Raw genomic sequence first — 113,780 nt, 5'->3', positions numbered from 1 at the left:
GACTTCGCTCAGGGCTTTTTCCAGGCCGGCCTGTTGGGCGCTGTTGCCATGGGCCTTGGCCTGTTCGATCTGGGTGCTGATGGCCTGGCGCTTGGCGGCGCAGCCTGTCAGCTGTGCTGCCTCGTCGGCCGCCAGCAGCGGCGTGGCCATGAAACTTGCGACAGTCAGCAAGGCAAGAGGGGCAAGCAATTTCATATAAGGCTCCCAAGTAGTAATCAGAGGGTGGGGCCGGTTCAAAAACCGTCTATGCCGGCGCCACGTAGTGTTTCAGCCAATGCCTGTACCTGCGGGTCGCGGAAAAAGGCGCTCAGTTGCGCCGCGCGTCCCGGGCCGATGCCGTCAGAGGCCAGCCAGGCTTGGGTGTCTTTGGCGACCAGCGTGTGCCAGTCACCCTCCAGGTTGTTGCGCGCCGCGGGCGGCACCCCCAGCGCTTTCAGCCATTGTGCAAAAGGGCGTTTCCGGGCGCTTTGAATACTGTCGAGCACCCGCGCACGGGTGCGTTCACCGAAGCCATCAATGTTAGCAAGCTCTGCCGCATCCAGGGTTAACCAATCGAGAAAGCCTGCGATTAGACCGGCCTGGATCAATACGTTCCAGGTTTCTCTGCCCATATGTGGCAAAGCCAGGCCCTGGTTACTGCTCAGCCAGGTGAGGCGCGAGAGCAGTTGCTCCTCGCAGCCAGGGTCCAGTTGCCAGCAGCTCAAGGCGTGAAAGTCTCGAGAGTCGGGTACGGGCACCTCCGCGCGGGTCTCGTTGCGCAGGATCACCTCGTCGAGCCGGGGAATGATCTGGCCGGCAAGGCTGATGGACACCTGATCGCCGGGACGGATATCCAGGCGCTGCCAGTTCTTCAGCGAGCCGGCGCTGACCCGGCTGATTTGCCGGTCATCCAGCCGCACGGGTTCGAGTTCGAGGATCGGTGTGATGCGCCCGGTGCGCCCGATCCTGAACTGCACTTTGCGCACCAGTGCCAGCGCTTTGGTAGCCGGATATTTCCAGGCTATCGCCCAGTAAGGTGCGCTGGCTTGCCAACGTCTGGCGGGTGCGCGTGCAGCCTGGTGCAGCACCACGCCATCGCTGGCGAACGGCAGCGGATGGTTGTACCAATGGGTGCGCCAATGCGTGGCGTCGCTGAGGCTGTCGATGGGCTGGCTATAGCGCTGGCTGTCGGTGAAGCCCCACCGCGCCAGGACGGCCAGACGTTCGGTGAAGCTCGCCGGGCCTTCGGGCCACGCCCAGACGAACAGCCCGATCCCAGCGGCCTCGGTGTCGCTCAATTGCCGTCGGTTCATCAAACCGGCCACTTTGCTGCGTGCGTTGAGCCCGCCGTTTCCAGACTGTACGTGGCCGTCGAGGCGCCAGTAGAGCTCGCCTTGCAGCACTGCATCGACAGGCTCCGGCAGTTGCTGGACGATACCGGGGATTTTGCGCGCGGACGCAGACCAATCGTGGCCGAGCAGGCCGTCGCCGCGGCTGATGACTTGATGTAACTGGCCTTGGCGATACACCAGGGTCACGGCGACCCCGTCGACCTTGGGTTGAATCCAGACGTCCTGGCGGGTGCTGAGCCAGTCACCTACTTCGGACGCATCCAGCAGCTTCTCCAGGCCGGTATGCGCGACCGGGTGGCGAAGTGTGCCGCGTGAGCTTGCCAGCGGGTTTTCAGGTTTGGGTGTGGGTTGGGGTGTACAGGTGCGCCAACGAGCCAGGCGTCGGCGCGCCTGGTCGTAAAGTTCATCGTCGATGGAGGACCGGCCCTGTCGGTGGTAGATGTCATCCCACTGGCTGACCTGCCTGGCCAAGGTGTCGATTTGCATTCGAGCATCGTCCGGACAGTCTTCGGCCCAGACCCAGCAGGGTAGAAAGCCGATCAGAAGAACCATTAACAAGCGCATCGTGAGCATCCTTGCTCGGAAGGGGGGCTCAGCCTAAGTGATCCGAACAGCCAGTAAAAAGCCTCGACTCCGCGGGGCTTTTTACTGGGTGTTTCTGCTTGCTTGAATTGACTGCCCAACGCTTTCATCGCGTGGTGTTTTTCAGCCGTTGACCCTTGTGTTTACTAGCCTGTGTCGATTCCGGCATGAGTTTCAGCGATTTTGTTGCAGCTTTTGTTGGCCTGAATTCAAGGCGTAAAAAAGCCCCGCCGAGCGAACCCGACGAGGCTTGTCAAACCAGGAGCGATTACAGACCGGCAGCGATACGCAGGTCGTTGGCGCGGTCGGTTTTTTCCCAGGTGAAGGTGGTGAAGGTGTCGTTGCCGACCGTCTTCTGCGCAGGGGTACGACCGAAGTGGCCGTAGGCTGCGGTTTCCTGATACATCGGGTGCAGCAGGTCGAGCATGGTGGTGATCGCGTAAGGGCGCAGGTCGAAGATCTCACGCACCAGCTTGACGATCTTGTCATCGCTGATCTTGCCGGTACCGAAGGTATTCAGCGAGATCGACGTCGGCTGGGCCACGCCAATGGCGTAGGACACCTGGATCTCGCAACGCTCGGCCAGGCCGGCGGCGACGATGTTCTTGGCCACGTAACGACCGGCGTAGGCGGCAGAACGGTCAACCTTGGATGGGTCCTTGCCGGAGAACGCGCCACCGCCGTGACGGGCCATGCCGCCGTAGCTGTCGACGATGATCTTGCGACCGGTCAGGCCGCAGTCGCCCACCGGGCCACCAATGATGAACTGGCCGGTCGGGTTGATGTGGAACTGGGTGTCCTTGCTCAGCAGTTCGGCAGGCAGCACGTGCTTGACGATCAGCTCCATCACGCCTTCGCGCAGGTCTTTGTAGGAAACATCCGGGTTGTGCTGGGTCGACAGCACAACGGCGTCGATACCCACCACCTTGCCGCCTTCGTAGCGGCAGGTGACCTGGGACTTGGCGTCCGGGCGCAGCCACGGCAGCAGGCCGGATTTACGTGCTTCGGCCTGGCGCTGTACCAACTGGTGAGAGAAGGTGATCGGCGCGGGCATCAGCACGTCGGTTTCGTTGCTGGCGTAGCCGAACATCAGGCCTTGGTCGCCAGCGCCCTGATCTTCAGGCTTGGCGCGGTCGACACCCTGGTTGATGTCGGGGGACTGCTTGCCGATGATGTTCATCACGCCGCAGGTCGCGCCGTCGAAGCCGACGTCGGAGCTGGTGTAGCCGATGTCGGTGATCACGTCACGCACGATCTGCTCCAGGTCGACCCAGGCAGTGGTGGTGACTTCGCCGGCGATGATCGCCACGCCCGTTTTCACCAGAGTCTCGCACGCCACACGGGCGAACTTGTCTTCAGCAATGATGGCGTCCAGCACCGCGTCGGAAATCTGGTCGGCGATTTTGTCCGGATGCCCTTCAGACACGGACTCGGAGGTGAAAAGGGAGTATTCGCTCATCTCGATGTTTTCCTGATATTTACCGATGGTGAGTGTCGCCAGCCGGTCGCTGAAAATGGCGGACCTGGATCTGGAAACCATTACGTAAACCTACATAGAGGCTTTCCCCGGGAACGAGTCCCGCAGCGGTGGCCCAACGGGCCAGATCGTCCTGTTCAAAACCCAACCAGAGATCACCGCAGGCCTCCTTGGCCCAATTCTGGTTGTGGCTGCATAAATCCGTCACCAGCAGGCTACCGCCGGGGTGCAGCAACCCGGCCATTTGCTTGAGCGCGTCGGCGGGGGCGGCAAAATGGTGCAAGACCATGTTCAGCACCACGCAATCGGCCTGCAGGCTGGTGTCACTCAGGGCGTCGGCCAGTTGCAGGCGCACGTTGCCCAAGGCTTCGCGCTCGCACAGCTGGCGCGCCAGTTCGAGCATCGCCGGGCTGTTGTCCAGGGCTGTGACCTGGCCGAAGCGCCGCGCCAGGTCCGGCAGGAAACCACCGTCGCCAGGGCCGACTTCCAGGGCCGTGGCCTCATGACTGAAGCTCAGCTTGTCCAATAGCGCCAGCACGCTTTCGCGGTACTGGGGCAGGCTGGCGATCAGGTCTTGCTGGGCACGAAATTTCTCGGCAACCCGTGCGAAAAAATCCTGGCTGGCGGCGGCGCGTTGCCCGTGGACCTGGCTCACGCGCGACTGCACCTCGCTTGGCAGGTCCAGGCTGTCCACTTCTTCGAGCAGGGCGGCGTGCAATTTGCCGCCGAGCAACTCGGTGTGGGGCAGGGCGCGACGGTAAAAAATCGCATTGCCTTCGCGGCGGGTTGCCACCAGGTCGGCCTGGGCCAGCACCTTCAAATGATGGCTCATGCCGGACTGGCCGATGGCGAAGATCTGCGCCAGTTCCAGTACGCCGAAGGAGTCATTGGCCAGTGCGCGCAATACATTCAGGCGCAACGGATCACCCGCAGCCTTGCAAAGGGCTGCCAGTTCATCGCCATCGTCAGGACGTAGTGAGGGCACGGGTAGGTTCATAAGGCCAGCAGTCTAGTGACGGGTGGTAATCGCCGCAAGGCCAATATCAAAAAGTTTTGATATTGATCGATAAGTGGCAGTTATAAGCAGCCGCTATAACCTTTAGACGAACCCGCGTGCAGATTCCGCAAGGGATTGGCGGGCAAACCGCAGGAAAAACCGCGCAAGTGACTATCTGTGATTGCCCGCAGGCGGTGGCTGAGGGAAAATGCCGGTCCTTTTTTCCGTTTCTTTATTCAAGCCCCCAGGAGATCAGCGATGCCCAGCCGTCGTGAGCGTGCCAACGCCATTCGTGCCCTCAGCATGGATGCCGTGCAAAAAGCCAACAGCGGCCATCCCGGTGCCCCGATGGGCATGGCGGATATCGCCGAGGTACTTTGGCGTGATTACCTGAAGCACAACCCGAGCAACCCGTCGTTCGCCGACCGTGACCGCTTCGTGCTGTCCAACGGCCACGGCTCGATGCTGATCTATTCGCTGCTGCACCTGACCGGCTACGACGTCACCATCGATGACCTCAAGAGCTTCCGCCAACTGCACAGCCGCACCCCGGGCCACCCGGAATTCGGCTACACCCCAGGCGTCGAGACCACCACCGGTCCCCTGGGCCAAGGCCTGGCCAACGCCGTTGGCTTCGCGCTGGCTGAAAAAGTCCTGGGCGCGCAGTTCAACCGCCCTGGCCACGACATCGTCGACCACCACACCTACGTCTTCCTGGGCGACGGCTGCATGATGGAAGGCATTTCCCACGAAGTCGCCTCCCTGGCCGGCACCCTGGGCCTGGGCAAGCTGATTGCCTTCTACGATGACAACGGCATCTCCATCGACGGCGAAGTCGAAGGCTGGTTCACCGATGACACCCCCAAGCGTTTCGAAGCCTACAACTGGCAGGTGATCCGCAACGTCGACGGCCACGATCCGGAAGAGATCAAGATCGCCATCGACACCGCGCGCAAGAGCGCACAGCCGACCCTGATCTGCTGCAAGACCACCATCGGCTTCGGCTCGCCGAACAAGCAAGGCAAGGAAGACTGCCACGGCGCCCCACTGGGTGACGCGGAAATCGCCCTGACCCGCGAAGCGCTGAAGTGGAACCACGGCCCGTTCGAAATCCCGGCTGACATCTACGCCGAGTGGGATGCCAAGGAAAAAGGCCTGGCTGTCGAGTCCGAGTGGGACCAGCGCTTCGCTGCCTACTCCGCCGAATTCCCTGAGCTTGCCAACGAACTGGTGCGTCGTCTGGCCGGTGACCTGCCTGCCGATTTCTCGGAAAAAGCCTCGGCCTACATCGCCGAAGTCGCGGCCAAGGGCGAGACCATCGCCAGCCGTAAAGCCAGCCAGAACACCCTGAACGCCTTCGGCCCATTGCTGCCTGAGTTCCTCGGCGGTTCGGCTGACCTGGCCGGTTCCAACCTGACCCTGTGGAAAGGCTGCAAAGGCGTGTCGGCGGAAGACGCCAGCGGCAACTACATGTACTACGGCGTGCGCGAGTTCGGCATGAGCGCCATCATGAACGGCGTGTCCCTGCACGGCGGCCTGGTGCCTTACGGCGCGACCTTCCTGATGTTCATGGAATATGCGCGTAACGCAGTACGCATGGCGGCGCTGATGAAGAAGCGCGTGATCCACGTCTACACCCACGACTCCATCGGCCTGGGCGAAGACGGCCCGACGCACCAGCCGGTCGAGCAACTGACCAGCCTGCGCACCACGCCGAACCTGGATTGCTGGCGCCCTGCCGACGCGGTGGAATCCGCCGTGGCCTGGAAGCACGCCATCGAGCGCAAGGACGGCCCTTCGGCGCTGATCTTCTCGCGTCAGAACCTGCAGCACCAGGTGCGCACCGACGCGCAGATCGCCGACATCAGCCGTGGCGGCTACGTGCTCAAGGACTGCATCGGCGAGCCGGAGCTGATCCTGATCTCCACCGGTTCCGAAGTGGGCCTGACCGTTCAGGCCTACGAAAAGCTGACCGAGCAAGGCCGCAACGTGCGCGTTGTGTCCATGCCGTGCACCAGCGTGTTCGAAGCCCAGGATGCCGGCTACAAGCAATCGGTATTGCCGTTGCAGGTCAGCGCGCGTATCGCCATCGAAGCGGCCCACGCCGACTACTGGTACAAGTACGTGGGCCTGGAAGGCCGCGTGATCGGCATGACCACCTACGGTGAGTCGGCGCCGGCGCCAGCCTTGTTCGAAGAGTTTGGTTTCACCCTGGAAAACATTTTGGGCCAGGCTGAAGAGCTGCTGGAAGACTAAGTCAGTCTGCGTTGGCTGTACTGGCGCTATCGCGGGCAAGCCCGCTCCCACATTTGGATTGCGGTCTAATGTAGGAGCGGGCTTGCCCGCGATGGCGTCAGAGCATCCAACACCGAACTCACCTTGATCGAGAACCCCATGCCCCAACCGCGTCCCTACAAAGTTGCACTCAACGGCTACGGCCGCATTGGTCGTTGCGTCTTGCGTGCTCTGTTCGAGCGAGGGGCGGCGGCCGGGTTTGAAATTGTTGCGATCAACGATCTGGCGGACATGGCCAGCATCGAATACCTGACACGTTTTGACTCCACCCACGGCCGTTTCCCCGGCGAAGTGCGGGTCGAAGGCGATTGTCTGCATATTAAGGGCAGCTGCGTGCAAGTCTTGCGCAGTGCCACCCCAGAAGGCATCGACTGGAAAGCGCTGGGCGTCGACCTGGTGCTGGAGTGCTCCGGCGTCTACAACACCCGTGCCGACGGCCAGCGTTTTCTCGATGCCGGCGCGCCGCGTGTGCTGTTTTCCCAGCCGATGGCCAGCGAGGCGGATGTGGACGCCACCATCGTTTATGGCATCAACCAGGATTGCCTGACCGGCGATGAGCTGCTGGTGTCCAACGCCTCCTGCACCACCAACTGCAGCGTGCCGCTGTTGCGCCTGCTGGACCAGGCGATCGGCCTGGACTACGTGTCGATCACCACGATTCACTCGGCCATGAACGACCAACCGGTGATCGACGCCTATCATCACGAAGACCTGCGCCGCACGCGCTCGGCGTTCCAGTCAGTGATTCCGGTGTCTACCGGCCTGGCGCGTGGCATCGAGCGATTGCTGCCGGAACTTGCCGGGCGAATCCAGGCCAAAGCGGTACGGGTGCCGACGGTGAACGTGTCCTGTCTGGACATCACCATGCAAACCGTGAGCGACACCGATGCCGTGGAGGTCAATCGGATCCTGCGCGACGCCGCCACCAGCGGCCCGCTCAAAGGCTTGCTGGCCTACACCGAGTTGCCCCACGCCAGCTGCGATTTCAACCACGACCCGCATTCGGCGATTGTCGATGCCAGCCAGACCCGCGTTTCCGGCCCGAGGCTGGTGAACATCCTGGCCTGGTTCGACAACGAATGGGGCTTTGCCAACCGAATGCTCGACGTTGCAGAACACTATCTGCAAGTGGCTTCAAAACAACCTCAACAGTAATTCAGGAACTGCGACCCATGACCGTGTTGAAGATGTCCGACCTCGATCTGCAAGGTAAGCGCGTACTGATTCGCGAAGACCTCAACGTCCCAGTCAAGGACGGTGTTGTCACCAGCGATGCGCGAATCCTGGCCTCGCTGCCGACCATCAAGCTGGCCCTGGAAAAAGGCGCGGCCGTGATGGTCTGCTCCCACCTGGGTCGCCCGACCGAAGGTGAGTTCTCCGCCGAAAACAGCCTCAAGCCGGTGGCCGATTACCTGAGCAAGGCCTTGGGCCGCGAAGTGCCGTTGGTGGCGGACTACCTGGGCGGCGTCGAGGTGAAAGCCGGCGACATCGTGCTGTTCGAAAACGTGCGCTTCAACAAGGGCGAGAAAAAGAACAGTGACGAGCTGGCCCAGCAATACGCTGCGCTGTGCGATGTGTTCGTGATGGACGCCTTTGGCACCGCTCACCGCGCCGAAGGTTCGACCCATGGCGTGGCCAAGTTCGCCAAGGTCGCTGCCGCCGGCCCGCTGCTGGCGGCTGAGCTGGATGCACTGGGCAAGGCCCTGGGCGCTCCGGCACAACCCATGGCGGCCATCGTGGCCGGCTCCAAGGTCTCCACCAAGCTGGACGTACTCAACAGCCTGAGCCAGATCTGCAACCAGTTGATCGTCGGCGGCGGCATTGCCAACACCTTCCTGGCTGCCGCCGGCCACCCGGTGGGCAAGTCCCTGTACGAGCCGGACCTGCTCGACACCGCCCGCGCCATCGCCGCCAAAGTCAGCGTGCCATTGCCGGTGGACGTGGTCGTTGCCAAGGAATTCGCGGAAAGCGCCGCAGCCACCGTCAAGCTCATCGCTGACGTGGCCGCCGACGACATGATTCTGGATATCGGTCCGCAAACCGCGGCCAACTTCGCTGAGCTGCTGAAAGCTTCGCAGACCATCCTGTGGAACGGCCCGGTCGGCGTATTCGAGTTCGACCAGTTCGGCAACGGTACAAAAGTGCTGGCCAACGCCATTGCTGAAAGCTCGGCGTTCTCCATCGCCGGCGGCGGCGACACCCTGGCGGCTATCGATAAATATGGCGTTGCTGACCAGATCTCCTACATTTCTACCGGTGGCGGTGCGTTCCTCGAGTTCGTCGAGGGCAAGGTACTGCCGGCCGTGGAAGTGCTGGAAACCCGAGCCAAAGGTTAAGGCGCGCGTGATCAGGAAAAAGGAGCATCCCATGATCAAGTCGTTGGCACTGGTGATTGCAGTGGGCCTGCTGGCCGGCTGCGGCAGCACGCCAAACGCGGCACCGGAGGCGGATAAAGCCTCGGCGCCGCTGAAAAAAAGCTGCTACCAGGCTGACTGGCAAGCCGAGACCATGCCGGTGATCAACAAGCGCATCGGCAATGAACGGTTGGAGAAATACGACTCCGCGCCCAACGGTCAGGAACAGGGTTGCCCTTGACGGGTCTGATCCACTAACCCACAGCAACGGCGGCCCGAGGTCGCCCTGCGAGGATTGGCAATGAAAGGCGTTATCGCCCTGGCAGCACTGGCCTTGTTGGCCGGTTGCAGCAGCATGAACATGTTCAACAAGGCAGAGCCGGAAGGCAAATGGACGACCTGGACCTGCGACAGCAAGGCCGAGGTCAACTGGCGTTTTGCCAATGCGGCCCGCACTGAAGTGGATGTACGCCTCGGCGGTTCTGATCAGGTTTATCGCCTTAAACAGGACGTTGCCGCTTCGGGTGTGCTGTATGCCAACGACCAATTGGCGTTTCACACAAAAGGCGAGGAAGGCCTGATTTACTGGACGGCCACGGATGATTTGATCGGGCGTGGCTGTAAGGCCAACTGAGATCTGTCATGAGATGAGATCCAAATGTGGGAGGGGGCTCGCCCCCGATTGCAGTGGGTCAGCCGGCACATGGGTGTCAGGATGGCCGCTATCGGGGGCAAGCCCCCTCCCACATTGATTCGGTTTCAACGTGGAATTTGAGTCGGCTACATCAGCAATAACGATTCAGCAGCACAAGGCTCAACCCCTTGATCTGCAATAACTTGAATAGCAGCCGCCGCTACGGCAGGCTTGCACGATTAACGACCCTCGACCGGGAGAGACAACACAATGGCACTTATCAGCATGCGTCAAATGCTGGACCACGCAGCCGAGTTCGGCTACGGCGTCCCAGCCTTTAACGTCAACAACCTTGAGCAGATGCGCGCCATCATGGAAGCCGCTGACAAGACCGACTCCCCAGTGATCGTCCAGGCTTCGGCCGGTGCCCGCAAATACGCCGGCGCGCCGTTCCTGCGCCATCTTATCCTCGCGGCCATCGAAGAGTTTCCGCACATCCCGGTGTGCATGCACCAGGACCACGGCACCAGCCCTGACGTGTGCCAGCGCTCCATCCAGCTGGGCTTCAGCTCGGTGATGATGGACGGCTCCCTCGGCGAAGACGGCAAGACCCCGACCGACTACGAATACAACGTACATGTTACCCAGCAAACCGTGGCCATGGCTCACGCCTGCGGCGTATCGGTTGAAGGCGAGCTGGGCTGCCTGGGCTCCCTGGAAACCGGCATGGCCGGCGAAGAAGACGGCATCGGCGCCGAAGGCGTGCTGGATCACAGCCAGATGCTGACCGACCCGGAAGAAGCCGCCGACTTCGTCAAGAAGACCCAAGTGGACGCCCTGGCCATCGCCATCGGCACCAGCCACGGCGCCTACAAATTCACCAAGCCACCGACCGGTGACGTGCTGGCCATCGACCGCATCAAGGAAATCCACAAACGCATCCCCAACACCCACCTGGTGATGCACGGTTCTTCCTCGGTACCGCAGGAGTGGCTGGCGATCATCAACCAGTACGGCGGCGACATCAAAGAAACCTACGGCGTACCGGTTGAAGAAATCGTCGAAGGCATCAAGCACGGCGTGCGCAAGGTCAACATCGACACCGACCTGCGTCTGGCCTCCACCGGTGCGATGCGTCGCCTGATGGCAACCAACCCGAGCGAGTTCGACCCGCGCAAATTCTTCGGCGCCACCGTGACCGCGATGCGTGATGTGTGTATTGCGCGTTATGAGGCGTTCGGTACTGCGGGCAATGCTTCGAAGATCAAGCCGATCTCGTTGGAAGCGATGTATCAGCGGTATTTGAAGGGTGAGTTGAACGCTAAGGTCAACTGAGCCTCAGGCGTTTAAAAAGAAGCCCGCAGCGATGCGGGCTTCTTTTTGCCTCGGGTTTGATCAGGCGGCGTGAGGCGTATCGAAACCACGGTGCTCAATCACGCGGAACACATCACTGACATCCTGCACCAGAATGCGCGCCGTATTGGCCACATGGTTCAGGTCGCGCTCGGCGAAGTCCGGCAGGCTGGAGCAGGCCATGAGGTTGAGGTGTTCGAGGGCGGCGTTGAGGCGCTCGCGCAGGCAGGCGTGGAGGTCGAGCAGTGGAGCGTCGCTGTCGATCAGGAGCACGGGGTAATCGGTGGCGGTTTCGGTGCAGGGGGTGAAGCGGCGCGGCGGTAGGTGTGGCGTCATGGCAAATATTCCTCGTATCTGAAAAGGACTACCGCCGTTCGCTGCGAAACGAATGGGTGGTAGCTGTGTGCGGGTTCGCAGACCGAGGATACGAGGAACCCGGCAGACCCGAAGGTCTCCCACACACAGCCACCATAAAACAGACGACGGGCGCCGAAGCGCTCATCGTTGTATTCATGATGCTTGGTTACACACGTATCGTTAGGGCTGCGAAACCCTATCGCTGTTCAGCCAGCGACGGGGCGAACTATAAGCGCCGGTTTGGCCGGCCGCAACGGTGCTGTAGGACGAGCATTGCACGCTCAGGCTACGCGATCCAAATGTGGGAGGGGGCTTGCCCCCGATTGCGGTGTGTCAGCATATACAGTTGGCGGCTGGCCCACCGCTATCGGGGGCAAGCCCCCTCCCACAGGGGATTCAAGCGTCTGGACTTATCGGGGAATGATCCTCGCGCTCATCGGACATTGCCTACTCGCATTGAGGCCAATCCGTTACTCGTGATCAATATCCAGCTTGGCAAACGTCACCCTTGCCCCTTCATTACTGTCCCCACTGTTGTCCTGCACATACACCCCCGCCTTGAAGTACAGCGGCTTGTCGCCCCAGGCCGCGCCGATGCGTTCGTTCCACTCGCTGTCTGCGGCATACACGCTCAGTAGCCCGGCTTTGTTGAGGTTGATCACATAGGTGAAGCTTTTCTCCAGCGGCACGTTGGAGGCAACGGTGATCACCTGGCTTTCAGCTTCGTCCGGGCGCATGCGCACCTTGGCGACGATGTTGCCGGTCTGGGTTTTTTCCTTGAATTGGTACTCCAGCTTGATCAGCGGTTTCTGGCTGTCGTAGGCGTGGATCTGGCCGATCACGATCTTGCCGCTGGAAGGCACTTGATGGACCGTCAAGGTGGCGCGCAGGAAGTTGTCGGCCTCGGGGTAGGTCCAGTTGCGCAAGCGACCGTCGGCATAGGTTTCGCGCAATTCGCTGCGTGGATAGATGGCATTTTCGGTGCGAGTGCCGGTCACGGGTGTCCAGAACTGCACATCGCTGCCTTCGGCCTGGAAATACTGGTCATTGAAGCCGCTGAGCAGCTTTGAGGTTTCGATGGTCGTGGGCGGAGAGCCGACCGGAATGCTCAGGTTCCAGGTGGAAAGGTCGATCATGGTGTTGGCCTTATGGCGAGGGGTGAAAGCTTTAGCCCGAGGGCTGCACAGGTTCTTTATAGGGGGTGTTAACCAAATTGTTAAATACCGGTTGGCAATTTATTGGCGTCAGAAGAATGCCAAAAAGCCATATTGCCCGTGGGGCGTGGGCTGCAGAGCCTGACCGTTAGTCGGCTTCCCAGGCTTTGGCGCAATGATGGCACCGAGGTTACTTCTGCTTTTTTATAACCGGGGCTAGAGTGAGGCCTCATTATTTGTCCGGTTTTAAGTACCCGAAGCGACCGGTGCAGTTCCTTAAGGAAGAGACGTAGCATGGATTGCGCTCCAAACCTCGGCGACGGTTCAGTTCTCTTGGTGGTCGACGACTATCCGGAAAACCTTGTCAGCATGCGTGCGGTGTTGCAGCGCCAAGACTGGCGAGTCATCACCGCCGCTTCTGGTCTGGAAGCCCTTGAATTGCTGCTGGTTCACGACGTCGATCTGGTGTTGCTGGACGTGCGCATGCCCGGTATGGATGGCTTCGAGGTGGCACGCCTGATGCGTGGCAGCCAGCGTACGAGCATGACGCCGATCATCTTTCTCACGGCCGATGCGCAGTCCTCCGACGCAGTGCTCAAAGGCTACGCCAGCGGTGCGATCGACTACCTGTTCAAACCGTTCGACCCGCATATCCTCAAGCCCAAGGTGCAGGCGTTGTTGGAGCATCAGCGTGATCGCCGCGCCCTGCAGCGTTTGAGCCATGACCTGGAGGCCGCTCGAGCCTTCAATGCCTCGGTATTGGACAACGCCGCCGAAGGCATTCTGGTGGTGGGCGAGGGCAGCGTGATTCAGTACGCCAACCCCGCTATCTCAAGGTTGCTCAATGCCACGATGGCGGAGTTGCAGGGCGAGAGCTTCCTGAGTTTCCTGCAAAAACCCCATGTGCCAGCCTGGCTGGGGTTCCCGATGTACGAGGCCTATCGCAAAGGCGAAACGTGGCGTTTGCACGACGCCATTTTGCGCACCAGCCGCGGTCAGCAGGTGCCGGTGGCGTTGTCCTGCGCGCCCTTGCCCGCCGAGCAGAAGGCAATGGTGGTGACGGTGCTGGACATGTCCGAGGTGCGTCATTTGCACCAGCAGTTGGAGTTCCAGGCGGTAACCGATCCGTTGACCGGGCTGCTCAATCGTCGGGGCTTCCACCAGACCGTGGAAAACATGTTGTTGCGCAGCGAACGTAACGAGCAGTCGCTGGTGTTGCTGTACCTGGACCTGGATGGTTTCAAACGCGTCAACGACACCCTGGGCCATGACGCCGGTGATCGCGTGCTGCGCTGGGTGTCTGAGCAGATGCAGGCGTGTCTGCGCTCCTACGACATTCTGGGGCGCATGGGCGGGGATGAATTCACCGCGTTGCTGGAGCTGGAGTTCCCGGAGCAGGCGGCGAAGATTGCGGAAAAGCTGATCGAGCGGGTGTCTGTGTGCCAGCAGGTCGACGGTTTGGACGTGATGCTGGGGGCCAGCATCGGTATTGCGACCTTCCCGGACTGTGGCTCGGACCTCAACGGCCTGTTGCGCGCGGCGGACATCGCCATGTACGAAGCCAAGCGCGCTGGACGTCAGCAGTATCGCTATTACGACCAGGAAATGAACGGCCGAGCGCGCTCACGCCTGATGTTGGAAGACAGTGTGCGCAGCGCGATCCAAAACAAGGAGTTCACGCTGGTCTACCAGCCTCAGGTGTCGCTGGAGGATGGACGCTTGCGCGGGGTTGAGGCGTTGCTGCGCTGGCAGCACCCGAGCGTTGGCGATGTGCCGCCGGGTTTGTTTTTGCCGTTGCTTGAAGAGGCGCGTTTGATCAGCCAGTTGAGCACTTGGATTTACCAGCAGGTCGCCGCCCAGCGCCAGGCCTGGCAGGCGGCTTTCGATGACGAGTTGGTGCTGAGCGTGAGCCTGAGCAGCAGCCAGTTCAATATGCCTAACCTGGCCAGTCAACTGCGCCAGGTGCTCGAACGACACGGTTTACAGGGGCGGCAATTGGAAGTGGAAATCGGTGAAGACTGCCTGATGAGCAACCTTGAGGAATCGACCAAGCAACTCAAGCTGTTGCGTGAGCTTGGGGTGCGTATCGCCCTGGATGACTTTGGCTGCGGTCGCTGTTCACTTGCCCATTTGCGCGACCTGGCGTTCGACACCCTCAAGCTTGATCCGCAATTAGTGGCCCGTCTGCCGGGCTCGGCGCGGGATGCGGTGATGGCGCGCAGCATCATCGAGCTGTGCGGGCATTTTGATGTACTGGTGATTGCGGAGGGCGTGGAAACCCTGGAGCAGTCACAGTGGCTCAAGGCCAATGGTTGCTCGTTCATCCAGGGCGCCTGGGCGGCGGCGCCGCTGATGGCCGAGGACGTGGTCGGTTGGTCACACCCCCACACGCTTTGAATTCGCTACACTGGCGCCCGTCCGAACCCTGTTGCAGACATCATGACCGCATTGAAATACCTCCAGGCCTATCCCGCTGCCCTTCAGGAACAAGTACGCCAACTGATCGCCAAGCAGCAGTTGGGTGCCTACCTGGAGCAGCGTTATCCCGAGCGGCACGCCGTGCAGAGCGACAAAGCCCTGTACAGCTATGCCCTGGCCTTGAAGCAGGAACACCTGCGCAATGCACCGTCGATTGACAAGGTGCTGTTCGATAACCGCCTGGACCTCACCCACCGCGCCCTGGGTTTGCACACTACGATTTCGCGGGTGCAGGGCGGCAACCTCAAGTCCAAGAAAGAGATCCGTATCGCCGCGCTGTTCAAGGAAGCGGCCCCGGAGTTTCTGCGCATGATCGTGGTGCACGAGCTGGCGCACTTCAAGGAATCGGACCACAACAAGGCGTTCTATAAACTCTGCGAACACATGATGCCGGGCTACCATCAGGTGGAGTTCGACCTGCGCGTGTACCTCACCTGGCGCGATTTGCAGGGCAAGCCCTAATCACAAGGCGATTGACCATGGATGTGAGCAAAACCAAGAGCAGCTTTTACCGCCGTCTGTATGTGGCTTATTTGATCGACAGCGAGCTGGCCAGCAGCGTCCCGGCATTGACCGACGCCACCGGCATGCCCCGGCGCACGGCGCAGGACACGATTGCGGCATTGGCCGACCTGGATATCGTGTGCGAATTCGAGCAGGAAGACGGTGCCCGTAACCATGCCGGGCGTTATCGGATTCGTGACTGGGGTGCGATTGATCGGCGGTGGATCGAGGCGAATCTTGCGGCGATCAAGCAGGTGTTGGGTTATCCGTGAGGTCTGCGGTGGATGGGCTGACGCCATCGGGGGCAAGCCCCCTCCCACATTTGAATGTATTCACACATCAAGTGTGGGAGGGGGCTTGCCCCCGATGAGGCCCTCAAGCCCGCCGCATACCAATATGCGGAATGTCGTCTTCCAGGTATTCCTCTCCGGCCACCACAAACCCATACCGCCCGTAATACCCCTGCAAATGCGCCTGGGCCGAAAGAAAAATCGGTGTCTCGGGCCAGATATCCTCGATCTGCTTGAGGGTTTCTTCCATCATCAAATGCCCCAATCCGCTGCCGCGTGCCGATGGCGCGACGATCACCCGGCCGATCACCACGTCGCCGCCCTGTGACTCCGGGTCCAGCAGGCGCAGATAGGCCACCAGTTCATTGTCCTTCCAGGCCATCAAATGGTGGGTATCACCTGACAGGTCTTGCCCGTCAATGTCCTGGTAAACGCATTTCTGTTCAACGACGAACACCTCGCCGCGCAGGCGCAGGAGGGCGTAAAGCTGTTCTTTACCTAAATCGTCGTGATGTTTGCAGACCCAATCGACCGTCATGATGTGCGCTCTTTGCAAAGGCTTGGCAGGGATAGTAAGCGCGACGGGCGCCGCTGTCTAAAACCGGCTATTTTGTGAATGGCGTCAATTTGCCATCATTGAGTGCATGCGCGCCTGACTTGTTTGTGTAATAAGCAATGCGTGCTCATTGATGAGCTACTGTTATCAGGCCATCGCCTGCCGCCAAGGACTTTCAGCATGCCGCGATATGCTCGTGCCGTTGCTTTGATCGCCGTGTTGTTGCTGGTTCAACCGGTATGGGCGCAGCGTTTGCGTTTGGTAGCGGATGGCTGGCCGCCGTTCACCGACGTCACCCTGGTCAACGGCGGGCTGGCTACGGATATCGTCAGCACCGCGCTGGCTCGGGCCGGGTACGCCAGCGATTTTGAGCAGGTGCCTTGGGCGCGCGCACTGAAGGGCGTGGGGGATGGGCACTACGACGTGCTGGTCAACGCCTGGTACGACGATGCGCGCACGCAGCTGGGCCAGTTTTCCGCGCCCTATCTGGTCAACCGTGTGCGCTTTATCAAGCGCCGTGACGACGCTATCGATTATCAGGCCCTGGAACAGTTGCACGACGAAAGCATCGCCGTGGTGCGCGGCTATGCCTATTCGGCAGCGTTCGACCAGGATGCGCAGCTACAGAAAGTCCCGGTGCATAGCTTCGCCATGGCCGTGCGTATGCTGGTGGCGAAACGGGTGCGGCTGACAGTGGAGGATGAGTTCGTGGCGCGTTACTACCTGGCGCGGGAGTCGCCCAGGGTGCGCAATGCCGTGGAGTTCCTGGGCAAGCCGCTGAGCGAGAACAGCCTGCATATTCTGGTCAGCCTGAAGAACCCCGAGCATGCGCAGATTGTGGCCGGCTTTGATCGGGAGATTGCCAGGATGAAGGAGGACGGCAGTTATGCAAAATTGCTCAAGGCGCATGGGATGTAGCGCTCTTGCGGGCCAATCGGGGTGTAGAACCGTAGACATCGTTTACATCTGAAACCGGGGACATCGTTTACACATTTGAGGCCTGGACGCGGGTCATACCTCGCCCAAGCCTCCCCAGGGGATAATCACACAGGTACAAATCCCAAACATCATCTTCAACTTCTTTGAGTCCTATCCTTTCCCCAGATAGTGCCTCGCTGACAAATAACAACTTGCCGTTCCATTTGATCGATCCGTCCTGTCTGACGCTGCGAACCCTCATTTCTGCGGGATGCTCCACATCGGGCAAACAGCCTGGGTAAAGTCGGGTAGACGGCACATATAGGTCTCCCGGACGTTTCATGCCGAGGGCTTCATGAGGGCGTACGTAATTGAACTCATGCCTGAAATGCTCCAGCAAAAGCTGCTGCTCGACTAAGTTTTTCCCTATGGGCAGCTCAAGTTTCAAACTACGGTGCATTCGCTCATGGCGACCATTCTGGGCGGGTCTTCCTGGCATGGTGCGCTCCGGATAGATGCCCAGACGAATCCACCAAACTGCCAATGTGGACATTCTTGCCAGACCCGGAGAAGCGAACGGAACCCCGTTGTCCGAACGGATAACTTCCGGCATGCCGTACTCCTGAAAAAGCCTTTCAAATGCTTGCTTTACTGGCTGGGTCTTGATCTGGGGATGGGCCCTGCACGCCAGAATCATCCGGGACGCGTGGTCTGTAACGGTCAAAGGGAAGCACATCTGCGCGTCAAACATCTTGAATTGCCCTTTGTAATCAGCGCACCAAGTCTCGTTAGGTTCGTTGGCCTCTCGCATTTCTGCCTGGGAAATACTGTGCCGGCGCTTGAAACGTCGTTTGTTGACGAGCCCAAGCCGATCAAGCCACTGGCCCGCTGTACTTGGAGAAGGCCAGGCGACGGAAAGATCTTCAAGCCGTAATAGTTCGAGAAGCTTCTTAGGCCCCCATTTATCGTGGGCCTCCTTCATCGCCACCACACGAGCCAAAATCTCGTCGTCGGTTTTATTTGGGCTGTTGTGAGGTCGTCGGGACAGCTCGGATAAGGACTTTAAATCACCGTTGTGCCGGGCAATCCATTTGTCGACCGTAGGCCGACTAACGTCAAAGCGACGTGCCAACTGGCTTTTGGTGTAGTTGCCGACCAGTCTGATTCGTTGATTCATCGGAGACTCTTGGTTCCAGGGCATGATCAGTTACCTCCTGATCATGCGTATTAACCTGTAAACCATGTCCCCGGTTAGAAATGTAAACGATGTCCCCGGTTTGTACCGGGGCAAGCCCCCTCCCACATTGGAATGCAGTCACTGTGGGAGGGGGCTTGCCCCCGATAGCGGCCTAAGCCGCACCGGTATCCTTGATCAGATGCGCCGCCAACGTCCGCAACGGCCCCAACTGCCGACAGATCAACGCCAGTTGCGTTTGCACCAGCCGCTGGCCCTCATCGATCTCATCCGGCATCTGCTCAAGCTGCGCCGCCAGCGCTTCCTCGTCATCACTCTGGATCGCAATCGGCTGCTTGTTGGCAAGACCCGTGGCGATTTCATCAATGCTCGCCGCCAGGCTGTTGCCTGCCTCTTCGATCAGCTGCTCACGCACTTCGGCCGGCAGCTGGGTGTCGCGGTGTGCGCCAAGGCCCGACAAATAGCTGAGCAGGGTGTGCGACAACACCAGGAACCTGAAGCCAACATCGGCCTCCTTACGGAAATGCCCAGGCTCCATCAGCATATTGGCCAGGGTGGTGGACAGTGCTGCATCGGCGTTGTGCGCGTTGCGCCGGGCCAGGCGGTAGGCCAGGTCGTCGCTCTTGCCGGCGGCGTACTGCTGCATGATCTGGCGCAGGTAGATGCTGTTGCAGGTCAGGGTGTTGGCCAGCACCTTGTTCAGGCGCCGACCTTGCCAGTCAGGCAGGAACAGGAACACCGCCAGGCCCGCGATCAGGCTGCCAAGCAGGGTATCGAACAGGCGTGGCAGGAACAGCCCGTAGCCATCGCCCACCTGGTTGAAGCAGAACAGCACCATCAAGGTGATCGCCGCCGTGGCCAGGGTGTAGCGCGTGGTGCGGTTGATAAAGAACACCAGGCCAGCGGCGATGGCGAACATCGACTGCACCACCGGGCTTGGAAACAGATCGAATAGCGCCCATGCCACCGTCAGGCCGATGGCGGTGCCGATGATCCGCTGGCCGAGCTTGCGGCGCGTCGCACCGTAGTTGGGTTGGCACACAAAGAGCGTGGTGAGGATGATCCAGTAGCCCTGGGAGGCGTGGATGGCATGCAGGGTGGCGTAGCCCACGGTCAGCGCCAGGGACAGGCGCAGGGCGTGACGAAACAGCAGCGAGGTGGGCGTGAGCTGGGTGCGCAGGCGCGTCCACATTTCCTTGAGGTTGCGTGGGGCGCGGTCCAGCAGGTTGCTGTCGGTGGCGTCGGCCAGGGCGTCGGGGTTGCTCGCGTCGCCCAGCAACCGGTCGAGAGTGGACAAGTTGGCAGCCAGGGCGCGCAACGAGCGCAGCAAGCCGCGCCAGGCCGGGTTGCTCTGGATACGCAGGTGTTCCAGGGAGGCGTTCAGATCACCCAGCGCTTCGGCGAAGCTGTCGTCATAAATGAACGGCTGGCGCAGTTGGATCGACTCGGCCAGGGACTGGCAGGCCTTGCCTTGCTGGCGCAGCAGGCGTTGGCAGCGGAACAGCACGTCGCTGTGGAAGAAGGCCTCGGCCAGGGCGTTGTAGGGGTAGTGGGACGAACTGGCGCGTTCGTGGATGTCCTGGGCCAGGAAGTACAGCTTCAGGTAACGGCTGACCTTGGAGCCCGGTCGGCCGTTGCCGACGCGGTGCAGGATGATTTCCTTGGCGGCATTCAGGGCGGCGACGACCCGGCCATTCTGCTGGGCCAATTCCAGGCGCCGCGCTTGCACATCCAACTGGCGGATCGGCTCGAACAGCGATGACTTGAGCTTGAGATAGCGCCCCAGCTCGCGGAACAACCGCGCCAGGCTCTGCTGCACCGGTTGGTTGGAAAACAGCGCCTGCCACAGCACCGACAGCACGCCGTACCAGGCCGCGCCCGCCACCAGCAGCAGCGGTTCGTGCCAAAAATCACTGACGGCACCGCCGCGCTGGTCCACGCCGATCATGGTATAGACCGACAGGATCAGGGTGGCCGAGGCAATCGCGCCATAGCGTTCGCCGAGCGCGCCGAGCATGGTCAGGCCAAACGTGGCCAGGGCCAGGGAGACTGCGAAAATCCAGGGGTAAGGGAACAGCAGCTCCACCGACAGCGCGGCAATGCTGAAGCACACCAGCGTCACCGCCAGGGCGTTGAGACGGCCTTGCCAACTGTCATCGGTCTCGGCCAGGGCGCTGGCGATAATCCCCAGGAACAGCGGAATCAACAACGTCATTTCATCCTGATACCAGCACAACGCCATGCTGCCGGTAAGGGCGATGAATACCCGAATGCTGTAGCTGAATTTATCCAGTGCCCACAGGCGTCGCAGGGACTGCTTGAACGAGGTCGATGACATGAAGTCTGGAGTCTTCCGGGACGGTGTCGCTAAATTGAGCTATCAAGGACGCCACGGCAAGGGTGGTGATCACATCGCTGCGCAAAAAATTTCCCTGGCTCACTGCACAACACAATGTGGGAGGGGGCAAGCCCCCTCCCACATTTTTTAACCGTGTTGTGTCAGACGTACTGCGCTGCGGCGTAGCCTGAAGCCCACGCCCACTGGAAATTGAACCCACCCAAGTGCCCGGTCACGTCCAGCACTTCACCGATAAAGTACAGCCCAGGGCTTTTCAGCGACTCCATGGTCTTGGAAGACACTTCGCGCGTATCCACTCCGCCCAGCGTCACCTCCGCGGTGCGATAGCCCTCCGTGCCTGCCGGTACCAGTTGCCAGCTGCCGAGCATCGAAGCGATGTCGGCAATTTCGGCATGGGTGTACTGCTTCATCGGCTTGGACGCAAACCAGGTGTCCGCCAGCAGGTTGGCCATTTTCTTGGTGAAGATCTCGCCCAGCAGGGTTTTCAGCTCGCTATTGGGGCGCTCGGCCTGTTGCTGTTGCAGCCAGGTGTGGGCGTCGTGGTCGGGCAGCAGGTTGATTTCCAGCGTGTCGCCGGGTTCCCAGTAGGAGGAGATCTGCAGGATCGCCGGCCCACTCAGGCCACGATGGGTAAACAGGATGTTCTCGCGAAAGCTCTGGCCGTTGCAGCTGACCAGGCAATCCACCGAGGTGCCGGACAGCTCGCCGCACAGGTCCTTGAGCTGATCGGTGATGGTGAACGGCACCAGGCCCGCGCGGGTCGGCAACAGTTCATGGCCGAACTGCCTGGCCACCTGGTAACCGAAACCGGTGGCGCCCAGGGTCGGGATCGACAAGCCGCCCGTGGCAATCACCAGGGACTCGCAGCGCAGCTCACCCAGGGTGGTCTGCAACTGATAACCGCCGTCGTGTTTGGCGATTGCCTGGATGGACGTGTCCAGGTGCAGGCTCACACCGGTCTGGATGCACTCATCGAGCAGCATGCCGAGGATGTCGCTGGACTTGTTATCGCAGAACAACTGGCCGAGTTTCTTTTCGTGGTACGGCACGCCGTGCTTGGCCACCAGCCCGATGAAATCCCACTGGGTATAGCGCGCCAGGGCCGACTTGCAGAAGTGCGCGTTGTGCGAGAGGAAGTTGGCGGGCTCAGTGTACAGGTTGGTGAAATTGCAGCGCCCGCCACCGGACATGAGGATCTTTTTGCCGGCCTTGTTCGCATGGTCGATCAACATCACCTCGCGCCCGCGCCCGGCGGCGGTCAGCGCGCACATCAAGCCTGCGGCGCCGGCGCCAATGATCACAACTTCGGTCGAGCGCAAAACAGTGTCCTCATACAAATTCTGAATTGAAATACAGTCCAATGTGGGAGGGGGCTTGCCCCCGATTGCGGTGTGTCAGTCAGAAATATTCCAACTGACAGGCCGCCATCGGGGGCAAGCCCCCTCCCACATTGGATCTCCGTTGGATCGCAGGTCCTTACAGGATCCGCACGCGCAACGAACGACCCTTGATCTTGCCGTCGTTCAAGCGCTGCAACGCCTGTTTGGCGATCCCGCGTTCCACGGCGACGAAGGCCTGGAAGTCAAAGATCGCGATCTTGCCGACCTGGGCACCCGGAATGCCGGCTTCACCGGTCAGTGCACCCAGGATGTCGCCTGGGCGAACCTTGTCTTTACGCCCTGCCGCGATGCACAGGGTGCTCATCTGTGGCAGCAGCGGGCCACCGCTTTGCGGCTTGAGGTTGTCCAACTGGTCCCAGTTCAGGGGCGACTTCTGCAGTTGCTCGATGGCTTGGGCACGGTGCGCTTCGGACGGCGCCACCAGGCTGATGGCGATGCCGGTTTCACCCGCACGACCGGTACGGCCTACGCGGTGGATATGGATTTCCGAGTCGCGGGCCAGTTCGACGTTGATCACCATGTCCAGCGCGTCGATGTCCAGGCCACGGGCGGCCACGTCGGTGGCCACCAGCACCGAGGTGCTGCGGTTGGCGAACATGGCCAGCACCTGGTCACGGTCGCGCTGCTCCAGGTCGCCATGCAGGCCAACGGCGGAGATGCCTTTGGCGGTCAGATGATCCACGGTTTCCTGTACTTGCTGCTTGGTAAAGCAGAACGCCACGCACGACGCCGGGCGGAAATGCGCCAGCACCTTGGTCACCGCGTCCATGCGCTCTTCCGGCGAGATCTCATAGAAACGCTGCTCGATCTGGTCGTCGGAGTGGAACGCTTCGGCTTTCACCTGTTGCGGTGCGCGCATGAACTTGGAGGCCAGCTGCTTGATGCTCACCGGGTAGGTGGCCGAGAACAGCAGGGTCTGGCGGCGTGGCGGGGTCTTGCTGATGATGTCTTCGATGGCGTCGTAGAAGCCCATGTCGAGCATGCGGTCGGCTTCATCGAGAATCAGCGTGTTCAAACCGTCCAGTACCAGCGAGCCCTTGCGCAGGTGCTGCTGGATGCGGCCCGGGGTGCCGACAATCACGTGGGCGCCGTGCTCGAGGGAAGCGATCTGCGGGCCTAGGGACACGCCGCCGCACAGGGTCAGCACCTTGATGTTGTCTTCGGCGCGGGCCAGGCGGCGGATTTCCTTGGCCACTTGGTCGGCCAGCTCGCGGGTCGGGCACATCACCAGGGCCTGGCAGCCGAAGTAGCGCGGGTTGATCGGGTTCAGCAGGCCGATACCGAAGGCGGCGGTTTTGCCGCTGCCGGTCTTGGCCTGTGCGATCAGGTCCAGTCCCTTGAGGATCACCGGCAAGCTCTGCGCCTGGATCTGCGTCATCTCGACATAACCCAGCGAGTCGAGGTTAGCCAGCATGGCGGCGGACAGGGGCAAAGTATTAAAAGCGGTGGCGATGGTGGTCACGGGACTGGCTCTGCAAAACAAAATGTCGCGCAGTGTACCAGTCTCGTGGGATTTTCCCCGCAAGTTCTAGACGAGCCGCCGGTTAATGCTCCAGGTCGTGCTCGCGGCTGACCACCCGCTTGCCGTCTTTTGGCGACAGTTGCAGGAAGATCGCCGCCGCCAGCATGGCCATGATGCCCACCGTGAGGAACGTCAGCTGGAACGCGCCCAGTACCGTGCTCACCCCGTCATTGCCGGTCTCCAAGGTGAACCCGCCGAGCAGCGCACCGGCGCAGGCCACGCCCAGGCTCAGGGACAATTGCGCCACCACCGACAGCAAACTGTTGCCGCTGCTGGCCTGGGCGTCGTCGAGGTCGATCAGCGTCACGGTGTTCATCGCCGTAAATTGCAGCGAATTGATCGCCCCCAGCACCGCAAGCATGCCCAGCAGCACGGGGTAGGGCGTCTGTTCGCTGACCAGGCCCATGCTCGCCAGCATGGCACCCAGGGCCAGGGTATTTCCGGTGAGTACCACCCGATAACCCAGGCGCTCGATCAACGGGCGGGCGATGGACTTGGCAAACATCGCCGCCGCCGCGAGCGGCAGCATGCTCATGCCGGCTTCCGACGGCGAATAACCCAGCGCCACCTGCAACAGCAACGGCACCAGAAACGGCAGGGCGCCACTGCCCAGGCGCGCGAACAGGTTGCCGAGAATGCCCACGGCAAAGGTGCGGGTCTTGAACAGTACCGGCGAGAACAGCGGGTTATCGACATGCCCGGCGCGCAGCCAGTACGCCGCCAGGCACGCCAAGCCACCGAACAGCAGCAACATCACCCGCAGGTGCGGCAAGTGCAGTTCGCCCAGGCCCTCCATGGCAATGGTGATCAGTACCATGGCTGCGCCGAACAGCACAAAGCCCAGGCCATCGAAGCGTGTGCGCTCGCTGCCGCGCAGGTCGGGGATGAACTTCCATACGGCATAACAACCGATCATGCCCACCGGCAGGTTGATCAGGAAGATCCAGTGCCAGGTCAGGTATTGCACCATCCAGCCGCCCATGGTCGGGCCGAGCAACGGGCCGAGCAGGCCGGGGATGGTGATGAAGCCCATGATCCGCACCAGCTCCGACCGGGGATAGGCGCGCAGCACCACCAGGCGCCCGACCGGTAGCATCAGCGCCCCGCCCAGGCCCTGAATAATTCGCGCACCCACCAGCATGCTCAAGCTGCTGGACAGCGCGCACAGCAACGACCCGATGCTGAACAGCAGGATCGCGCCAAAGAAGATTTTCTTGGTGCCGAAGCGGTCGGCGATCCAGCCGGATGCTGGAATCAGCAAGGCGACGGTGAGCATGTAGGCGATCACTACGCCCTGCATGCGCAGCGGGTTTTCCGCCAGGTCCCGGGCCATGGCCGGCAGTGCCGTGTTGAGGATCGTCCCGTCCAGCGACTGCATGAAGAAGGCAATCGCTACCACCCAGGGTAGCCAGCGGGCGGTCTTGGCGTCGAGAGGGGCACGATTCGGCATGGGAACCCTTTTGTTAGCAGGCTATGTGTTGGCGATTATGCGCCATTCGTCGCCCCTTTTCCCACTGGCTGTTCGTCTAAATCCGACATTGAAGCGTGCTCGCCGACCAAAAAATCCAGCAAGGCGCGATGCACCGCCAGCGCCGCCTCGCGCGATTCCAGGTCGAGCAGATGGCCGGTGTGTTCGGCCACGGTGAAGCTGCTGCGCCCCACGTATTGGCTGAACAAGCGGGCATCGGCGGCGGGGGTGTATTCGTCCAGCGCACCGTTGAGAAAGTGCACCGGCGTTTCAATCTGCCGGAGCGCCGGCAAGTAGTTACCATCACCCAGCGCCAGCACCTGATGGATATGAAAGCGCGCCTGGCGATACTCGGTGGTGGCCATGTTCGACAGGTGGTGGTGGTTGTTGCGCTTGAGGCGCGGCGACAGGTATTTCCCGACCGTCTCGTTGAGCAGGTGGCCGACGGCGGATTTGTCATCGGCCTCGATCAACACGCGTACGCGCTCCACATACTCAAGCATCGCCGGGTTGAGGTTGGGCGCCAGGGCCATCACCACCGAGCTTTCGATGGACGGCGGGTTATGGGCCAGGGTCAGCAGCGTGGAGATGCCTCCCCACGAGGCCGAGACCAGATGGTTGACCGCAAAGCGCTGCACCAGCGCTCGCAGCATCTGCACTTCGTCATCCTTGGTCACCAGCTCGAGGTCGGTGTTGTGCTCGCGGGAATAGCCGGAAAAGGGCAGGTCGAACAGCAGCACATTGAAATGCTCGGCCAGGCATTTGCTGGTGCGAGCAAAAGAGCGTGTGGTGGCCAGCGCGCCGTTGACCATCAGCACGGTTTTTCTGTGCGGGTCGTTGCCCAGTCGTTCTACGTGGACGTTGTAGTGTTTGTACAGTTTCTGTAGGACGACACTTCCTCGGTTCATCGCAGCACTCCCTGTGGCGTGGCGGTATGCCATTAGCTTTTATAACGGGGTTTATTGCGGGCGACAACAGGCTGCACGGGGTATGGGATTGAACGGTAGGAAGGGGCTTGGCAAAGTGTCCGAAATCAACACAAGACAATGTGGGAGGGGGCTTGCCCTCGATAGCGGTGTGTCAGTCGATAAATACTTCGCTGATCCACCGCCATCGGGGGCAAGCCCCCTCCCACAGGGGATTTTCTTGGTTTACAAGGTCAGCGTCAGGCGTTTGACCAGTGCGCCGGGAAGCAAATTGGATGAAGTATTGCGCTGGCCATACGTACTGGCCGACAGCAACAGCTCCCGCTCGGCCGTCAACGCCTCCAGTTGCGAGCCGAGCAGGCTGTACACGCTGTCATCAAAGCGCATGGTGCTGACCGGTGCCTTGATCTCGCCGTCTTCCACCCAGAACGTGGCGAAGCGGGTCATGCCGGTCAGGCGCGCCGCCGGCAGGTCGGAGTAGTTCAGGTACCACAGGTTGCTGATGTACAACCCGGTGCCCAACTGCTTGAGGATGTCGGCCTGGGCCAGGTTGCCGGCGGCCATTTGCAGGGCGCTGGGGGATTCGTCGCCGCTGGCGCCGTTGGCGCTCAGGCCATATTCGGCGGCGCTGCGCGAGTTGACCAGTTGGCCCTCGGCGCGGCCGGCATTGATCAACCTGACATCACTGCGCGGGTAGCCTTCGGTGGAAAATGCCTGGCTCAGTGAACCGCTGATCTGCTCGTTCACCGTCACCAGCGGGCTCAAGTGCTGTTCCCCTGCATACAGGCGTTGCAATGAGCTGCCTTTGCTGGCGATGGCCTGGGCGGAAAAACCGCCCCAGGTGATGATGCTGATGATCTCCTCCAGCGCCGCTGGCGCGAGGTAGGCGCGGTACTGTCCGGGCGCCAAGGTGTGCAACGGCCGGCCGAGAAACTCAAGCTGGTCGCGCGCCTGCTGGACGCGCCGGGCGAACTCGGCACTGTCCCAGGTGTGCCCGGCATAGCTGGCCTTGACCGCTTCGCCATTGGCATGGAACAGGCTGAAATCGAAGTTGAAACTATTGGCCTGGTGCCAGCCGAACGCCCCATCAGAGCTGGCGAAGCCACGGCTGATCGGGCCGGCGGCATAGAAACCGACCAGGTCTACGCCTTCTGCGGCCTGGCTGATGTCCTGCAACACCTGGGTCAGTTCCGGCAGTGGCCGCAGTTGTTCGTTATGGCTTTGCCAGGCGGTGTGGTTGAGCAGCAGGTAGGGGTCTGGCGGCAGCAACGGCAAGGTTTCCCGCAACTGTTGCAGGCCTGCGGCGAGGCGTTCACGGTCCAGCTGCGGGTCCCCGGCGAGGGTGATGCCAAGGTCGGCATGGCGGCCAGCGTTGATCAGCTTGAGGTTGAGGCTGGCCTGTTGCACCTGGCCGGCCTGGCGTACCTGGGCGTGGTTGAAGCGCACGAACTCGGACGCCTCATCCGCATAGCCCAGGTGAAACTGTTCCTGATCGGTGACGGCCTGCTTGAGCCAGTCCACCAGTGCCTTGAAATTATTCATCAGGCATCTCCCCCAAATACGTCGACATTACTGAACACACACGCCGGCGATGCATGGCCGACGCGGATCACCTGGTTGGGTTCGCCTTTGCCGCAGTTGGGCGTGCCCAGCACCTTGAAGGTGCTGGCGTCGCCCACCGCACTGAGCTTGCGCCAGAACTGCGCGGAAATGGCGCGGTAGTTGGGGTTCTTCACCACGCCCTTGAGCTCGCCGTTTTCGATCAGTTGGCCCCATTCGCAGCCGAACTGGAATTTGTTGCGCGCGTCATCGATGGACCAGGAGCGGTTGGTCGACATCAGGATGCCGTGCTCGATACCGCCGATCAGCTGCGCCAGGCTCTGGTCGCCGGCCTCGATATTGAGGTTGGCCATGCGATCGATCGGCGGGCGGTTCCAGCTGCTGGCACGGCTGTTGGCCACGCCGCCCAGCCCTGCGCGAAATTGCGACAACGCGCCGCCCAGTGGCTTGAGCAGCAGCCCTTCGCGGATCAGGAACTGCTTGCTGGCGCGGGTGCCGTCGTCGTCATGGCTGTAGCTGGCGAGCTGTTCGGGGATGTCCGGGTCGAACGTCACGTTGAGCAGCCTGGAACCATACTGCAGGTGGCCGAAATCGCTGGCCTTCACAAAGCTGGTGCCGGCGTAGTTACGCTCGTCGCCGAGGATGCGGTCCAGCTCCAGCGGGTGGCCGATGGACTCGTGGATCTGCAGGATCATCTGGTCGGGCATCAGCAGCAGGTCACGCGGCCCTTGGGGCGTGTTCGGTGCCAGCAGCAGTTGCAGGGCTTCGTCGGCCACCCGCGGCGCGGCGCCGATCAGGCCGAAGCGGCTGATTACGTCGAACCCGCCCTGCTGGCCGAAGTTGCTGCCGCCGAGGGTGCGGGTCTGGCTGTCGTTGCCATCGAAGGCGGTGACGTTGACGCCGGGGAACACGAAGCGCTGGGCCTGGCGCAATTGGGCGCCGGCGCTGTTGAGGTAGATCTGCTCGACCGTGGTCTGGCCGAGGCTGACGTCCCAGCTCACCAGGCGCTCATCCCTGGGCACGGCAGCCGACTCATCGCCCAGCAATTGGTAGCAGTCGCTCAGGGAGGGGAAGGGCTGATCGAGGTTGGGGGACAGGTAGTCGGCCACGTCACTGGACACCGCTTGCTCGCGCAGGTCGAGCAGGGCGTGGGGCTTGATTCGCCGGGCCTGTTGTTCGGCGCGTTCGAGGGCGGCTTGCAGGCCGGCCAGGGACATATCGTTGGTCGCGGCGTAGGCTTCCACGCCGTTGACACGCACGGTGAGCATGGCGCCTTCGTCGTGGCTCAGGTGCGGCGGTTCGGCGACGTTCTTGCGTACCGACAGGTAGCGGCCGGATTCGCGCACGTAGCGCAGGGAGAAGAATGGGGCGGTGGTGCGCAGGGCACTGAAGTGTTTCTTGAGCGTGGCGTGGTGTTCGAACATGGGGCCTTCCTTGTGGGCGGCTCAGCGCGGGGCAGGCCAACAGAGTAGGCCCGGGCTGGGGAGCGATCAAGGAGGTGTGTGGTGTTTGTTGGGGCCTCATCGGGGGCAAGCCCCCCCCCCACACTTGATCGGGTTCACACGGTCAAAATGTGGGAGGGGGCTTGCCCCCGATAGCGGTGTATCAGTTATTGCGCAGCGGCCCTACTTCACGCAACGGCTTGCCACGCACCGGCGCATCGCCGGCCACGTAGTAGTCGGCGGTGCTGCGCGGCAGCGGCTGGCGCCCGCGGATCTTGTCGGCGATTTTCTCGGCGATCATGATCGTTGGCGCGTTCAGGTTGCCGGTGGTGATGATCGGCATGATCGACGCATCGACCACACGCAGACCCTGCATGCCGTGCACACGGCCTTCGCCATCCACCACCGCCATCTCGTCGGTGCCCATCTTGCACGAGCAGGACGGGTGGAACGCGGTCTCGGCGTGCTCGCGGATGAATTTGTCGAGCTGTTCATCGGTTTGCACGTCGATACCTGGGCTGATTTCGCGGCCACGGTACGGGTCCAGCGCCGGCTGCTGCATGATTTCACGGGTCAGACGGATGCCGTCGCGAAATTCCTGCCAGTCCTGCTCGGTGGCCATGTAGTTGAAGAGGATGCTCGGGTAGTCCCGTGGGTTCTTCGACTTCAGCTGGATGCGGCCACGGCTCGGCGAACGCATGGAGCCCATGTGGGCCTGGAAACCATGCTCTTTGACGCCGTTGCTGCCGTTGTAGTTAATCGCCACGGGCAGGAAATGGTACTGGATGTTCGGCCATTCGAATTCTTCACGGGTACGGATGAAACCGCCCGCTTCGAACTGGTTGCTGGCGCCGATCCCGGTGCCGTTGAACAGCCACTCGGCGCCAATCGCCGGCTGGTTGTACCAGAGCAGCGAAGGGTACAGCGACACCGGCTGAGTGCAGGCGTATTGCAGGTACAGCTCAAGGTGATCCTGCAGGTTTTCACCCACGCCTGGCAGGTCGTGGACCACCGGGATATCGAGGCTTTCCAGCAGTTTGGCCGGGCCGACGCCGGAGCGTTGCAGCAGCTGCGGCGAAGCGATTGCACCGCTGCACACCAGCACTTCCTTGCGTGCACGGGCTTCGACGCGCTCTTCGGCGGCGCCGATCAGGTAACGCACGCCGACCGCACGCTTGCCTTCGAACAACACCTTGTCGGTGAGGGCGTGGGTGACGATGGTCAGGGTCGAACGCTTCTTGGCGGTGTCCAGGTAACCGCGCGCGGTGCTGGCGCGACGGCCGTTGGGCGTGACGGTACGGTCCATCGGGCCGAAGCCTTCCTGCTGGTAGCCGTTCAAGTCTTCGGTACGCGGGTAACCGGCCTGCACGCCCGCTTCAACCATGGCGTGGAACAGCGGGTTGTTGCCTGCCTTGGGCGTGGTCACGCTGACCGGGCCATCGCCGCCGTGCCAATCGTTGGGGCCGATGTCACGGGTTTCGGCCTTGCGAAAGTACGGCAGGCAGTCCAGGTAGGTCCAGTCTTCAAGGCCCGGCAGCTTCGACCAGTTGTCGTAGTCCATGGCGTTGCCGCGGATGTAGCACATGCCGTTGATCAGGGAAGAGCCACCCAGGCCCTTGCCGCGACCGCATTCCATCCGGCGCCCGTCCATGTGTGGCTCAGGGTCGGTTTCGTAGGCCCAGTTGTAGCGGCGGCCCTGCAGCGGGAACGCCAGGGCGGCCGGCATCTGGGTACGGAAGTCGAGGCGGTAGTCCGGGCCACCGGCTTCCAGCAACAGCACGGTGACGCCTTCGTCTTCGGTCAGACGGGTCGCCAGGGTGTTGCCCGCGGAGCCGGCACCCACAATGATGTAGTCGTATTCTTGGGACATTGAATGCACCCTCTTTGAAGTGTGGTCAGGTCGGGCCTCATCGGGGGCAAGCCCCCTCCCACAGGGGAACGCATTCCAAATGTGGGAGGGGGCTTGCCCCCGATGGCGGCCTCAAAGGCAATACAAGGCTCGGGTTCTTAGAACACCGAGGCGTAATCGCCCAGCTCGACCTGTACCGATTTGATGCGGGTGAAGTTATTCAGCGAGCTGATGCCGTTCTCACGGCCCACACCGGATTGCTTGTAGCCACCGACCGGCATCTTGGCGTCGGATTCGCCCCAGGCGTTGATCCAGCAGATACCGGCTTCCAACTGATGAATCACGCGGTGGGCGCGGTTCAGGTCCTTGGTGACCAGGCCGGCAGCCAGACCGAAGTCGGTGTCGTTGGCGCGGCGGATCACTTCTTCTTCGGTTTCGTAGGTGAGGATGCTCATCACCGGGCCGAAGATTTCTTCACGGACAATAACCATGTCGTCGGTGCAGTCGGTGAACACGGTCGGTGCCACGAAGGCGCCTTTGGCGAAGTCGCCGTCGGTCAGGCGGTCGCCGCCGCACAGCAGGCGTGCGCCTTGCTCTTTACCTTTGGCGATGTAGCCCAGCACGCTTTCCATGTGGGCGAAGCTGACCAGCGGGCCGAAGTTGGTGTTTTCGTCTTCCGGGTTGCCGATGCGGATGCGGGCAACACGCTCGACGATCTTGGCTTCGAACGCCGCCTGCAGGTGCTTGGGCACGAACACGCGGGTGCCGTTGGTGCAGACCTGGCCGGAGCTGTAGAAGTTGGCCATCATCGCGGTGTCGGCGGCGCGGTCGAGGTCGGCGTCGTCGAAGATGATCAGCGGGGATTTGCCGCCCAGTTCCATGGTCACGTCTTTGAGCGACGAGCTTGAAGCACTGGCCATGACTTTCTTGCCGGTGTCGGTGCCGCCGGTGAACGAGACTTTCTCGATGCGTGGGTGCTCGGTCAGCCAGGTGCCGACTTCACGGCCGCTGCCGGTCAGCACGTTGAACACGCCAGCCGGAACGCCGGCTTCGGTGTAGATCTCAGCCAGTTTCAGGGTGGTCAGCGAGGTGACTTCGCTTGGCTTGAAGATCATCGCGTTACCGGCGGCCAGGGCCGGTGCGGATTTCCACAGAGCGATCTGGATCGGGTAGTTCCACGCGCCGATACCGGCCACCACGCCCAGCGGCTCGCGGCGGGTGTAGACGAAGGAAGTGTCGCGCAGCGGAATCTGCTCGCCTTCGATGGCTGGCACCAGGCCTGCGTAGTATTCCAGCACGTCGGCGCCAGTGACGATGTCGACGTACTTGGTTTCGGAGAAGGCTTTGCCAGTGTCCAGGGTTTCCAGGGCGGCCAGCTCATCGTTGCGCTCGCGCAGGATGTCGACGGCACGGCGCAGGATGCGCGAACGCTCCATGGCGGTCATCGCAGCCCAGATCTTCTGGCCTTTCTCGGCGCTGACTACGGCACGCTCAACGTCTTCTTTCGTAGCGCGTTGCACTTGGGCGAGAACTTCACCGTTAGCCGGGTTGATGGCTTCGAAGGTGGCATCGCTGCCAGCGTCGCTGTAGCCGCCGTCAATGTAGAGTTTTTGCAGTTCGAAACGGGCCATAAAGTCCTCGCAAGTGCATAAGTGGTTGGCACGGTTCGGGAGTTGAGCGGTTATAGGTGCTCTAACTCACCTGCTTGGCCAATTGGAAATCCATGTATTCGTAAGCGATCCGTTGCGCCTGCTCCGTGTCGAAAGCGTCTCCCGACAGGGCACCGCGCAACCACAAACCGTCGATCAGGGCCGCCAGGCCTCGAGCTGCGCTGCGAGCCTCGGGTAACGGCATCGCGCGGCGGAACTGGCAGCACAGGTTGGAATACAGACGGTGATCGTTGATCCGCTGCAACCTGTGCAAAGACGGGTGGTGCATGCTGGTGGCCCAGAAGGCCAGCCAGGTTTTCATTGCCGGGCCGTTGACCTGGCTGGCGTCGAAGTTGCCTTCGATGATCACCCGAAGATGCGCCCGTGGGCTGTCATCGTTCAGGGCACGTCGGCGTTCCTGGACGTTCTCGATCAGCGCGTTCATCAGGTAACGCATCGTCGCTGCGATCAGGCCGTTCTTGTCCTGAAAGTAGTGACTGATGATGCCGTTCGAGACACCCGCCAGACGGGCGATCAGCGCAATGCTGGCATCCCCCATCCCGACCTGATCGATGGCCGTTAATGTGGCTTCGATCAATTGTTGGCGGCGTATGGGTTGCATACCGACCTTGGGCATGTAGCACCTCTCCTTTGGCCTGCCGACAGGCGATCCACGTCTGTCGGCTTGAGGGCCAGTCTATTTTGTTTTGATTGAACGTTCAATCAACAAAGAATAAGATCTGCGACAAATGGTCGCTGCCTACAGATGTTTCCTACCTGAGAGCCGCGACCTTCGACACCTGCAAAAACCCTTGAAACCGGCTGTATCAGGGCCTGCCCGACGCTTGGGCGGGTTCAAGAATTTTCGGGGTGTCTTTATAACACCCGTCCGTCGACTGCCGAAAAATCGATGTCCCGGGATAACCGTTGCCTTGTGTTTCTCTCTCGCACTGCCCGGAGCATCTGCGCCATGAGTTCTGCCTCTCTTATAAAGACCCCGCCGGAAAAGGTGCGGGTCAACGGTTGGGTGTTCTACACCTCCACCGCGCTGATTCTGCTGTTGACCGCCATCCTGATCATCGCCCCGCAGGAGGCCGGACGCATGCTCGGCATCGCCCAGGCCTGGCTGTCGAAAAGCTTCGGCTGGTACTACATGGTGGTCATCGCCGCCTACCTGGTGTTTGTGGTCGGCCTGGCATTTTCGTCCTACGGCAAACTGAAACTCGGTAGCAAGGACGACACCCCGGACTTCAGCTACGGCGCCTGGGCCGGCATGCTGTTCTCGTCGGGCATCGGCATCTCGCTGCTGTACTTCGGCGCCTCCGAGCCCCTGGACCACTACTTCAACCCGCCCGAAGGCGCGGCCGCCAGCAACAGTGCGGCACGCCAGGCGCTGCAACTGACCTTCCTGCACTGGGGCCTGCATGGCTGGGCGATCTATGCGCTGGTCGGCCTCGCCGTGGCGTACTTTGCGTACCGTCATAACCAGCCGCTGGCCTTACGTTCGGCGCTGTACCCGCTGGTGGGCGAGCGCTGGGTCAAGGGCGCGGCCGGCCATGCGGTGGACGGTTTCGGCATGTTCGTGACCCTGCTCGGCCTGGTGACCAACCTGGGGATTGGTTCGATGCAGGTGTCGTCCGGGTTGGAAAACCTGTTCGGCATGGCGCACAGCAACACCAACTTGTTGATCGTGATCATCGTGATGAGCACGGTGGCGACCATCGCCGCGGTGTCCGGCGTGGAGAACGGCATTCGCCGCCTGTCCAACCTCAACATCGTACTGTTCAGTGGTTTGCTGATCTTCGTGCTGCTGTTCGGCCCCACCCTGCACCTACTCAACGGCCTGGTGCAGAACACCGGTGACTACCTCAACGGCATCATCCTGAAAACCTTCGACCTCTATGTGTACGAAGGCGACGCCGACAAGACCGAGCGCTGGATGGGCCTGTGGACCCTGTTCTACTGGGCCTGGTGGATTTCCTGGGCGCCATTCGTGGGCATGTTCATTGCGCGTATTTCCCGTGGCCGTACCGTGCGTGAGCTGGTCGCCGGTGTGCTGCTGATCCCGCTGGGCTTCACCCTGGCATGGTTGTCGATCTTCGGTAACTCGGCGCTGGACCTGGTGCTCAACCATGGCGCAGTGGAGCTGGGCAAGACCGCGCTGGAACAGCCGTCCATGGCCATCTACCAGTTGCTGGAGCATTACCCGGCGTCGAAAATCGTCATCGGTGTGTCGATCTTCGTGGGCTTCGTGCTGTTCCTGACGCCAGCGGATTCCGGCGCGGTGATGATGGCCAACCTGTCGTGCAAAGGCGGCAATGTGGACGAAGACGCGCCGCACTGGCTGCGGATCTTCTGGTCGGCGGTGATCACCCTGGTGACCATCGGTCTGCTGTTTGCCGGCAACTTCGAAGCCATGCAAACCATGGTGGTGCTGGCGGGGCTGCCGTTCTCGGTGGTGCTGATTTTGTTCATGTTCGGTTTGCACAAGGCCATGCGCCAGGATGTGGCCATCGAACAGGAGCAGGCGCAGTTGGCTGAACGTGGGCGTCGCGGGTTCAGCGAGCGTTTGACCGCGCTGGACCTGCAACCGAGCCAGGCCACCGTGCAACGCTTTATGGACAAGCACGTAACGCCGGCACTGGAAGAAGCCGCGGCAGCGCTGCGCGAGCAGGGGCTGGAAGTGCAGACCTTGCTGGGCAAATCCAAGCGCTGCATTGGTGTGCGGATCGAGATGGAGGAGGGCAACCCGTTCGTCTACGAAGTCAGCCTGGACGCCTATTCTTCGGCGCCCGATGACGTGCCCGAAGAAGAGCGTACCCGCTACTACCGCGCCGAGGTGTACCTGCATAACGGGCCTCAGGAATATGACCTGATGGGCTTTGCCCAGGAGCAGATCACCCGCGATGTGCTCGATCAGTTTGAAAGCCATCGCCAGCTCCTTGGCCGGGTTTACAGCTGAATTCAGGTAGTGCTCTGAATGTGGGAGGGGGCTTGCTCCCGATAGCGGTGTGTCAGTCTTAGATGTGCTGACTGACACACTGCTATCGGGGGCAAGCCCCCTCCCACATTGGTTTTGTGGTGTTTGTTAGCCCAGGTTCTTGCCCAGCAGGGCATGGTAGAGCTCACTGTCGCCCAGTATTCCCACTACCTTGTTGTTGTCGTGCAGCACCAGCTTGTTGCCCGTCTGATAGCGAATCTGCAGCGCATCACGCATGCCGATATTCGAATCCACCAGCGTTGGCACGCGGCCCAGGCCTTCCACCGCTTGCCCCGGTGCCCAGTTCTGCAGGTTCATCACTGCGCCGTTCTGGCGTGCGCCCTTGATGGTGTTGCCTTCGGCCAGGTCCAGCCAGGAGTCGCCGCCTGGGTCCAGGCATACCGAGCCGTTCACACGCGTGCAGTTATCCAGCGTGCGCATCAGGCTGCGGCCGCACAGTACGTTCAGCGGGTTGGTGTGGGCGACGAAGGTGCGCACATAGTCGTCCGCCGGGTTCAGCACGATCTCTTCCGGCACGCTGTACTGGATGATCTTGCCGTCTTTCATGATCGCAATGCGGCTGCCGAGCTTGAGGGCTTCGTCGAGGTCGTGGCTGACGAACACGATGGTCTTGCTCAGCTTGCGTTGCAGTTCCAGCAGTTCATCCTGCAGGCCCTGGCGAATCAGCGGGTCGAGGGCGGAGAAGGGTTCGTCCATCAGCAGGATGTCGGCGTCCATCGCCAGCGCACGGGCCAGGCCCACGCGCTGTTGCATGCCGCCGGACAGCTCATCGGGCTTCTTGTTGCGCCATTGGCTCAGGCCCACCAGTTCGAGTTTCTCGTCGACCAGCGTGCGTCGCTCCTTCTCCGGGCGGCCTTGCATTTCCAGGCCGAAGCTGATGTTTTCGCGCACCGTCAGCCAGGGCATCAGGGCGAACTTCTGGAACACCATGGCGATGCGCTTGGTGCGCATCATCTTCAGCTCGGCGGGGGTGCAGGACGCGATGTCGATTTGGCGCCCTTCATGTTCCACGAACAACTGGCCACGGCTGACCGTGTTGAGGCCGTTGATGCAGCGCAGCAGACTGGATTTGCCCGAGCCCGACAGGCCCATCAGCACACAGATCTCGCCTTTCTCGATATCCAGGCTGGCTTTTTCAACGCCGACAATCTGCCCGGTCTTCTTCAGGATTTCGTTACGGCTCATGCCCTGGTCCAGCAGCTTGAGCGCTTCGCGTGGGTCTTTGGAAAAGATTACGTCGACTTTGTCGAACCGGATAATGCTCATGCATCACCCCCTACTTTAGCGTCAGGTTGTTTGCAGATACGGTCGAGCATGATGGCCAGCAACACGATCGCAAGGCCTGCTTCAAAGCCCAGGGCGATGTCGGCGGTGTTCAGCGCGTTGACCACCGGCTTGCCGAGGCCGTCGGCGCCGACCAGCGCGGCGATCACCACCATCGACAGCGACAGCATGATGCACTGGGTAATGCCGGCGGCAATGCTCGGCATGGCGTGGGGCAGTTCAATGCGCGAGAGCAACTGGCGGCGCGAGCAGCCGAAGGCCTTGCCGGCGTCCATCAGCTCTTGCGGTACATCGCGGATACCCAGGTAAGTCAGGCGGATCGGCGCGGCAATCGCGAACACCACCGTGGAAATCAGGCCGGGCACCACACCCAGCCCGAAGAGGGTCAGGGTAGGGATGAGGTAGACGAAGGTCGGCACGGTCTGCATCAGATCGAGTACCGGCCGCATCATGGTGTAGAACATCGGCTTGTGCGCGGCAACAATGCCCAGCGGCACGCCGATGACCACGCAGACCAGGGTAGCGAACAGCACCTGCGCGAGGGTTTCCATGGTTTCCTGCCAGTACCCCAGGTTGAGGATCAGCAGGAAGGAGGCGATGACAAAGACGGTCAGTCCCCATTTACGTTGGATAAAGTGAGCCAGCAGCGCAATCAGACCGATCAATGCCAGCGGATTGAACCAGGTCAGCGCAAACGTCACGCCGTGGATCATCGTTTCCAGTGTCGATGCGATTGCGTCGAAGTAGTTGGCGCCGTGTTGGGTCAACCATTCGACGAAGGCAGCGATGTACTGGCCTAGTGGGATTTTCTGTTCAGTCAGCATGGTAGTGAATGTCCACATGCGAAGAGGGAAAACATCCCGGGGCAGCGCACCGCCCCGGGGTCAGCGGGTGCTATTTGGCGAGGTAAGCCTTGACGGCATCGAGACCGGGTTGGCCATCAACGGTGGTGACACCGGCCAGCCAGGTGTCGAGGATTTGCGGGTTCTTCTGCAGCCAGGCCTTGGCGGCAGCGTCGGGCTTCATCTTGTCGTCCAGGACGTTGCCCATCAGTGTGCTTTCCATGTTCAGCGTGAACTGCAGGTTTTTCAGCAGCTGGCCGACGTTGCTGCATTCCTGGGTGTAGCCCTTGCGGGTGTTGGTGTAGATGGTGGCCTGGCCGTAGTTGGGGCCGAACGAATCGTCACCCCCGGTCAGGTACTTCATCTTGAACCGGGTGTTCATTGGGTGCGGTTCCCAGCCGAGGAACACGATGGCCTGGCCGCGCTTGGTGGCGCGCTCGACCTGGGAGAGCATACCGGCTTCGCTGGATTCCACGACTTTGAAACCGGCCTTCTTGAGGCCAAAGGCATCCTTGTCGATCAGTGTCTGGATGGTGCGGTTACCGTCGTTACCCGGCTCGATGCCGTAGATCTTGCCGCCCAGCTCGTCCTTGAATTTGACGATATCGGCGAAGTCTTTCAGGCCCTTGTCATACAGCGCTTCGGGTACCGCCAGGGTGTACTTGGCGTTCTCCAGGTTGGCGCGTACGGTTTCCACGGTGCCGGCATCGCGGTACTGCTTGATGTCGTTTTCCATGGTCGGCATCCAGTTGCCGAGGAAAATATCCATGTTCTTGCCGTCGGCCAGCGACTTGTAAGTCACTGGCACCGAAATCATCGTGGTGCGCGGCTTGTAGCCCAGGCCCTTGAGGATTTCGCTGGTAGTCGCGGTGGTGACGGTGATGTCGGTCCAGCCGACATCGGAGAAATTGACGGTCTTGCATTGTTCCGGTTCTGCGGCGTGCGCCATGACTGGCAGACTCAGCATGGCGGCCAACAACAACGAGGGTGAACCTTTCATCGGGGTAGACTCCTGTGTTTTTTCTGGCGGCGTTTGCCGCGCTTTATAAGTGTTGCTATTGGAGTGTGCGTCGGACAGCTCTGGCACGGTGCCTTGCAAACGAGTCGAGACTGATCATGTACCAGTGAAAATCTGACGCCTACAGGGGGCGTCGTATCCAGTACAGGGAGGGTCGCATCCAGTGTCGGTGACGTCGCTTACAGGTTTTTACCACGGCGAAACTGCTGTTTTCACTCATCTGCACCGTTAAAAACGGCCAAAACAGGCGACCGCACGTGAGCGACGCTACTGAGCATGGGTGCGTCGGTGTGAGACGCCGTGACGGCGGATAAAAGCTGGATGATGCCGCCATCTGGGCGATCTGAGCGTAGCACCTCGTTCAAGCCTGGCCGCGCTTATCGAGGAGTTTCACGTTAATGGCTATCAGCGTTTTCGACCTGTTCAAGATTGGCATCGGCCCCTCCAGTTCTCACACCGTCGGGCCCATGCGCGCCGCGGCGTTGTTCGTTCAAGCAGTGCGCGAACGTGACCTGCTGGAACAGGTGCGACGTGTCGAAGTGCAACTCTACGGTTCCTTGTCGGCCACCGGCATTGGCCACGGCAGCGACACCGCCACCATCATGGGCCTGATGGGCGAGTGGCCGGACGCCATCGACCCGTCACAGATCGCTGTGCGCATCCACACACTGCGCGAAACCGACACCTTGTTGCTCGACGGTCGCTTGCCGGTGCCGTTCATATGGTCACGGGACATGCGCCTGCTCGACGAAAACCTGCCGTTCCATCCCAATGCCATGACTCTGGTGGTGTTCGACGATAACGGCGAGTTGCACCGCGACACCTACTACTCGGTGGGTGGCGGTTTTGTGGTGGATGAAGCCCAGGCCCGCAGCGGCGTGGCGGACATGGACCGCACCGAGCTGCCGTATGACTTTTCCAGTGCCGTGGAGCTGCTGCAGCTGTGCAAGACCCACAACCTGCGCGTCGCCGAACTGATGCTGGCCAATGAGAAGGTATGGCGCTCCGAAGAAGAAATCCGCAGCGGCCTGATGAAGCTCTGGCGTGCCATGCAAGCGTGCGTGGAGCAGGGCCTCAAGCATGAAGGCATCCTGCCTGGCGGCTTGAACGTGCGCCGTCGCGCCGCCAAGCTGCACCGCAGCTTGCAGGAGTTGAACAAACCCAATGTGATCGGCTCGACCCTGAGTGCCATGGAGTGGGTGAACCTGTTCGCCCTGGCGGTCAATGAAGAAAACGCCGCCGGCGGGCGCATGGTGACGGCGCCCACCAATGGCGCAGCGGGGATCATTCCGGCCGTGCTGCACTACTTCATGAAGTTCAGTGAAGAAGTGACCGAGGCCAACGTGGTTGATTACCTGCTCGCTGCAGCGGCGGTGGGGATTCTATGCAAGAAGAACGCCTCGATCTCCGGTGCCGAAGTTGGCTGCCAGGGCGAAGTCGGTTCGGCCTGCGCCATGGCCGCAGCGGGCCTGGCGGAAATTCTCGGTGCTACGCCGGAGCAGCTGTGCAACGCTGCGGAAATCGGCCTGGAACATAACCTGGGCCTGACCTGCGACCCGGTGGGCGGGCTGGTGCAAGTGCCGTGCATCGAGCGCAATGCGATTGCGGCGGTGAAAGCGATCAACGCCGCGCAGATGGCCTTGCGTGGCGACGGCCAGCACTTTATCTCCCTGGACCGGGTGATCCGCACCATGCGCGATACCGGCGCGGATATGCATGACAAGTACAAAGAGACATCGCGGGGCGGGTTGGCGGTGAGCGCGGTTGAGTGCTGAAACCGAGTCGCCTGCATCGGGGGCAAGCCCCCTCCCACATTTTGAATGTATTCACCGATCAAAAGGTGGGAGGGGGCTTGCCCCCGATAGCGCCCGTGCAGCCAGCACTGCTCAAAAAGTGAACACCACGCCCAAAAGCGCCACCTTTTAGCGCGTCGCAAATAGATAAGTAGCCTACGAACGAATTTCCCCGCAGCCAGCCGTCCCCTGTGCGTTGGGTGACAGACTTCTCCTACGCCCGCAAAGCGCCTTCCCACAAGTGCTACCGATCTGCTCACAGCCCTTGAGCACCCGCTCCGGCGCGGCAAATCCCGTGTTTAATGCGCGGGCTTGGATAGACGCATCAACAGGTCGTTTTTAGGAGTTATTGGACGGCCATTCAATTTTAGGCATGGCATTTGCTCTATCAATTCAAAGCCTCTCTCCCTCGCAGGAGATGAGCGCAATAACAAGAGCCTCGCCTGAGGCCATCACCCGCTTTGTGTGAGGAGATACTGCGATGACGTCGTTCAACTCCGGGGCCCAACCCCAGAACCGTGCGCCTCAATCCATCGGCTTTTTGCTGCTGGACAATTTCACGCTGATTTCCCTGGCGTCGGCCGTGGAACCCCTGCGCATGGCCAACCAGCTGTCCGGCCGCGAGTTGTATCGCTGGACAACCCTGAGTGTCGACGGCAACCAGGTATGGGCCAGCGACGGCCTGCAGATCACCCCTGATGCCTCCATGCACAAGGCGCCAGCCCTGGACACGGTCATCGTGTGCGGCGGTGTGGGCATCCAGCGCACTGTCACCCGCGAACACGTGTCGTGGCTGCAAAGCCAGGCGCGCCAATCGCGCCGTCTCGGTGCGGTCTGCACTGGCAGTTGGGCGCTGGCCTGCGCGGGTCTGCTCGATGGTTTCGATTGCAGCGTGCACTGGGAATGCCTGGCGTCGATGCAGGAAGCCTTCCCTCGCGTGGCCATGAGCACACGCCTGTTCACCCTCGACCGCAACCGCTTTACCAGCTCCGGCGGCACCGCGCCGTTGGACATGATGCTGCACCTGATCAGCCGCGACCACGGCCGTGAACTGTCGGCAGCCATCTCCGAAATGTTTGTGTACGAACGCATCCGCAACGAACAGGACCACCAGCGCGTGCCGCTCAAGCACATGCTCGGCACCAACCAGCCGAAGCTGCAGGAAATCGTTGCACTGATGGAGGCGAACCTGGAGGAGCCCATCGACCTCGACGAACTGGCGGTCTACGTGGCCGTGTCGCGTCGCCAGTTGGAGCGGCTGTTCCAGAAATACCTGCACTGCTCGCCGTCGCGCTATTACCTCAAGTTGCGCCTGATTCGTGCGCGGCAATTGCTCAAGCAGACGCCGATGTCGATCATCGAAGTGGCGTCGGTCTGCGGGTTTGTGTCCACGCCGCATTTCTCCAAGTGCTACCGCGAGTACTTCGGCATTCCGCCGCGCGATGAGCGCGTAGGCTCCAACACCACCCAGCAGGTGGCGATGATGCCGATTCCGCAGGCCCTGACATTGTCACCGCTGGCGGGGCCGATGTCGGCGTTGAGTCAGGCGCGCAATGAGTCGACATTTGCCAGTGTAAGGCTCTAGACCGCGTCGCCTGCATCGGGGGCAAGCCCCCTCCCACAGGGGAACGCATTCCAAAGGTGGGAGGGGGCTTGCCCCCGATAGCGGTCTGTCAGGCGCCGGATTTCTGCTTGAACTGCATCAACGCCGGCAACAACTGCTTATCGATCGCCTGGCGCACCGTCGGCAAAATCGTCGCGCTGCCGCTGTACATCTGCTCAACCATGCCCTTGAGCGCCTTGGCCCGCGCTTCACTCAAACCGCGTACCGCGCACTCGCAAGCCTGCTCGGCGGTGGCACCGCTGGACACGTCAAAACCCAGTGAGCGCAGCTGGCCCAGCAGGTCATCCTGGTCAATCAAATCCGCGTGCATCATGGCGTTGTTCCTGGTGAGGGGAGCGGGGTTTGCCTGGGATTCTGGTAGCCGCTCGGGTGGTCGGCAAGGGCAAATTGCACGCATGCCTCAGATGGCTATGAACAGGTCGTTTTCGGGCCATGCCCACACAGCACTTACCGGCACACTGAACCCAGGCACACAGCTTGACGGTTTGGTCACCCTCGGGATGTACAGCTCACACAAGGCACCTCTGCCCCGATCCAGTCACGGCTGGACCGGGGCTTTTTTTGTGGGTAAACCGATGACACGACCGAGCAGGGCGGGGGGCGGCAGTTCGGCCTGTTCAGCGCTGATGGCCGTCAGCTTTTCCAGCGTGACCTCAGTGAACGGCGTTGCATGCGGGCCGGCCAGGTCGACATGCAGCAGCATCTGTTCGTTGCCCGCCAGCGCCTTGTCGCCCCCCACCAAGTGCAGGCTGTGATAGAGGTGCAGGCGCTTGGCGTCGTGCGCGATCAGTTGGGTATGCACCTGCACCTCGGCCCCCAGCTTCACTTCGTGCAGGTAGTTCAAGTGCAGCTCCAGGGTGAACAGCGAGTGGCCGCTGGCTTCGCGGTTGTCGCTGTTAAGGCCCAGTATGTCCATCAGCGCGTCGGTGGCGTAGCTGAAAATCAGCAGGTAGAACGCGTCGCGCAGGTGGCCGTTGTAGTCCACCCAGTCCGGCTGGATTTTGGTGGTGTAGGTAGTCAGTGTTGGCATGCTGGGGTTCCCTTATTCGGCGAAGCTCATGCCGTGCTTGGCTTTGGTCACTTTGACGGCCTCCAGTACCGCCAGCAGGCAATCATCACGATAACGTTCCAGTGCTGAAATGCTGTGTTTGCCGAGTTGATCACGGGTGCCATCGACCACATCGTCAATCAGTTTGTCGGTCAGTTCCGGCGCCGGCAGGTAAGTCCATGGTAGCTGCAACGCGGGGCCGAACTGCGCCATGAAATGCCGCATGCCCGCGTCGCCACCCGCCAGTGTGTAGGTGAGGAAGGTGCCCATGAACGACCAGCGCAGGCCGGCGCCAAAGCGGATGGCGTCATCGATCTCGCCGGTGGTGGCCACGCCATCGTTGACTAGGTGCAGCGCCTCACGCCACAGCGCTTCCAACAGGCGGTCAGCGATAAACCCAGGCACTTCTTTGCGTACGTGCAGCGGGCGCATGCCGAGGGATTCGTACACCTTGATCGCCGCCTGAACGGCCTCTGGCGCAGTGTGCTTGCCGCCGACCACCTCCACCAGCGGCAGCAGGTAAACCGGGTTGAACGGGTGGCCGACCACGCAACGCTCGGGGTGGGTCGAACCCTCATAGAACTCACTTGGCAACAGGCCCGAGGTGCTCGAGCCGATCAATGCATTCGGCTTGGCCGCCGCGCTGATCTTGCTGTGTAAATCCAGTTTGAGTTCCAGGCGTTCGGGGGCACTCTCCTGGATAAAGTCCGCGTCTTTCACGCATTCTTCGATGGTGGCGACAAAGCGCAGGCGGTCCTGGGACGCGCCGGTTGCCAGCCCTTGTTTCTCCAGGGCGCCCCAGGCGTTGGCCACACGTTTGCGCAGTGCGGCTTCGGCACCGGGCGCCGGGTCCCAGGCGACCACATCCAGGCCGTGGGCGAGGGCGCGGGACACCCAGCCGCTGCCGATGACGCCACTGCCGAGGGCGGCGAAGGTTTTGATCTCAGTGATAAAGCTCATGACGACATTCCTGAATAATGTGATGAACCTATGTGGGAGGGGGCAAGCCCCTCCCACATTTTTGATTCGGTTTCGGCGGGGAGTTAGCCGCGTTTTTTGAGGCCCATCTTGATTCGGCCTTCCGCCGGGGTCATGACCCTTGCCCCCAGGCGGCTGAGGATTTCACTGGCGCGCTCCACCAACTGCCCATTGGTGGCGAGCACGCCTTTGTCCAGCCACAGGTTGTCTTCCAGGCCGACCCGCACGTTGCCGCCCAGCAGCACGGCTTGCGCGGCCATCGGCATCTGCATGCGGCCGATACCGAAGCCGGCCCACACTGCGTCGACGGGCAGGTTGTCGACCATGGCTTTCATGGTGGTGGTATCGGCCGGCGCGCCCCATGGAATGCCCAGGCACAGTTGAAACAGCGGGTTGTCGAGCAGACCTTCCTTGATCATCTGTTTGGCGAACCACAGATGACCGGTGTCGAAAATTTCCAGCTCGGCCTTTACGCCCAGTTCCTGGATACGTTTGGCACCGGCGCGTAATTGCGCGGGGGTGGACACGTAAATGGTGTCGCCATCGCCGAAGTTCAGCGTGCCGCAGTCCAGGGTGCAGATTTCCGGCAGCAGCTCCTCCACATGGGCCAGGCGGGTGAGGGGGCCGACCAGGTCGGTATTGGGACCAAACTCCATCGGGTTCTCGCCGCCGCCGATCTCCAAGTCGCCGCCCATGCCTGCAGTGAGGTTGACGATGATGTCGATGTCGGCTTCGCGGATGCGCTCCATCACTTCGCGGTACAGGGCCACATCGCGGCTGAATTTGCCGGTGTGCGGGTCACGTACATGGCAGTGCACAACGGTGGCGCCGGCTTTGGCGGCTTCCACGGCGGCGGCGGCGATCTGTTTGGGGGTGACCGGCACGTGTGGGCTTCTGCCGGTCGTGTCGCCAGCACCGGTAAGTGCGCAGGTGATGATGACGTCGTGGTTCATGAGGCGGGTTCCTTACAGGCGTAGTGGTGCCGCAAGCAGCCGGTTATGGCTGCGAAACGGTGGTTGAAAAGGGTTACTTGCTGGTCAATTGCAGGTTCGCCGCGGCCGGTTTGCCGTCAAAAGTGGTCACACCATCGAGCCAGCGCGCCTGGTCTTGCGGATGGTCCTTGAGCCACTGCCTGGCGGACTCGAGGGCATCCTTGTGGTCGAGCAACGGCTGCATCATCCGGCTCTCGTCGGCGGCGGTGAAGGTCAGGTTGGTCAGCAGCTTGTGCACGTTGGGGCACTGCTCGGCGTAGGTCGGCGAGGTGACGGTCCATACCGTTGCGCGGCCTTCATTCGGGCCCAGGGCGTCGTCGCTGCCGCTGAGGTAAGTCATCGCCACGTTGACGTTCATTGGGTGCGGCGCCCAGCCGAAGAACACCACGGCTTCCTTGCGGCGCACGGCGCGGTCCACGGCGGCGAGCATGCCGGCTTCGCTGGATTCGACCAGCTGAAACTTGCCCAGGCCGAACTGGTTCTTGGCGATCATGGCCTTGATCTGGGTGTTGGCGCCCGAACCCGGCTCGATACCGTAGATCTTGCCGCCCAGTTCTTTTTCGAACTTGGCGATGTCGGCGAAGGTTTTCAGGCCCTTGTCCGCCAGATAAGTCGGCACAGCGAGGGTGGCGCGGGCGTCTTCCAGGCTGGGCTTGTCGAGCACCTTGACTTGCTTGGCATCGACGAACGGCGTGATGGTCTGGGTCATCAGCGGGTTCCAGTAGCCCAGGAACAGGTCCAGGCGCTGGTCGCGGATGCCGGCGAAAATGATTTGCTGGGAAGCGCTGGTCTGTTTGGTCTTGTAGCCGAGGCCGTCGAGCAACACTTGGGTCATGGCGCTGGTGGCGATGACGTCGGTCCAGTTCACCACGCCCAGGCGTACGTTCTGGCATGAAGCGGCATCCGCTGCCATGACGGGGGTGCTCAAAATAGCGCTGACGCTGAGTGCAAGCACGCTGCGGCTGATCAGTCGGTTCATGGTGAATCCCTCGGCAGGTCGTTATTGTGGGGCCGGCGTCTTTGTGCACCGTGGCATCACGTTACGCAGCTTGGGGGGCGGCAAAGCGCACGGCGGCGACCAGCTTTTGCACTGCAGCGACCTGGCCCCTTGAATCCACCCATGAACGGGAGTATCACAATGCCACGCTGCCCGCCCGACGAGAGCGCCACCATGTCCCAGGATTTCTACTTTTTACTGATGCCGGGGTTCTCGGCTATCGGCTTTATCTCTGCGCTGGAGCCACTGCGGGTGGCTAATCGCTTCCGTGGCGAACTGTACCGCTGGCACGTCTTGAGCGCCGATGGCGGCGCGGTACTGGCGAGCAATGGCATGTCGGTCAATGTCGACGCCGCACTGGAACCGCTGAAAAAAGGTGCAACCCTGCTGGTGGTGGCTGGCTTCGAGCCTCTGCAGTTCGCCACGCCTGCGCTGGAACACTGGCTGCGCCGACTCGACCACGAGGGCGTGACGCTCGGCGCCATCGACACTGGCGCCTGCGTGCTGGCCGAAGCGGGCCTGCTCGATGGCCATCGCCTGACCCTGCACTGGGAAGCCATCGATGCGTTCAAGGAGTCGTACCCGCACCTGAGCGTCACCCAGGAACTGTTCGAGATCGACCGCCGTCGCATCACCTGCGCCGGCGGCACCGCGTCCATCGACCTGATGCTCGACCTGATCGCCCAGGCCCACGGCCCGGACCTGGCGGTGCAGGTCTCCGAGCAGTTCGTGCTGGGCCGCATCCGCCCGCGCAAAGACCACCAGCGCATGCAAATCGCCACGCGCTATGGCATCAGCAACAAGAAGCTGGTGCAGGTGATCGGCGAAATGGAGCAACACACTGAACCGCCCTTGAGCACCCTGGCCCTGGCCGAAGCGATCAAGGTTACGCGGCGCCAGCTGGAGCGCTTGTTCCGCCTGCACCTGAACGACACACCGAGCAACTTCTACCTCGGCCTGCGCCTGGAAAAAGCCCGGCAATTGCTGCGCCAGAGCGATATGAGCGTGCTGGAAGTAAGTATTGCGTGCGGGTTTGAGTCGCCGTCATATTTCACCCGCAGCTATAGAACGCGGTTTGCGAAATGCCCCAGGGAGGACCGGCGACGGGAGGTGGTTTGATCGTTTTTCAGCCACAGTTTCAACGCGCAAATGCATTAAGTGCACACGGATCAAATGTGGGAGGGGGCTTGCCCCCGATGACGGGCAGTCAGTTGATACCGCTTTGTCTGACCCACCGCTATCGGGGGCAAGCCCCCTCCCACAGTGGGTTTTCGGTGTGGCTTATTTCTTCAGCAGGGCCGAATACGCGGCCTTATAAGCCTCGTGCTGATACTTGTTCAGCGTTGCCGGCAGTTCAAATTTAATGCTCGTGGGTGAAATATTTATTGGGGCGCATGATACCGCCAAGCTCAAACAGCTTCTTTACGGTTCCGATCGTGGCGTGGTGCGCTCTGATAAGGAATCTCACGAAAGGCGTAGGAATTGTCTTGTTTTTCTGTCGGTAACTACGAACAAGGAAAGAGGCTGCTAACGTTCGATGGTCTCCATATTGCTCTTGGTCCTGTGCTCTGGAAGTGAATGCGCATAAGTCAAGAAGCGTCACTAGAAACCATAAGAGGTTGGTATGCTGAAAAAACTTGTTGCTGTGATTGCGCTCGCTTCCCCCTCAGTTTGGGCAGCCCCGGCGCCAGTACCCTTTACCGGAGCCGATTACAGCGGGCGTTATGAATGCAACGGCCAGGATAAACATATCGGCAACTTCAAGGGCGTTGTCGACATGAAGCTCGACGCCAAGCAAAGCACCGGTAAATACGCCGCCTATTCCTTCACGCTGACCCTGGAAGACAAGTCCCGCTATGACGGCATGGCTGCCGGGACTGCGGATACGCTGGCCATCTACTTTGCCCATACCGACCCAGCCCTGAAAGACTTCGGCGTGGGCGTCGCCCAAGTGACCCCAACCCCTGACGGTAAGGTGTCCTTCGTTAAGTATTATTATGGCCCTCAATACGAAGGCGGCGGCCACGGCATGGAACACTGCGTCAAAAGCTGATATGCCGTTATTTTTTCATCAAGCATGAGCAGGCTGTTTTATACGCCTCGTACTGATACTTGTTGAGCGTCGCCGACAGTTCAAAATTATGCTTTTTGTTCTGCGCATTGATGGTTTGCGGCGACAACAGCGTCACTTCAACCCCCTCCAGCAACTGAAACACCCCTTCGATCTTGAATGTGGTCGGGCCACCGGCGAATTCGCCTTTCTTGCTGCGCTTCTTGATCGCGATATGGGTGATGGCGTTTGCCTGCACAAACGCCTTCACCTGCGCGGCGAAGGCTTTGACGTTGGCGGCTTCGTCGTCGTCTTCAAGGGCGATTTTCTTGGTGGCCAGGGCGACGTGGGTCAGTGCCTGGTTGTCCAGGGAAGCGACGGCGATGATGGCTTCGCTGCCTTTGATTTCGATGCCGCAGAGAGTCATGAGCAGGCCTTGCGAGGGGGTGAGGGTTCAGGTATCGGCTTATTGAAGTGTAATTCAAAGAGCTGTTCTATTGTTTTGCTCATAGGCTGAAGCTGGGAAATTTCTATCTTAAGTTTTAATAAACTTGCTTCTTTGATTCTAATGTCAAGCTCGTTCAGTACTTCACTGGGTTTCTGTATTTTTTGAAACCATCGGCTAAAGCCGATTACGGTGCAGAGCGACGTGAGTGTCGCGTACAGACCTACGAAAATATAAAACTCGGTTTCGTGGACCAATAAATAATCCATAAAAGTATCTAGGTTGTCCCTCTTTCGTTGTTTGTACTTGGAGAGATTTTTTTCCTGCATTGCGAGGCTGTTTTTGAGGAAGGTAATGTCGTTGTTAAACGTGTCTGGCAGGTCTGCGATTTTATGCAGCTCTGGAGTTCCTTCCTCAAGCGCCCGAATGCGCTTAGTGAAGCTATTTACCATTCGCTCCGTTTGCGAGTGATAGCTCTCCTCGCGTGTTTCTTTTTGGGATCTGTAGTCTAAATAGGAGAATATGGAAAATAACGTCAACGCACCTGCAATCAGCCATAAGCCAAATACAGCGAGCAACTTATAGATATTGTCGGTTGGGGGGGATGGAAGCCATTGCATGCCGAAAATTCCCTGAATCAGCGTAAATCAGAAGTGAAAAACGAGCGAGTGATGTGTCTACTGCAGGAATGTAAGCGTTATTCCTGCCCAATCGACTCCAAAAACTCCGACCGCTCGTCACTCATCCGCGCCAGGCAGTCATTCTGCGCAATCGCATAGGCCTTGGTCCCGGTTACCGCCGGGAAGGTATCTACCGCGCAATCAGCGTCACGTAGTTTTTCCCACTTCTGCTGGGCATCCTTCAGACGGGCGGTAATGTCGGCCAGCTTGGTCTTGTCGCTGCCATAGGTCGAACCCATGCGTTCGAGCAACCCCTGATAGTTATCCTTGAGCAATTGCTCGGCGGTGGTTTTGTTGTAGGTGGCGCATTCCAGGGTTTGCTGGTCGTTCTCGATGCCGTCGCACGGCGTGCTGTCGGTGTCTTCGGCGGCGTGGACGCCGGTTGCGATGAGTGCCAAAGCCAGGAAAATCGATTTCATTGCGCCGTCTCATATCAGGTGATGCCGAATTCTGGCTCAAGCGTAAGACAAAGAACAGCCGCCAGTCAGGCACGTCCACACAGGCTTTGTCGTGGATTGACGCTTTCGGCAATTCCCCTGTCGTTTTTGCACCCGGCTCCGTCGGCCCCTGGGCATATGCTGGCCCCAAAGCGCCGGCAGACGATTCGGCGCATGAATCGCCAATAAGGGGACGCCTGATGAGCCCAGCCGAGTTGCACGCCGACAGCATCGTTATCGACGGTCTGATTATTGCCAAGTGGAACCGCGACCTCTTCGAAGATATGCGCAAAGGTGGCCTGACGGCCGCCAACTGCACGGTGTCGGTATGGGAAGGCTTCCAGGCCACGATCAATAACATTGTTGCCAGCCAGACCCTGATCCGCGAAAACAGCGACCTGGTGATCCCGGTGAAAACCACCGCCGACATCCGCAAGGCCAAGGAGCAGGGCAAGACCGGCATCATTTTCGGCTTTCAGAATGCCCACGCGTTCGAAGACCAGTTGGGCTATGTCGAGATCTTCAAGCAGCTCGGCGTTGGCGTAGTGCAGATGTGCTACAACACCCAGAACCTGGTGGGCACTGGCTGCTACGAGCGTGACGGCGGGCTGTCGGGGTTTGGCCGCGAGATCGTCGCCGAGATGAACCGCGTCGGCATCATGTGCGACCTGTCCCACGTCGGCTCCAAGACCAGCGAAGAGGTCATCCTCGAATCGAAAAAACCGGTGTGCTATTCCCACTGCCTGCCCTCGGGCCTCAAAGAGCACCCGCGCAACAAGTCCGATGAAGAGCTTAAGTTTATTGCGGACCACGGCGGCTTTGTCGGCGTGACCATGTTTGCGCCGTTCCTGGCCAAGGGCATCGATTCGACCATCGATGACTACGCCGAAGCCATCGAATACACCATGAACATCGTCGGCGAAGACGCCATCGGCATCGGCACCGACTTTACCCAGGGCCATGGCCAGGATTTCTTTGAAATGCTGACCCATGACAAGGGCTACGCCCGCCGCCTGACCAGCTTCGGCAAGATCATCAACCCGCTGGGCATCCGCACCGTGGGCGAGTTCCCCAACCTCACCGAGACCCTGCTCAAGCGCGGCCACCCTGAGCGTGTGGTGCGCAAGATCATGGGCGAGAACTGGGTCAACGTCTTGAAGGACGTCTGGGGCGAATAAGCCAGACAACCACCGGCAACACCACAACGAATTTTTCTGGAGTTAAGTTTCCATGGCCAAGATCGCCCCGCAATTGCCTATCGAAGTCGACAGCGAAACCGGTGTCTGGACCTCCGACGCCCTGCCCATGCTGTACGTGCCGCGCCATTTTTTCGTCAACAACCACATGGGCATCGAAGAAGTGCTGGGCGCCGAGGCCTACGCCGAGATCCTCTACAAGGCCGGCTACAAGTCCGCCTGGCACTGGTGTGAAAAAGAAGCCGAATGCCATGGCCTGGAAGGCGTCGCAGTGTTCGAGCACTACATGAAACGCTTGTCGCAACGCGGCTGGGGCCTGTTCAAGATCCAGGACATCGACCTCGACAAGGGCACCGCCAGCATCAAGCTGGAACATTCGGCCTTCGTCTACGTGTACGGCAAGGTCGGGCGCAAAGTCGACTACATGTTCACCGGCTGGTTTGCCGGCGCGATGGACCAGATCCTTCAAGCGCGTGGCAGCCAGATTCGCACTGTGGCCGAACAAGTCTACGGAGGCTCCGAAGAGGGCCACGACGATGGCCTGTTCACCGTCAAACCGTTGTAAGCCGAGGACCGTGCCATGGCTTTCGAAGCAATGTTTGCGCCGATCCAGATCGGCAAACTGACCATCCGCAACCGCGTGCTCAGTACCGCCCATGCCGAGGTGTATGCCACCGACGGCGGCATGACCACCGACCGCTATGTGAAGTACTACGAAGAGAAAGCCAAGGGCGGTATCGGCCTGGCCATCTGCGGCGGTTCCTCGGTGGTGGCCATCGACAGCCCCCAGGAATGGTGGAGTTCGGTGAACCTGTCTACCGACCGCATCATCCCGCACTTCCAGAACCTGGCCGACGCCATGCACAAGCATGGCGCCAAGATCATGATCCAGATTACCCATATGGGCCGTCGCTCGCGTTGGGACGGCTTCAACTGGCCGACCCTGATGTCGCCGTCCGGTGTGCGTGAGCCGGTGCATCGCGCCACCTGCAAGACCATCGAACCAGAAGAAATCTGGCGCGTGATCGGCAACTACGCCCAGGCCGCGCGCCGTGCCAAGGCCGGTGGCCTGGACGGTGTGGAATTGTCCGCCGTGCACCAGCACATGATCGACCAGTTCTGGAGCCCGCGGGTCAACAAGCGCACCGATGAATGGGGCGGCACCTTCGAAGGCCGCATGAAGTTCGGCCTGGAAGTGCTCAAGGCGGTGCGCGCCGAAGTGGGCGACGATTTCTGCGTGGGCATGCGCCTGTGCGGCGACGAGTTCCACCCGGACGGTCTGTCCCACGAGGACATGAAGCAGATCGCCAAGTATTACGACGACACCGGCATGCTCGACTTCATCGGCGTGGTGGGCTCGGGTTGCGATACGCACAACACCCTGGCCAACGTGATCCCGAACATGAGTTACCCGCCGGAGCCGTTCCTGCACCTGGCGGCCGGTATCAAGGAAGTGGTGAAAGTCCCGGTGCTGCACGCGCAGAACATCAAGGACCCGAACCAGGCCACGCGCATTCTGGAAGGCGGCTATGTGGACATGGTCGGCATGACCCGTGCGCACATCGCCGACCCGCACCTGATCGCCAAGATCAAGATGGGCCAGATCGACCAGATCAAACAGTGCGTCGGCGCCAACTACTGCATCGACCGCCAGTACCAGGGCCTGGATGTGCTGTGCATCCAGAACGCCGCGACCTCCCGTGAATACATGGGCGTGCCGCACATCATCGAGAAGTCCACCGGGCCCAAGCGCAAAGTGGTGGTCGTGGGTGCGGGCCCGGCCGGTATGGAGGCTGCGCGCGTCGCTGCCGAACGTGGCCACGATGTGACCCTGTTCGAAAAGAAAGAGTTTATCGGCGGGCAGATCACCACGGCGTCCAAAGCGCCGCAGCGCGACCAGATCGCCGGTATCACCCGCTGGTTCCAACTGGAACTGGCACGCTTGAAAGTCGACCTGCGCCTGGGTGTGGCGGCGGACGCCGAAACCATTCTCGACCTGCGCCCGGACGTGGTGGTGCTGGCGGTCGGCGGGCATCCGTTCATCGAACAGAACGAACACTGGGGCGCTGCCGAAGGCCTGGTGGTGAGCAGTTGGGACGTGCTCGACGGCAAGGTTGCGCCGGGCAAGAACGTGCTGGTGTACGACACCATTTGCGAATTCACCGGCATGTCGGTGGCGGACTTCCTGGCCGACAAAGGCAGCCAGGTGGAAATCGTCACCGATGACATCAAGCCGGGCGTGGCCATCGGCGGTACGTCGTTCCCGACCTACTACCGCAGCATGTACCCCAAGGAAGTGATCATGACCGGCGACATGATGCTGGAAAAGGTCTACCGCGAGGGCGACAAGCTGGTGGCGGTACTGGAGAACGAATACACCGGGGCCAAGGAAGAGCGGGTGGTGGACCAGGTGGTGGTGGAGAACGGCGTGCGTCCGGACGAAGCGATCTATTACGGGCTCAAGGAAGGTTCGCGCAACAAGGGCCAGATTGACGTCGAAGCCCTGTTCGCGATCAAGCCGCAGCCGTGCCTGAGCGAAGCGGGCGAGGGGTACTTGCTGTTCCGCATCGGTGACTGTGTGGCCCAGCGCAATACCCACGCTGCGATCTATGACGCCCTGCGCCTCTGCAAGGATTTCTAAGCCGACTGGGTTCAAATGTGGGAGGGGGCTTGCCCCCGATGGCGGAGTGTCAGTTGATACAGCTGTACCTGACCCACCGCTATCGGGGGCAAGCCCCCTCCCACATTAGTTTTGTGTGGTCTGTGGGAGCTTCACCATGTTGAACACCTTGCTGCCTATTCTTTTGTTTGCCGCCCTAGGCCTTGCCGCCCTCGGCGCCCTGCGCCGGGTAAACATGTGGCGCCGCGGCCGCGCCGCCAAAGTCGACCTGCTCGGCGGCCTTCTGGCCATGCCCAAGCGCTACATGGTCGACTTGCACCACGTCGTCGCCCGCGACAAATACATCGCCAACACCCACGTCGCCACGGCCCTGGGCTTTGTACTGTCGGCGCTGCTGGCGGTGCTGGTGCACGGCTTCGGTCTGCACAACCGCATCCTCGGCTACGCGTTGCTGCTGGCTTCGGTGCTGATGTTTGTCGGTGCCATCTTCATGTACCTGCGCCGCCGCAACCCGCCCGCGCGCCTGTCCAAGGGCCCGTGGATGCGCCTGCCAAAAAGCCTGATGGCGTTCTCGGTGAGCTTCTTCCTGGTGACGCTGCCGGTGGCGGGGATCCTGCCCGCCGACTTCGGTGGCTGGCTGCTGGCTGCGTTGCTCGGCGTGGGCGTGCTGTGGGGCGTTTCCGAAATGTTCTTCGGCATGACCTGGGGCGGCCCGATGAAACACGCTTTCGCCGGGGCCTTGCACCTGGCCTGGCACCGCCGCGCCGAGCGCTTCGGAGGTGGCCGTTCTACTGGTTTGAAGCCGCTGGACCTCAGCGATAAAACCGCGCCGTTGGGCGTTGAGAAACCCAAGGACTTCACCTGGAACCAACTGCTTGGTTTCGACGCGTGCGTACAGTGCGGCAAGTGCGAAGCCGCCTGCCCGGCGTTCGCCGCCGGCCAGCCGCTGAACCCGAAAAAGCTGATCCAGGACATGGTGGTCGGCCTGGCCGGTGGCACCGATGCCAAGTTTGCCGGCAGCCCCTATCCAGGTAAACCGATAGGCGAACACAGCGGCAACCCGCACCAGCCGATCGTCAATGGCCTGGTGGACGCCGAGACCCTGTGGTCGTGCACCACCTGCCGCGCCTGCGTGGAAGAGTGCCCGATGATGATCGAGCACGTTGACGCCATCGTCGACATGCGCCGCCATCTCACCCTGGAAAAAGGCGCCACGCCGAACAAGGGCGCCGAAGTTCTGGAAAACCTGATCGCCACCGACAACCCTGGCGGCTTCGCACCGGGCGGCCGGTTGAACTGGGCGGCGGATTTGAACCTGCCGCTGCTCAGCGAAAAAGGCAGTGCCGATATACTGTTCTGGGTCGGCGACGGCGCCTTCGACATGCGCAACCAACGCACCCTGCGCGCGTTCGTCAAAGTGCTCAAGGCGGCCAAGGTCGACTTCGCCGTGCTGGGCCTGGAAGAGCGCGACAGCGGCGACGTTGCACGGCGCCTGGGCGATGAAGCAACCTTTCAGTTGCTGGCCTCGCGCAATATCCAGACCCTGGCCAAGTACAGCTTCAAGCGCATCGTCACCTGTGACCCGCACAGTTTCCATGTACTGAAAAACGAGTACGGCGCCTTCAACGGCAACTACCTCGTGCAGCACCACAGCACCTTCATGGCCGAGCTGATCGGCGAGGGCGCGCTGAACCTGGGCCAGCACAAAGGCAACAGCGTGACCTATCACGACCCGTGCTACCTGGGGCGCTACAACGGCGAATACGAGGCACCGCGCCAAGTGCTGCGGGCGCTGGGTATCGAGGTCAAGGAAATGCAGCGCTCAGGTTTCCGTTCACGCTGCTGCGGCGGCGGTGGCGGCGCGCCGATCACCGACATTCCGGGCAAGCAGCGCATCCCCGACATGCGCATGGACGACATCCGCGAGACCGGTGCCGAACTGGTGGCTGTGGGTTGCCCGCAGTGCACGGCGATGCTCGAAGGCGTGGTCGAACCGCGCCCCTTGATCAAAGACATTGCCGAATTGGTGGCCGACGCCTTGCTCGAAGACGCGGCACCGGCCAAAGCCCCCAACAAGCGTGAACCTGCGGAGGTGCATTGATGAGCGACATTATCCGCCGCGATCCCCGCGCCGAATGGATCGCCCGTAACCGCTTGCACCCGCTGCACGCGGCCATGCAGCCGGCGCAACACAGCTGGATGGGGCCGAACGGCGTCATCCGCAAAAATCTGCACGGTGTGGGTTTTATCGGCCCCAACGGTATCAAGCGTATCGACCGCAGTGGCGCCCAGCAGGGCGGCGCGGCCAAGCGTGTCGCCGCAGTGGAAGTGCAGTTGCCGCTGCATCGGATCGCAGCGCCAGCGTTCTACATCAACGTAGTGCCGGACATGGTCGGCGGCCGTCTGAGCAGCCACGACCGCGACGTGCTCGGCCTCGCTCGCCAACTGGCCGGCAGCGACGGTGCCGTGCTGGCGGTGGTGTTTGGCGAGCATAAAGAAAGCGCGTTTGCGACAGCCGGTGTTGATCGCCTGCTGGTGCTGGAGGGTCATGAGTTCGAGGGTTATTCACCGGAGCAACGCGTGCAAGGTCTGCGCGCTGTGGATAACCAGTTCAACCCACGCCATTGGTTGCTGCCCGACGGCCGCAGCGGTGGCGGCGAACTGGGCCGACGCTTCGCCGCCAGCCTCAAGGAACGTCCCGCCACGCGGGTGTGGCAGATCAAGGATGACCAGTGCATCGGCCGTGCCGGTGCGGGCCAGCAAGACTTGGCGCGGCCGCTGCCACGCTTGATCCTCGCTGCCGTGGAATGTGCAGAACCAGTGAGCGAAACCCGTCACGAAGCGCTGCCCGTGGAGTTATCCACAGCCCTGGCGCGCAGCCTGCCGCGTATCGAAGACCTCGGCGCGGTGGCGGTGGACCCGGCAGCGATTCCCATGGCCGAAGCGGAATTCATTATCTCCGGCGGCAACGGCGTGAAGGACTGGGCGCTGTTTCACCAGGCCGCCGCGGCCCTGGGCGCCACCGAAGGCGCGTCGCGGGTGGCGGTGGACGACGGCTTTATGGCGCGCGATCGTCAGGTCGGCGCCAGCGGCACCTGGGTCACGGCGCGGGTGTACGTGGCTGTGGGCATTTCCGGGGCGATCCAGCACCTGCAAGGCATCGGTGCCTGCGACAAGGTGGTGGCGATCAACCTCGACGCGGGTTGCGACATGATCAAGCGTGCCGACCTGTCGGTGATCGGCGAAAGCGCCGCGATTCTGCAAGCCTTGATCGCAGCGGTCGAGGCCCACCGCAACGGCGCCAAGCGCGATGCAGCTTAGGGATATGACCATGACAAGCAATGTAATCAGCCTGGTATCCGTCGGCGCCCACCCCACCTCCGGGCGCCCGCGCCGCGCCGAACAAGACGCACGCGCCGTCGAACTGGGCCTGCAGATGGCTGGGGACAAGTTGCAGGTGTTGCACGCGGGCGACATCCACGAGCCGACCTTGCGCAGCTACCTGGGCATGGGCTTGCCGCAACTGCACGTGCTGGAACAGCCGGCCGGTGCCGATGCGTTGCCGGCGTTGAGTGAATATCTGCGCGACGCCGGTGCCCAGGTGGTGCTTACCGGCAGCCAGGCGGAAACCGGCGAGGGTTCGGGCATGTTGCCGTTCTTGTTGGCCGAGCAGCTGGGCTGGCCACTGATTGTGGGGCTGGCTCAAGTCGAGTCCATCGACGCCGGTGTGGCCCACGTGCTGCAAGCCTTGCCACGCGGCCAGCGGCGGCGCCTGAAGGTACGCCTGCCGTTCCTGGCGACGGTGGATAACGCCGCGCCCAAGCCACGGCAGAGCGCCTACGGCCCGGCGCAGCGTGGCGAGCTTGCGGCTCATGAAGTCGAGATCGAACAGGACGAGTTATTCACAGGTGCGCTGCTGCAACCGGCCAAGCCTCGGCCCAAGCGCCTCAAGGTGATCAAGGCCAAAAGTGGCGCCGACCGTATGAAGGCTGCAACGGCCAAGGCCAGTGGTGGCGGCGGGCAGGTGCTCAAGGGCCTGAGCCCGGAAGCGGGCGCTGAGGCCATTCTCAAGCTGCTGATAGAAGAAGGTGTCGTACGCTGAACCCTTGTGGGAGGGGGCTTGCCCCCGATGGCGGAGTGTCAGTTGATAGCGCTGTAACTGACCCACCGCTATCGGGGGCAAGCCCCCTCCCACATTGGACCTGCGCTTTACCCACAATCGCTGTTGATCCGCCTGTGGATAACCTGTTCGCGGTTGGCTGCACGCCCTGTATATAGGGTCCTGCAGCCCTCTGTACGAAAAACAACCAGCCTAACTCGCGGTTTTTCCTGGGTTTTTTCCCGCGCTGAGGTTCGGACTTGCCCCCAAAGTCTGTTGGCGCTTCTGTGGATAAGATGTTCGCTGTCGGCTGCAAGCCTTATAAACAAAGGCTTTCCTCGAGTTGATCGAAATCTGATCAATCATCCTTTTCTCGGCCCTGAAAAAGGCTGGACACCCCGTTATATGCAGGTTTGACGTGGTTTTCCACAGCGTGGGCAAAGTTGCCCCCAAAGTCTGTTGGTGCTTCTGTGGATAAGGTGTTCGCGTTCCGCTACAGGCCTTTATAAACGTGGCTTACAGGCTTTAGGTTAAAAAATGATCAACGTTGTGCAGAACTCTATGATTTGAATAAGTCACGGATTTTCATGATTTATTTCAACAGGGAAACAGCAGTTGCCCACAATTGCTGTGGGTGGAGTTGTGGATAAGTTGTTGGGCAATGGCTGAAGGGCAGGGCGGTAAAGGTCTACCTGGGAGCTGGATGTTTTTTGTACAGATACAAAAAAGTGGGAGCAAGGCTGCTCCCACTGTTTCGATTCCAGGGCGTGTCAGTTATTCGTGTGCAGCCACGCCCTTGAGATAGGGCGCTGGCGCCGCGCCGAGGTTGTTCAGCATGCGCTCGCTGTACCAGTCCACAAAGTTCACCACACCGAACTCATAGGTCTTGGAGTACGGGCCTGGCTGGTAAGCGGTGGAGTTGATGCCGCGCTGGTTTTCTTCGGCCAGGCGACGGTCCTGGTCGTTAGTGGCATCCCACACCTGGCGCATGCGGTCGACGTCGTAGTCCACGCCTTCCACGGCGTCCTTGTGCACGATCCACTTGGTGGTGACCATGGTTTCCTGGGCGCTGATCGGCCACACGGTGAACACGATGATGTGGTCGCCCATGCAGTGGTTCCACGAGTGCGGCAGGTGCAGGATGCGCATCGAGCCGAGGTCGGGGTTCTTGATGCGGCCCATAAGCTTGGCGCAACCCTGTTTGCCATCCAGGGTCATCGACACGGTGCCCTTGAGTAACGGCATGCGCACGATACGGTTACGCAGGCCGAAGCTGGCGTGCGCGTAAGGGATCTTCTCGGCGTCCCAGGCGGCGGCGGACGCGGCGACGTGGTCCTTGAACGCCTGGTCGGCGCGCGGGTCGGTGACGTCGTCCCATTCCAGCAGGGTTTTGAGCAGTTCCGGGTGCGACGCATTGCAGTGGTAGCACTCGCGGTTGTTTTCCAGCACCAGCTTCCAGTTGGCTTTTTCAAACAAGGTGGTTTGAATCGCCACCTTGGTGTTCTCCATGTCGTAGGGTTCCATGTAATGGTTCAGGGTCGACAGGAAGTCATCGATGGCCGGTGGGTTTTCGGCCAGGCTGATGAAGATGTAGCCACCGGCGGTTTTCACGTTCACTGGCTTGAGGCCGTACTGCTTCATGTCGAAGTCGGCGCCCATCTCGGTGCCGGCGAACAGCAGGCGACCGTCCAGCTCGTAGGTCCATTGATGGTAGTGGCAAACCAGCTTGGCGACCTTGCCCTTGTCGCTGGTGCACAAGCGCGAGCCACGGTGGCGGCACACGTTGTGAAACGCATGCACCACGCCGTCGGCGCCACGGATCACGATGATCGGGTTCTTGCCCACTTGCAGGGTCAGGTAGTTGCCCTTGGTGGGGATTTCGCAGGTCATGCCGGCGATCAACCACTCTTTCTGGAAGATTTCCTGCATGTCGATATCGAACAGCCGCTCATCAGAGTAAAACGGCTGCGGCAGCGAAAAGGTGCGCTCGCGCTCTTGCAGCATCTGCGCGGTGGCCTTGCGTGCGGGTTCCAGCGGATCGCCCAAGCTCAAGGTTGCGGTGACGTCCATCGTGTATGTCCTCAGGGCCATTCTGTGTGGCCGGCGAATAGTGGCTACGGTTGGTGCTGTGCAAGGCGTAAAGAAAGTGTCTTCGTTGGGAGCGAGTGTGGGCCCGGCGTTGGGTCGAACCTTATCCATGGGCGACATGGCCCAATCTGATCCCGACGCGCAACCCCCTGTCATTGGGGGCTGGTCGCGGTAAGTATGTGAATGTCGCAGATAGGTAAATGGCGGATTCTCGCGTTACGCAGAATCGCCACCATAAGGCCGAGCCTCGGCGGTGGAGAACAGTATGTCCAACAGCTTCCTGAACCCGGTAACCACCCAGACCTGGGCCAACGGCCGGCACATCGTCCGTTGCGTCAAAGTCATCCAGGAAACCTGGGACGTGCGCACCTTCTGCTTCATGGCCGACCAACCGATCCTGTTCTTCTTCAAACCCGGGCAGTTCGTCACCCTGGAGTTGGAGATCGAAGGCCAGCCGATCATGCGCTCATACACCATCTCCAGTTCGCCGTCGGTGCCGTATAGCTTCTCGGTGACCATCAAACGCGTGCCGGGCGGGCGTGTTTCCAACTGGCTGCATGACACGCTGCATGAAGGCCAGGAGTTGGCGGTGCACGGGCCGGTGGGGCTGTTCAACGCCATCGATTTCCCAAGCCCCAAAGTGCTGTACCTGAGCGGTGGCGTGGGGATCACGCCGGTGATGTCCATGGCGCGCTGGTTCTACGACACCAACGCCAATGTCGACATGACGTTCGTTCACAGCGCCCGTTCGCCCAAGGACATCATCTACCACCGCGAGCTGGAGCACATGGCGTCGCGGATCGACAACTTCAGCCTGCACCTGATCTGTGAAAAACATGGCCTGGGCGAACCCTGGGCCGGGTATCGCGGCTACCTGAACCACAAGATGCTGGAACTGATGGTGCCGGACTTCCTCGAGCGCGAAGTGTTCTGCTGCGGTCCCACGCCGTACATGAGCGCGGTCAAGCGCCTGCTGGAAGCCGCCGGCTTCGATATGGCGCGTTATCACGAAGAATCCTTCGGCGCGACCCCACCGGAAGCACGAGCCGATGCGGTGGAACAGGCCGAACAAGCCGCCGACGCCCCTGAAGTCGACCTGGCGGACCTGCATCAGGTGGAGTTCATTGCGTCTGGCAAGAGCATCCGCGTGGCGCCGGGCGAAACCGTGCATGCGGCAGCGGCCAAGCTGGGGCTGCTGATCCCCAAGGCATGCGGTATGGGCATTTGCGGCACATGCAAAGTGATGAAGCTCGGCGGGGAAGTCGAGATGGAACACAACGGCGGGATTACCGAAGAGGACGAAGCCGAGGGTTACATCCTGTCGTGCTGCAGCGTGCCCAAGGGCGACGTGCGCATCGAATTCTGACCCGAGCGCGGGTGACGGAGCGTCCAGGGGGAGACATTCCCACGCGGAGCGTGGGAATGATCAGCGTGGGTTACTGGGCGTAGATGTGTACGACGAAGTGTTGGCCTGAAGCTGTCAGTTCGTAGACTTTGTCATAGATCCTCAACGTCCTGGATGGCTCGCGGATGGTGTCGCCGACTTTGGCGTGTTTCCTGAACTCATCCCAGTCGATGACGGTGGTGGTGACGGTGTCATCGCCCTGCAGCGTGCTGACATTGTTTTGATATTCCATGATTAAGCTCTCCATTGGTTAGGTATTTCCAGTCGAACATTCGGCTGGTCATGAACCCGAAAGGGGGCAGGCATCGCTGCGTTTTCCTTCCGGGTCCCAAGAGGCTAGACAATGAAATCGCAGTGCGCTGCTGTCAGAAATATCAAAATACAGACTCGGCAATCGGCCAGCATCGGCTGGCCTGATTCCTACTTTAGGCGTTCATCACTTCCCTGATATCCGCCGCCAATTCCCTTACACGTTCTTCTTCGGTATCCCACGCACACATGAAGCGTGCGCCGCCTTTGCCGATGAAGGTGTAGAAGCGCCAGCCCTTGGCCGTCAGTGCTGCGATAGCGGGTTCCGACAGTTGCAGGAACACGCCATTGGCCTGCACTGGGAACATCAATTCCACGCCGGGAATGTCCGCCACCAGGCTGCTGAGCAATTGCGCGCAGCGGTTGGCATGGCGGGCATGCTTGAGCCAGGCGTCGTTTTCCAGCAGGCCCACCCACGGGGCGGACAAAAAGCGCATCTTGGACGCCAGCTGGCCGGCCTGTTTGCAGCGGTAGTCGAAGTCTTCGGCGAGCTTGTGGTTGAAGAACAAGATGGCTTCACCCACGGCCATGCCGTTCTTGGTGCCGCCAAAGCACAGCACGTCCACACCGGCTTTCCAGGTCAGGTCGGCTGGCGAGCAGCCGAGGAACGCGCAGGCGTTGGAGAAGCGTGCGCCGTCCATGTGCAGGTTCAGGCCCAGCTCCTTGCAGGTGGCGCTGATGGCGCGGATTTCTTCCGGGGTGTAGACGCTACCGACCTCGGTGGCCTGGGTGAGGGTGACCACGCGCGGTTTCGGGTAGTGGATATCCTGGCGCTTGAGCGCGATTTCGCGGATCGATTCCGGGGTCAGCTTGCCGTTTTCGGTGCGCGCGGTGAGCAGCTTGGAGCCGTTGGAGAAAAACTCCGGCGCGCCGCATTCGTCGGTCTCGACGTGGGCGGTTTCCGAGCAAATCACGCTATGGTAGCTCTGGCACAGCGAGGACAGCGCCAGGGAGTTGGCCGCGGTACCGTTGAAGGCGAAGAACACTTCGCAATCGGTTTCGAACAGGTTGCGGAAACCGTCGGCGGCGCGGTGGGTCCATTCGTCATCGCCGTAGGCGCGTTGATGGCCCTGGTTGGCTTGTTCCATGGCGGCCCAGGCTTCCGGGCAGATGCCGGAATAGTTGTCGCTGGCGAATTGTTGGCTCTTGTCAGTCATGGCCCATTCCTGTGGTCGATGTTGGTGCGCACTTTAACCAAGATTGGGAGGGGGGCGCACGCACTGTAAATGCAAAGTCGTTGGGGAATTATGCACGCTACGTACACCACGCCTGTCGGACGTATCCGAGATGGCGCTTTGGACCTACTCAAGTGGCTGGCGCTGTTGAGCATGGTGCTGGACCACTTGCGCTATGTGGGCTTGAGCCTGGATGGGCTGTATGTGCCGGGGCGCCTGGCATTTCCGTGGTTTTGCCTGGCGATTGCGGCCAATCTGCACCGGGTCCGAAACGTGGGTGTGACCGGGCAGTGGCGTTACCTGGGCTGGTTGCTGCTGTTCAGCGTGATCAGCGAAGTGCCTTACCGGATGTTCATCGACGATGCCGATACGTTGAACGTGCTGCCGACATTAGCGCTAGGTTTGCTGGTTGCGCGAGGATGGCAGCAAAAGGCGTGGGTTGATCGAGGATTGGCGCTGATCGCCGTCACGATAGGCGCTGTATTTTCCACGCACCTGATGTTCGGTTTTTTCGGTGTATTGCTGCCGATGGCGATGCTGCTGGTATTCAGCCGACCCTGGTATTTCAGCGTGTTGCCGGGTTTGGTCTGCGTGGCTGCCAACCAATGGCAGGTTTTGCTCAGCAGCGGCTCGATCATTGCGCTGACGGGGCTGGTGGCCTGCCTGATTGCGCCATTGGCCGGATTGGTCTTGTTACGACATGCCACAAGCGCCTCACCACCCGCGATGCGCCGCTGGGCCTATGGCCTCTATCCCTTGCACTTCCTCCTGCTGCTACTCATCCGTCAGATCATCGCCTAACCCTTGTGGGAGGGGGCTTGCCCCCGATTGTGATCTATCAGTTTGTCTATCAGTGGCTGGCACTCCGCTATCGGGGGCAAGCCCCCTCCCACATTTGTTTCGTGTCGCTCATCCAATGTCGTAAACGCACCTTTGCGTGGCGTCCGCAGGCATTTGACCTGCCCGCGCCAGCCCTACCATCGCATCAAAGGGCCCTGCACGGGCCTCAACAATACGAAAGGCTGGGAGAGACGCGATGTTCAGCAAACAAGACCAGATCCAGGGATATGACGACGCACTGCTGGCGGCGATGAATGCCGAGGAGCAGCGCCAGGAAGATCATATCGAGCTGATCGCGTCGGAGAACTACACCAGCAAGCGCGTCATGGAAGCTCAAGGCAGCGGCCTGACCAACAAATATGCCGAAGGCTACCCGGGCAAGCGCTACTACGGTGGCTGCGAGCATGTGGACAAAGTTGAGGCCCTGGCCATCGAGCGCGCCAAGCAGCTGTTCGGCGCCGATTACGCCAACGTGCAGCCGCACTCCGGTTCGTCCGCCAACAGCGCGGTGTACCTGGCGCTGATCAATGCCGGCGACACCATTCTGGGCATGAGCCTGGCCCACGGCGGCCACCTGACCCACGGCGCCAAAGTGTCGTCCTCGGGCAAGCTGTACAACGCGGTGCAATACGGCATCAACACCGACACCGGCCTGATCGACTACGACGAAGTCGAGCGCCTGGCCGTGGAGCACAAGCCGAAGATGGTGGTGGCCGGTTTCTCTGCCTACTCCAAGACTCTGGATTTCCCACGCTTCCGTCAGATCGCCGACAAGGTGGGCGCGCTGCTGTTCGTCGACATGGCCCACGTCGCCGGCCTGGTGGCTGCCGGTCTGTACCCGAACCCGCTGCCCTACGCGGACGTGGTCACCACCACCACCCACAAGACCCTGCGCGGTCCACGCGGTGGCCTGATCCTGGCCAAGGCCAACGAAGCCATCGAAAAGAAACTCAACGCCGCCGTATTCCCCGGCGCCCAGGGCGGCCCGCTGATGCATGTGATCGCCGGTAAGGCGGTGTGCTTCAAGGAAGCGCTGGAGCCGGGCTTCAAGGTGTATCAGCAGCAGGTGATCGACAACGCCCAGGCCATGGCCGAAGTGTTCATCAAGCGCGGCTACGATGTGGTCTCCGGTGGCACCGACAACCACCTGTTCCTGGTCAGCCTGATCCGTCAGGGCCTGACCGGCAAAGAGGCGGACGCCGCCCTGGGGCGCGCCCACATCACCGTCAACAAGAACGCTGTACCCAATGACCCGCAGTCGCCGTTCGTGACCTCGGGCCTGCGCATCGGCACCCCGGCTGTGACCACGCGTGGCTTCAAGGTGCCGCAATGCATCGAGCTGGCCGGCTGGATCTGCGACATCCTCGACAACCTCGGCGACGCCGATGTCGAGGCCAACGTGGCCAAGCACGTGTCTGCCCTGTGCGCTGATTTCCCGGTTTATCGCTGAGCGCGGTTTTGGAGTAATGACTATGCAACGCTACTCAGGCTTCGGCCTCTTCAAGCACTCCCTCAGCCATCACGAAAACTGGCAGAAGATGTGGCGCACCCCGACCCCGAAAAAGGTCTACGACGTGGTGATCGTCGGCGGCGGCGGGCATGGTCTGGCCACCGCCTACTACCTGGCCAAGGAGCACGGCATCACCAACGTGGCCGTGGTCGAGAAAGGCTGGCTGGGCGGCGGTAACACGGCGCGCAACACCACCATCGTGCGTTCCAACTACCTGTGGGACGAGTCGGCGCACCTGTACGAACACGCGATGAAACTCTGGGAAGGCCTGTCCCAGGACCTGAACTACAACGTGATGTTCTCCCAGCGCGGCGTATACAACCTGTGCCACACCCTGCAGGACATCCGCGATTCCGAGCGCCGCGTCAGCGCCAATCGCCTCAACGGCGTAGACGGCGAGCTGCTCAACGCCAAGCAGGTGGCCGACGAAATTCCGTACCTCGATTGCTCCAAGAACACGCGCTATCCGGTACTCGGCGCCACCGTGCAACGTCGCGGCGGCGTGGCCCGTCACGATGCCGTGGCCTGGGGCTTTGCCCGTGCCGCTGATGCACTCGGCGTGGACCTGATCCAGCAGACCGAAGTGATCGGCTTTCGCAAGGAAAACGGCGTGTGCATCGGCGTGGAAACCAACAAGGGCTTTATCGGCGCCAAGCGCGTTGGTGTGGTGACGGCCGGTAACTCCGGGCACATGGCCTCGCTGGCGGGCTTTCGCCTGCCGATCGAATCCCACCCGCTGCAAGCCTTGGTGTCGGAGCCGATCAAGCCGATTATCGACAGCGTGATCATGTCCAACGCTGTGCACGGCTATATCAGCCAGTCCGACAAGGGCGACCTGGTGATCGGCGCCGGTATCGACGGCTACAACGGCTACGGCCAGCGTGGCTCGTACCCGGTGATCGAGCACACCATCCAGGCCATCGTCGAGATGTTCCCGGTGTTGTCCCGCGTGCGCATGAACCGCCAGTGGGGCGGCATCGTCGACACCACCCCCGACGCCTGCCCGATCATCTCCAAGACTCCGGTGCCGAACATGTTCTTCAACTGCGGTTGGGGCACCGGTGGCTTCAAGGCCACGCCGGGCTCAGGCAACGTGTTTGCCGCGAGCCTGGCCAAGGGTGAAATGCACCCGCTGGCCGCGCCTTTTTCCATCGACCGTTTCCACAACGGTGCGCTGATCGACGAACACGGCGCTGCGGCCGTCGCCCACTAACAGGAGAAATTCCCTATGTTGCATATCTTCTGTCCTCACTGTGGCGAACTGCGCTCCGAAGAGGAATTCCACGCGTCCGGCCAAGCGCACATCCCGCGCCCGCTGGACCCGAATGCCTGCACCGATGCGCAGTGGGGCGACTACATGTTCTTTCGCGACAACCCCCGTGGCCTGCACCACGAACTGTGGATTCATGCCGCCGGTTGTCGCCAGTACTTCAACGCTACCCGCGACACTGTTACCTACGAAATTCTTGAAACCTACAAGATCGGTGAGAAGCCTCAGTTCACCGCCAAGGCCTCTGGAGAGAAGGTATGAGCCAGATCAATCGCCTGTCCAACGGTGGCCGCATCGACCGTAACAAAGTGCTGACCTTCAGTTTCAACGGCCAGAGCTACAAAGGCTTTGAAGGCGACACCCTGGCTGCCGCCTTGCTGGCCAACGGCGTCGACATCATCGGCCGCAGCTTCAAGTACTCGCGCCCACGCGGCATCTTTGCCGCCGGCGCCGAAGAGCCCAACGCGGTGCTGCAGATCGGCGCCACCGAAGCCACCCAGATCCCCAACGTGCGCGCCACGCAACAGGCGCTTTACCAGGGTTTGGTCGCCACCAGCACCAACGGCTGGCCGAACGTCAACAATGACATGATGGGCATTCTCGGCAAGGTCGGCGGCAAGCTGATGCCGCCGGGCTTCTACTACAAAACCTTCATGTACCCGCAGTCGTTCTGGATGACGTACGAGAAGTACATTCGCAAGGCGGCCGGCCTTGGCCGTTCGCCGACCGAGAACGACCCGGACACCTACGACAACTTCAACCGTCACTGCGATGTGCTGGTGGTCGGCGCAGGCCCGGCCGGCCTCGCCGCTGCACTGGCAGCTGCGCGCAGTGGCGCCCGTGTGATTATCGCCGATGAGCAGGAAGAATTCGGCGGTTCGCTGCTCGATTCGCGCGAAAGCCTCGACGGCAAGCCGGCCACCGAATGGGTCGCCAGCGTCATCGCCGAATTGAAAGCCCTGCCGGAGGTGGTGCTGCTGCCCCGCGCCACCGTCAACGGCTACCACGACCATAACTTCCTGACCATTCACGAACGCCTCACCGATCACCTCGGCGACCGTGCGCCCATCGGTGTGGTGCGTCAGCGTATCCACCGTGTGCGCGCCAAGCGCGTGGTGCTGGCCACCGGCGCGTGCGAGCGGCCGCTGGTGTACGGCAACAACGACGTGCCGGGCAACATGCTCGCCGGTGCGGTGTCCACGTACGTGCGCCGCTACGGCGTGGCACCGGGTAAGAAGCTGGTGCTTTCGACCAACAACGACCACGCCTATCGCGTGGCCCTGGACTGGTTCGACGCCGGCCTGCAAGTGATCGCCGTCGCCGATGCGCGCCACAACCCACGCGGCGCGCTGGTGGAAGAAGCCCGCGCCAAAGGCATTCGCATCCTCACCGGCAGCGCCGTGATCGAGGCCCGTGGCAGCAAGCACGTGACCGGTGCACGGGTTGCCGCCATCGACGTGAAAGCGCACAAAGTCACCAGTCCCGGCGAGTGGCTCGATTGCGACCTGGTCGCCAGCTCCGGCGGTTACAGCCCGGTGGTGCACTTGGCCTCGCACCTGGGCGGCAAGCCGACCTGGCGTGAAGACATCCTCGGTTTCGTGCCGGGCGAAGCGCCGCAGAAACGCGTGTGTGTGGGCGGCATCAATGGCGTCTATGGCCTGGGTGATTCCCTGGCCGATGGTTTCGAGGGCGGCGTACGCGCGGCCAGCGAAGCCGGTTTCGCCCCGGTTGAAGGCGTGTTGCCTAAAGCCCTTAGCCGTCTGGAAGAGCCGACCCTGGCGCTGTTCCAGGTACCTCACGAGAAAGCCACCGCACGGGCGCCGAAGCAATTTGTCGACCTGCAAAACGACGTCACCGCCGCCGCCATCGAACTGGCCACCCGCGAAGGTTTCGAGTCGGTGGAGCACGTCAAGCGCTACACCGCGCTGGGCTTCGGTACCGATCAGGGCAAGCTGGGTAACGTCAACGGCCTGGCCATTGCCGCCCGTTCGCTGAACGTGACCATCCCGCAGATGGGCACCACCATGTTCCGCCCCAACTACACGCCCGTCACCTTCGGCGCGGTAGCGGGCCGTCACTGCGGGCACATCTTCGAACCGGTGCGCTACACCGCGCTGCAAGCCTGGCACGTGAAGAACGGCGCCGAATTCGAAGACGTCGGCCAGTGGAAACGCCCATGGTATTTCCCGCGCAACGGCGAAGACCTGCACGCGGCGGTAAAACGCGAATGCCTGGCGGTGCGCGACAGCGTCGGCCTGCTGGATGCGTCCACCCTCGGCAAGATCGATATCCAGGGCCCGGATGCGCGTGAATTCCTCAACCGCATCTACAGCAACGCCTGGACCAAGCTTGACGTGGGCAAGGCGCGCTACGGCCTTATGTGCAAGGAAGACGGCATGGTCTTCGACGACGGCGTCACTGCCTGTCTGGCCGACAACCACTTCCTGATGACCACCACCACCGGCGGCGCTGCCCGCGTGCTGCAGTGGCTGGAAATCTACCAGCAGACCGAATGGCCGGATCTGAAGGTGTACTTCACTTCGGTCACCGACCACTGGGCGACCATGACGTTGTCTGGCCCCAACAGCCGCAAGCTGCTGAGCGAAGTCACCGACATCGACCTGGACAAGGACGGCTTCCCGTTCATGACCTGGAAGGAAGGCCTGGTAGGCGGCGTACCGGCGCGGGTGTTCCGGATCTCGTTTACCGGCGAGCTGTCGTACGAAGTCAACGTGCAGGCCGACTACGCCATGGGCGTGCTGGAAAAGATCGTCGAGGCCGGCAAGCAGTACAACCTGACCCCGTACGGCACCGAAACCATGCACGTACTGCGTGCCGAGAAGGGCTTCATCATTGTCGGCCAGGACACCGACGGCTCGATGACCCCGGACGACCTGAACATGGGCTGGTGCGTAGGCCGTACCAAACCGTTCTCGTGGATCGGCTGGCGCGGGATGAACCGTGAAGACTGCGTGCGTGAAGAGCGCAAGCAACTGGTGGGCCTCAAGCCAATCGATCCAACGGTATGGCTGCCAGAAGGTGCGCAGTTGGTGTTCGATCCCAAGCAGACCATTCCGATGAAAATGGTCGGCCATGTCACCTCAAGCTATGCGCACAACTCCCTGGGTTATTCGTTTGCCATGGGCGTGGTCAAGGGCGGCTTGAAGCGCATCGGCGAGCGGGTGTTTTCGCCCCAGGCCGATGGCAGTGTGATCGAGGCGGAGATTGTGTCTTCGGTGTTCTTTGACCCCAAAGGTGAACGCCAGAACATCTGATAGACCGAGTCGCCTGCATCGGGGGTAAGCCCCCTCCCACATTTGAAATGCATTCCCCTGTGGGAGGGGGCTTGCCCCCGATGAGGCCATCAGCCTCACAACAGAATTAAGACAGGTGCTTTATGACAGCAGCCAACGTGTACCAACAACGCCCCACCACCGGCGCCAAGGCCGAGTCGTCGTTGCACCATGCCGACCTCGCCAGCCTGGTCGGCAAGGGCCGCAAGAACGCCGGCGTGACCGTGCGTGAAAAGAAGCTCCTCGGCCACCTGACCCTTCGTGGCGACGGCCACGATGCCGCGTTCGCCGCCGGCGTGCACAAGGCCCTGGGTATCGAACTGCCTGGCGCCCTGAGCGTGATCGTCAAAGGCGAAACCAGCCTGCAATGGCTCGGCCCGGACGAGTGGCTGTTGATCGTGCCAGGCGGCGAAGAGTTCGCCGCCGAGCAAAACCTGCGCGCGGCGTTGGGCGACCTGCATATCCAGGTCGTCAACGTCAGCGGCGGCCAGCAGATCCTCGAACTCAGCGGCCCGAACGTGCGCGACGTGCTGATGAAGTCCACCAGCTACGACGTGCACCCCAACAACTTCCCGGTGGGCAAGGCGGTGGGTACGGTGTTCGCCAAGTCGCAACTGGTGATCCGCCACACCGCAGAAGACACCTGGGAACTGCTGATCCGTCGCAGCTTCTCGGATTACTGGTGGTTGTGGTTGCAGGATGCCTCGGCCGAGTTTGGTCTGAGCGTCCAATGATCTCTGTAGGAGCGAGCTTGCTCGCGAAGAACTCAAGGGCGCCGCGTTCATTCAGGATGGGCACGTTATCGTTAACGTTTTTCGCGAGCAAGCTCGCTCCTACAGTAGTTTGAGGAGTCACCCGCTATGAGCCGCGCACCCGATACATGGATTTTGACCGCCGACTGCCCCAGCGTGCTCGGCACGGTGGACGCGGTCACCCGCTACCTGTTCGAGCAGGGTTGCTACGTCACCGAGCACCATTCGTTCGATGACCGCCTCTCGGGCCGGTTTTTCATTCGCGTGGAATTCCGTCAGCCGGACGGTTTTGACGAACAAGCCTTTCGCGACGGCCTGGCCACGCGCGGCGAAGCCTTTGGCATGATCTTCGAACTGACAGCGCCGAACTACCGGCCCAAAGTGGTGATCATGGTGTCCAAGGCCGATCACTGCCTGAATGACTTGCTGTATCGCCAGCGCATCGGCCAATTGTCGATGGACGTGGTCGCGGTGGTGTCCAACCACCCCGATTTGAAGCCCCTGGCCGACTGGCACCAGGTTCCCTACTACCATTTCCCGCTGGACCCCAACGACAAACCGTCCCAGGAACGCCAAGTGTGGCAAGTGGTGGAAGACACCGGCGCCGAACTGGTGATTCTTGCGCGCTATATGCAGGTGCTGTCACCGGAGCTGTGCCGCAAGCTGGACGGCAAGGCGATCAACATTCATCACTCGTTGCTGCCGGGATTCAAGGGCGCCAAGCCGTATCACCAGGCGTACAACAAGGGCGTGAAACTGGTCGGCGCTACGGCGCATTACATCAACAACGATCTGGATGAAGGGCCGATCATCGCCCAGGGTGTGGAAGTGGTGGACCACAGCCATTATCCCGAGGACCTGATTGCCAAGGGGCGCGATATCGAAGGGCTGACATTGGCGCGGGCGGTGGGGTATCACATTGAACGGCGGGTGTTTTTGAACGCCAATAGAACTGTGGTGCTCTGACAGACGCCATCGGGGGCAAGCCCCCTCCCACATTTGACTGTATTCACAAATCAAAGGTGGGAGGGGGCTTGCCCCCGATGAGGCCCTCACAAACAACACAAGCAACAGCATCTGTAACCCGAGCACTCAACGCGCTGCCCACCCAAGCGGCAACGCAGTTCCATAACAACAACAGCGAGGTGAAAGCATGTCTGGTAATCGTGGTGTCGTGTATCTCGGCAACGGCAAGGTCGAAGTACAGAAAATCGACTATCCCAAAATGCAGGACCCCCGTGGCAGGAAGATCGAGCATGGCGTCATCCTGCGCGTGGTCTCCACCAACATCTGCGGCTCCGACCAACACATGGTGCGCGGCCGCACCACCGCCCAGACCGGCCTGGTGCTGGGGCATGAAATCACCGGCGAAGTGATCGAGAAGGGCAGCGACGTCGAGAACCTTAAAATCGGCGACCTGGTTTCCGTTCCTTTCAACGTGGCCTGCGGCCGCTGCCGTTCGTGCAAGGAACAACACACCGGCGTGTGCCTGACCGTCAACCCGGCCCGTGCCGGTGGCGCCTACGGCTACGTCGACATGGGCGACTGGACCGGCGGCCAGGCCGAATACGTGCTGGTGCCGTACGCCGACTTCAACCTGTTGAAACTGCCGGACCGCGACAAGGCCATGGAGAAAATCCGTGACCTGACCTGCCTCTCCGACATCCTGCCCACCGGCTACCACGGCGCCGTCACGGCAGGCGTTGGCCCAGGCAGCACGGTGTACATCGCCGGTGCCGGCCCGGTCGGCCTGGCGGCTGCTGCTTCCGCACGCTTGCTTGGCGCTGCGGTGGTGATCATCGGCGACGTCAACTCGATCCGCCTGGCCCACGCCAAGGCCCAGGGTTTCGAGATCGTCGACCTGTCCACCGACACCCCACTGCACGAACAGATCGCCGCGCTGCTCGGCGAGCCGGAAGTGGATTGCGCCGTCGACTGCGTGGGCTTTGAAGCACGCGGCCACGGCCATGACGGCGTCAAGGCCGAAGCCCCGGCCACCGTGCTCAACTCACTGATGGGCGTGGTGCGCGTGGCCGGCAAGATCGGTATCCCTGGCCTGTACGTCACCGAAGATCCAGGTGCCGTCGATGCGGCTGCGAAAATGGGCAGCTTGAGCATTCGCTTCGGCCTGGGCTGGGCCAAATCCCATAGCTTCCACACCGGGCAAACCCCGGTAATGAAGTACAACCGCCAGCTGATGCAGGCGATCATGTGGGACCGTATCAACATTGCCGAGATTGTTGGCGTGCAGGTCATCAGCCTGGATGACGCGCCACGTGGGTATGGCGAGTTCGATGCGGGTGTGCCGAAGAAGTTTGTGATTGATCCGCATAAGTTGTTCAGTGCGGCGTAAAGCATCAGGCCAATGAAAAGGGCGGCCTGTTGGTCGCCCTTTTTCGCATCTCCCAGGAACAAGCCCCCTCCCACAAGGGATTTGTGGAGGTTGGGGATCAGCGAGTGGCCAGGGCGCCCTGGTAGACGGTTGGGCCTGTTGGTTGTTTGCTGACGGAGCCACCCTTGGTCTCTGAACTCACCATCAATTCCACCGGTTTGCTGATGCTTTCCTGCTGGCGCGGATTGAGGCCAATGATGCCCTTGCCGTCTTCCGGCAGCAGGCCCAGGGAGACTGGTGTGCCATCTTTGGGAATCGCCCACAGCTCCAGGCTCTGGTCTGGCGCAGGTGCCGTGGCGGCAATCGGCTGCACTTCCAGGTAGTCCTTGTGCGCCATGATTTGCGCGGCGGGCTGTTGGGTCGTCGTCACCAACGTTGCCGCGGATTTGACGGTGTCCTGGGTGTAGAGCGCGCCACCGATACCGGCAACCACCACGACACAGGCGCCGATGAACAGGCGAGGGCGGCTCCAGAATGCAGGCTTGTGCTCAATCATTTGGGGTTGGTTCGCAGTCATCAGTTTCTTCCTGACAAATTTTGTAGTCAGTTCATGGACCCTATTGAGCGCGATGGGTTCCGGAAGCCAATGTTTGACAGACCCAGGAAAGGCGACTCCTGGAGTCGCCTTTTTACCGATTATTTGAATCTAGACAGCCTGAGGTAAGGGTCGGCGACCTCTCCCTCTTTTATCAGGCGCTTGCCGCCGTAGTCGCAAAATACTTTGCCCTGCCGTTCGCTGATGGTCTGTGCGTGCAATTCGTACTCAGGCGCAAGGTAGTCGTCTTTGGTTGCAGCGGTTTGCCCGGACCATGTCTTGCCGTCGGTGGTGGCGGAGTATTGGTAACCCTCGCCATACGGTGGCGGCAGGTCGGGGTCTGTGTAGGGGGTGGACTGAATGTTCCGAGTGGCGGGGCATTGGCCTATGTCGGCGGGTGGGCGTTGTTGCAGTTGTTGAGCGCACTGAAGGCGGCATAAAAATTGGGTATCAATCCGATCATGATCGTTACAGCTCCTGGTTGAAAGCCTGATAGAGGCTGTCTTGGGTGAGCTTTAACGACGGATCCGTTCCGAGGATGTGTATACGTCAAACGGGTGAAAAGACGACTGGCAGCCGCGCTTTTTCAAAGCGCATTCCCACGCAGAGCGTGGGAGTGATCATCTAGAGCCCCTCAGCGAGAAGCCAGTGCGCCCTGGTACAGCACCGGCCCGGTCGGCTGCCCGGTCGGTGAGCCACCTTGCGGTTCCAGGCTGACGGCGAGGGTCAACGGTGCGTTCAGCAATGCCTGCTGCGCCTTGCTCAACTGAATTCGGCCTTTACCCGAAGTAGGCACCAATCCCAGAGAGACCGGTTTTCCGCCAGGCGCCATCGCCCACAGTTCCAGGGCACGTGTCGGTTCCACCGCGGCCAGTGACAGCGGCTCCACTTGCAGATGATCGCCAAATGCGTGGATTTGCAGTGCCGGCTGCTGGTTGGCCGCCACCAGCGTGGCGTTGTACTCGATATCCGGTTGATAAAGCACACCCACCAGTACCGCTACGGCTACTGCGCACGCGGCCGCCAACAGTCGCAAGTTCATCCAGAAGGGTTTCTTCGCCGGTACATGCAGCACCTGCGGTTCGATTCGTGCCTTGATGCCTGCCCAAACAGGCTCCGGCACTGGCCGCTCGGGCACGCTATCGGTCAGGCTGGCGAGCGCCTCTTGCCAATGACCGAGTTCGACGCGCAGGGCGGCGTCTTCCAATAACAGCGCATCGAAGCGTCGGCGAGCAGTGGCAGGCATCAGCCCGATCGCATAATCGGCGGCGAGGACGCGGCGCAGGGCGGTGGTCTGGTAGTTCATGATTCAAGGCACCTGCGCAGACGTTCCATGCCGCGACGGATCCAGGACTTGACCGAGCCCAGCGGCGCCGCCAACTGCTCGGCCAGCTCCGAGCACGACAGCCCCTGGAAATACGCCACGCTGATCGACTGGCGCTGCATGCCGTCGAGCGTGTCCAGGCAGCGCTTCAAGGCGTGGGCTTCGCGTTCGCTGGCGAGTTGGTCGTGGGCGCTGGGGCTCTCGTCGAGCAGGGCGTCCTGCTGCCCGTCGGCCAGGGGCTGTTCGCGGTGTTTGCGCAACTGGTCGATGGCCAGGTTGCGCGTGATGTTGACCATCCAGGTCATCGGCGAGGCCAGGTGCGATTCGTAGCGCGAAGCGTTGTACCAGATGCGCACGAAGGCTTCCTGCAAGACTTCTTCAGCCAGGTCCGAACGCCCCATGAAGCGGTAGGCCACACCGTGCAAACGCGGTGAAACGCCGCGATACAGGGTTTCGAACGCTTGGCGGTTGCCCAGGGCGCATTGGGCCAGTAATGGCCGCAACGGGTCAGTGTCGTGGGTGGAAATAGGCTTTCTCCAAGCCCCCGAGCGAGGGCGGCGGGACGGCGCACGGTAGGCAGAGGGTAGTCCAGCTTGGGCATTCATTCCATCCAGCTCCGGGGCGCAGGTGTCGTATATACGCGTGGCCGGGACATTTGGATGCAGTGTTTTATGAACTCACGTGCGGGTGGGAACAACCTTCCAGACCGTCAGTCAAACGCCTGCTTTTTAGCTCCTACATTCAGAGGTTGTCTTGATGAAGATTTCACGCGGTTTTGCCCTGTCCTGCCTGTTGACCGTGGCCTCGGCTCCGGTATTTGCCGCAGGTTTCAGCCTTGGCGATGCAGCCAATGCCATTTCCGGCATGCAGGGTGGCAACAACAAAGCCGCCGCCGCCGCGCCCACATCGGAAACGGCCGGCTTGCTGACGGCCCTGACCTCTCAACTCAATATCACCCCCGAGCAAGCCGTCGGCGGCACGGGCGCGATGCTGGGCCTGGCGAAGAACCAGCTGGGTGGCAATGATTATTCGCAATTGGCCAAGAGCGTGCCCGGGCTGGACAAGTTGTCCGGCGACAACGCGCTGGGCAGCCTCGGTGCCTTGAGCGGCATGCTCGGCCAGACCGGCGGCAGCAAGACCAGCGGCCTGGACGGCCTGCTGGGTAACGTGAAAAACACCAATGACTTGAACACCGCGTTCAGCGCCCTGGGCATGGACAGCGGGATGATCGGCCAGTTTGCCCCGGTGATCCTGCAATACCTGGGCGGCCAGGGCGCCAGCGAATCCGTACTGGGCAAGCTGGCCCAGGCCTGGGGTACCGGCAGCTAAGGCTGCTGCGCGCGCAGCTGTTCGATGCGCGCGTCCTTCTCCCTCCAGAGCTGGTTGACCCAGTTCTGGACGGTCTGGCGAAACGCCGGGTCGTTCTCGTAATCCCCCTGCCACAACGCCGGATCCAGATCTCGGGTGCGGATGTCCACGATCACCTTCGGCACCGCGCCGCTGATCAAGTCCCAGAAGCCTGGAATCTCTTGCTGTGGATACACCACGGTCACGTCGAGGATGGCGTCCAACTGCTCGCCCATCGCCGCCAATACGAACGCCACGCCGCCGGCCTTCGGTTTGACCAGCCGGTTGAACGGTGAGTTCTGCTGTTTGCGTTTGGCCTCGCTGAACCGCGTGCCTTCAAGATAATTGACCACCGTCACCGGCTGGCGCTTGAACAGTTCGCAGGCCTCCTTGGTGATCTTCAGGTCCTGCCCGGCCAGCTCCGGGTGCTTGGCCAGGAACGCCTTGGTGTAGCGCTTCATGAACGGGTAATCCAGCGCCCACCAGGCCAGGCCGAGGAAGGGCACCCAGATCAGCTCTTTTTTCAGGAAGAATTTGAAGAACGGTGTGCGCCGGTTCAGCGCCTGGATCAATGCCGGAATATCCACCCAAGACTGGTGGTTGCTGATGACCAGGTACGAGGTGTCGCCACGCAGTGCCTCACCGCCACGGATATCCCAATGGGTTGGAATGCACGCGGCGAAGATCAGCTTGTCGATCTCGGCCCAGGTCTCGGCGATCCACATCACCGCCCATGACGCGTAGTCACGCAAGCGACCCGGCGCCACCAGCTTGAGCAGGGCGAACACCATCAGGGGGCCGATCAGGATCAGCGTGTTGAGTAACAGCAGCAGGGTGACCAAACAGCCGGTGAGCAGGCGGCGCATAAGCAACTCTTGAAATTCTATGGGCGGGCAATGATAAGCAAGCTGAGTCTAGAGGCCAAATCGCAAATGGCCGCACGAATGTTTCACAATGTGCTGGTTATGCTCGGTCATCCAACTAAGTGCTGTGCGTGCGGTCTAGAATCCGTCCACTTCTTTCGAGGAACTCATGCCGTGAAATTGCTCCTTGCCGCGTTCGCCCTGGTTTTTCCCGTGATGGCCGCCGTACCCGTGATGGCTGCCGAACCAACTCTCTACGGTCGCTACGAATACATTCAACTGCCGGAAATCGGCCAGACCTTCAAGGCCAAGATGGACACGGGCGCGCTGACCGCCTCGCTGTCGGCCCGCGATATCGAAACCTTCACCCGTGATGGCGATGACTGGGTGCGCTTCCGCCTTGGCGGCAAGGATGCCGACAACAAGGTCTACGAGCACAAGGTCTCGCGCATCAGCAAGATCAAGAGCCGCGCCGACGAAGATGACGACAAGGACGAAGCCAGCGTGGCCAAGCGCCCGGTGATCGACCTGGAGATGTGCCTGGGTGACGTCAAGCGTACCGTCGAGGTCAACCTCACCGACCGCAGCAGTTTCAACTACCCGCTGCTGATCGGCGCCAAGGCCTTGCGTGAATTTGGTGCAGCGGTAAACCCGGCGCGTCGCTACACTGCCGACAAACCGGACTGCTGACGGACCCCCATGCCGCATATCCTGATTGTCGAAGACGAAGCGGCAATAGCCGACACGCTGATTTTCGCCCTGCAAGGCGAGGGCTTTACCACCACCTGGCTGAGCCTTGGCCAGGCGGCGCTGGAGCATCAGCGCCAGAGCCCGGCCGACCTGATCATCCTCGACATCGGCCTGCCCGACATCAGCGGCTTTGAGACCTGCAAGCAACTGCGCCGGTTCAGCGAAGTGCCGGTGATGTTCCTCAGCGCGCGCGATGGCGAGATCGACCGGGTGGTGGGGCTGGAAATCGGCGCCGACGATTATGTGGTCAAGCCCTTCAGCCCGCGTGAAGTGGCGGCCAGGGTGCGGGCGATTCTCAAGCGTGTCGGCCCGAATGTGGCGCCTGCGGTGTTTCAGGTCGACCTGGAACGCATGCAGATCCTGTATCGCAGCCAGCCACTGAGCCTGACGCGTCATGAGTTTCGCCTGCTGCAAAACCTGCTGGAACAACCCGAGCGAGTGTTCAGCCGCGAGCAACTGCTGGACGCTGTGGGTGTAGCCGCCGACGCCGGCTACGAGCGCAATATCGACACGCATATCAAAAGCCTGCGCAGCAAACTGCGCAGCGTGGCCGCCGATGCCGAACCGATCCAGACGCATCGCGGCCTGGGTTACAGCTACAGCCCGAGCCATAGCTGATGCGCCTGGGGTTGCGGATTTTCCTGGTGTACGCGCTGTTCATCGGCCTGACCGGCTATTTCGTGCTCAACACGGTGATGAAGGAAATTCGCCCGGGCGTGCGCCAGTCCACCGAAGAGACCCTGGTGGACACCGCCAACCTGCTCGCCGAAATCCTGCGCGATGATGTGAAGAACGGCACCCTCGGCCAAAGCCGCTGGCCCGAACTGCTCAAGGCTTACGGCAATCGTCAGCCGGGGGCGGTCATCTGGGGCCTGCCAAAGAACCAGGTCAACCATCGCATCTATGTCACCGACGCCAAGGGCAGGGTACTGCTCGACTCCACGGGCGACGCGGTGGGCCAGGACTATTCCAAGTGGAACGACGTGTACCTGACCCTGCGTGGCGAGTACGGCGCGCGATCCTCACGCAGCGAGCCGGACAACCCCAACTCATCGGTGATGCACGTGGGCGCGCCGATTCGCGACGACGGCCGCATTATCGGCGTGGTCACCGTGGCCAAGCCCAACAGCTCGTTGCAGCCCTACGTCGACCGCACCGAGCGACGCCTGCTGTGGTACGGCGCCGGGCTGGTGATTCTGGGCCTGCTGCTGGGCGCACTGTTGTCGTGGTGGCTGAGCGTCGCCCTCAAGCGCTTGACCGCCTATGCCCAGGCCGTCAGCGAAGGGCGCAGGGCCGAGTTGCCGCATTACCGGGGCGGCGAGCTCAAGCAACTGTCCACCGCCGTCGAGCACATGCGCACGCAGTTGGAGGGCAAAGCCTATGTCGAGCATTACGTGCACACCCTGACCCACGAGCTGAAAAGCCCGCTGGCAGCCATTCGCGGTGCGGCGGAGTTGCTGCAGGGCGATATGACCCGCGAACAGCAGCAGCGCTTCGTGGGCAATATCGACAGCGAAAGCGCGCGCCTGCAGCAACTGATCGAACGGCTGTTGAACCTGGCGCAGGTGGAGCAGCGCCAGGGGCTGGAAGAACAAACGAGTATGGCGCTGGCGGACTTGGTCGATGACGTGTTGATGGCGCAGTGCGCGCGGATCGAAAGCGCCGGCCTGCGCGTCGAACAATGCATTGGCGCCGAGGTGAAGGTGTTTGGCGAGCCGTTCCTGCTGCGCCAGGCCCTGGGCAACCTGCTGGACAATGCCCTGGATTTCACCCCGCCCGGCGGCGCGCTGCGGTTCAGCGCGCAGGTACAGCACAACGACGTGCAAGTAAGCCTGTTCAACCAGGCCGCGCCGATCCCGGATTACGCCTTGCCGCGCCTGAGCGAGCGGTTCTATTCGCTGCCACGCCCGGCCAGCGGGCGCAAAAGCACCGGCCTTGGCCTCAATTTTGTCGAGGAAGTGATGAAGCTGCACGGCGGCGCGCTGCAGATCGGCAACGTGCCTGGCGGCGTGCAGGTGGTGCTGCATCTCCACACAGTCTCCACACTGCCCACATAAATCCCCCACACAGGCTGCCCAGACTCTCCTCATCAAAACAGGGAGAGCCCCATGAACCGCAGCCTGCTTTTCAAACTCGGCGCGATTGCGCTACTGATCCTGCTGTTGCTGATTCCGTTGCTGATGATCAACGGCATCATCAGCGACCGCCAACAACTGCGCGACGGCGTATTGATGGACATCGCCCGCAGCTCAAGCTTTGCCCAACGCCTCACCGGGCCGGTGATGGTGGTGCCTTATCGCAAGACGGTGCGCGAGTGGAAGCTCAATGAAAAACTCAACAAACGCTACGAAGAAACCCGTGAGGAGCGCGGTCGCTTGTATTTCCTGCCGGAGCATTTCGCGCTCGACGGCCAGGTGCAGACCGAACTGCGCGCACGGGGTATCTACCAGGCGCGGTTGTTCCATGCCGACAACCGCATCAGCGGGCGTTTCCAGTTGCCTGCCCAACTGGGCATCACGGAAAACTTCGTCGACTACCGTTTCGAGCCGGCATTTCTGGCGGTGGGCATCAGCGATATACGCGGCATCGAAAATGCGCTGAAGCTGGAGCTGGGCGAGCAGCGCCTGGAATTTTCGCCGGGTTCCCAGGTGGACTGGCTGGGGGAAGGGGTGCACGTGATGCTGCCCGATCAAGACGGCAAGAAACCCGTCGCCATGGACTTCGCCTTCGACCTGCGCCTGCAGGGCACCGAACAACTGCAGGTGGTTCCAGTGGGCAAGACCAGCCAGGTATCACTGGCCTCCAACTGGCCGCACCCCAGTTTTATCGGCAACTTCCTGCCGGCGCAGCGGGACGTCACCGACAAGGGCTTTACCGCCCGCTGGCAGACCTCGTTTTTCTCCACCAACCTGGAACAGGCCCTGCAAACCTGCCTGGACCGCCAAGGCTGTGACGACTTCAACAACCGCAGCTTCGGCGTGAACTTCATCGACCCCGTGGACCAGTACCTCAAAAGCGACCGTGCGATCAAATACGCGCTGCTATTCATCGCCCTGACCTTTGCCGGCTTCTTCCTGTTCGAAGTGCTCAAGAACCTGGCAGTGCACCCCATTCAATACGCGTTGGTGGGTGTTGCGCTGGCGTTCTTCTACCTGCTGTTGTTGTCGCTGTCCGAGCACTTGGGGTTTGCCCTGGCTTACCTGATATCGGCCAGCGCCTGCGTCGTGCTGATCGGCTTCTACGTGTGCCATGTGCTGCGCAGCGTGGCCCACGGCCTTGGGTTTTCGGTGGGGTTGGCGGCGTTGTATGGCTTGTTGTACGGGCTGCTGAGCGCTGAGGATTACGCGTTGCTGATGGGCTCGTTGCTGCTGTTCGGCCTGCTGGGCACGGTGATGGTGCTGACGCGCAAACTCGACTGGTATGGCGTGGGCAAGCGCAAGGCGGTGGAACCGTTGCAGTTCGACCTGGAGGCGGTGCAATGATTGGCTTGCGCGAGGATCAGCAGATGAAGGTAAGCCTGGTCAACTTCCTCAACCACACCGCCGCTCAATGTGGGAGGGGGCTTGCCCCCGATAGCGGTGGTTCAAAGAAAGATGAGCTCAATGACACACCGCAATCGGGGGCAAGCCCCCTCCCACATTGGGTCTGTGTGAACATCAGGCGGGGGGCTGGGTCTGCTGCATCGACGGCCGCTGGCTGATCTCGGCGTACCAGTCGGCAAGCTTGGGGTTATCCGCGCGCCATTGCAGGTCTGGGTGACGGAAGTCGAGGTAGCCCAGGGCGCAGGCCACGCTGATCGCGGCGATGTCGAAGTGGCTGGCCAGTTCGGCGATGGCCTCGGCCTCCAGCTCAGCCAGTGTGCGACGTATCTTGTTGCGCTGTTCGTCCAGCCACTGGTCCCAGTGTTTCTCCACCGGGCGCATGGCGGTCTCGTAGCGCACCAGCACGGCGGCATCCATGATCCCGTCGGCCATCGAGGCCAGGGTCAAGCGGCGCCAGCGCGCCGAGCCGTCGCGGGGGATCAGCGGGTTGCCGACGTGCTGGTGGTCGAAATAGTCAAGGATCACCCGGCTGTCATGCAGTACCGAACCGTCGGCCAGGCGCAGGGCCGGGATCTTGCCGACCGGGTTGCCTTGCACCACGTGCGCATCCGGGTTGACCGGGGTGGGCATGCAGGCGTGCAGGGCCACACGGTCCTGTTGACCGGTCTCGATCAGCAGCACGCGGACTTTGCGCACGAACGGTGAAGCGGGGTTGTGGAACAAGGTCATGCTGGGCACAGACATGGGCATTCCTCAAGTTGGGGTGTGGCTAGACTAGAGGCTTGTGCCGTGGCTGGCGAGGGAGATTTTTGCAGGTTTTGAAGGCCTCATCGGGGGCAAGCCCCCTCCCACATTTAACAGCGTTCACAGTTCAAGTGTGGGAGGGGGCTTGCCCCCGATAGCGCCCTCAGCCACGCCGCTTGAACAACGCCCATGCACCAATGCCGACGGGAATGCCCAACCCGACCCAGCTCAACGAATCCCACCACCCGTCCCCCAGCAACGCCGCAAACAACCCGGCGGCGCTGAGCAGGCCGATCCCCAGCGGGATGCCAAACACCTTCCAGAAACTCGACTGCCTGGGCTTCATGCCTTGCCCGCCTTGCGCCGCACGATCCACAGGTAGATCCCGCTGACCAGCACGATGATGGTCAGCACATCCAGCGCCGCCCAGAGGATCTTCATCGGCATGCCGCCGTAGTCACCAAAGTGCAGCGGCTGGGACATGCCCATGGCGTCCATGTACCAGGGCCGTTCGGCGATGGCGGTGACGGCCAGGGTGCGGGCGTCGATCAATACTGGCGTGAGCAGATGGGAGGTGAGGTGGGTGCTGCCCTTCATGAACACGGCGTAGTGATGTTCGCTGGAGAAGCGTGTGCCGGGGAAGGCAATGAAGTCTGGCTCCATGCCCGGCGCGGCCTGGGCGGCAATGCTCAGCAGATCGGTCGCCGGCGCGCGCTGGGTCAGCGGCGGGGCGTTTTTATAGGGTTCGATCATGGCGCTGAGGGCGTCCTGGCGCCAGGCGGCGATGATCAGGTCGGCACAGGCGCTGATCACTCCGGTCACGCCCACCACCAAGGCCCAGGTCAGGGTGACCACGCCGATCAGGTTGTGCAGGTCGAGCCAGCGCAGGCGCGTGGATTTGTCCTGGCGCACGGTGGCGAACTTCAAGCGGCGCATGAACGGCAGGTACAGCACCGTGCCCGAAACAATCGCCAGCACGAACAACAGGCCCATGAACGCGAGCAACAGCTTGCCGGGCAGCCCGGCGAACATATCCACATGCAGGCGCAGCAGGAACAGGGTCAGCCCGCCATTGGCCGACGGCATCTCCACCGTTTCACCGGTGCGCGCATCGAGCATGAAGGTATGCGACGAATTCGGCTCGGTGCCGGCCGTGGCCGCCATGATCGCGATCACGCCGTTCTTGTCTTCCTCATCCCAGGCCAGGTACTGCATGGCCTCGCCCGGGCGATGGGCCTGGGCCTTGGCCACCAGTTGCTCCAGGTTGAGCTGCGGCGTATCGGCGGGCATCTGCTTGAGCTCGGGTTCGTTGCCCAGCAGATGGTCGATCTCGTGGTGAAACACCAACGGCAGGCCAGTGAGGGCGAGCATCAGCAGGAATACGGTGCAGATCAGGCTGGTCCAGGTGTGGATGAAGGACCAGCGGCGGATGGTTTTGCTTTTCATTTTTCTAGCCTTCAGACACACCAAAGCCGCCCTGTTAGAGCGGCCTGGTTGTTAACTCAGCCGATCACCACTGGTAGGTGGCGCTGGCGACGACGCTGCGTTGATCGCCGTAGTAGCAGTAGAAGCCATCACAGGTCGAAATGTAGTTTTTGTCGAACAGGTTGGTGGCGTTGAGTTTTACCGACGCACCTTTGAGGCTGTTGTCCAGGCGGCCCAGATCGTAATGCACGGCGGCGTCAAATACCGTGTAAGCGTCGGCTTTGCCCAGCCAGGTATTGCCTTGGTCGCCGTAGGTGTTACCGGTGTAGCGCGCACCGAAGCCGACGCCGAAACCGTCGAGTACCCCGGTGTGCCAGGTGTAGTCCGTCCATAGCGCGGCCTGTTGGTTTGGCATCAACTGCAGACGATTACCCTTGAAATCACCTTTTTGCACTTCGGATTTTGCCAATGTGTAGGAAGCGATGACTTTGAGGTTTTCAGTCACATCCGACACGGCTTCCAGTTCCAGGCCTTTGACCTTCACTTCGCCGGTCTGGTTAGTGACCGGAATACTGCCTGCGGTGGTCGTTGTTACCAGGACGTTTTTCTGGGTGAGGTCATACACGGCTGCACTCAGCAGTGTGTTTGAGCCCGGAGGCTGGTACTTGATCCCCAGCTCCCACTGTTTGCCTTCGGTGGGCTTGTAGGATTCAGTCGCGGATACGCTGGCGTTGCTCGCCGGCTGGAAGGACTCGGCGTAGGAGATATAGGGTACAAAGCCGGAATCAAATACATAGCTCAGTGCCGCGTTGCCACTGAAATGCTTGATGCGGTCAGTGTTGGTGGCGTCGTTCTGGTTGAAGTATGTGGTGCCTTGGTGCACCCAGTCTTCACGGCCGCCCAAGGTCAGGCGCCATTTATCCAGAGCCAACTGATCCTGGATATAGAGGCCCGTCTGCAGGGTTTTCTGGTTGTAGTCGTAGTACGCACCTGAGCGCGCGGGACGAACGATAGGCTGGCCGTATATTGGATTGTTGACGTTGGTCGTCAGCCCGTCCCCGTAAATCGATAGGTATGAGGTGTCGGTGCGCTGATGATCCAGGCCCAGCAACAAGGTATGGGTGATGTCGCCAGTGCTGAAGTCCGCCTGGAAGTTGTTGTCGAGTGCGAATTGGCCGATGTTTTCATCCGCATTCGTCGATGTGCGGCCCACGTCCCCATTGGCATCCACTTGGGTATAAGGGTAGGCGCCCACGGTCAACGTCTGGAAGGACAGCTCAGACTTGGTGTAGCGCAGGTTCTGCCGGAACTGCCAGATATCGTTGAAGCGATGCTCGAAGGCATAGCCCAGCGCGTAATAGGTGCGATCGTAAAACTCATAGTCAGGATCGCCCAGGTTCTTGTGATGGGATATATCACCGAACGGCGATTTGATCTTGGTGCCCTGAATCGGCAGGAACTGGCTGGTGGCGCCGGTATCGTCGCGTGTGAACTGCGAGAGAAAGGTCAGCTTGGTATCGGTATCGATATTCCAGGTCAGGCTCGGCGCGATGTTGTAGCGCTTGTTGTCGATATGATCGACCTGCGTACCGGCATCGCGCACCACGCCGCTGAGGCCATAGAGAAACTGGCCTTCGTCATCGATCTTGCCGGTGCTGGCGAAGTTGATCTGGCGGTAGTTGTCACTGCCGTATTGCACCTGGATGGCGTTGCTCGATTCTGCGCTGGGACGGCGACTGACCATGTCCAGCAGGCCGCCTGGCGGGGTCTGGCCGTAGACCGACGAGGCCGGGCCGCGCAGCAGGGCGAGGCGGTCCAGGTTCCAGGTTTCGGCTTTCGGGTTGGCGTACACACCGCGTGGCAGCGGCAGGCCGTCGAGGAACTGGGTGGGTTCGAACCCACGCACACGCATCCAGTCGTAGCGAGTGTCGCTGCCGTAACTGGCGGACACAATCCCGGGCATGTATTTGACCGCGTCGTCGAGGTTCTGCACGTTGCGGTCCTGCATTTGCTCGCGGGTCGCCACGGAGATGGAGCGCGGCGCTTCGACCAGGGCCGTGTCGGTCTTGGTGCCGGCAGCGGTGCGTTTGGCCAGATAACCTTCTGCCGGCCCCCAAGCACTCTCATAACTACCCTGACCAATAATGCTGGTCTGCGGCAACGCCACAACCCCCTCCGGAACCGCCACCAGCGTAAACGTCCCCGCGCTGCTCTGCTCCAGCTGCAACCCTGTCCCACGCAACGCTTCACGCAGCGCGCCTTGTGCATCGAACTGGCCCTTGACCGGTGCCGAGGTTTTGCCTGAAGCGAGTGACGGATTGAGCGTCAGGACGAGGCCGGCCTGGCTGGCGATCTGGTTTAGGGTGGTGGCCAGTGGCGCTGGCGCCAGGTTGTACGCGCGCACGCTGGACGCCTGCTCGGCGGCGATCAGTGTGGGGCTGACCAGCGGAGCGCCGAGGGCAATCGCCACGGCTAACAGGCTGGGGCGCAACAGAGTGTCTAGCGTGCGGGACATGGGCGGCTCCTGAATGGAAATATTTCTCAATTGCCTAGGTGCCGGACGAGAATCGGAAAGTGATAGGCCGGGGTGAAAATATTTTTTGGGTGGTGTTCTTAAGGGCCTCATCGGGGGCAAGCCCCCTCCCACATTTTGAATGTATTCACACATCAAAGTGTGGGAGGGGGCTTGCCCCCGATAGCAATCGCCCAGGCACTTCAAGACCTAAGGCTTGCCCTTGACCGTCACCCACCACGGCGTGTGCTGCTCGATCTGCACCGGCAATGTCGGCAACAACGCGTTGAGCGCCAGGGTAGTGTCGTGCAGTGGGAAGCTGCCGGTGATACGCAGGTCGGCCACGTTGCTGTCCACACCCAAGTGGCCGCTGCGATAACGGCCCAGTTCAGCCACCACATCGCCCAGACGGGCGTTGTCGACGACCAGCATGCCGCGGGTCCAGGCGTCGCTGGCCGCAGGCACGGCGAGCACCAGGCCCAGGCCGTCGCTGCGCATCAGCACTTGCTGGCCCTGCTTGAACACCTGTTCCTGGTGCAGCGCCTGGGGCTGGGCGGCCACGGCCGATTGCAGCACGCTCAGACGCGTGGCGCCGTCTTCGCGCCTGACGATAAACCGCGTACCCAGCGCCCGCAGGTTGCCGTCGCGGGTTTGCACAGAAAACGGCCGGGCATCGTTGTGGCCGGTTTCGACGAGGATTTCGCCTTCCTGCAACACAATCAACCGGCGTTTCTCATCGAAGCGCACGTCAATGGCGCTGTGGGTATTGAGGTTGATCCGGGTGCCGTCCGCCAGCTCGATTGTGCGCTGCTCGCCGGTGGCGGTGCGCTGGTCGGCCAACCAATAGTGGATGGGCACATACCGCTCACCGGCGAACAAGGCCAGGCCGCACACCAGTGCGATGCTCGCCAGGCCACCGCCCAGCTTGCGCATGCGCTGGCGAACGCTGTTGCGCGACTGCAGCAACGCCGCCCGCGCAGGACCGCAAGCGGCACTGAAACGCTGGTCGAGCATGCCCAATTGGCGCCAGGCGCGAGCGTGTTCTTCATCGCTGGCCAGCCACTTGGCGAATTCTTCCTGTTCCACCACGCTGCCGTCGCCGGAGTCGAGGGACAGCTGCCAGGCAATCGCGGCGTCCAGCACCCGGGCCGACACCGGCTTGGAGCTGATCACGCTCACGATGGCTCGCCATACAACGCGATGTAGCACTGGCGAATACCCTGGGCCAGGTACTGGCGCACGCGGGGCACTGACACACCCAGGCGCTGGGCGATTTCTGCATGGCCCAGGCCGTCGAGGCGGTTATAGAGGAACGCGGCGCGGGCTTTGCTCGACAGGGTGCCGAGCAGGCGGTCGATGGCTTTGAGGTCTTCCAGGATCAATTGCTGTTCTTCGGGCGAGGGGTGTTCGCTTTCCGGGATCAGCATCAATTCGGTGAGGTAGGCCTGTTCCAGCGCGGCGCGGCGGAAGTAGTCGAACAACAAGCCCTTGGCGATGGCGACCAGAAAGGCACGCGGCTCGCGGGGCTCGCGCAGCCCGTCACGGCCCAGCAGGCGCATGAAGGTGTCCTGGCTCAGGTCTTCGGCGCGGCTCGGGCAGGCTACGTTGCGCCGCAGCCAGGCCAGCAGCCAGCCGCGATGGTCGCGATACAACGCGCCAACAAGCTCACTGTGTGGGGTCTGGACCGACGACAAGGCATCACCGAATAAAGTTTAAACTAACGAGAATTATTCGCGATTGTGTCAGAGGCGTGATGTGCGCGCAATTGGCGTCCGTCGGGCGATCGTTCCCACGCTCCGCATGAGAATGCCGCCCCGGACGCTCCGCGTCCCCTAGAACGACGGCGTGTGCTTACGCCGCCGCCACTGGCTCAAGCGCTCTTGCAGCGCCTGAGGCGTGTCGATGTGTTGCTGGCGCGCCCGGCTGAACAGGATCAGCATCAGTTCCGCCGTCGCCAGTGCATCGGCGCTGGCGTGGTGGCGTTCGCCCACCTGCAGCTTGAAATGGTTGATCCAGTCATCCAGCCCGGCCTCACGGATGTTCGCTTCGGGGCATAACAGCGGGGCGATATCGGCCACATCCAGAAACACATGGGCCAGTCGATAACCCAGGCTGTCCTTGAGCGCCCGGCACAGCATGTGTTGATCGAACGGTGCATGGAAGGCCAGCAGCGGGCTGTCGCCCACGAATTCCATGAAATCCAGCAGCGCATCCACCGGGTCGCTGCCCGCCGCGATTGCACTCGGGCCGAGGCCGTGGATCAACACGCTGGGGCTGAGTTTGGTGGCGGTGCGTTGCAGGGTGCGTTCGAACATCTGCGAGAAATCCACCGCGCCGTCTTCGATCACCACGGCGCCGATGGACAGCACCTGGTCACGGTTGAGGTGCAGGCCGCTGGTTTCCAGGTCGACCACCACCCAGCGCTGGCTGCGCAATGGCTCATTGCCCAGTGCTGCGGGCGCGCGCAGTTGGGCCAGGCGTTGCTGCTGCGCCGCGTTGAGTCTGGGTTTTTTTGCGTGCAGCCAACCGAACAGACTCACAGTTGATACCGCAGGGTCAGGCTGCTTTGCAGGCGTTGGGCCTGACGCAGGGACTCGCGCAGGATGCGACGGTCCAGGTGGTTGAGGCTGTCGGGATCGACGCGGTTGGAATACGGCAGGTTTTCCCGCGTCTGCACCTGGTGCTGCTGCATGCGGGTTTGCTGGATGAAGTGATAGGCCTCTTCATAGGCGGCACCGTCCAGCGGCTCGATCACTGCCTTGGCGACCAGTTGGCGCAGCCGCTCCAGGGTGTTGTTGGCGTGCACGCCGTTGGCCAGGGCGAGCAGGCGCGCCCCGTCCACAAACGGCGTGAGGCCCTGCACCTTGAGGTCAAGGGTGGCTTTTTCACCGCTTTTGCGCGTCAGCACGAACTCGCGAAAGCGCCCCACGGGTGGGCGTTGGCGCAGGGCATTCTCGGCCAGCATGCGTTGGAACAAGCGGTTGTCCGCCACCTGATCAAGGATGCCTTGGCGCAGTTGCTCGCACCCTTGCTCGTCGCCCCACACCACCCGCAAATCGAAATAGATGCTCGAGCCCAGCAGGTTCTCCGGCGTCGCTTCGCGGATGAAGGCGGCAAACCGCCGGGCCCACTCGGCCCGTGACAGGCACAGCTGCGGGTTGCCGGCCATGATATTGCCCTTGCACAGGCTGAAGCCACACAGCGCCAGGCTCTGGTTGATCTGTTGCGCCAGGGGCAGCAGGCGCTCGCGAATCTCGGCGGCTTCAACCGCGTCGCGGGCTTCGAACAGGATGCCGTTGTCCTGGTCGGTGTACAGCGTCTGTTCGCGGCGGCCTTCGCTGCCAAAGCACAGCCAACTGAAGGGCACGCCGGGGTCGCCTTTTTCCGCCAGGGTCAGCTCGATTACGCGGCATACGGTGTGATCGTTCAGCAAGGTAATAATGTGGGTGATCTGGGTAGACGAAGCACCGTGGGCCAGCATGCGTTCGACCAGTTGGCCGATTTCGCCGCGGATCGCCACCAGCTGTTCCACCCTGGACGCGTTGCGGATGGTACGCGCCAGGTGCACCAGGTCGACACGCTGCAGGGAAAACAGATCGCGCTCCGAGACCACGCCGCACAGGCGCTGGTCCTTGACCAGGCACACGTGGGCGATATGTCGCTCGGTCATGGCGATCGCCGCGTCGAACGCGCTGTGGTCCGGGGTCAGGAAGAACGGTGCCTGGGTCATGTGGCGGTCGATGCCCTGGCTGAAATCACTGGTGCCATCGGCCACCACCTGGCGCAGGTCTCGCAAAGTGAAAATGCCCAGCGGTGCCTTGTGCTCGTCGACAATCACAATGCTGCCGACCTGCTGCTCATGCATCAGCGTCACCGCTTCGCGCAGCGCAGTGTCTGGACTGCACGTGACCGGGTGGCGCATGGCCAGTTCGCCCAGGCGAGTGTTCAAGGAGTACTGGGTGCCGAGGGTTTCCACGGCTTTTTGCTGCACTTGCTGGTTGACCTGGTCGAGCAGGCTGCTGACCCCGCGCAAAGCGAAATCACGAAACGGGCTGGAAAGGGCGAACAGCTTGATGAACGCCATCTTGTTCAGTTGCAGGCAAAAGGTGTCTTCGCAAGCTTTGTGCTCGGTGCGGGTGGCGCGTTCACCGAGCAAGGCGGCGAGGGGGAAGCACTCGCCCGTGGTGATTTCGAACGTGGGATCGGTGGAGTCCGGCCGCTCGCCGACTACGCGGCCCTGCTTGACAATATAGAAATGCTCGACCGGCCCGCCCGAGGGCTTGAGGATGCTGTCGCCCGGGCCATAGAAGCGCAGTTGGCACTGTTCCACCAGAAACGCCAGGTGCGCGTTTTCCATCTGGTTGAACGGCGGGAAGCGTTGCAGGAATTGCAGGGTGCCGTGAATGTTCTGCAATACGGCGGTTTTACCCGCCTGTGTGAAAGCATCAGCTTTACTCATAACAGTGACCGCAGTTTTTTTGTCGTTATCGTGCTGCATGGTCGACTCCTGCACTGCGGGTGCCCATTGGACGTAAGTCTAGGTTGGCGAGACCTGAGCAAAACTAGGGAAAAACCTTACATGACTATCGTCCAAAACCCGTAGAACACCCACTAGGCAAACTTTCCGACGAAGTGCACATTGTTCGCCCTCCAGCAGATGTCTGACGAGTGTGCTGGAGATTGATAAGAACTGCTGAGAAACGTATGTCCGACCACGATATTTTGAGTGATGCCGAGCGCGAGGCGCTGAGCGCCGTGATGCTGGAGCCTGATTTACCGCCCCAACGCGTATTGATCGTGGATGACGACAAGGACGCGCGTGAACTGCTGGCGGAAATCCTGGGGCTGGACGGCATTCGCTGCATGACCGCCGACAGTGGCGAGGCGGCGTGGGACTTGTTGAAGTCGAGCAGCTCCATCGGTCTGTTGATCACCGACCTGCGCATGGCGCCGAGCAACGGCCTGGAATTGATCAGCAAGGTGCGCCAGTCTACGCGTGCAGCGCTGCCGATCATCATTATGTCGGGGGATGCGGAAGCGCCGGATGTGATCGATGCCATGCACTTGAGCGTGGTGGATTTCCTGCTCAAGCCGATTGATAGTGCGAAGTTGGCGAAGTTGGTGAAGCGGGAGTTGGGGATGGTTTCCTGATTCTTTATTGACTGTGCGGGCCTCATCGGGGCCCCCTCCCACATTTGACTGTGTTTACAAATCAAAGGGTGGGAGGGGGCTTGCCCCCGATAGCGCCAGTTCGGCCACCCTACAAACCAAAAAAAAGCCCCGATCTCTCGATCAGGGCTTTTTCATTTACAGGCCGTTTTTAGCCTTGAACTCCCGACGCCTGCGGTGCAACACCGGCTCGGTGTAACCGTTAGGCTGTTTGGTCCCTTCAATCACCAACTCCACCGCCGCCTGGAACGCGATGTTGCTGTCGAAGTCCGGCGCCAGCGGGCGGTACAGCGCGTCCCCTGCATTCTGACGGTCTACCACCGGCGCCATGCGCTTGAGACTTTCCATCACCTGGGCTTCGTTGACGATGCCATGGCGCAACCAGTTGGCGATGTGCTGGCTGGAGATACGCAGGGTAGCGCGGTCTTCCATCAGGCCCACATCATTGATGTCCGGCACCTTCGAGCAACCCACGCCCTGGTCGATCCAGCGCACCACATAACCGAGGATGCCCTGGGCATTGTTGTCCAGTTCGTTGCGGATCTCTTCTTCGGACCAATCGGTGTTGCTGGCCAGCGGAATGGTGAGGATGTCGTCCACCGAGGCGCGTTCGCGCTTGGCCAACTCGGCCTGGCGGGCGAACACATCGACCTTGTGGTAATGCAACGCGTGCAACGCGGCAGCCGTTGGCGAGGGTACCCAGGCGGTATTGGCGCCGGCCAGTGGGTGGGCGATTTTCTGCTCGAGCATCGCGGCCATCAGGTCGGGCATCGCCCACATGCCTTTACCGATTTGCGCACGCCCTTGCAGGCCGGTGCTCAAGCCGATATCGACGTTCCAGTTCTCGTAGGCGCCGATCCATTTTTCCGCCTTCATGGCCGCTTTGCGCACCATCGCGCCGGCTTCCATGGAGGTGTGGATCTCATCGCCGGTGCGGTCGAGGAAGCCGGTGTTGATGAACACCACGCGCTCGCTGGCCGCCTTGATGCAAGCCTTGAGGTTGACCGTGGTACGGCGTTCCTCGTCCATGATCCCGACTTTCAGCGTATTGCGCGGCAGGTTCAGCACCTCTTCGATGCGACCGAACAGCTCGTTGGTGAACGCTGCTTCTTCCGGGCCGTGCATCTTCGGTTTGACGATGTACACCGAACCGGTGCGGCTGTTCTTGCGCGTGCTGTTGCCGTTGAGGCTGTGGATCGCCGCCAGGCTGGTGATCAGGCCGTCGAGGATGCCTTCCGGCACTTCGTTGCCGTCCTTGTCGAGGATGGCGTCGATGGTCATCAAGTGGCCAACGTTGCGCACGAACAGCAGCGAACGGCCGTGCAAGGTGACGTCGTTGCCGTCCACGCCGGTGTAGGCGCGATCAGGGTTCATGGTGCGGGTGAAGGTCTTGCCGCCCTTGGCCACTTCTTCGGCCAGGTCGCCCTTCATCAGGCCGAGCCAGTTGCGGTAGATCACCACTTTGTCGTCGGCATCCACGGCAGCCACGGAATCTTCGCAATCCATGATGGTGGTCAGCGCGGCTTCCATCAGCACGTCTTTGACGCCTGCGGCGTCGGTCTGGCCGACCGGGGTGCTGGCATCGATCTGGATTTCGAAGTGCAGGCCGTTGTGCTTGAGCAGGATCGCAATCGGCTCGGCAGCGGGGCCCTGGAAACCGATCAGCTGTGCATCGTCACGCAGGCCGCTGTTGCTGCCGCCCTTGAGGCTGACGATCAGCTTGCCGTCGACGATCTTGTAACCGGTGGACTCGGCATGGCTGCCCGCACTCAGCGGCGCGGCTTCGTCGAGGAATGCACGGGCGAAGGCGATGACCTTGTCGCCGCGCACTTTGTTGTAGCCCTTGCCCTTTTCAGCGCCGTTGGCTTCGCTGATGGCATCGGTGCCATACAGTGCGTCGTACAGCGAACCCCAGCGCGCATTCGAGGCGTTGAGGGCAAAGCGCGCATTCATCACCGGCACCACCAACTGGGGGCCGGCCATGCGCGCGATCTCGTCATCGACGTTTTGCGTCGAGGCCTGGAAATCTGCGGCTTCTGGCAGCAGGTATCCGATATCTTGCAAAAAGGCTTTGTAGGCCACCGGGTCGTGGGCCTGGCCGGCATGGGTCTGGTGCCAGGTATCGATCCGCGCCTGGAAATCGTCGCGTTTGGCGAGTAGGGCTTTGTTCTTCGGGGCCAGGTCGTGGATGACCTTGTCGGCGCCGGCCCAGAACTGGTCGGCAGTGATGCCGGTACCGGGAATGGCTTCGTTGTTCACGAAGTCGAACAGGACTTTGGCGACCTGCAGGCCACCGACTTGAACGTGTTCAGTCATTGCTTGCCTCACTCTGCGGAGCTTATGCGCTTTTTCAGATTTTCATTATGTAGTGCACGGTTGGGCATACTACATGATGACTTGCGGTTGTGAAAATTAGACTAAATACGTCGTTTAGCGACCCACTTTGGTCGTACGGTCACAGCGGAGAACCGGATGTTCTCAAAAAACTATTGGATTGTTCCAGATAAATATAAAAATGGTACACGATTTGTTTTCAAGGACTCCCGGGTCCACCTTGTAGATTGACTTCCAGAGGGCTTCGCCATGGACCATCTTGTACTCACAATTATCGCCGCCGACAAACCCGGCCTGGTTGAACGCATCGCGCAAAACATCGCTGCCCACGATGGCAACTGGCTGGAAAGCCGCATGGCCCATATGGCCGGGCAGTTTGCCGGGATCCTGCGCGTCAGTGTGCCGGCGCAGAGCCGTCAGGCATTGGTGGGGGCGCTGGAGGATTTATCCACACACGGCATTCGCGTGCTGGTGGGTGAGGGCAGTTCCGGGCAGGCGTCGCCCTCCACGCCGATTGTGATGACCCTGGTGGGCAATGACCGCTCGGGCATCGTGCGCGAGATCACTGCGCTGTTGAGCCAGCAGGGCGTCAACCTGGAGCGCTTGAGCACCGACGTGCGCCCGGCCCCGATGAGCGGCGATCCGCTGTTCAGCGCCGAGGCCTTGTTGCAGGTGCCTTCGACGCTGTCCCTGGAGACACTGCAGGCCTCGCTGGAAACCCTGGCGGACGACCTGATGGTGGAACTGCACAGCGAAGAGTAACCACGCACAAGGTTATGCATGGAAATCTTGCATGGGCCTGTGGATAACCTGTAGAGACACAACGCCAGGCCACGCCGACCGGGCCTCTTCGCCAGCTGAGCAAAAAACGAGCAGTTTCAAGGGCTTGTGCACAAATGGCGGGGATCAGGCTGTGGATAACCTTGGGGTGAATCGCTGCAAGCCACGAGGGCTGTGGCTTGCAGTGGGTTGTACGTTATTTGATCAGCGTTTGCGCACGCTCAGCCAGGCGTCCAGGCTGTAGATAACCAGGCCGGCCCATATGAAGGCGAAGGCGGTCAACGTACTGGGCGCCAGATGCTCGCCGAACAGCAGCACGGCTTCCAGTAGTACCAGCGTTGGCGCCACGTACTGCAAAAAGCCCAGTGCGGTGTAGGGCAAATGCCGTGCGGCGGCGTTGAAACATACCAGCGGAACCAGCGTGACAGGCCCCGCGGCCACCAGCCACCAGGCCTCGGAGGTGCTCCAGAAGGCCATTTGTGCACTGTGCGCTGTGGGGTTGAACAACAACCACGCGATGGCAATCGGTACCAGCATCCAGGTTTCCACCACCAGCCCCGGCAGGGCCTTGACCGGCGCCTGCTTACGGATCAAGCCATAGAAGCCAAACGTCAGTGCCAACACCAGCGACACCCACGGCAAGCTACCGACTTGCCACACCTGTTGCGCGACACCGATCGCCGCCAAACCCACGGCCACCCATTGCAAACGACGCAGGCGTTCGCCGAGAAGCAGCATGCCCAGCAGCACATTCACCAGCGGGTTGATGTAGTAACCCAGGCTCGCTTCAAGCATGCGCCCGGTGTTGACCGACCACACGTAGGTCAGCCAATTGGCGGCGATCAGCGCGCCACTGAGGGCGAGGATCGCCAGGCGCTGGGGGTTGTCGCGTAGCTCGCGAAACCAGCCCGGATGTTTCCATACCATCAGCAGCAAACCGCCGAACAGCGCCGACCACAGCACCCGATGCACGATGATCTCGGCGGCGGGCACACTGGCGATGGCTTTGAAATAGAGCGGGAACAGACCCCAGATGACATAGGCACTCAGGCCCAGGATGTACCCCTTGCGAGGGTTGGCGGCATGCATTGCAGAATCCTTGCTTAGGCAGCTAACAAAGGGCGATTGTAAGGATATTTGCCAGGCAGTGGGACCTGCTTTGCTCTATGTGGGAGGGGGCTTGCCCCCGATAGCCGTGTGTCAGCTAAAGACAGGCTGACAGGTAGCCCGTCATCGGGGGCGAGCCCCCTCCCACATAAAGCACAAGCGGTCAGAAGAGTTTCAGCGGTTCTTCGTTGAGCGCCGACAACTGCTCACGCAGCGCCAGCACCTGATCGCCCCAATAACGCTCAGTGCCAAACCACGGGAAGCTGTGGGGGAAAGCCGGGTCGTCCCAACGTCGCGCCAGCCAGGCGCTGTAGTGCATCAGGCGCAGAGCGCGCAAAGGCTCGATCAGCGCCAGTTCGCGAGGGTCGAAGTCGTGGAATTCCTGGTAGCCGTCCATCAACTCCGACAGTTGGCCCAGGCATTCCTGGCGGTCACCGGCCAGCATCATCCACAGGTCCTGCACCGCCGGGCCCATGCGGCAGTCATCCAGGTCGACGATGTGGAACATCTCGTCGCGGCACATCATGTTGCCGGGGTGGCAGTCGCCGTGCATGCGGATGTTCTTGTGCGGGGTGGCCTTGTACACCTCCTCCACGCGCTTGAGCAGGTCGCGCGCCACGGACTCGTAGGCCGGCAACAGGCTCTTGGGAATGAAGTTGCCTTCGAGCAGGGTGGTCAGGGAATCGTGGCCGAAATTCTTCACGCCCAGCGCTTCGCGGTGTTCGAACGGGCGGGTGGAGCCCACGGCGTGCAAACGGCCAAGCAATTGCCCGAGGCGATAGAGCTGGTCGAGGTTGCCCGGCTCCGGCGCCCGGCCGCCACGGCGTGGAAACAGGGTGAAGCGGAAACCCTGGTGTTCGAACAGGCTTTCGCCGTTGTGGATCAGCGGTGCGACCACCGGCACTTCGCATTCAGCCAGTTCGAAGGTGAAGCGGTGTTCTTCCAGGATTGCCTCGTTGGTCCAGCGTTGCGGCCGGTAGAACTTGGCGATCAGGGGTTCGGAATCTTCGATGCCCACCTGGTACACGCGGTTTTCATAGCTGTTGAGCGCCAATATGCGGGCGTCGCTGAGAAAGCCGATGCTTTCGACGGCGTCGAGCACCAGGTCAGGGGTAAGTGTTTCAAACGGGTGGGCCATGCGAACTCCTGCGCGCAGCAGGGCGCCGCGTCCGGCTGGGTATGGTAACGCACCGGGCTTGAGATAGGGGGCGGTTGTGCCATTGCCATCGGGGGCAAGCCCCCTCCCACAGGTGACCGCGTTTATCCTCCAGGAATGCGGCCAATGTGGGAGGGGCTTGCCCCCGATGGCGCTAGATCAGGCGCCGACGATCCCGCCGTCATCGCGCCGAATCGCCATCACCGACGAACGCGGCTTGCCATTGGGCAGATGCTCCGGCCAGGTCGAACCGCCGGTTTCACCCGGATGCTGAATGCCCACAAACAAGGTTTTCTGATCCGGCGAAAAGCTGATCCCGGTCACTTCACACGCCACCGGCCCGACCATGAACCGGCGAATTTCGCCCGTGGATGGGTCGGCGCAAAGCATCTGGTTATTGCCCATCCCGGCGAAATCACCGGCATTGCTGTAATCGCCGTCGGTGAGAATCCACAGGCGGCCGGCCTTGTCGAAGCCCAAGCCATCCGGGCTGTTGAACATATTCTGCGGGTTGATGTTGGACGAGCCGCCCTTCGGCGAACCTGCGTGTACACCGGGGTTGCCGGCAACGACGAACAGGTCCCAGGTAAAATCCGTGGCACCGTGATTATCGGCGTCGGCTTTCCAGCGCAGGATCTGGCCATACACATTCTTCTCACGCGGGTTGGGCCCGCCCACCGGCTGGCCGTCCTCGCCACGCTTGGCGTTGTTGGTGAGGGTGCAGTAGACCTGGCCGTCGGTGGGGCTGACCACGATCCATTCCGGGCGGTCCATGCGCGTGGCTTTCACCACGCTGGCGGCCAGGCGGGCATGAATCAGCACCTCGGCCTGGCTGGCAAAGCCGCTGCTGGCATCGATGCCGTTTTTGCCATGGGTGAGCTCAACCCACTGGCCTTTGCCCTTGGGATGATCGGCATTGCCATCGCCCGCGTCGAAGATCGCTACGTACAAGGTGCCGTGGTCGAGCAAATCCTTGTTGGCCTTCGGGTTGTTGTGGTTGATCGGATCGCGGCTGATGAACTTGTAGATGAACTCGCCGCGCTCGTCATCGCCCATGTACACCACGGCGCGGCCGTCGCGGGTTTCTGCCAGGGCGGCGTTTTCATGCTTGAAGCGGCCCAGGGCGGTGCGCTTGACCGGGATGGATTGCGGGTCGAACGGGTCGATTTCCACTACCCAGCCGTGGCGGTTGAGTTCGTTGGGGTTCTTGGCCATGTCGAAGCGCGGGTCGTGGCTGTGCCAGTGAATGTCCTTGCTGGCGGCGGCCACACCATAGCGTTTTTGCCCGGCATCGAAGGTTTGCTGTGGGTTGCTGCTGCCAAAGCAGTCGGTGAAGTTCTCTTCACAGGTGAGGTAAGTGCCCCACGGGGTCTTGCCATTGGCGCAGTTCTGGAAGGTGCCCAGGGCTTTCTTGCCGGTTTTGTCGGCGCTGGTTTTCAGCCAGTCGTGGCCGGCGGCCGGGCCGCTCAGGCGGATCGGCGTGTTGCCGTGGATGCGCCGGTTGTAGCGTGAGTCCTGGACGAACTGCCAGGTATCACCCTTGCGCTGTATTTCGATAACCGAAACGCCCTCGCTGGCCAGCGCCTTGCGCACGTCTTCGGCCGATTGCGGCGCGCCGCCGTGGGCGTAGAGGTAGCGGTAGTTGGTGTATTCGTTGTTGATCGCCATCAGGGCGCGGCGCTCGTCGCCTGGGAACGGAAACAGGCTCATGCCGTCGTTGTTGTCGCCGAACTGCTGCTCCTGGGCCGCGGCCGTGCCGTTTCCGGAAGGGTCGAAGGCCGGCGCGCGCTTGCTCAGGGGCTGGCCCCAACTGATCAGCACCGAGGCGCTGTAGCCGGGCGGCAGGGTAATGGTGTCGGTGGTGGCGGCGGCGATGCTGGCAAACCCCAGCAAGGGGCTGGCGGAGGCGGCGTTCACGGCCAGCGCGCTGCGGCTGAGCAGGTTGCCGCCCAGGAACATCGCGGCGCCGCACAGGGCACCGGCGCCGATAAAGCGGCGACGGGTGAGGCCGACCATCTGTTCGAGGTCGGTGGCTTGGTGTTCTTCTAATAGGCTCATTTCAGGCTCCCTACGGTTTTTGCAAACACCATAAGGAGCGGGCGTGACGAAATTGTTGCAGTTTGATGGCGCCTGCCGGCTACACCGGGGTGCCGAGCAATACATTGGCCGGGGCGAATTGCACCTGGATCGGCTGGCCTGGCGCGGCGTTGAGTGCGGCAAGCGCGGCGGGCGGCGCCAGGGCACATAGCACCTGACCGTTGGGCAGGCCAATACGCACCTCGCTGGGGCCGTCTTCAGCGTCGAGAATCGTCTCGATCACACCGCTCATGCAATTGTGTCCAAGTGTTGCGGCTTGCCCGATGGCCACTAGCTCCAACCACCCGGCCTTGATCAGCGCAACCACTTCCACACCGGCCTCCAGTTCCAACCTTTGCGTGCTGTCGTGAGTGATTTGTGCATCCAGGTGCAGGCCCCCAGCCAATTCCAGGCGAACCCGGTCGTTACGCCCATGGCGCTCAATCGCGCTGACCTGGCCGTGCAGTTGGTTGCGCGCACTGGTGCGCAGCATCAGGCGGCCCAGCAGGTTGAAGTCGCTGGCCGCCTCTTGGGTGGCGAGTACTTCGGCCTGCAGCACCTGCAGGCGTTGATAGAGGCGCAGCACGCGCTCGCCTTCAGCGGTCAGCCTGGCACCGCCACCGCCTTTGCCACCGACGCTGCGCTCCACCAGCGGTTTTTGCGCCAGGTTGTTCAGTTCATCGATGGCGTCCCAGGCAGCCTTGTAGCTCAACCCGGCACTTTTCGCGGCGCGGGTGATGGAACCCTGCTCAGCGATATGCCCCAGCAGGGCAATGCGCTGGGGGCGGCGGATGATGTGCTGGCTGAGCGGCGAGGGCAGGGGCATGGGAACACGCTTGGCTGGAATGAACCGACGTTGCCGCCCGGCGGCGCGGGAGTCAAGTCAGGTGCCGGGTTTTGGCGTGCGGGCCAGGCAATACACATCGACCCGGCGTGCACCGGCCTTGATCAATAACCGCGCCAGGCTGTGGGCGGTGGCGCCGGTGGTCAGCACGTCGTCGACCAGCGCCAGGTGACGGCCCTGCACTCGGGCATCGGGTGCCAGGGCGAAGGCATCGCGCAGGTTGCGCTTGCGTGTCTTGGCGTCGAGGTCCTGTTGCGCGATGGTTTCATGGGGGCGTAACAACAGGTGTTCATCGTAGGGGATATCCAGGTCGGCACTGAGCCAGCGCGCCAGCATCGCGGCCTGGTTATAGCCACGTTGGCGCAGGCGTTTGGGTGGCATCGGTACTGGCAGCAGGCAATCGGGGCGGCTGAGGTCGGTATTCTCAAAACGATGTTGCAGGAATCGCCCGAGTAAGCGTCCCAGCAGGTGCCCCAATGGCCAGCGGGCCTGATGCTTGAACCGACTGATCAGGCTGTCGACCGGGAAGCTGTAGGTCCAAGGCGCAATCACCTGTTGATAAGCGGGCGGTTGTTTCTGGCATTGGCCGCAGACCAGCCCGTCCATCGGTAAAGGCAGCGCGCAGAGTTCACACTGCTCCGTCAGCCATGGCAGCTCGGTTTCGCAGGCGTTGCACACGCAATCGACGCTTAGCGCGCGTTCATCGCAGATCAAACAGGTTTGTACGCTTTTTAACCAGATGTAAACCTTGTGTTTGTGGCTTGGTTGACAGTGCATGAATCTTCCTTAAATATGCCGAGCATCCGTGTCGTGCCTGTGGGTATTGCCCTTCCCGCAGCGTTAGCCAAAGCATAATCAAGGAATCACCCATGAGCGCCAGCACCTCTGCCACCCTGCGTCACGATTGGTCTTTGGCTGAAGTCAAAGCCCTGTTCGTGCAACCGTTCAATGACCTGTTGTTCCAGGCGCAGACCGTGCACCGCGCGCATTTCGACGCCAATCGCGTGCAGGTATCCACCCTGCTATCGATCAAGACCGGGGCCTGCCCGGAAGATTGCAAATATTGTCCGCAGTCCGGTCACTACAACACCGGCCTGGAAAAAGAAAAACTGATGGAAGTGCAGAAGGTCCTCGAAGAGGCCGCCCGCGCCAAGGCCATCGGCTCGACGCGTTTCTGCATGGGCGCCGCGTGGAAACATCCCTCGGCCAAAGACATGCCCTACGTGCTGGAGATGGTCAAAGGCGTGAAGGCCATGGGCCTGGAAACCTGTATGACCCTTGGCCGTCTCGATCAGGACCAAACCGCCGCGCTGGCCCAGGCGGGCCTTGATTACTACAACCACAACCTCGACACCTCGCCGGAGTTCTACGGGTCGATCATCACCACCCGCACCTACAGCGAGCGCCTGCAAACCCTGGCTTACGTGCGTGAGTCGGGGATGAAGATCTGCTCGGGCGGCATCCTTGGCATGGGCGAGTCTCTCGACGACCGCGCCAACCTGCTGATCCAGCTGGCCAACCTGCCGGAGCATCCGGAGTCGGTGCCGATCAACATGCTGGTCAAGGTGGCCGGCACGCCGCTGGAAAACGCCGAGGACATCGACCCATTCGACTTCATCCGCATGCTGGCGGTGGCGCGCATCCTGATGCCGCAGTCCCATGTGCGCCTGTCGGCTGGCCGTGAGGCGATGAACGAGCAAATGCAGGCCCTGGCGTTTTTTGCCGGTGCCAACTCGATCTTCTACGGCGACAAGCTGCTGACCACCGCCAACCCGCAAGCGGACAAGGACATGCAACTGTTCTCGCGGCTCGGGATTCTGCCGGAGGCGCGTGAAGAGCATGCCGACGAGGTGCATCAGGCAGCGATTGAGCAGGCTCTGGTGGAGCAGAAGAGCAGCGAGCAGTTCTACAACGCCGCCTCGGTTTGACTGAAACAAAATCCCAATGTGGGAGGGGGCTTGCCCCCGATGGCGCAGTGTCAGCCAACTTATGCACCGGCTGACACACCCCCATCGGGGGCAAGCCCCCTCCCACAGTTTTGACCGAGTGGAACCTGCATGTCTTTCGATCTCGCCGCGCGCCTCGCTGCCCGCCGTGCCGAACATCTGTACCGTCATCGTCCCTTGCTCCAGAGCCCACAAGGCCCGGACGTGGTGGTGGACGGCAAGCCGCTGCTCGCCTTTTGCAATAACGACTACCTGGGCCTGGCCAACCATCCGCAAGTGATTGAGGCCTGGCGCGAAGGTGCGTCGCGCTGGGGCGTGGGCGGTGGTGCGTCGCACTTGGTGGTGGGCCACGCCACGCCGCACCATGAGCTGGAAGAAGCGCTGGCCGACCTGACCGGGCGCCCGCGTGCCTTGCTGTTTACCACCGGCTACACGGCCAACCTCGGCGCGGTCACGGCGTTGGTGGGGCAGGGCGATACAGTGCTGGAAGACCGTCTCAACCATGCTTCTTTGCTGGATGCGGGTTTGTTGTCCGGCGCACGTTTCAACCGTTACCTGCATAACGACGCCGCCAGTCTGGCCAAGCGCCTGGAGAAAGCCACCGGTAATACGCTGGTGGTCACCGATGGCGTATTCAGCATGGATGGCGACCTGGCCGATCTGCCGGCGCTGGCCCGTGAAGCCAAGGCCAAGGGCGCCTGGTTGATGGTGGACGATGCCCATGGTTTCGGCCCGCTGGGGGCCAACGGCGGCGGAATCGTCGAGCATTTCGGCTTGGGCCAGGACGACGTGCCGGTACTGGTCGGCACCCTCGGTAAAGCGTTCGGCACTGCGGGGGCCTTTGTGGCGGGCAGTGAAGAATTGGTCGAAAGCCTGATCCAATTCGCCCGGCCGTACATCTACACCACCAGCCAGCCGCCGGCATTGGCCTGCGCCACCTTGAAAAGCCTGGAGCTGCTGCGCACCGAGCATTGGCGACGCGAGCACCTCAACGCTTTGATCCGCCAGTTTCGCCAAGGCGCCGAGCAGATCGGCCTGGCGCTGATGGACAGTTTCACGCCGATCCAGCCGATCCTGATTGGCGACAGCGCACGTGCCCTGCGCCTGTCGCAGATGCTGCGCGAGCGCGGGCTGATGGTGACCGCGATCCGCCCCCCCACCGTGCCCGCCGGCGGCGCCCGTTTGCGCGTGACGTTGACGGCGGCCCACAGCGCGACGCAGGTGCAGCTATTGTTAAACGCATTGGAAGCGTGTTTCCGGATGTTAAACGCTACGGAGCCCGAGCATGCGTGATCGACTGGTATTGCTGCCCGGCTGGGGCCTGGGGGTATCACCGCTGGAACCGCTGGCCGCAGCGTTGCACGGTTTGAATGAACACTTGCGCGTGCAAGTCGAACCACTGCCGGTGCTGGATTCCAGCGAACTGGCTGAATGGATCGACGAACTGGATGCCACGCTGCCGGACAATGTCTGGCTCGGCGGCTGGTCCCTGGGCGGCATGCTCGCTTCAGAGCTGGCGGCACGCCGCGGTGAGCGTTGCTGCGGCCTGCTCACCCTGGCGAGCAACCCGTGTTTTGTCGCCCATGAGAGTTGGCCGCACGCAATGCCGGCTGAAACATTCGACGCGTTCCTGGCTGGCTGCCACGCCGACTCCCAGGTCACCCTCAAGCGCTTTGGCCTTTTGTGTGCCAAGGGCGCCGCCGACCCGCGCGGGCTCTCGCGTCTGTTGCTGGGTGGAGCGCCGAACACCTCGTCCAGCGTGCTGATGCCTGGCCTTGAGTTGCTCGCCCAATTGGACACCCGCGCTGCCTTGCATGCGTTTCGCGGGCCACAGTTGCACCTGTTTGCCGGGCAGGACGGGCTGGTGCCGGCCGAAGCCGCCAGTGACCTGCTGGCGCTGCTGCCCGATGTGGAAATCGGCCTGATTGAACAGGCCGGTCACGCTTTTCTTCTGGAGGACCCCCACGGTGTAGCGGGGGCCATCCAGGCTTTTTTACATGAGTGCGTTGATGACTGATCTCTCCCATCCCCCCTTGCCTGGTGCCTTGCCCGACAAGCGTCAGGTAGCGGCCTCGTTTTCCCGGGCGGCGGCCAGTTACGACAGCGTGGCCGAGCTGCAGCGGGCGGTCGGGCATGCACTGCTGGCTCGTTTACCGGCGGGCCTTGCGCCGCAACGCTGGCTTGACCTGGGCTGTGGCACGGGTTATTTCAGCCGTGCATTGAGCGAGCAGCTGCCTGCCAGCCAAGGCACGGCATTGGATATCGCCGAGGGTATGCTCAAGCATGCGCGGCCTGCAGGCGGGGCGCAGCATTTTGTCGCTGGCGATGCAGAACGCTTGCCGCTGAAGGCTGACAGCTTCGAGCTGATCTTCTCCAGCCTGGCGGTGCAGTGGTGTGCGAACTTCGACGCAGTCCTCAGTGAAGCGTTTCGCGTGCTGCAGCCGGGCGGCGTGCTGGCGGTTGCCAGCCTGTGCGTGGGCACCCTGGATGAGTTGCGCAGCAGTTGGCGAGCGGTGGATGGGCTGGTTCACGTCAACCGTTTCCGCACCTTCGAGGCGTATCAACAGCTGTGCGCAGCCAGTGGTTTTCGCGTGACCAGCCTGGAGCGACGTGCCCATGTGCTGCATTACCCGGATGTGCGCAGCCTGACCCACGAGTTGAAAGCCTTGGGCGCGCATAACCTCAACCCCGGTCGTCCGGGAGGGTTGACCGGCCGCGCGCGGATTGCGGCGCTGGTGCAGGCTTACGAGCAGTTCCGCCAGGCCCAGGGCCTGCCTGCGACCTACCAAGTGGTGTACGCCCTACTGGAGAAACCGCTATGAGCGCGGCTTATTTCATCACCGGCACCGACACCGATGTGGGCAAGACCACCGTCGCCGCCGGCCTGTTGCATGCCGCGCGCCAAGCCGGCAAAAGCACCGCGGCGGGAAAACCAGTGGCCTCGGGCTGTCAGATAACCCCCAAGGGCTTGCGCAATGCCGACGCCTTGGCGCTGCTCGCCGAATGTTCGTTGCCGTTGACGTACGCCGAGGTCAACCCAGTGGCGTTCGAGCCGGCGATTGCGCCGCACCTGGCCGCCCGCGAGGCGGGTGTTGCGCTGACGGTGCAATCGCTGCTCAAGCCGATGCAACGGATTCTGGCGCATAACGCGGACTTCACCTTGATCGAAGGCGCCGGTGGGTGGCGCGTGCCACTGGCCGACCAGGCCAACCTGTCGGACCTGGCCATTGCGCTCAAGCTACCAGTGATTCTGGTGGTGGGGGTGCGCCTGGGGTGTATCAGTCATGCACTGCTCACGGCCGAAGCGATCGCACGCGATGGTTTACCGCTGGCCGGCTGGGTGGCCAATATCATCGACCCCAAGACCTCCCGTCTGGAAGAAAACCTCGCGACCTTGGCCGAGCGTCTGCCGGCGCCGTGCCTGGGGCGTGTGCCGAAACTCAAGCATGCCGGGGCAGCCGCTGTGGCCGCGTACCTGGAAATGGACCTGCTTGACTGATTTTGGCTATCGCTAAGGCAATATGCCATTAGTGTTTTTGACGGGCCTTTTGCCAGGATGTCTGCTTCAATCCACCTTCACGATTCTCTAAAGGCAGGCTTACGCCATGGAAATCTCTGGAAGCAGCGCGTTTTATTCGGGCCTGAGCACCATTCAGGCCGGGCAGAACCGTGTCGATCAGGCCGCCGGCAACATTGCCAGCGCCGCGACCAACCAGCCATCGGCCGCGCAAAGCGACCGCCTGCAAGCCAACGATCGCGCCCAGGCGTCCAACTCGGCGAGCAATATGGTCGAAATGGCCCAGGGCAAGTTTCAAGTGGAGCTGGGCGCGAAAGTCGCCAAGGCTTCGGACGAAATGCTCGGTACGTTGATCGATACCTACGCCTGACTCTCTCGCTGCATGCCATTTAAAAATGTGGGAGGGAGCTTGTCCCCGATAGCGGTCTATCAGTCAGCTTATTCATAGCTGACCTACCGCCATCGGGGGCAAGCTCCCTCCCACATTTGTTCCGTGCCCTCCCGCCGAACTCCTACACTTCTTGATCTGTGGCATCACGTCACAGGCTTTGCCGTGCGCGTCATTGAGCCGTATCAAGACAAACGGCATCTGACCGACGCTTGACAACCCCAGGTCGTAAACGTATGTTTCAAACACCTGTTTGACCGCCACCCACGTATCCATGCGGTTGTTCATCCCAGATACATCAGCAGAGGTTTATCGCTATGCCTGACTACAAGGCCCCCTTGCGTGATATTCGCTTCGTTCGTGACGAACTGCTCGGCTATGAAGCGCACTATCAGAGCCTGCCGGCTTGCCAGGACGCTACGCCGGACATGGTCGACGCCATTCTCGAAGAAGGCGCCAAGTTCTGTGAGCAAGTGCTGGCGCCGCTGAACCGCGTGGGTGACATCGAAGGGTGTACCTGGAGCGAGTCAGGTGTTAAGACTCCTGCTGGTTTCAAGGAAGCCTACAAACAGTTCGTCGAAGGCGGCTGGCCAAGCCTGGCCCACGACGTTGAGCACGGCGGCCAAGGCCTGCCGGAGTCCCTGGGCCTTGCCGTAAGTGAAATGGTTGGCGAAGCCAACTGGTCGTGGGGCATGTACCCTGGCCTGTCCCACGGTGCGATGAACACCATCTCCGAGCACGGTACGCCCGAGCAGCAAGAGGCCTACCTGACCAAACTGGTCTCCGGCGAGTGGACCGGCACCATGTGCCTGACCGAGCCGCACTGCGGTACCGACCTGGGCATGTTGCGCACCAAGGCCGAACCTCAGGCCGACGGTTCCTACAAAGTCTCCGGCACCAAAATCTTCATCTCGGCCGGTGAACACGACATGGCCGACAACATCGTCCACATCGTACTGGCTCGCCTGCCCGACGCACCGGCTGGCACCAAAGGCATCTCTCTGTTCATCGTGCCCAAGTTCCTGCCGAACGCCGATGGCTCGATCGGTCAGCGCAACGCGGTAACCTGTGGCTCCCTGGAACACAAGATGGGCATCCACGGCAACGCTACCTGCGTGATGAACTTCGACGCGGCCACCGGTTACCTGATCGGCCCGGCGAACAAAGGCCTGAACTGCATGTTCACCTTTATGAACACCGCTCGCCTGGGGACCGCGCTGCAAGGCCTGGCCCACGCCGAGATCGGTTTCCAGGGTGGCCTGAAGTACGCTCGCGACCGCCTGCAAATGCGCTCCCTGACTGGCCCGAAAGCGCCGGACAAAGCCGCTGACCCGATCATCGTGCACCCTGACGTGCGCCGCATGCTACTGACCATGAAAGCCTTCGCCGAAGGCAACCGTGCGATGGTGTACTTCACCGCCAAGCAAGTGGATATCGTCAAGTACGGCACCGACGACGAAGCCAAGAAACAGGCCGATGGCCTGCTGGCGTTCATGACGCCGATCGCTAAGGCGTTCATGACCGAAGTCGGTTTTGAATCGGCCAACCACGGTGTGCAGATCTACGGCGGCCACGGTTTCATCGCCGAGTGGGGCATGGAGCAGAACGTTCGCGACAGCCGCATTTCGATGCTGTACGAAGGCACCACCGGTATCCAGGCACTGGACCTGCTGGGCCGTAAAGTGCTGATGACTCAAGGCGAAGCGCTCAAGGGCTTCACCAAGATCGTGCACAAGTTCTGCCAGGCCAACGAAGGCAATGACGCGGTCAAAGAGTTCGTTACACCGCTGGCGGCGCTGAACAAAGAGTGGGGCGAGTTGACCATGAAGGTCGGCATGGCCGCGATGAAAGACCGTGAAGAAGTCGGTGCCGCCTCGGTGGATTACCTGATGTACTCCGGTTACGCGTGCCTGGCTTACTTCTGGGCCGACATGGCGCGCCTGGCCGCCGAAAAACTGGCTGCCGGTACCTCCGAAGAGGCGTTCTACACCGCCAAGCTGCAGACCGCGCGCTTCTACTTCCAGCGCATCCTGCCGCGTACCCGCACCCACGTGGCAACCATGCTGTCGGGCGCCAGCAACCTGATGGACATGAAAGAAGAGGACTTCGGCCTGGCTTACTAAGCCTTACCGGAATCATCTGAAACCGCCACCCTTCTAGGGTGGCGGTTTTTTTTTGCCGGCTAGGCATGAGATTGGCAATGCGGTCCATGTGGGAGGGGGCTTGCCCCCGATTGCGGTGCATCAGTCAACCTCTCTGTAGCTGACTCACCACTATCGGGAGCAAGCCCCCCCACATTCAGCCTGTGTCGATTATTAAAATGCACTCTGGCGCTAAGGGATTGATGGGCGGTGCCGTTACAGTGGTGGCAAAGTGATACAGGTCGGACGGGTTGTGGTTAACTGGTCGCGAAGAGGCACTATGCCACCATCTTTTTTGCGGGTCGGAGCTTACCCTTGTCACGCGTGTCCGCTGTACGGTTCAGTCACTTTCTGCCCTCATTGCTGCTGTTGCTGGCCGGGCTCTCGGCTGCCTATCTCAAGGACCTCAACGTCTTCTTCACCTCGCTGTTCAACGTGCTGCCGACCCTGGTGCTGTTGCTCGGCGGTGCTTACTGCGCGGTGTATCGGCGCCAGCGTGAGCTGTTCCTGATGATCACGGTGTATGTCGCGTATTTCCTGCTGGACACCCAGACCGACTTCTATCGCGACAATGGCCGCGTCCGTGAAGACGCCGCCGTGGTGTTCCACCTGGTCTGCCTGCTGCTGCCCTTGCTGTTCAGCGTGTATGCGCTGTGGCAGGAAAAGACCCACTTGTTCCGTGACTTCGTCGCGCGCTGCGCGGTGCTGCTGGCCATCGGCAGCGTGGCGCTGGCGCTGGAGCAAAGTTATCCCCAGGGCGTGCTGGACTGGCTGGCCGAGATCCGCTGGCCGGCGCTGCATGGCGCCTGGATGAGCCTGATCCAACTGTCATACCCGATGTTTCTGATCGGCTTCCTTACCCTGGCCGCCCAGTACTGGTACCAGCCGCGCCCGCTGCATGCCGCGCAATTGGTGGGGCTGCTGGGGATGTTCTGGATGTTGCCGCAGACCTTCATCCTGCCGTTCACCCTCAACATCATGTGCAGCCAGGTGATGCTGATGATCGCTGCCGGTGTGGCGCACGAGGCTTACCAAATGGCCTTTCGCGATGAGTTGACCGGCTTGCCGGGGCGTCGCGCCCTTAACGAACGCATGCAGCGGTTGGGGCGCAATTATGTGTTGGCGATGGGCGACGTGGACCACTTCAAGCGTTTCAACGACACCCACGGCCATGACGTGGGCGACCAGGTGCTGCGCCTGGTGGCGAGCAAACTGTCCAAGGTCAACGGCGGCGGGCGCGCCTACCGTTACGGCGGTGAAGAGTTTGCCGTGGTGTTCGCCGGCAAGACCCTGGATGAGTGCATGCCGCACCTGGAGGAGATCCGTGAAATCATCGCCAACTATGCGATCAAATTGCGCAACCCGGACCGCCCCAATGACGACCATCAAGGCCGCCAGCGTCGAGCCGGTAGCGGGGCGTCCAGTGTGTCGGTGACCGTCAGCATCGGCGTGGCCGAGCGCCAGGCCGAGCAACGTAGCCCCGAAGAGGTGCTCAAGTCCGCCGACCAGGCGCTGTATGCCGCCAAGGGCGCGGGGCGCAACTGCGTGATCGCCGCCGGGCAGAACCGTCGCGGTGCCGTGCGCATGCAAAGTGCTGCCGGTTGAGTAATGGTGCCGTATTCAGCAGCGCTACAGTGATTGTCCAGGGCGTGGGCCGGCAGTAGGTTGAGACCATCTGCTGCCGGAGACATCGCCATGCCTGAATACAAAGCTCCCCTGCGCGACATGCGCTTTCTGATCGACAACGTGTTCGATTTCCATGGTCACTACTCGGCCCTGGGTGCGACGGACGCCAGCCCCGACATGGTCAGTGCGATTCTCGAAGAGGGCGCCAAGTTCTGCGAAAACGTGCTCGCGCCGCTCAACCGCAGTGGCGATGAAGAGGGTTGTCATTTCGATAACGGGGTAGTGACTACGCCCAAGGGCTTCAAGGAGGCCTTTGCCCAGTACGTGGAAGGCGGCTGGCACGGCGTGGCGGCGGACCCGACCTACGGCGGCCAGGGCTTGCCGCAGTCCCTGGGGCTGGTGCTGAGCGAGATGATCGGTTCGAGCAATACGTCCTGGGGCATGTACCCTGGCCTGACCCACGGTGCGATGTCGGCGATCCACGCCCACGGCACCGACGAACAGAAAGCCACTTACCTGCACAAGCTCACCGCCGGCGAATGGACCGGCACCATGTGCCTGACCGAAGCCCACTGCGGCACCGACCTGGGGTTGATCAAGACTCGCGCCGTCCCTCAAGCCGATGGCAGTTATGCGGTCACCGGCAGCAAGATCTTCATCTCGGCCGGCGAGCACGACATGAGCGCCAACATCATCCACCTGGTGCTGGCCAAACTGCCGGATGCGCCGGCGGGCACCAAAGGCATCTCCCTGTTTATCGTGCCCAAGTTTCACGCCGACTCCGGTGCGCGTAACGCAGTGCATTGCGGCTCCATCGAACACAAGATGGGCATCAAGGCCTCCGCCACCTGCGTGCTGAACTTCGACGGCGCCAGGGGATTTTTGATTGGTGAGGCGAACAAAGGCCTCAACTGCATGTTCACCATGATGAACCATGCGCGCCTGGGCACCGGGATGCAGGGTTTGTGCAATGGCGAGGCCAGCTTCCAGGGCGCGGTCAAGTACGCCAACGACCGCCTGCAGATGCGCTCGCTGACCGGCGCCAAGGCTCCGGAGAAAGCCGCCGACCCGATCATCGTGCACGCCGATGTACGCCGCATGCTGCTGACCATGAAAGCCTTCAACGAAGGCAATCGCGCGCTGACCTATTTCACCGCCCAGTTGCTCGACACGGCGCACCTGAGCGCCGATGCCGGCCAGCGCCAGGAGGCTGAAGACCTGCTGGCCTTCCTCACGCCAATCTGTAAAGCCTTTATGACCGAAACCGGGCTGGAGGTGACCAACCACGGTATGCAGGTGTTCGGTGGCCATGGCTATATTCGCGAGTGGGGCATGGAGCAGTTGGCCCGTGACGCGCGGATTGCGCCGATTTATGAAGGCACCAATGGTATCCAGGCCCTCGACCTGCTGGGGCGCAAGGTACTGGGCAGCCAGGGCAAGCTGCTGCGCGGCTTTACCAAAATTGTGCATAAGTTTTGCACCGCCAATGCCGAACACGCACAACTCAAGGGCCCTGTAGAGCAGCTCAACCAGCTGAACCAGCAATGGGGTGAGCTGACGCTGAAGGTCGGCACGGCGGCGATGAAAAATCCCGACGAAGTGGGTGCCGCAGCCATGGATTACCTGATGTACAGCGGTTACATCATCCTCGCCTACCTGTGGCTGCGCATGGCGGTTGCGGCCCAAGGGCATGACGACCCAGGGTTTGCCCAGGCCAAACTGGCCACGTGCGACTTCTACTTCAAACGCCTGTTGCCGCGCACCGCGACGCACCGGGCGGCGGTGGAGGCGGGCAGCGAATGCCTGATGAGCTTGCCGGCGCAGGCGTTTGCGTTGTAGGTGGAACAGGTCTTTCGTGACTTATAAATACTTAATGGTCACGAACGGACCCTATGTGTCTGAAAAGTTGTTCGGGTACACTCGGAGCCTGTAAAACCGATCCTATCGAATCACTTTTCACGTTCTCACGAGGTTTGCCATGGCTGATTACAAAGCGCCGTTGCGTGATATGCGCTTCGTCCTCAACGAAGTTTTTGAAGTCGCCACGACGTGGGCTCAATTGCCTGCCCTGGCAGACACGGTTGACGCCGAAACCGTTGAAGCGATCCTCGAAGAGGCCGGCAAGGTCACGGCCAAATCCATCGCGCCATTAAGCCGTGGCGGTGATGAGCAGGGCTGCCGCTGGGCGGACAATGCTGTCAGCACGCCGGATGGTTTCCCACAGGCCTATGCGACCTACGCCGAAGGCGGCTGGGTGGGTGTCGGCGGCGACCCGGTGTACGGCGGCATGGGTATGCCCAAGGCGGTGTCGGCGCAGGTCGAAGAGATGATCAACTCGTCCAGCCTGGCGTTCGGCCTTTACCCGATGTTGACCTCGGGCGCTTGCGTGTCGATCAACACCCACGCCAGTGAGGAACTCAAGGCCGCCTATTTGCCGAAGATGTATTCCGGCGAATGGGCCGGTTCCATGTGCCTGACCGAAGCCCATGCGGGCACCGACCTGGGCATGATTCGCACCAAGGCCGAGCCGCAGGCAGACGGTTCTTATAAAGTCAGCGGTACCAAGATTTTCATCACCGGCGGCGAACACGACCTGACCGAAAACATCATCCACCTGGTGCTGGCCAAACTGCCGGATGCACCGGCGGGTCCCAAAGGCATCTCGCTGTTCCTGGTGCCGAAGTTCATGGTCAACGCCGACGGTAGCCTCGGCGCACGCAACCCGGTGACCTGCGGCTCGATCGAACACAAAATGGGCATCCAGGCCTCCGCGACGTGCGTGATGAACTTCGACGCAGCCGTGGGTTACCTGGTGGGTGAACCTAACCGTGGCCTGGCTGCGATGTTCACCATGATGAACTATGAGCGCCTGGGCGTCGGCATCCAGGGGCTGGCGTCCGGTGAGCGTTCCTATCAGAACGCGATTGAATACGCCCGCGACCGCCTGCAAAGCCGCTCCCCGTTGGGCGCTCAAGCCAAGGACAAAGCAGCCGACCCGATCATCGTGCATCCGGACGTGCGGCGCATGCTGCTGACCATGAAGGCGGCGAACGAAGGTGGCCGAGCGTTCTCCACCTACGTGGCGACGCAGTTGGACATCGCCAAGTTCAGCGAAGATGCTGCTGCCCGCGAGCGCGCCGACAACCTGGTGGCGCTGCTCACGCCGGTCGCCAAGGCATTCCTCACCGACCTGGGCCTGGAAACCACCGTGCTCGGCCAGCAAGTGTTTGGTGGTCACGGCTACATCCGCGAGTGGGGCCAGGAGCAACTGGTGCGTGACGTGCGCATCACCCAGATCTACGAAGGCACCAATGGCATCCAGGCGCTGGATTTGATGGGACGCAAAATTGTCGGCAGCGGCGGCGCGTTCTATACCTTGTTCGCCGATGAGATCCGCCAGTTCATCGCCAGTGCAGACGCGCAATTGGGCGAGTTCACCCGTCCGCTCGCCGCGGCGGTGGATAACCTGGATGAGTTGACCGCCTGGGTGCTGGACCGTGCCAAGACCAACCCGAATGAAATCGGCGCGGCCTCGGTGGAATACCTGCATGCGTTTGGTTACATGGCGTACGCCTATATGTGGGCGCGCATGGCCAAGGCCGCCTTGGGCAAAGAGGCTGAAGAGGATTTCTATGCCAGCAAGCTGGGCACCGCGCGCTTCTACTTTGCACGCTTGTTGCCGCGTATTCACTCGTTGAGCGCGTCGGTAAAAGCCGGTAGTGAATCGCTGTTCCTGATGGATGAAGCGCTGTTTTAAAGGCGTGGAGCGCGTGTAAGCATTCTCTTACACGACGTGCTGCTAATCGTCCTCTATCGCCACATTGGATCCACGGATAATCTACTTCACATGGACGTCGCGCAGGAAGCGCAAAGCAACAACACGGACACGTAGGATTCTGCCAGGACGGCGGAGTGAAATGGATGTCAGGGAAACAGTCTGCAAAGCCCCGCTTCGGCGGGGTTTTCTTTTGCCCGCGAAAAAGTCAGGCGCCTGCCTGCGGGGCATTCATTACGTCTTCGAGCAACGTGCGCAGCAACGCCACCGTCGCTTGCTGACGCTGTACGTCACGGCATACCAGACCAACTTTCAACGGCACCCTGGGCTCGCTCAAGGGCTTCCACAGCAGCGACTGGCTGTTGTGTTCATCCTGGGAGCGCCCCGGCAACACAGTGGCCAACTGGGTGTGGGGCAGGCTGTCAAGAATCCCCACCATGGTATTGAGCTCCGCCTGCACCTGCGGCCGCCGCCCCAGGTTGGCCAATTGGCCCTGCCAGATCTGGCGCACCTGAAACTCCTCGCCCAGTAGCAACATCGGCAACTCGGCTGCCTGTTTCAGCGAGACCTTCTTGAATTCCCGCAACGGATGTTGCTCAGGGATGACCACCTTCAACTCATCTTCATACAACAGCACGCCATGCAAACCCGGCTGGCGCGGTGGCAGGTAGCTGATACCGATGTCCAGTGAGCCGTTGAGCAGCCGCCGCTCGATTTCCAACCCGGTCAATTCGTAGATCTGCACCACCAGGTGGGGCTGGGCCTTGCGCACCCGTTCCAGCATCTGCGGCACCAAGCTGGTGTGTACGGTTTGCAGCACACCGATGGCCAGGGTGCGCATCGCCTGGCCCTTGAAATTGCGCAACGCCTCCACGGCTTGCTGCATGCCGTCGATCAAGGGCAAGGCATGGTTGTATAACGTGTGTGCGGCCAAGGTGGGCAGCAGGCGCTTGCTGCTGCGTTCGAACAGGCTTACGTCCAGGTTCTGCTCCAGTTGGCGAACCTGCTGCGACAAGGCCGGCTGCGAGATTGACAGACGCTCCGCGGCACGGCCGACGTGGCCTTCTTCATACACCGCGACGAAATAACGC

General features: G+C 61.4%; 98 protein-coding genes and 1 pseudogene (2 of these 99 cut by a window edge). 47 read left to right on the top strand and 52 right to left on the bottom strand.

Annotation, left to right across the window (positions count from 1 at the left end):
* The 4 genes from C4J94_RS25410 to C4J94_RS25395 all read right to left on the bottom strand — a co-directional run.
* Nucleotides 1–195 carry the beginning of a DUF1090 domain-containing protein gene (locus C4J94_RS25410; protein WP_124388555.1) on the bottom strand. Its footprint begins 201 nt before the window's first position, so the window shows 195 of its 396 coding nt (coding positions 1–195); it begins with the start codon at nucleotides 193–195; the stop codon falls past the left edge of the window.
* Between the two features lie 38 nt (nucleotides 196–233).
* Nucleotides 234–1,895: an NAD-dependent DNA ligase LigB gene (gene ligB / locus C4J94_RS25405; RefSeq protein WP_124388554.1), complete on the bottom strand. Its 1,662-nt coding sequence runs from the start codon at nucleotides 1,893–1,895 to the stop codon at nucleotides 234–236.
* A 286-nt stretch (nucleotides 1,896–2,181) separates the two neighbouring features.
* Nucleotides 2,182–3,372 carry a methionine adenosyltransferase gene (gene metK / locus C4J94_RS25400; protein WP_124388553.1) on the bottom strand — a complete coding sequence of 397 codons (1,191 nt, stop codon included), beginning with the start codon at nucleotides 3,370–3,372 and terminating at the stop codon, nucleotides 2,182–2,184.
* 19 nt (nucleotides 3,373–3,391) lie between these two features.
* Nucleotides 3,392–4,387, bottom strand: a complete 996-nt coding sequence (locus C4J94_RS25395; protein WP_124388552.1) for a metalloregulator ArsR/SmtB family transcription factor — start codon at nucleotides 4,385–4,387, stop codon at nucleotides 3,392–3,394.
* Between the two features lie 258 nt (nucleotides 4,388–4,645).
* On the opposite strand from C4J94_RS25395, the gene tkt reads away from it, so the two are divergent.
* The 6 genes from tkt to fba all read left to right on the top strand — a co-directional run bounded on the left by tkt (nucleotide 4,646) and on the right by fba (nucleotide 11,005).
* Nucleotides 4,646–6,643 carry a transketolase gene (tkt, locus tag C4J94_RS25390; RefSeq protein ID WP_124388551.1) on the top strand — a complete coding sequence of 666 codons (1,998 nt, stop codon included), beginning with the start codon at nucleotides 4,646–4,648 and terminating at the stop codon, nucleotides 6,641–6,643.
* A gap of 138 nt (nucleotides 6,644–6,781) precedes the next feature.
* Complete coding sequence (gene epd / locus C4J94_RS25385; protein ID WP_124388550.1) at nucleotides 6,782–7,837, top strand: erythrose-4-phosphate dehydrogenase; 1,056 nt, start codon at nucleotides 6,782–6,784, stop codon at nucleotides 7,835–7,837.
* Nucleotides 7,838–7,854: 17 nt separating this feature from the next.
* On the top strand, nucleotides 7,855–9,018 hold the full coding sequence (locus C4J94_RS25380; RefSeq protein ID WP_124388549.1) for a phosphoglycerate kinase: 1,164 nt from the start codon (nucleotides 7,855–7,857) through the stop codon (nucleotides 9,016–9,018).
* 31 nt (nucleotides 9,019–9,049) lie between these two features.
* On the top strand, nucleotides 9,050–9,277 hold the full coding sequence (locus C4J94_RS25375) for a hypothetical protein (protein WP_124388548.1): 228 nt from the start codon (nucleotides 9,050–9,052) through the stop codon (nucleotides 9,275–9,277).
* A gap of 60 nt (nucleotides 9,278–9,337) precedes the next feature.
* The gene (locus C4J94_RS25370) at nucleotides 9,338–9,670 is read left to right on the top strand and encodes an MliC family protein (protein WP_124388547.1); all 333 of its coding nucleotides are present in this window, start codon (nucleotides 9,338–9,340) and stop codon (nucleotides 9,668–9,670) included.
* A gap of 270 nt (nucleotides 9,671–9,940) precedes the next feature.
* Nucleotides 9,941–11,005 carry a class II fructose-bisphosphate aldolase gene (gene fba, locus C4J94_RS25365; protein ID WP_124388546.1) on the top strand — a complete coding sequence of 355 codons (1,065 nt, stop codon included), beginning with the start codon at nucleotides 9,941–9,943 and terminating at the stop codon, nucleotides 11,003–11,005.
* A gap of 60 nt (nucleotides 11,006–11,065) precedes the next feature.
* Here fba and C4J94_RS25360 read toward each other — a convergent pair whose 3' ends face one another.
* Complete coding sequence (locus tag C4J94_RS25360) at nucleotides 11,066–11,359, bottom strand: fructose-bisphosphate aldolase (RefSeq protein WP_124388545.1); 294 nt, start codon at nucleotides 11,357–11,359, stop codon at nucleotides 11,066–11,068.
* A 491-nt stretch (nucleotides 11,360–11,850) separates the two neighbouring features.
* Nucleotides 11,851–12,516: a polysaccharide lyase family 7 protein gene (locus tag C4J94_RS25350; RefSeq protein WP_124388543.1), complete on the bottom strand. Its 666-nt coding sequence runs from the start codon at nucleotides 12,514–12,516 to the stop codon at nucleotides 11,851–11,853.
* Between the two features lie 312 nt (nucleotides 12,517–12,828).
* On the opposite strand from C4J94_RS25350, the gene C4J94_RS25345 reads away from it, so the two are divergent.
* Genes C4J94_RS25345 through C4J94_RS25335 form a run of 3 tightly spaced genes read left to right on the top strand, consistent with a single transcriptional unit; the run spans nucleotide 12,829 to nucleotide 15,788 of the window.
* Entirely contained in the window at nucleotides 12,829–14,931 is a 2,103-nt protein-coding gene (locus C4J94_RS25345; RefSeq protein ID WP_124388542.1) for a bifunctional diguanylate cyclase/phosphodiesterase, read from the top strand.
* Between the two features lie 42 nt (nucleotides 14,932–14,973).
* Nucleotides 14,974–15,474, top strand: coding sequence for a M48 family metallopeptidase (locus C4J94_RS25340; RefSeq protein ID WP_124388541.1), 501 nt, complete (start codon nucleotides 14,974–14,976; stop codon nucleotides 15,472–15,474).
* Nucleotides 15,475–15,491: 17 nt separating this feature from the next.
* Complete coding sequence (locus tag C4J94_RS25335) at nucleotides 15,492–15,788, top strand: helix-turn-helix domain-containing protein (RefSeq protein WP_124388540.1); 297 nt, start codon at nucleotides 15,492–15,494, stop codon at nucleotides 15,786–15,788.
* Between the two features lie 103 nt (nucleotides 15,789–15,891).
* Here the strand turns inward: C4J94_RS25335 and C4J94_RS25330 are convergent, their stop codons facing one another.
* Nucleotides 15,892–16,344 carry a GNAT family N-acetyltransferase gene (locus C4J94_RS25330; protein WP_124388539.1) on the bottom strand — a complete coding sequence of 151 codons (453 nt, stop codon included), beginning with the start codon at nucleotides 16,342–16,344 and terminating at the stop codon, nucleotides 15,892–15,894.
* Nucleotides 16,345–16,542: 198 nt separating this feature from the next.
* Between C4J94_RS25330 and C4J94_RS25325 the strand changes: the two genes are divergently transcribed.
* The gene (locus C4J94_RS25325) at nucleotides 16,543–17,280 is read left to right on the top strand and encodes an ABC transporter substrate-binding protein (protein WP_124388538.1); all 738 of its coding nucleotides are present in this window, start codon (nucleotides 16,543–16,545) and stop codon (nucleotides 17,278–17,280) included.
* Nucleotides 17,281–17,347: 67 nt separating this feature from the next.
* Here the strand turns inward: C4J94_RS25325 and C4J94_RS25320 are convergent, their stop codons facing one another.
* The 11 genes from C4J94_RS25320 to betI form a co-directional block, all read right to left on the bottom strand.
* Nucleotides 17,348–18,481: an integrase core domain-containing protein gene (locus tag C4J94_RS25320; RefSeq protein ID WP_124388537.1), complete on the bottom strand. Its 1,134-nt coding sequence runs from the start codon at nucleotides 18,479–18,481 to the stop codon at nucleotides 17,348–17,350.
* Between the two features lie 148 nt (nucleotides 18,482–18,629).
* Nucleotides 18,630–20,813, bottom strand: coding sequence for a YccS family putative transporter (yccS, locus tag C4J94_RS25315; protein ID WP_124388536.1), 2,184 nt, complete (start codon nucleotides 20,811–20,813; stop codon nucleotides 18,630–18,632).
* Between the two features lie 161 nt (nucleotides 20,814–20,974).
* Complete coding sequence (locus tag C4J94_RS25310) at nucleotides 20,975–22,153, bottom strand: NAD(P)/FAD-dependent oxidoreductase (RefSeq protein ID WP_124388535.1); 1,179 nt, start codon at nucleotides 22,151–22,153, stop codon at nucleotides 20,975–20,977.
* Between the two features lie 157 nt (nucleotides 22,154–22,310).
* Nucleotides 22,311–23,648 carry an ATP-dependent RNA helicase DbpA gene (gene dbpA / locus C4J94_RS25305; protein ID WP_232964675.1) on the bottom strand — a complete coding sequence of 446 codons (1,338 nt, stop codon included), beginning with the start codon at nucleotides 23,646–23,648 and terminating at the stop codon, nucleotides 22,311–22,313.
* 130 nt (nucleotides 23,649–23,778) lie between these two features.
* Nucleotides 23,779–25,206 (bottom strand): multidrug transporter subunit MdtD, encoded by a 1,428-nt coding sequence (gene mdtD, locus C4J94_RS25300; protein ID WP_124388534.1) that lies wholly within the window; start codon nucleotides 25,204–25,206, stop codon nucleotides 23,779–23,781.
* Nucleotides 25,207–25,241: 35 nt separating this feature from the next.
* Nucleotides 25,242–26,132 (bottom strand): alpha/beta fold hydrolase, encoded by an 891-nt coding sequence (locus C4J94_RS25295; protein ID WP_124388533.1) that lies wholly within the window; start codon nucleotides 26,130–26,132, stop codon nucleotides 25,242–25,244.
* 243 nt (nucleotides 26,133–26,375) lie between these two features.
* Nucleotides 26,376–27,692 (bottom strand): TldD/PmbA family protein, encoded by a 1,317-nt coding sequence (locus tag C4J94_RS25290; protein ID WP_124388532.1) that lies wholly within the window; start codon nucleotides 27,690–27,692, stop codon nucleotides 26,376–26,378.
* Nucleotides 27,692–29,134: a TldD/PmbA family protein gene (locus C4J94_RS25285; RefSeq protein ID WP_124388531.1), complete on the bottom strand. Its 1,443-nt coding sequence runs from the start codon at nucleotides 29,132–29,134 to the stop codon at nucleotides 27,692–27,694. The genes C4J94_RS25290 and C4J94_RS25285 overlap by 1 nt, the downstream gene beginning before the upstream one ends.
* 181 nt (nucleotides 29,135–29,315) lie before the next feature.
* On the bottom strand, nucleotides 29,316–31,022 hold the full coding sequence (gene betA, locus C4J94_RS25280) for a choline dehydrogenase (RefSeq protein ID WP_124388530.1): 1,707 nt from the start codon (nucleotides 31,020–31,022) through the stop codon (nucleotides 29,316–29,318).
* Nucleotides 31,023–31,159: 137 nt separating this feature from the next.
* The gene (gene betB, locus C4J94_RS25275) at nucleotides 31,160–32,632 is read right to left on the bottom strand and encodes a betaine-aldehyde dehydrogenase (RefSeq protein ID WP_124388529.1); all 1,473 of its coding nucleotides are present in this window, start codon (nucleotides 32,630–32,632) and stop codon (nucleotides 31,160–31,162) included.
* A 61-nt stretch (nucleotides 32,633–32,693) separates the two neighbouring features.
* Nucleotides 32,694–33,287, bottom strand: a complete 594-nt coding sequence (betI, locus tag C4J94_RS25270) for a transcriptional regulator BetI (protein WP_124388528.1) — start codon at nucleotides 33,285–33,287, stop codon at nucleotides 32,694–32,696.
* A 390-nt stretch (nucleotides 33,288–33,677) separates the two neighbouring features.
* Here betI and C4J94_RS25265 point away from each other — a divergent pair, with 390 nt between their 5' ends.
* Nucleotides 33,678–35,612, top strand: a complete 1,935-nt coding sequence (locus tag C4J94_RS25265; RefSeq protein ID WP_256657736.1) for a BCCT family transporter — start codon at nucleotides 33,678–33,680, stop codon at nucleotides 35,610–35,612.
* 126 nt (nucleotides 35,613–35,738) lie between these two features.
* Here the strand turns inward: C4J94_RS25265 and choV are convergent, their stop codons facing one another.
* The 3 genes from choV to C4J94_RS25250 all read right to left on the bottom strand — a co-directional run bounded on the left by choV (nucleotide 35,739) and on the right by C4J94_RS25250 (nucleotide 38,777).
* The gene (gene choV, locus C4J94_RS25260; RefSeq protein WP_124388526.1) at nucleotides 35,739–36,917 is read right to left on the bottom strand and encodes a choline ABC transporter ATP-binding protein; all 1,179 of its coding nucleotides are present in this window, start codon (nucleotides 36,915–36,917) and stop codon (nucleotides 35,739–35,741) included.
* A complete protein-coding gene (gene choW, locus C4J94_RS25255) occupies nucleotides 36,914–37,759 on the bottom strand; it encodes a choline ABC transporter permease subunit (RefSeq protein WP_010207125.1) in 846 nt (281 codons plus the stop codon). Before choW ends, choV begins: the two co-directional genes overlap by 4 nt.
* 70 nt (nucleotides 37,760–37,829) lie before the next feature.
* Nucleotides 37,830–38,777 carry a choline ABC transporter substrate-binding protein gene (locus C4J94_RS25250; protein WP_124388525.1) on the bottom strand — a complete coding sequence of 316 codons (948 nt, stop codon included), beginning with the start codon at nucleotides 38,775–38,777 and terminating at the stop codon, nucleotides 37,830–37,832.
* A 416-nt stretch (nucleotides 38,778–39,193) separates the two neighbouring features.
* On the opposite strand from C4J94_RS25250, the gene C4J94_RS25245 reads away from it, so the two are divergent.
* Together C4J94_RS25245 and C4J94_RS25240 are read left to right on the top strand one after the other, a co-directional pair.
* Nucleotides 39,194–40,570: an L-serine ammonia-lyase gene (locus tag C4J94_RS25245; protein ID WP_124388524.1), complete on the top strand. Its 1,377-nt coding sequence runs from the start codon at nucleotides 39,194–39,196 to the stop codon at nucleotides 40,568–40,570.
* Between the two features lie 499 nt (nucleotides 40,571–41,069).
* On the top strand, nucleotides 41,070–42,173 hold the full coding sequence (locus C4J94_RS25240) for a GlxA family transcriptional regulator (protein WP_124388523.1): 1,104 nt from the start codon (nucleotides 41,070–41,072) through the stop codon (nucleotides 42,171–42,173).
* A gap of 88 nt (nucleotides 42,174–42,261) precedes the next feature.
* On the opposite strand, the gene C4J94_RS25235 is transcribed toward C4J94_RS25240, so the two are convergent.
* The 5 genes from C4J94_RS25235 to C4J94_RS25215 all read right to left on the bottom strand — a co-directional run bounded on the left by C4J94_RS25235 (nucleotide 42,262) and on the right by C4J94_RS25215 (nucleotide 46,209).
* Entirely contained in the window at nucleotides 42,262–42,525 is a 264-nt protein-coding gene (locus C4J94_RS25235) for a hypothetical protein (RefSeq protein WP_124388522.1), read from the bottom strand.
* Nucleotides 42,526–42,750: 225 nt separating this feature from the next.
* On the bottom strand, nucleotides 42,751–43,242 hold the full coding sequence (locus C4J94_RS25230; RefSeq protein ID WP_124388521.1) for a thioesterase family protein: 492 nt from the start codon (nucleotides 43,240–43,242) through the stop codon (nucleotides 42,751–42,753).
* A gap of 12 nt (nucleotides 43,243–43,254) precedes the next feature.
* On the bottom strand, nucleotides 43,255–44,220 hold the full coding sequence (locus C4J94_RS25225) for an L-carnitine dehydrogenase (protein WP_124388520.1): 966 nt from the start codon (nucleotides 44,218–44,220) through the stop codon (nucleotides 43,255–43,257).
* 83 nt (nucleotides 44,221–44,303) lie between these two features.
* Nucleotides 44,304–45,191 carry a 3-keto-5-aminohexanoate cleavage protein gene (locus tag C4J94_RS25220; protein WP_124388519.1) on the bottom strand — a complete coding sequence of 296 codons (888 nt, stop codon included), beginning with the start codon at nucleotides 45,189–45,191 and terminating at the stop codon, nucleotides 44,304–44,306.
* Between the two features lie 73 nt (nucleotides 45,192–45,264).
* On the bottom strand, nucleotides 45,265–46,209 hold the full coding sequence (locus tag C4J94_RS25215; RefSeq protein ID WP_124388518.1) for a choline ABC transporter substrate-binding protein: 945 nt from the start codon (nucleotides 46,207–46,209) through the stop codon (nucleotides 45,265–45,267).
* Between the two features lie 192 nt (nucleotides 46,210–46,401).
* Here C4J94_RS25215 and C4J94_RS25210 point away from each other — a divergent pair, with 192 nt between their 5' ends.
* Nucleotides 46,402–47,346: a GlxA family transcriptional regulator gene (locus C4J94_RS25210; RefSeq protein WP_164485629.1), complete on the top strand. Its 945-nt coding sequence runs from the start codon at nucleotides 46,402–46,404 to the stop codon at nucleotides 47,344–47,346.
* A gap of 162 nt (nucleotides 47,347–47,508) precedes the next feature.
* Here the strand turns inward: C4J94_RS25210 and C4J94_RS25205 are convergent.
* Nucleotides 47,509–47,586: pseudogene (locus tag C4J94_RS25205) on the bottom strand (DUF3010 domain-containing protein); the annotation flags it as partial.
* A 265-nt stretch (nucleotides 47,587–47,851) separates the two neighbouring features.
* Between C4J94_RS25205 and C4J94_RS25200 the strand changes: the two are divergent.
* Nucleotides 47,852–48,280 (top strand): hypothetical protein, encoded by a 429-nt coding sequence (locus tag C4J94_RS25200; RefSeq protein WP_124388516.1) that lies wholly within the window; start codon nucleotides 47,852–47,854, stop codon nucleotides 48,278–48,280.
* A gap of 7 nt (nucleotides 48,281–48,287) precedes the next feature.
* Here the strand turns inward: C4J94_RS25200 and C4J94_RS25195 are convergent, their stop codons facing one another.
* The 3 genes from C4J94_RS25195 to C4J94_RS25185 all read right to left on the bottom strand — a co-directional run bounded on the left by C4J94_RS25195 (nucleotide 48,288) and on the right by C4J94_RS25185 (nucleotide 49,821).
* The gene (locus tag C4J94_RS25195; RefSeq protein ID WP_124388515.1) at nucleotides 48,288–48,704 is read right to left on the bottom strand and encodes a DUF3010 family protein; all 417 of its coding nucleotides are present in this window, start codon (nucleotides 48,702–48,704) and stop codon (nucleotides 48,288–48,290) included.
* Complete coding sequence (locus tag C4J94_RS25190; protein WP_124388514.1) at nucleotides 48,701–49,342, bottom strand: hypothetical protein; 642 nt, start codon at nucleotides 49,340–49,342, stop codon at nucleotides 48,701–48,703. The genes C4J94_RS25195 and C4J94_RS25190 overlap by 4 nt, the downstream gene beginning before the upstream one ends.
* Before the next feature lie 77 nt (nucleotides 49,343–49,419).
* A complete protein-coding gene (locus tag C4J94_RS25185; RefSeq protein ID WP_124388513.1) occupies nucleotides 49,420–49,821 on the bottom strand; it encodes a lysozyme inhibitor LprI family protein in 402 nt (133 codons plus the stop codon).
* Between the two features lie 218 nt (nucleotides 49,822–50,039).
* Here C4J94_RS25185 and C4J94_RS25180 point away from each other — a divergent pair, with 218 nt between their 5' ends.
* The 6 genes from C4J94_RS25180 (at nucleotide 50,040) to C4J94_RS25155 (ending at nucleotide 57,757) form a co-directional block, all read left to right on the top strand.
* Entirely contained in the window at nucleotides 50,040–51,017 is a 978-nt protein-coding gene (locus tag C4J94_RS25180; protein WP_010207105.1) for a dipeptidase, read from the top strand.
* A 52-nt stretch (nucleotides 51,018–51,069) separates the two neighbouring features.
* A complete protein-coding gene (locus tag C4J94_RS25175) occupies nucleotides 51,070–51,600 on the top strand; it encodes a 4-vinyl reductase (RefSeq protein WP_124388512.1) in 531 nt (176 codons plus the stop codon).
* 15 nt (nucleotides 51,601–51,615) lie between these two features.
* Nucleotides 51,616–53,676: a dimethylglycine demethylation protein DgcA gene (gene dgcA / locus C4J94_RS25170; RefSeq protein ID WP_124388511.1), complete on the top strand. Its 2,061-nt coding sequence runs from the start codon at nucleotides 51,616–51,618 to the stop codon at nucleotides 53,674–53,676.
* Between the two features lie 136 nt (nucleotides 53,677–53,812).
* Nucleotides 53,813–55,756: a dimethylglycine demethylation protein DgcB gene (gene dgcB / locus C4J94_RS25165; RefSeq protein ID WP_124388510.1), complete on the top strand. Its 1,944-nt coding sequence runs from the start codon at nucleotides 53,813–53,815 to the stop codon at nucleotides 55,754–55,756.
* Nucleotides 55,756–56,976 carry an electron transfer flavoprotein subunit alpha/FixB family protein gene (locus C4J94_RS25160; RefSeq protein WP_124388509.1) on the top strand — a complete coding sequence of 407 codons (1,221 nt, stop codon included), beginning with the start codon at nucleotides 55,756–55,758 and terminating at the stop codon, nucleotides 56,974–56,976. The genes dgcB and C4J94_RS25160 overlap by 1 nt, the downstream gene beginning before the upstream one ends.
* Before the next feature lie 10 nt (nucleotides 56,977–56,986).
* Entirely contained in the window at nucleotides 56,987–57,757 is a 771-nt protein-coding gene (locus tag C4J94_RS25155) for an electron transfer flavoprotein subunit beta (protein ID WP_124388508.1), read from the top strand.
* Nucleotides 57,758–58,528: 771 nt separating this feature from the next.
* Here the strand turns inward: C4J94_RS25155 and gbcA are convergent.
* Nucleotides 58,529–59,824 (bottom strand): glycine-betaine demethylase subunit GbcA, encoded by a 1,296-nt coding sequence (gene gbcA / locus C4J94_RS25150; protein ID WP_124388507.1) that lies wholly within the window; start codon nucleotides 59,822–59,824, stop codon nucleotides 58,529–58,531.
* A gap of 283 nt (nucleotides 59,825–60,107) precedes the next feature.
* Here gbcA and gbcB point away from each other — a divergent pair, with 283 nt between their 5' ends.
* Nucleotides 60,108–61,208 carry a glycine-betaine demethylase subunit GbcB gene (gene gbcB / locus C4J94_RS25140; RefSeq protein WP_057723602.1) on the top strand — a complete coding sequence of 367 codons (1,101 nt, stop codon included), beginning with the start codon at nucleotides 60,108–60,110 and terminating at the stop codon, nucleotides 61,206–61,208.
* 70 nt (nucleotides 61,209–61,278) lie between these two features.
* Here the strand turns inward: gbcB and C4J94_RS25135 are convergent, their stop codons facing one another.
* Entirely contained in the window at nucleotides 61,279–61,479 is a 201-nt protein-coding gene (locus C4J94_RS25135; RefSeq protein WP_124388506.1) for a hypothetical protein, read from the bottom strand.
* A gap of 193 nt (nucleotides 61,480–61,672) precedes the next feature.
* Nucleotides 61,673–62,713 carry a low specificity L-threonine aldolase gene (locus C4J94_RS25130; RefSeq protein WP_124388505.1) on the bottom strand — a complete coding sequence of 347 codons (1,041 nt, stop codon included), beginning with the start codon at nucleotides 62,711–62,713 and terminating at the stop codon, nucleotides 61,673–61,675.
* A 90-nt stretch (nucleotides 62,714–62,803) separates the two neighbouring features.
* Between C4J94_RS25130 and C4J94_RS25125 the strand changes: the two genes are divergently transcribed.
* The 8 genes from C4J94_RS25125 (at nucleotide 62,804) to fdhA (ending at nucleotide 72,749) form a co-directional block, all read left to right on the top strand.
* Nucleotides 62,804–63,532: a TraX family protein gene (locus C4J94_RS25125; RefSeq protein ID WP_124388504.1), complete on the top strand. Its 729-nt coding sequence runs from the start codon at nucleotides 62,804–62,806 to the stop codon at nucleotides 63,530–63,532.
* Nucleotides 63,533–63,767: 235 nt separating this feature from the next.
* The gene (gene glyA, locus C4J94_RS25120; RefSeq protein WP_124388503.1) at nucleotides 63,768–65,021 is read left to right on the top strand and encodes a serine hydroxymethyltransferase; all 1,254 of its coding nucleotides are present in this window, start codon (nucleotides 63,768–63,770) and stop codon (nucleotides 65,019–65,021) included.
* Between the two features lie 22 nt (nucleotides 65,022–65,043).
* Nucleotides 65,044–66,294 carry a sarcosine oxidase subunit beta gene (locus C4J94_RS25115; protein WP_010207084.1) on the top strand — a complete coding sequence of 417 codons (1,251 nt, stop codon included), beginning with the start codon at nucleotides 65,044–65,046 and terminating at the stop codon, nucleotides 66,292–66,294.
* Between the two features lie 15 nt (nucleotides 66,295–66,309).
* Entirely contained in the window at nucleotides 66,310–66,612 is a 303-nt protein-coding gene (locus C4J94_RS25110; protein ID WP_057723608.1) for a sarcosine oxidase subunit delta, read from the top strand.
* Nucleotides 66,609–69,626 carry a sarcosine oxidase subunit alpha gene (locus tag C4J94_RS25105; protein ID WP_124388502.1) on the top strand — a complete coding sequence of 1,006 codons (3,018 nt, stop codon included), beginning with the start codon at nucleotides 66,609–66,611 and terminating at the stop codon, nucleotides 69,624–69,626. Before C4J94_RS25110 ends, C4J94_RS25105 begins: the two co-directional genes overlap by 4 nt.
* 122 nt (nucleotides 69,627–69,748) lie before the next feature.
* Nucleotides 69,749–70,378 carry a sarcosine oxidase subunit gamma gene (locus C4J94_RS25100; protein ID WP_124388501.1) on the top strand — a complete coding sequence of 210 codons (630 nt, stop codon included), beginning with the start codon at nucleotides 69,749–69,751 and terminating at the stop codon, nucleotides 70,376–70,378.
* 126 nt (nucleotides 70,379–70,504) lie between these two features.
* Complete coding sequence (purU, locus tag C4J94_RS25090) at nucleotides 70,505–71,362, top strand: formyltetrahydrofolate deformylase (protein WP_124388500.1); 858 nt, start codon at nucleotides 70,505–70,507, stop codon at nucleotides 71,360–71,362.
* Between the two features lie 187 nt (nucleotides 71,363–71,549).
* Nucleotides 71,550–72,749, top strand: a complete 1,200-nt coding sequence (gene fdhA / locus C4J94_RS25085) for a formaldehyde dehydrogenase, glutathione-independent (protein ID WP_005792122.1) — start codon at nucleotides 71,550–71,552, stop codon at nucleotides 72,747–72,749.
* A gap of 97 nt (nucleotides 72,750–72,846) precedes the next feature.
* Here fdhA and C4J94_RS25080 read toward each other — a convergent pair whose 3' ends face one another.
* The 3 genes from C4J94_RS25080 to C4J94_RS25065 form a co-directional block, all read right to left on the bottom strand.
* Nucleotides 72,847–73,305, bottom strand: coding sequence for an anti-sigma factor domain-containing protein (locus tag C4J94_RS25080; RefSeq protein WP_124388499.1), 459 nt, complete (start codon nucleotides 73,303–73,305; stop codon nucleotides 72,847–72,849).
* Nucleotides 73,306–73,957: 652 nt separating this feature from the next.
* Nucleotides 73,958–74,629, bottom strand: a complete 672-nt coding sequence (locus C4J94_RS25070) for an anti-sigma factor domain-containing protein (RefSeq protein WP_124388498.1) — start codon at nucleotides 74,627–74,629, stop codon at nucleotides 73,958–73,960.
* Nucleotides 74,626–75,252 carry an RNA polymerase sigma factor gene (locus tag C4J94_RS25065; protein ID WP_124388497.1) on the bottom strand — a complete coding sequence of 209 codons (627 nt, stop codon included), beginning with the start codon at nucleotides 75,250–75,252 and terminating at the stop codon, nucleotides 74,626–74,628. The genes C4J94_RS25070 and C4J94_RS25065 overlap by 4 nt, the downstream gene beginning before the upstream one ends.
* A 151-nt stretch (nucleotides 75,253–75,403) precedes the next feature.
* Between C4J94_RS25065 and C4J94_RS25060 the strand changes: the two genes are divergently transcribed.
* Nucleotides 75,404–75,976: a DUF2780 domain-containing protein gene (locus C4J94_RS25060; RefSeq protein ID WP_124388496.1), complete on the top strand. Its 573-nt coding sequence runs from the start codon at nucleotides 75,404–75,406 to the stop codon at nucleotides 75,974–75,976.
* On the opposite strand, the gene C4J94_RS25055 is transcribed toward C4J94_RS25060, so the two are convergent.
* Nucleotides 75,973–76,860 (bottom strand): acyltransferase, encoded by an 888-nt coding sequence (locus tag C4J94_RS25055; RefSeq protein WP_124388495.1) that lies wholly within the window; start codon nucleotides 76,858–76,860, stop codon nucleotides 75,973–75,975. The two genes, C4J94_RS25060 and C4J94_RS25055, sit on opposite strands and share 4 nt — an antisense overlap.
* 171 nt (nucleotides 76,861–77,031) lie before the next feature.
* Here C4J94_RS25055 and C4J94_RS25050 point away from each other — a divergent pair, with 171 nt between their 5' ends.
* From C4J94_RS25050 to creD, 4 genes are read left to right on the top strand one after another with little or no spacing between them, the layout of a single operon-like run.
* Nucleotides 77,032–77,547 (top strand): ATP-dependent zinc protease, encoded by a 516-nt coding sequence (locus C4J94_RS25050; protein WP_124388494.1) that lies wholly within the window; start codon nucleotides 77,032–77,034, stop codon nucleotides 77,545–77,547.
* Between the two features lie 9 nt (nucleotides 77,548–77,556).
* Nucleotides 77,557–78,225, top strand: coding sequence for a two-component system response regulator CreB (creB, locus tag C4J94_RS25045; RefSeq protein ID WP_124388493.1), 669 nt, complete (start codon nucleotides 77,557–77,559; stop codon nucleotides 78,223–78,225).
* On the top strand, nucleotides 78,225–79,664 hold the full coding sequence (creC, locus tag C4J94_RS25040) for a two-component system sensor histidine kinase CreC (RefSeq protein ID WP_124388492.1): 1,440 nt from the start codon (nucleotides 78,225–78,227) through the stop codon (nucleotides 79,662–79,664). The genes creB and creC overlap by 1 nt, the downstream gene beginning before the upstream one ends.
* Nucleotides 79,665–79,715: 51 nt before the next feature.
* Nucleotides 79,716–81,089, top strand: a complete 1,374-nt coding sequence (gene creD / locus C4J94_RS25035) for a cell envelope integrity protein CreD (protein WP_124388491.1) — start codon at nucleotides 79,716–79,718, stop codon at nucleotides 81,087–81,089.
* Nucleotides 81,090–81,263: 174 nt separating this feature from the next.
* Here the strand turns inward: creD and C4J94_RS25030 are convergent, their stop codons facing one another.
* The 8 genes from C4J94_RS25030 to C4J94_RS24995 form a co-directional block, all read right to left on the bottom strand.
* The gene (locus tag C4J94_RS25030) at nucleotides 81,264–81,893 is read right to left on the bottom strand and encodes a glutathione S-transferase family protein (RefSeq protein ID WP_124388490.1); all 630 of its coding nucleotides are present in this window, start codon (nucleotides 81,891–81,893) and stop codon (nucleotides 81,264–81,266) included.
* A gap of 163 nt (nucleotides 81,894–82,056) precedes the next feature.
* Entirely contained in the window at nucleotides 82,057–82,239 is a 183-nt protein-coding gene (locus C4J94_RS25025) for a hypothetical protein (RefSeq protein ID WP_124388489.1), read from the bottom strand.
* Nucleotides 82,236–83,339, bottom strand: coding sequence for a PepSY domain-containing protein (locus C4J94_RS25020; RefSeq protein ID WP_124388488.1), 1,104 nt, complete (start codon nucleotides 83,337–83,339; stop codon nucleotides 82,236–82,238). The genes C4J94_RS25025 and C4J94_RS25020 overlap by 4 nt, the downstream gene beginning before the upstream one ends.
* A gap of 64 nt (nucleotides 83,340–83,403) precedes the next feature.
* On the bottom strand, nucleotides 83,404–85,833 hold the full coding sequence (locus C4J94_RS25015; protein ID WP_124388487.1) for a TonB-dependent siderophore receptor: 2,430 nt from the start codon (nucleotides 85,831–85,833) through the stop codon (nucleotides 83,404–83,406).
* Between the two features lie 207 nt (nucleotides 85,834–86,040).
* Complete coding sequence (locus C4J94_RS25010) at nucleotides 86,041–87,009, bottom strand: FecR domain-containing protein (protein WP_124388486.1); 969 nt, start codon at nucleotides 87,007–87,009, stop codon at nucleotides 86,041–86,043.
* Nucleotides 87,006–87,524: an RNA polymerase sigma factor gene (locus C4J94_RS25005; RefSeq protein WP_124388485.1), complete on the bottom strand. Its 519-nt coding sequence runs from the start codon at nucleotides 87,522–87,524 to the stop codon at nucleotides 87,006–87,008. Before C4J94_RS25005 ends, C4J94_RS25010 begins: the two co-directional genes overlap by 4 nt.
* Nucleotides 87,525–87,662: 138 nt before the next feature.
* The gene (locus C4J94_RS25000; protein WP_124388484.1) at nucleotides 87,663–88,370 is read right to left on the bottom strand and encodes a PolC-type DNA polymerase III; all 708 of its coding nucleotides are present in this window, start codon (nucleotides 88,368–88,370) and stop codon (nucleotides 87,663–87,665) included.
* Complete coding sequence (locus C4J94_RS24995; protein ID WP_177413464.1) at nucleotides 88,367–90,289, bottom strand: putative nucleotidyltransferase substrate binding domain-containing protein; 1,923 nt, start codon at nucleotides 90,287–90,289, stop codon at nucleotides 88,367–88,369. Before C4J94_RS24995 ends, C4J94_RS25000 begins: the two co-directional genes overlap by 4 nt.
* 245 nt (nucleotides 90,290–90,534) lie before the next feature.
* Here C4J94_RS24995 and C4J94_RS24990 point away from each other — a divergent pair, with 245 nt between their 5' ends.
* Nucleotides 90,535–90,981: a response regulator gene (locus tag C4J94_RS24990; protein WP_124388482.1), complete on the top strand. Its 447-nt coding sequence runs from the start codon at nucleotides 90,535–90,537 to the stop codon at nucleotides 90,979–90,981.
* A gap of 156 nt (nucleotides 90,982–91,137) precedes the next feature.
* Here C4J94_RS24990 and C4J94_RS24985 read toward each other — a convergent pair whose 3' ends face one another.
* A complete protein-coding gene (locus tag C4J94_RS24985; protein ID WP_124388481.1) occupies nucleotides 91,138–93,315 on the bottom strand; it encodes a malate synthase G in 2,178 nt (725 codons plus the stop codon).
* A 267-nt stretch (nucleotides 93,316–93,582) separates the two neighbouring features.
* On the opposite strand from C4J94_RS24985, the gene C4J94_RS24980 reads away from it, so the two are divergent.
* Nucleotides 93,583–94,095, top strand: a complete 513-nt coding sequence (locus C4J94_RS24980) for a glycine cleavage system protein R (RefSeq protein ID WP_124388480.1) — start codon at nucleotides 93,583–93,585, stop codon at nucleotides 94,093–94,095.
* Nucleotides 94,096–94,317: 222 nt separating this feature from the next.
* Here the strand turns inward: C4J94_RS24980 and rarD are convergent, their stop codons facing one another.
* The 5 genes from rarD to C4J94_RS24955 all read right to left on the bottom strand — a co-directional run bounded on the left by rarD (nucleotide 94,318) and on the right by C4J94_RS24955 (nucleotide 100,073).
* Complete coding sequence (gene rarD, locus C4J94_RS24975) at nucleotides 94,318–95,202, bottom strand: EamA family transporter RarD (RefSeq protein ID WP_124388479.1); 885 nt, start codon at nucleotides 95,200–95,202, stop codon at nucleotides 94,318–94,320.
* 181 nt (nucleotides 95,203–95,383) lie between these two features.
* The gene (locus tag C4J94_RS24970; RefSeq protein WP_124388478.1) at nucleotides 95,384–96,358 is read right to left on the bottom strand and encodes a serine/threonine protein kinase; all 975 of its coding nucleotides are present in this window, start codon (nucleotides 96,356–96,358) and stop codon (nucleotides 95,384–95,386) included.
* A 177-nt stretch (nucleotides 96,359–96,535) separates the two neighbouring features.
* Nucleotides 96,536–98,434 (bottom strand): PhoX family phosphatase, encoded by a 1,899-nt coding sequence (locus C4J94_RS24965; protein WP_124388477.1) that lies wholly within the window; start codon nucleotides 98,432–98,434, stop codon nucleotides 96,536–96,538.
* Nucleotides 98,435–98,513: 79 nt separating this feature from the next.
* On the bottom strand, nucleotides 98,514–99,278 hold the full coding sequence (locus tag C4J94_RS24960) for a TOBE domain-containing protein (protein WP_124388476.1): 765 nt from the start codon (nucleotides 99,276–99,278) through the stop codon (nucleotides 98,514–98,516).
* Between the two features lie 57 nt (nucleotides 99,279–99,335).
* Nucleotides 99,336–100,073, bottom strand: a complete 738-nt coding sequence (locus tag C4J94_RS24955) for a ComF family protein (RefSeq protein ID WP_124388475.1) — start codon at nucleotides 100,071–100,073, stop codon at nucleotides 99,336–99,338.
* Nucleotides 100,074–100,165: 92 nt separating this feature from the next.
* On the opposite strand from C4J94_RS24955, the gene bioB reads away from it, so the two are divergent.
* The 10 genes from bioB to C4J94_RS24905 all read left to right on the top strand — a co-directional run bounded on the left by bioB (nucleotide 100,166) and on the right by C4J94_RS24905 (nucleotide 112,671).
* On the top strand, nucleotides 100,166–101,224 hold the full coding sequence (gene bioB, locus C4J94_RS24950; protein ID WP_124388474.1) for a biotin synthase BioB: 1,059 nt from the start codon (nucleotides 100,166–100,168) through the stop codon (nucleotides 101,222–101,224).
* A gap of 129 nt (nucleotides 101,225–101,353) precedes the next feature.
* On the top strand, nucleotides 101,354–102,535 hold the full coding sequence (bioF, locus tag C4J94_RS24945; RefSeq protein WP_124388473.1) for an 8-amino-7-oxononanoate synthase: 1,182 nt from the start codon (nucleotides 101,354–101,356) through the stop codon (nucleotides 102,533–102,535).
* Nucleotides 102,528–103,259 (top strand): alpha/beta fold hydrolase, encoded by a 732-nt coding sequence (locus tag C4J94_RS24940; protein WP_124388472.1) that lies wholly within the window; start codon nucleotides 102,528–102,530, stop codon nucleotides 103,257–103,259. The genes bioF and C4J94_RS24940 overlap by 8 nt, the downstream gene beginning before the upstream one ends.
* Nucleotides 103,252–104,064: a malonyl-ACP O-methyltransferase BioC gene (bioC, locus tag C4J94_RS24935; RefSeq protein WP_124388471.1), complete on the top strand. Its 813-nt coding sequence runs from the start codon at nucleotides 103,252–103,254 to the stop codon at nucleotides 104,062–104,064. The genes C4J94_RS24940 and bioC overlap by 8 nt, the downstream gene beginning before the upstream one ends.
* Nucleotides 104,061–104,741 carry a dethiobiotin synthase gene (gene bioD, locus C4J94_RS24930; protein WP_124388470.1) on the top strand — a complete coding sequence of 227 codons (681 nt, stop codon included), beginning with the start codon at nucleotides 104,061–104,063 and terminating at the stop codon, nucleotides 104,739–104,741. Before bioC ends, bioD begins: the two co-directional genes overlap by 4 nt.
* A gap of 106 nt (nucleotides 104,742–104,847) precedes the next feature.
* On the top strand, nucleotides 104,848–105,129 hold the full coding sequence (locus tag C4J94_RS24925) for a pyrroloquinoline quinone biosynthesis protein PqqE (RefSeq protein ID WP_124388469.1): 282 nt from the start codon (nucleotides 104,848–104,850) through the stop codon (nucleotides 105,127–105,129).
* Nucleotides 105,130–105,464: 335 nt separating this feature from the next.
* Complete coding sequence (locus C4J94_RS24920) at nucleotides 105,465–107,270, top strand: phenylacyl-CoA dehydrogenase (protein ID WP_124388468.1); 1,806 nt, start codon at nucleotides 105,465–105,467, stop codon at nucleotides 107,268–107,270.
* 333 nt (nucleotides 107,271–107,603) lie between these two features.
* Entirely contained in the window at nucleotides 107,604–108,893 is a 1,290-nt protein-coding gene (locus tag C4J94_RS24915; protein WP_124388467.1) for a diguanylate cyclase, read from the top strand.
* A 90-nt stretch (nucleotides 108,894–108,983) separates the two neighbouring features.
* Entirely contained in the window at nucleotides 108,984–110,753 is a 1,770-nt protein-coding gene (locus tag C4J94_RS24910; RefSeq protein WP_124388466.1) for an acyl-CoA dehydrogenase C-terminal domain-containing protein, read from the top strand.
* 139 nt (nucleotides 110,754–110,892) lie between these two features.
* On the top strand, nucleotides 110,893–112,671 hold the full coding sequence (locus C4J94_RS24905) for an acyl-CoA dehydrogenase C-terminal domain-containing protein (protein WP_124388465.1): 1,779 nt from the start codon (nucleotides 110,893–110,895) through the stop codon (nucleotides 112,669–112,671).
* A 226-nt stretch (nucleotides 112,672–112,897) separates the two neighbouring features.
* Here the strand turns inward: C4J94_RS24905 and C4J94_RS24900 are convergent, their stop codons facing one another.
* On the bottom strand, nucleotides 112,898–113,780 hold the 3' portion of the coding sequence (locus C4J94_RS24900; RefSeq protein ID WP_124388464.1) for a LysR family transcriptional regulator. It continues 17 nt past the right edge of the window; only the last 883 of its 900 coding nucleotides appear in the window; its start codon lies off the right edge, out of view; its stop codon occupies nucleotides 112,898–112,900.

The organism is Pseudomonas sp. R5-89-07, from assembly GCF_003851685.1.
Taxonomy (GTDB): Bacteria; Pseudomonadota; Gammaproteobacteria; order Pseudomonadales; family Pseudomonadaceae; genus Aquipseudomonas.
Note: the sequence above shows the minus strand (reverse complement) of the source record. Positions and strands in the feature narration are given on the sequence as shown.

What these genes read in the sequence shown, in the direction of transcription:
- ligB (WP_124388554.1), bottom strand. Translation starts at nt 1,895, where the DNA reads ATGCGCTTGTTAATGGTTCTTCTGATCGGCTTTCTACCCTGCTGGGTC.
- metK (WP_124388553.1), bottom strand. Translation starts at nt 3,372, where the DNA reads ATGAGCGAATACTCCCTTTTCACCTCCGAGTCCGTGTCTGAAGGGCAT.
- C4J94_RS25395 (WP_124388552.1), bottom strand. Translation starts at nt 4,387, where the DNA reads ATGAACCTACCCGTGCCCTCACTACGTCCTGACGATGGCGATGAACTG.
- tkt (WP_124388551.1), top strand. Translation starts at nt 4,646, where the DNA reads ATGCCCAGCCGTCGTGAGCGTGCCAACGCCATTCGTGCCCTCAGCATG.
- epd (WP_124388550.1), top strand. Translation starts at nt 6,782, where the DNA reads ATGCCCCAACCGCGTCCCTACAAAGTTGCACTCAACGGCTACGGCCGC.
- C4J94_RS25380 (WP_124388549.1), top strand. Translation starts at nt 7,855, where the DNA reads ATGACCGTGTTGAAGATGTCCGACCTCGATCTGCAAGGTAAGCGCGTA.
- C4J94_RS25375 (WP_124388548.1), top strand. Translation starts at nt 9,050, where the DNA reads ATGATCAAGTCGTTGGCACTGGTGATTGCAGTGGGCCTGCTGGCCGGC.
- C4J94_RS25370 (WP_124388547.1), top strand. Translation starts at nt 9,338, where the DNA reads ATGAAAGGCGTTATCGCCCTGGCAGCACTGGCCTTGTTGGCCGGTTGC.
- fba (WP_124388546.1), top strand. Translation starts at nt 9,941, where the DNA reads ATGGCACTTATCAGCATGCGTCAAATGCTGGACCACGCAGCCGAGTTC.
- C4J94_RS25360 (WP_124388545.1), bottom strand. Translation starts at nt 11,359, where the DNA reads ATGACGCCACACCTACCGCCGCGCCGCTTCACCCCCTGCACCGAAACC.
- C4J94_RS25350 (WP_124388543.1), bottom strand. Translation starts at nt 12,516, where the DNA reads ATGATCGACCTTTCCACCTGGAACCTGAGCATTCCGGTCGGCTCTCCG.
- C4J94_RS25345 (WP_124388542.1), top strand. Translation starts at nt 12,829, where the DNA reads ATGGATTGCGCTCCAAACCTCGGCGACGGTTCAGTTCTCTTGGTGGTC.
- C4J94_RS25340 (WP_124388541.1), top strand. Translation starts at nt 14,974, where the DNA reads ATGACCGCATTGAAATACCTCCAGGCCTATCCCGCTGCCCTTCAGGAA.
- C4J94_RS25335 (WP_124388540.1), top strand. Translation starts at nt 15,492, where the DNA reads ATGGATGTGAGCAAAACCAAGAGCAGCTTTTACCGCCGTCTGTATGTG.
- C4J94_RS25330 (WP_124388539.1), bottom strand. Translation starts at nt 16,344, where the DNA reads ATGACGGTCGATTGGGTCTGCAAACATCACGACGATTTAGGTAAAGAA.
- C4J94_RS25325 (WP_124388538.1), top strand. Translation starts at nt 16,543, where the DNA reads ATGCCGCGATATGCTCGTGCCGTTGCTTTGATCGCCGTGTTGTTGCTG.
- C4J94_RS25320 (WP_124388537.1), bottom strand. Translation starts at nt 18,481, where the DNA reads ATGCCCTGGAACCAAGAGTCTCCGATGAATCAACGAATCAGACTGGTC.
- yccS (WP_124388536.1), bottom strand. Translation starts at nt 20,813, where the DNA reads ATGTCATCGACCTCGTTCAAGCAGTCCCTGCGACGCCTGTGGGCACTG.
- dbpA (WP_232964675.1), bottom strand. Translation starts at nt 23,648, where the DNA reads ATGCTGGCTAACCTCGACTCGCTGGGTTATGTCGAGATGACGCAGATC.
- mdtD (WP_124388534.1), bottom strand. Translation starts at nt 25,206, where the DNA reads ATGCCGAATCGTGCCCCTCTCGACGCCAAGACCGCCCGCTGGCTACCC.
- C4J94_RS25295 (WP_124388533.1), bottom strand. Translation starts at nt 26,132, where the DNA reads ATGAACCGAGGAAGTGTCGTCCTACAGAAACTGTACAAACACTACAAC.
- C4J94_RS25290 (WP_124388532.1), bottom strand. Translation starts at nt 27,692, where the DNA reads ATGAATAATTTCAAGGCACTGGTGGACTGGCTCAAGCAGGCCGTCACC.
- C4J94_RS25285 (WP_124388531.1), bottom strand. Translation starts at nt 29,134, where the DNA reads ATGTTCGAACACCACGCCACGCTCAAGAAACACTTCAGTGCCCTGCGC.
- betA (WP_124388530.1), bottom strand. Translation starts at nt 31,022, where the DNA reads ATGTCCCAAGAATACGACTACATCATTGTGGGTGCCGGCTCCGCGGGC.
- betB (WP_124388529.1), bottom strand. Translation starts at nt 32,632, where the DNA reads ATGGCCCGTTTCGAACTGCAAAAACTCTACATTGACGGCGGCTACAGC.
- betI (WP_124388528.1), bottom strand. Translation starts at nt 33,287, where the DNA reads ATGCCCAAGGTCGGTATGCAACCCATACGCCGCCAACAATTGATCGAA.
- choV (WP_124388526.1), bottom strand. Translation starts at nt 36,917, where the DNA reads ATGAGCATTATCCGGTTCGACAAAGTCGACGTAATCTTTTCCAAAGAC.
- choW (WP_010207125.1), bottom strand. Translation starts at nt 37,759, where the DNA reads ATGCTGACTGAACAGAAAATCCCACTAGGCCAGTACATCGCTGCCTTC.
- C4J94_RS25250 (WP_124388525.1), bottom strand. Translation starts at nt 38,777, where the DNA reads ATGAAAGGTTCACCCTCGTTGTTGTTGGCCGCCATGCTGAGTCTGCCA.
- C4J94_RS25245 (WP_124388524.1), top strand. Translation starts at nt 39,194, where the DNA reads ATGGCTATCAGCGTTTTCGACCTGTTCAAGATTGGCATCGGCCCCTCC.
- C4J94_RS25240 (WP_124388523.1), top strand. Translation starts at nt 41,070, where the DNA reads ATGACGTCGTTCAACTCCGGGGCCCAACCCCAGAACCGTGCGCCTCAA.
- C4J94_RS25235 (WP_124388522.1), bottom strand. Translation starts at nt 42,525, where the DNA reads ATGATGCACGCGGATTTGATTGACCAGGATGACCTGCTGGGCCAGCTG.
- C4J94_RS25230 (WP_124388521.1), bottom strand. Translation starts at nt 43,242, where the DNA reads ATGCCAACACTGACTACCTACACCACCAAAATCCAGCCGGACTGGGTG.
- C4J94_RS25225 (WP_124388520.1), bottom strand. Translation starts at nt 44,220, where the DNA reads ATGAGCTTTATCACTGAGATCAAAACCTTCGCCGCCCTCGGCAGTGGC.
- C4J94_RS25220 (WP_124388519.1), bottom strand. Translation starts at nt 45,191, where the DNA reads ATGAACCACGACGTCATCATCACCTGCGCACTTACCGGTGCTGGCGAC.
- C4J94_RS25215 (WP_124388518.1), bottom strand. Translation starts at nt 46,209, where the DNA reads ATGAACCGACTGATCAGCCGCAGCGTGCTTGCACTCAGCGTCAGCGCT.
- C4J94_RS25210 (WP_164485629.1), top strand. Translation starts at nt 46,402, where the DNA reads ATGTCCCAGGATTTCTACTTTTTACTGATGCCGGGGTTCTCGGCTATC.
- C4J94_RS25200 (WP_124388516.1), top strand. Translation starts at nt 47,852, where the DNA reads ATGCTGAAAAAACTTGTTGCTGTGATTGCGCTCGCTTCCCCCTCAGTT.
- C4J94_RS25195 (WP_124388515.1), bottom strand. Translation starts at nt 48,704, where the DNA reads ATGACTCTCTGCGGCATCGAAATCAAAGGCAGCGAAGCCATCATCGCC.
- C4J94_RS25190 (WP_124388514.1), bottom strand. Translation starts at nt 49,342, where the DNA reads ATGCAATGGCTTCCATCCCCCCCAACCGACAATATCTATAAGTTGCTC.
- C4J94_RS25185 (WP_124388513.1), bottom strand. Translation starts at nt 49,821, where the DNA reads ATGAAATCGATTTTCCTGGCTTTGGCACTCATCGCAACCGGCGTCCAC.
- C4J94_RS25180 (WP_010207105.1), top strand. Translation starts at nt 50,040, where the DNA reads ATGAGCCCAGCCGAGTTGCACGCCGACAGCATCGTTATCGACGGTCTG.
- C4J94_RS25175 (WP_124388512.1), top strand. Translation starts at nt 51,070, where the DNA reads ATGGCCAAGATCGCCCCGCAATTGCCTATCGAAGTCGACAGCGAAACC.
- dgcA (WP_124388511.1), top strand. Translation starts at nt 51,616, where the DNA reads ATGGCTTTCGAAGCAATGTTTGCGCCGATCCAGATCGGCAAACTGACC.
- dgcB (WP_124388510.1), top strand. Translation starts at nt 53,813, where the DNA reads ATGTTGAACACCTTGCTGCCTATTCTTTTGTTTGCCGCCCTAGGCCTT.
- C4J94_RS25160 (WP_124388509.1), top strand. Translation starts at nt 55,756, where the DNA reads ATGAGCGACATTATCCGCCGCGATCCCCGCGCCGAATGGATCGCCCGT.
- C4J94_RS25155 (WP_124388508.1), top strand. Translation starts at nt 56,987, where the DNA reads ATGACAAGCAATGTAATCAGCCTGGTATCCGTCGGCGCCCACCCCACC.
- gbcA (WP_124388507.1), bottom strand. Translation starts at nt 59,824, where the DNA reads ATGGACGTCACCGCAACCTTGAGCTTGGGCGATCCGCTGGAACCCGCA.
- gbcB (WP_057723602.1), top strand. Translation starts at nt 60,108, where the DNA reads ATGTCCAACAGCTTCCTGAACCCGGTAACCACCCAGACCTGGGCCAAC.
- C4J94_RS25135 (WP_124388506.1), bottom strand. Translation starts at nt 61,479, where the DNA reads ATGGAATATCAAAACAATGTCAGCACGCTGCAGGGCGATGACACCGTC.
- C4J94_RS25130 (WP_124388505.1), bottom strand. Translation starts at nt 62,713, where the DNA reads ATGACTGACAAGAGCCAACAATTCGCCAGCGACAACTATTCCGGCATC.
- C4J94_RS25125 (WP_124388504.1), top strand. Translation starts at nt 62,804, where the DNA reads ATGCACGCTACGTACACCACGCCTGTCGGACGTATCCGAGATGGCGCT.
- glyA (WP_124388503.1), top strand. Translation starts at nt 63,768, where the DNA reads ATGTTCAGCAAACAAGACCAGATCCAGGGATATGACGACGCACTGCTG.
- C4J94_RS25115 (WP_010207084.1), top strand. Translation starts at nt 65,044, where the DNA reads ATGCAACGCTACTCAGGCTTCGGCCTCTTCAAGCACTCCCTCAGCCAT.
- C4J94_RS25110 (WP_057723608.1), top strand. Translation starts at nt 66,310, where the DNA reads ATGTTGCATATCTTCTGTCCTCACTGTGGCGAACTGCGCTCCGAAGAG.
- C4J94_RS25105 (WP_124388502.1), top strand. Translation starts at nt 66,609, where the DNA reads ATGAGCCAGATCAATCGCCTGTCCAACGGTGGCCGCATCGACCGTAAC.
- C4J94_RS25100 (WP_124388501.1), top strand. Translation starts at nt 69,749, where the DNA reads ATGACAGCAGCCAACGTGTACCAACAACGCCCCACCACCGGCGCCAAG.
- purU (WP_124388500.1), top strand. Translation starts at nt 70,505, where the DNA reads ATGAGCCGCGCACCCGATACATGGATTTTGACCGCCGACTGCCCCAGC.
- fdhA (WP_005792122.1), top strand. Translation starts at nt 71,550, where the DNA reads ATGTCTGGTAATCGTGGTGTCGTGTATCTCGGCAACGGCAAGGTCGAA.
- C4J94_RS25080 (WP_124388499.1), bottom strand. Translation starts at nt 73,305, where the DNA reads ATGACTGCGAACCAACCCCAAATGATTGAGCACAAGCCTGCATTCTGG.
- C4J94_RS25070 (WP_124388498.1), bottom strand. Translation starts at nt 74,629, where the DNA reads ATGAACTACCAGACCACCGCCCTGCGCCGCGTCCTCGCCGCCGATTAT.
- C4J94_RS25065 (WP_124388497.1), bottom strand. Translation starts at nt 75,252, where the DNA reads ATGAATGCCCAAGCTGGACTACCCTCTGCCTACCGTGCGCCGTCCCGC.
- C4J94_RS25060 (WP_124388496.1), top strand. Translation starts at nt 75,404, where the DNA reads ATGAAGATTTCACGCGGTTTTGCCCTGTCCTGCCTGTTGACCGTGGCC.
- C4J94_RS25055 (WP_124388495.1), bottom strand. Translation starts at nt 76,860, where the DNA reads ATGCGCCGCCTGCTCACCGGCTGTTTGGTCACCCTGCTGCTGTTACTC.
- creB (WP_124388493.1), top strand. Translation starts at nt 77,557, where the DNA reads ATGCCGCATATCCTGATTGTCGAAGACGAAGCGGCAATAGCCGACACG.
- creC (WP_124388492.1), top strand. Translation starts at nt 78,225, where the DNA reads ATGCGCCTGGGGTTGCGGATTTTCCTGGTGTACGCGCTGTTCATCGGC.
- creD (WP_124388491.1), top strand. Translation starts at nt 79,716, where the DNA reads ATGAACCGCAGCCTGCTTTTCAAACTCGGCGCGATTGCGCTACTGATC.
- C4J94_RS25030 (WP_124388490.1), bottom strand. Translation starts at nt 81,893, where the DNA reads ATGTCTGTGCCCAGCATGACCTTGTTCCACAACCCCGCTTCACCGTTC.
- C4J94_RS25025 (WP_124388489.1), bottom strand. Translation starts at nt 82,239, where the DNA reads ATGAAGCCCAGGCAGTCGAGTTTCTGGAAGGTGTTTGGCATCCCGCTG.
- C4J94_RS25020 (WP_124388488.1), bottom strand. Translation starts at nt 83,339, where the DNA reads ATGAAAAGCAAAACCATCCGCCGCTGGTCCTTCATCCACACCTGGACC.
- C4J94_RS25015 (WP_124388487.1), bottom strand. Translation starts at nt 85,833, where the DNA reads ATGTCCCGCACGCTAGACACTCTGTTGCGCCCCAGCCTGTTAGCCGTG.
- C4J94_RS24995 (WP_177413464.1), bottom strand. Translation starts at nt 90,289, where the DNA reads ATGAGTAAAGCTGATGCTTTCACACAGGCGGGTAAAACCGCCGTATTG.
- C4J94_RS24990 (WP_124388482.1), top strand. Translation starts at nt 90,535, where the DNA reads ATGTCCGACCACGATATTTTGAGTGATGCCGAGCGCGAGGCGCTGAGC.
- C4J94_RS24985 (WP_124388481.1), bottom strand. Translation starts at nt 93,315, where the DNA reads ATGACTGAACACGTTCAAGTCGGTGGCCTGCAGGTCGCCAAAGTCCTG.
- C4J94_RS24980 (WP_124388480.1), top strand. Translation starts at nt 93,583, where the DNA reads ATGGACCATCTTGTACTCACAATTATCGCCGCCGACAAACCCGGCCTG.
- rarD (WP_124388479.1), bottom strand. Translation starts at nt 95,202, where the DNA reads ATGCATGCCGCCAACCCTCGCAAGGGGTACATCCTGGGCCTGAGTGCC.
- C4J94_RS24970 (WP_124388478.1), bottom strand. Translation starts at nt 96,358, where the DNA reads ATGGCCCACCCGTTTGAAACACTTACCCCTGACCTGGTGCTCGACGCC.
- C4J94_RS24965 (WP_124388477.1), bottom strand. Translation starts at nt 98,434, where the DNA reads ATGAGCCTATTAGAAGAACACCAAGCCACCGACCTCGAACAGATGGTC.
- C4J94_RS24960 (WP_124388476.1), bottom strand. Translation starts at nt 99,278, where the DNA reads ATGCCCCTGCCCTCGCCGCTCAGCCAGCACATCATCCGCCGCCCCCAG.
- C4J94_RS24955 (WP_124388475.1), bottom strand. Translation starts at nt 100,073, where the DNA reads ATGCACTGTCAACCAAGCCACAAACACAAGGTTTACATCTGGTTAAAA.
- bioB (WP_124388474.1), top strand. Translation starts at nt 100,166, where the DNA reads ATGAGCGCCAGCACCTCTGCCACCCTGCGTCACGATTGGTCTTTGGCT.
- bioF (WP_124388473.1), top strand. Translation starts at nt 101,354, where the DNA reads ATGTCTTTCGATCTCGCCGCGCGCCTCGCTGCCCGCCGTGCCGAACAT.
- C4J94_RS24940 (WP_124388472.1), top strand. Translation starts at nt 102,528, where the DNA reads ATGCGTGATCGACTGGTATTGCTGCCCGGCTGGGGCCTGGGGGTATCA.
- bioC (WP_124388471.1), top strand. Translation starts at nt 103,252, where the DNA reads ATGACTGATCTCTCCCATCCCCCCTTGCCTGGTGCCTTGCCCGACAAG.
- bioD (WP_124388470.1), top strand. Translation starts at nt 104,061, where the DNA reads ATGAGCGCGGCTTATTTCATCACCGGCACCGACACCGATGTGGGCAAG.
- C4J94_RS24925 (WP_124388469.1), top strand. Translation starts at nt 104,848, where the DNA reads ATGGAAATCTCTGGAAGCAGCGCGTTTTATTCGGGCCTGAGCACCATT.
- C4J94_RS24920 (WP_124388468.1), top strand. Translation starts at nt 105,465, where the DNA reads ATGCCTGACTACAAGGCCCCCTTGCGTGATATTCGCTTCGTTCGTGAC.
- C4J94_RS24910 (WP_124388466.1), top strand. Translation starts at nt 108,984, where the DNA reads ATGCCTGAATACAAAGCTCCCCTGCGCGACATGCGCTTTCTGATCGAC.
- C4J94_RS24905 (WP_124388465.1), top strand. Translation starts at nt 110,893, where the DNA reads ATGGCTGATTACAAAGCGCCGTTGCGTGATATGCGCTTCGTCCTCAAC.